This window comes from Marinisporobacter balticus (assembly GCF_004345705.1).
Lineage (GTDB): Bacteria > Bacillota > Clostridia > Peptostreptococcales > Thermotaleaceae > Marinisporobacter > Marinisporobacter balticus.
The window spans coordinates 173,014-284,502 of record NZ_SLWV01000002.1; the positions used below are offsets into that span (position 1 = coordinate 173,014).

101 protein-coding genes, 1 tRNA gene, 1 other RNA gene, 2 pseudogenes and 2 riboswitches (1 of these 107 only partly in view) are annotated in these 111,489 nt (G+C 32.6%); of the genes and pseudogenes, 13 read left to right on the forward strand and 92 right to left on the reverse strand.

Features of this window, described 5'->3' with window-relative positions; all coding sequences use genetic code 11:
• The 5 genes from EV214_RS02400 to EV214_RS02420 form a co-directional block, all read right to left on the reverse strand.
• On the reverse strand, window positions 1–523 hold the 5' portion of the coding sequence (locus EV214_RS02400; RefSeq protein ID WP_165916185.1) for an FG-GAP repeat domain-containing protein. 458 nt of this gene lie to the left of the window's left edge; the window shows 523 of its 981 coding nt (coding positions 1–523); its start codon is at window positions 521–523; the stop codon falls past the left edge of the window.
• Window positions 524–754: 231 nt separating this feature from the next.
• The gene (locus EV214_RS02405; RefSeq protein WP_132242328.1) at window positions 755–1,201 is read right to left on the reverse strand and encodes a DUF3795 domain-containing protein; all 447 of its coding nucleotides are present in this window, start codon (window positions 1,199–1,201) and stop codon (window positions 755–757) included.
• 99 nt (window positions 1,202–1,300) lie between these two features.
• On the reverse strand, window positions 1,301–2,038 hold the full coding sequence (locus tag EV214_RS02410) for an AAA family ATPase (protein ID WP_132242330.1): 738 nt from the start codon (window positions 2,036–2,038) through the stop codon (window positions 1,301–1,303).
• Between the two features lie 164 nt (window positions 2,039–2,202).
• Complete coding sequence (locus tag EV214_RS02415) at window positions 2,203–2,742, reverse strand: nitroreductase family protein (protein ID WP_132242332.1); 540 nt, start codon at window positions 2,740–2,742, stop codon at window positions 2,203–2,205.
• A 729-nt stretch (window positions 2,743–3,471) separates the two neighbouring features.
• On the reverse strand, window positions 3,472–4,221 hold the full coding sequence (locus EV214_RS02420) for a methyl-accepting chemotaxis protein (protein ID WP_132242334.1): 750 nt from the start codon (window positions 4,219–4,221) through the stop codon (window positions 3,472–3,474).
• A 260-nt stretch (window positions 4,222–4,481) separates the two neighbouring features.
• Here EV214_RS02420 and EV214_RS02425 point away from each other — a divergent pair, with 260 nt between their 5' ends.
• Window positions 4,482–5,798 (forward strand): pyridoxal phosphate-dependent aminotransferase, encoded by a 1,317-nt coding sequence (locus EV214_RS02425; RefSeq protein ID WP_132242336.1) that lies wholly within the window; start codon window positions 4,482–4,484, stop codon window positions 5,796–5,798.
• A 681-nt stretch (window positions 5,799–6,479) separates the two neighbouring features.
• Window positions 6,480–6,890 (forward strand): hypothetical protein, encoded by a 411-nt coding sequence (locus EV214_RS02430; RefSeq protein ID WP_132242338.1) that lies wholly within the window; start codon window positions 6,480–6,482, stop codon window positions 6,888–6,890.
• Window positions 6,891–7,069: 179 nt separating this feature from the next.
• On the opposite strand, the gene EV214_RS02435 is transcribed toward EV214_RS02430, so the two are convergent.
• The 34 genes from EV214_RS02435 to EV214_RS02600 form a co-directional block, all read right to left on the reverse strand.
• Complete coding sequence (locus EV214_RS02435) at window positions 7,070–7,891, reverse strand: nitroreductase family protein (RefSeq protein WP_132242340.1); 822 nt, start codon at window positions 7,889–7,891, stop codon at window positions 7,070–7,072.
• Window positions 7,892–8,438: 547 nt separating this feature from the next.
• Window positions 8,439–8,776, reverse strand: a transfer-messenger RNA (tmRNA) gene (gene ssrA / locus EV214_RS02440).
• 24 nt (window positions 8,777–8,800) lie between these two features.
• Window positions 8,801–9,268 (reverse strand): SsrA-binding protein SmpB, encoded by a 468-nt coding sequence (smpB, locus tag EV214_RS02445; protein WP_132242342.1) that lies wholly within the window; start codon window positions 9,266–9,268, stop codon window positions 8,801–8,803.
• A 69-nt stretch (window positions 9,269–9,337) separates the two neighbouring features.
• The gene (locus tag EV214_RS02450; protein WP_243116531.1) at window positions 9,338–10,033 is read right to left on the reverse strand and encodes a TrkA C-terminal domain-containing protein; all 696 of its coding nucleotides are present in this window, start codon (window positions 10,031–10,033) and stop codon (window positions 9,338–9,340) included.
• A gap of 92 nt (window positions 10,034–10,125) precedes the next feature.
• On the reverse strand, window positions 10,126–10,944 hold the full coding sequence (locus tag EV214_RS02455) for a Cof-type HAD-IIB family hydrolase (protein ID WP_132242344.1): 819 nt from the start codon (window positions 10,942–10,944) through the stop codon (window positions 10,126–10,128).
• Between the two features lie 73 nt (window positions 10,945–11,017).
• Window positions 11,018–13,135: a ribonuclease R gene (gene rnr / locus EV214_RS02460; RefSeq protein WP_132242346.1), complete on the reverse strand. Its 2,118-nt coding sequence runs from the start codon at window positions 13,133–13,135 to the stop codon at window positions 11,018–11,020.
• A gap of 90 nt (window positions 13,136–13,225) precedes the next feature.
• Window positions 13,226–13,543, reverse strand: coding sequence for a DUF1294 domain-containing protein (locus EV214_RS02465; RefSeq protein WP_243116532.1), 318 nt, complete (start codon window positions 13,541–13,543; stop codon window positions 13,226–13,228).
• A gap of 63 nt (window positions 13,544–13,606) precedes the next feature.
• Window positions 13,607–13,846 (reverse strand): YkuS family protein, encoded by a 240-nt coding sequence (locus EV214_RS02470; protein ID WP_132242348.1) that lies wholly within the window; start codon window positions 13,844–13,846, stop codon window positions 13,607–13,609.
• Between the two features lie 108 nt (window positions 13,847–13,954).
• The gene (locus EV214_RS02475; protein ID WP_132242350.1) at window positions 13,955–15,961 is read right to left on the reverse strand and encodes a sodium-translocating pyrophosphatase; all 2,007 of its coding nucleotides are present in this window, start codon (window positions 15,959–15,961) and stop codon (window positions 13,955–13,957) included.
• A gap of 52 nt (window positions 15,962–16,013) precedes the next feature.
• Window positions 16,014–16,253: a preprotein translocase subunit SecG gene (gene secG, locus EV214_RS02480; RefSeq protein WP_132242352.1), complete on the reverse strand. Its 240-nt coding sequence runs from the start codon at window positions 16,251–16,253 to the stop codon at window positions 16,014–16,016.
• 218 nt (window positions 16,254–16,471) lie between these two features.
• Entirely contained in the window at window positions 16,472–17,764 is a 1,293-nt protein-coding gene (eno, locus tag EV214_RS02485; protein ID WP_132242354.1) for a phosphopyruvate hydratase, read from the reverse strand.
• A 19-nt stretch (window positions 17,765–17,783) separates the two neighbouring features.
• A complete protein-coding gene (tpiA, locus tag EV214_RS02490; RefSeq protein ID WP_132242356.1) occupies window positions 17,784–18,530 on the reverse strand; it encodes a triose-phosphate isomerase in 747 nt (248 codons plus the stop codon).
• Window positions 18,531–18,547: 17 nt separating this feature from the next.
• Window positions 18,548–19,738: a phosphoglycerate kinase gene (locus tag EV214_RS02495; RefSeq protein ID WP_132242358.1), complete on the reverse strand. Its 1,191-nt coding sequence runs from the start codon at window positions 19,736–19,738 to the stop codon at window positions 18,548–18,550.
• A 141-nt stretch (window positions 19,739–19,879) separates the two neighbouring features.
• Window positions 19,880–20,893 carry a type I glyceraldehyde-3-phosphate dehydrogenase gene (gene gap, locus EV214_RS02500; RefSeq protein ID WP_132242360.1) on the reverse strand — a complete coding sequence of 338 codons (1,014 nt, stop codon included), beginning with the start codon at window positions 20,891–20,893 and terminating at the stop codon, window positions 19,880–19,882.
• Window positions 20,894–20,919: 26 nt separating this feature from the next.
• Complete coding sequence (locus tag EV214_RS02505) at window positions 20,920–21,963, reverse strand: sugar-binding transcriptional regulator (RefSeq protein ID WP_132242362.1); 1,044 nt, start codon at window positions 21,961–21,963, stop codon at window positions 20,920–20,922.
• 165 nt (window positions 21,964–22,128) lie between these two features.
• Entirely contained in the window at window positions 22,129–23,535 is a 1,407-nt protein-coding gene (gene rpoN / locus EV214_RS02510; protein ID WP_132242364.1) for an RNA polymerase factor sigma-54, read from the reverse strand.
• A 109-nt stretch (window positions 23,536–23,644) separates the two neighbouring features.
• Window positions 23,645–24,577 (reverse strand): ABC transporter permease, encoded by a 933-nt coding sequence (locus EV214_RS02515; RefSeq protein ID WP_132242366.1) that lies wholly within the window; start codon window positions 24,575–24,577, stop codon window positions 23,645–23,647.
• Window positions 24,578–25,705, reverse strand: a complete 1,128-nt coding sequence (locus tag EV214_RS02520) for an ABC transporter permease (protein WP_132242368.1) — start codon at window positions 25,703–25,705, stop codon at window positions 24,578–24,580.
• A complete protein-coding gene (locus tag EV214_RS02525; protein ID WP_132242535.1) occupies window positions 25,695–27,200 on the reverse strand; it encodes an ABC transporter ATP-binding protein in 1,506 nt (501 codons plus the stop codon). The genes EV214_RS02520 and EV214_RS02525 overlap by 11 nt, the downstream gene beginning before the upstream one ends.
• A gap of 126 nt (window positions 27,201–27,326) precedes the next feature.
• Entirely contained in the window at window positions 27,327–28,373 is a 1,047-nt protein-coding gene (locus tag EV214_RS02530) for a BMP family lipoprotein (RefSeq protein ID WP_132242370.1), read from the reverse strand.
• A 133-nt stretch (window positions 28,374–28,506) separates the two neighbouring features.
• Window positions 28,507–29,694 carry a glycine/sarcosine/betaine reductase complex component C subunit alpha gene (gene grdD, locus EV214_RS02535; RefSeq protein ID WP_132242372.1) on the reverse strand — a complete coding sequence of 396 codons (1,188 nt, stop codon included), beginning with the start codon at window positions 29,692–29,694 and terminating at the stop codon, window positions 28,507–28,509.
• A 12-nt stretch (window positions 29,695–29,706) separates the two neighbouring features.
• Window positions 29,707–31,242, reverse strand: a complete 1,536-nt coding sequence (grdC, locus tag EV214_RS02540; protein WP_132242374.1) for a glycine/sarcosine/betaine reductase complex component C subunit beta — start codon at window positions 31,240–31,242, stop codon at window positions 29,707–29,709.
• 260 nt (window positions 31,243–31,502) lie between these two features.
• On the reverse strand, window positions 31,503–32,813 hold the full coding sequence (grdB, locus tag EV214_RS02545; RefSeq protein ID WP_132242376.1) for a glycine reductase complex selenoprotein B: 1,311 nt from the start codon (window positions 32,811–32,813) through the stop codon (window positions 31,503–31,505).
• A 38-nt stretch (window positions 32,814–32,851) separates the two neighbouring features.
• Window positions 32,852–33,322: a glycine/sarcosine/betaine reductase complex selenoprotein A gene (gene grdA, locus EV214_RS02550; RefSeq protein WP_132242378.1), complete on the reverse strand. Its 471-nt coding sequence runs from the start codon at window positions 33,320–33,322 to the stop codon at window positions 32,852–32,854.
• Between the two features lie 36 nt (window positions 33,323–33,358).
• A complete protein-coding gene (locus tag EV214_RS02555) occupies window positions 33,359–34,645 on the reverse strand; it encodes a glycine/sarcosine/betaine reductase component B subunit (protein WP_132242380.1) in 1,287 nt (428 codons plus the stop codon).
• Window positions 34,646–34,712: 67 nt separating this feature from the next.
• Window positions 34,713–35,033, reverse strand: coding sequence for a thioredoxin TrxA (gene trxA, locus EV214_RS02560; protein ID WP_132242382.1), 321 nt, complete (start codon window positions 35,031–35,033; stop codon window positions 34,713–34,715).
• Between the two features lie 23 nt (window positions 35,034–35,056).
• Window positions 35,057–36,004, reverse strand: coding sequence for a thioredoxin-disulfide reductase (trxB, locus tag EV214_RS02565; RefSeq protein WP_132242384.1), 948 nt, complete (start codon window positions 36,002–36,004; stop codon window positions 35,057–35,059).
• 33 nt (window positions 36,005–36,037) lie between these two features.
• Window positions 36,038–36,424 carry a GrdX family protein gene (locus EV214_RS02570; protein WP_132242386.1) on the reverse strand — a complete coding sequence of 129 codons (387 nt, stop codon included), beginning with the start codon at window positions 36,422–36,424 and terminating at the stop codon, window positions 36,038–36,040.
• Between the two features lie 165 nt (window positions 36,425–36,589).
• Window positions 36,590–36,694: riboswitch (glycine riboswitch) on the reverse strand.
• Window positions 36,695–36,796: 102 nt separating this feature from the next.
• A complete protein-coding gene (locus EV214_RS02575; RefSeq protein ID WP_132242388.1) occupies window positions 36,797–37,645 on the reverse strand; it encodes a DegV family protein in 849 nt (282 codons plus the stop codon).
• Window positions 37,646–37,786: 141 nt separating this feature from the next.
• The gene (locus EV214_RS02580) at window positions 37,787–37,957 is read right to left on the reverse strand and encodes a PhoU domain-containing protein (protein ID WP_132242390.1); all 171 of its coding nucleotides are present in this window, start codon (window positions 37,955–37,957) and stop codon (window positions 37,787–37,789) included.
• Window positions 37,942–38,136 carry a hypothetical protein gene (locus EV214_RS02585; protein ID WP_132242392.1) on the reverse strand — a complete coding sequence of 65 codons (195 nt, stop codon included), beginning with the start codon at window positions 38,134–38,136 and terminating at the stop codon, window positions 37,942–37,944. The genes EV214_RS02580 and EV214_RS02585 overlap by 16 nt, the downstream gene beginning before the upstream one ends.
• Window positions 38,137–38,588: 452 nt before the next feature.
• Window positions 38,589–39,059: a tRNA (uridine(34)/cytosine(34)/5-carboxymethylaminomethyluridine(34)-2'-O)-methyltransferase TrmL gene (gene trmL, locus EV214_RS02590; protein ID WP_132242394.1), complete on the reverse strand. Its 471-nt coding sequence runs from the start codon at window positions 39,057–39,059 to the stop codon at window positions 38,589–38,591.
• A 5-nt stretch (window positions 39,060–39,064) separates the two neighbouring features.
• Window positions 39,065–39,526 (reverse strand): chemotaxis protein CheX, encoded by a 462-nt coding sequence (locus EV214_RS02595; RefSeq protein WP_132242396.1) that lies wholly within the window; start codon window positions 39,524–39,526, stop codon window positions 39,065–39,067.
• 106 nt (window positions 39,527–39,632) lie between these two features.
• Entirely contained in the window at window positions 39,633–40,565 is a 933-nt protein-coding gene (locus EV214_RS02600) for a DUF362 domain-containing protein (RefSeq protein ID WP_132242398.1), read from the reverse strand.
• 235 nt (window positions 40,566–40,800) lie between these two features.
• Between EV214_RS02600 and EV214_RS02605 the strand changes: the two genes are divergently transcribed.
• Together EV214_RS02605 and EV214_RS02610 are read left to right on the forward strand one after the other, a co-directional pair.
• Window positions 40,801–42,084, forward strand: coding sequence for a homoserine dehydrogenase (locus EV214_RS02605; RefSeq protein WP_132242400.1), 1,284 nt, complete (start codon window positions 40,801–40,803; stop codon window positions 42,082–42,084).
• 252 nt (window positions 42,085–42,336) lie between these two features.
• On the forward strand, window positions 42,337–43,605 hold the full coding sequence (locus EV214_RS02610; protein WP_132242402.1) for a replication-associated recombination protein A: 1,269 nt from the start codon (window positions 42,337–42,339) through the stop codon (window positions 43,603–43,605).
• A 16-nt stretch (window positions 43,606–43,621) separates the two neighbouring features.
• Here the strand turns inward: EV214_RS02610 and EV214_RS02615 are convergent, their stop codons facing one another.
• The 27 genes from EV214_RS02615 to EV214_RS02745 form a co-directional block, all read right to left on the reverse strand.
• Window positions 43,622–44,020, reverse strand: a complete 399-nt coding sequence (locus tag EV214_RS02615) for a ribosomal maturation YjgA family protein (RefSeq protein ID WP_132242404.1) — start codon at window positions 44,018–44,020, stop codon at window positions 43,622–43,624.
• A gap of 249 nt (window positions 44,021–44,269) precedes the next feature.
• Complete coding sequence (locus EV214_RS02620) at window positions 44,270–44,767, reverse strand: SEC-C metal-binding domain-containing protein (protein ID WP_132242406.1); 498 nt, start codon at window positions 44,765–44,767, stop codon at window positions 44,270–44,272.
• 99 nt (window positions 44,768–44,866) lie between these two features.
• On the reverse strand, window positions 44,867–46,156 hold the full coding sequence (hemL, locus tag EV214_RS02625) for a glutamate-1-semialdehyde 2,1-aminomutase (RefSeq protein ID WP_132242408.1): 1,290 nt from the start codon (window positions 46,154–46,156) through the stop codon (window positions 44,867–44,869).
• A gap of 3 nt (window positions 46,157–46,159) precedes the next feature.
• Complete coding sequence (gene hemB / locus EV214_RS02630; protein ID WP_132242410.1) at window positions 46,160–47,134, reverse strand: porphobilinogen synthase; 975 nt, start codon at window positions 47,132–47,134, stop codon at window positions 46,160–46,162.
• A gap of 75 nt (window positions 47,135–47,209) precedes the next feature.
• Complete coding sequence (gene cobA, locus EV214_RS02635) at window positions 47,210–48,727, reverse strand: uroporphyrinogen-III C-methyltransferase (protein ID WP_132242537.1); 1,518 nt, start codon at window positions 48,725–48,727, stop codon at window positions 47,210–47,212.
• A 1-nt stretch (window position 48,728) separates the two neighbouring features.
• A complete protein-coding gene (hemC, locus tag EV214_RS02640; RefSeq protein ID WP_132242412.1) occupies window positions 48,729–49,661 on the reverse strand; it encodes a hydroxymethylbilane synthase in 933 nt (310 codons plus the stop codon).
• A 36-nt stretch (window positions 49,662–49,697) separates the two neighbouring features.
• Window positions 49,698–50,351: a precorrin-2 dehydrogenase/sirohydrochlorin ferrochelatase family protein gene (locus EV214_RS02645; RefSeq protein ID WP_132242414.1), complete on the reverse strand. Its 654-nt coding sequence runs from the start codon at window positions 50,349–50,351 to the stop codon at window positions 49,698–49,700.
• Window positions 50,344–51,108, reverse strand: a complete 765-nt coding sequence (locus EV214_RS02650) for a cobalt-precorrin-6A reductase (RefSeq protein WP_132242416.1) — start codon at window positions 51,106–51,108, stop codon at window positions 50,344–50,346. Before EV214_RS02650 ends, EV214_RS02645 begins: the two co-directional genes overlap by 8 nt.
• On the reverse strand, window positions 51,105–51,845 hold the full coding sequence (gene cobJ / locus EV214_RS02655) for a precorrin-3B C(17)-methyltransferase (RefSeq protein ID WP_132242418.1): 741 nt from the start codon (window positions 51,843–51,845) through the stop codon (window positions 51,105–51,107). Before cobJ ends, EV214_RS02650 begins: the two co-directional genes overlap by 4 nt.
• On the reverse strand, window positions 51,838–53,136 hold the full coding sequence (gene hemA, locus EV214_RS02660) for a glutamyl-tRNA reductase (protein WP_132242420.1): 1,299 nt from the start codon (window positions 53,134–53,136) through the stop codon (window positions 51,838–51,840). Before hemA ends, cobJ begins: the two co-directional genes overlap by 8 nt.
• Window positions 53,111–54,178 carry a cobalt-precorrin 5A hydrolase gene (gene cbiG, locus EV214_RS02665; RefSeq protein ID WP_132242422.1) on the reverse strand — a complete coding sequence of 356 codons (1,068 nt, stop codon included), beginning with the start codon at window positions 54,176–54,178 and terminating at the stop codon, window positions 53,111–53,113. Before cbiG ends, hemA begins: the two co-directional genes overlap by 26 nt.
• The gene (cobM, locus tag EV214_RS02670) at window positions 54,178–54,927 is read right to left on the reverse strand and encodes a precorrin-4 C(11)-methyltransferase (protein ID WP_132242424.1); all 750 of its coding nucleotides are present in this window, start codon (window positions 54,925–54,927) and stop codon (window positions 54,178–54,180) included. Before cobM ends, cbiG begins: the two co-directional genes overlap by 1 nt.
• Before the next feature lie 18 nt (window positions 54,928–54,945).
• On the reverse strand, window positions 54,946–55,533 hold the full coding sequence (gene cbiT / locus EV214_RS02675; RefSeq protein WP_132242426.1) for a precorrin-6Y C5,15-methyltransferase (decarboxylating) subunit CbiT: 588 nt from the start codon (window positions 55,531–55,533) through the stop codon (window positions 54,946–54,948).
• A complete protein-coding gene (gene cbiE, locus EV214_RS02680; protein WP_132242428.1) occupies window positions 55,517–56,146 on the reverse strand; it encodes a precorrin-6y C5,15-methyltransferase (decarboxylating) subunit CbiE in 630 nt (209 codons plus the stop codon). Before cbiE ends, cbiT begins: the two co-directional genes overlap by 17 nt.
• Window positions 56,139–57,260 (reverse strand): cobalt-precorrin-5B (C(1))-methyltransferase CbiD, encoded by a 1,122-nt coding sequence (gene cbiD / locus EV214_RS02685; RefSeq protein ID WP_132242430.1) that lies wholly within the window; start codon window positions 57,258–57,260, stop codon window positions 56,139–56,141. Before cbiD ends, cbiE begins: the two co-directional genes overlap by 8 nt.
• A gap of 18 nt (window positions 57,261–57,278) precedes the next feature.
• Complete coding sequence (locus EV214_RS02690; protein ID WP_132242432.1) at window positions 57,279–57,899, reverse strand: precorrin-8X methylmutase; 621 nt, start codon at window positions 57,897–57,899, stop codon at window positions 57,279–57,281.
• A 12-nt stretch (window positions 57,900–57,911) separates the two neighbouring features.
• Entirely contained in the window at window positions 57,912–58,796 is an 885-nt protein-coding gene (locus EV214_RS02695; protein ID WP_165916186.1) for a GHMP family kinase ATP-binding protein, read from the reverse strand.
• Window positions 58,786–59,865, reverse strand: a complete 1,080-nt coding sequence (gene cobD / locus EV214_RS02700; protein ID WP_132242436.1) for a threonine-phosphate decarboxylase CobD — start codon at window positions 59,863–59,865, stop codon at window positions 58,786–58,788. The genes EV214_RS02695 and cobD overlap by 11 nt, the downstream gene beginning before the upstream one ends.
• Before the next feature lie 30 nt (window positions 59,866–59,895).
• Window positions 59,896–60,864, reverse strand: coding sequence for an adenosylcobinamide-phosphate synthase CbiB (gene cbiB / locus EV214_RS02705; RefSeq protein WP_165916187.1), 969 nt, complete (start codon window positions 60,862–60,864; stop codon window positions 59,896–59,898).
• A 2-nt stretch (window positions 60,865–60,866) separates the two neighbouring features.
• The gene (locus EV214_RS02710) at window positions 60,867–62,393 is read right to left on the reverse strand and encodes a cobyric acid synthase (RefSeq protein WP_243116533.1); all 1,527 of its coding nucleotides are present in this window, start codon (window positions 62,391–62,393) and stop codon (window positions 60,867–60,869) included.
• Window positions 62,383–63,786 (reverse strand): cobyrinate a,c-diamide synthase, encoded by a 1,404-nt coding sequence (locus tag EV214_RS02715; RefSeq protein WP_132242438.1) that lies wholly within the window; start codon window positions 63,784–63,786, stop codon window positions 62,383–62,385. Before EV214_RS02715 ends, EV214_RS02710 begins: the two co-directional genes overlap by 11 nt.
• An 89-nt stretch (window positions 63,787–63,875) precedes the next feature.
• Window positions 63,876–64,056: riboswitch (cobalamin riboswitch) on the reverse strand.
• 64 nt (window positions 64,057–64,120) lie between these two features.
• A complete protein-coding gene (cobC, locus tag EV214_RS02720) occupies window positions 64,121–64,711 on the reverse strand; it encodes an alpha-ribazole phosphatase (protein ID WP_165916188.1) in 591 nt (196 codons plus the stop codon).
• Window positions 64,712–64,727: 16 nt separating this feature from the next.
• Window positions 64,728–65,453 carry an adenosylcobinamide-GDP ribazoletransferase gene (gene cobS, locus EV214_RS02725; protein WP_132242442.1) on the reverse strand — a complete coding sequence of 242 codons (726 nt, stop codon included), beginning with the start codon at window positions 65,451–65,453 and terminating at the stop codon, window positions 64,728–64,730.
• A 16-nt stretch (window positions 65,454–65,469) separates the two neighbouring features.
• Entirely contained in the window at window positions 65,470–66,030 is a 561-nt protein-coding gene (cobU, locus tag EV214_RS02730) for a bifunctional adenosylcobinamide kinase/adenosylcobinamide-phosphate guanylyltransferase (protein WP_132242444.1), read from the reverse strand.
• Between the two features lie 119 nt (window positions 66,031–66,149).
• A complete protein-coding gene (locus tag EV214_RS02735; RefSeq protein ID WP_132242446.1) occupies window positions 66,150–67,499 on the reverse strand; it encodes a lipase family alpha/beta hydrolase in 1,350 nt (449 codons plus the stop codon).
• A gap of 83 nt (window positions 67,500–67,582) precedes the next feature.
• The gene (locus EV214_RS02740; protein ID WP_132242448.1) at window positions 67,583–68,278 is read right to left on the reverse strand and encodes a DUF2225 domain-containing protein; all 696 of its coding nucleotides are present in this window, start codon (window positions 68,276–68,278) and stop codon (window positions 67,583–67,585) included.
• A 60-nt stretch (window positions 68,279–68,338) separates the two neighbouring features.
• On the reverse strand, window positions 68,339–69,769 hold the full coding sequence (locus EV214_RS02745) for a VanW family protein (RefSeq protein ID WP_165916189.1): 1,431 nt from the start codon (window positions 69,767–69,769) through the stop codon (window positions 68,339–68,341).
• A gap of 336 nt (window positions 69,770–70,105) precedes the next feature.
• Between EV214_RS02745 and EV214_RS02750 the strand changes: the two genes are divergently transcribed.
• Window positions 70,106–70,180 (forward strand) — tRNA-Met (locus EV214_RS02750).
• Between the two features lie 32 nt (window positions 70,181–70,212).
• On the opposite strand, the gene EV214_RS02755 is transcribed toward EV214_RS02750, so the two are convergent.
• Window positions 70,213–72,234, reverse strand: coding sequence for a cell division protein FtsA (locus EV214_RS02755; RefSeq protein ID WP_132242452.1), 2,022 nt, complete (start codon window positions 72,232–72,234; stop codon window positions 70,213–70,215).
• A 320-nt stretch (window positions 72,235–72,554) separates the two neighbouring features.
• Complete coding sequence (gene nth / locus EV214_RS02760; RefSeq protein WP_132242454.1) at window positions 72,555–73,184, reverse strand: endonuclease III; 630 nt, start codon at window positions 73,182–73,184, stop codon at window positions 72,555–72,557.
• A gap of 274 nt (window positions 73,185–73,458) precedes the next feature.
• Here nth and EV214_RS02765 point away from each other — a divergent pair, with 274 nt between their 5' ends.
• Genes EV214_RS02765 through EV214_RS02775 form a run of 3 tightly spaced genes read left to right on the forward strand, consistent with a single transcriptional unit; the run spans window position 73,459 to window position 78,312 of the window.
• Window positions 73,459–74,574: an efflux RND transporter periplasmic adaptor subunit gene (locus tag EV214_RS02765; protein ID WP_132242456.1), complete on the forward strand. Its 1,116-nt coding sequence runs from the start codon at window positions 73,459–73,461 to the stop codon at window positions 74,572–74,574.
• Between the two features lie 11 nt (window positions 74,575–74,585).
• Complete coding sequence (locus EV214_RS02770; RefSeq protein WP_132242458.1) at window positions 74,586–77,708, forward strand: efflux RND transporter permease subunit; 3,123 nt, start codon at window positions 74,586–74,588, stop codon at window positions 77,706–77,708.
• 25 nt (window positions 77,709–77,733) lie between these two features.
• Window positions 77,734–78,312, forward strand: coding sequence for a TetR/AcrR family transcriptional regulator (locus EV214_RS02775; RefSeq protein WP_132242460.1), 579 nt, complete (start codon window positions 77,734–77,736; stop codon window positions 78,310–78,312).
• A 7-nt stretch (window positions 78,313–78,319) separates the two neighbouring features.
• Here the strand turns inward: EV214_RS02775 and EV214_RS02780 are convergent, their stop codons facing one another.
• The gene (locus EV214_RS02780; RefSeq protein WP_132242462.1) at window positions 78,320–80,692 is read right to left on the reverse strand and encodes a Lon protease family protein; all 2,373 of its coding nucleotides are present in this window, start codon (window positions 80,690–80,692) and stop codon (window positions 78,320–78,322) included.
• A 146-nt stretch (window positions 80,693–80,838) separates the two neighbouring features.
• Window positions 80,839–81,369, reverse strand: a complete 531-nt coding sequence (lepB, locus tag EV214_RS02785; protein WP_165916190.1) for a signal peptidase I — start codon at window positions 81,367–81,369, stop codon at window positions 80,839–80,841.
• Window positions 81,370–81,501: 132 nt separating this feature from the next.
• Here lepB and EV214_RS02790 point away from each other — a divergent pair, with 132 nt between their 5' ends.
• Window positions 81,502–81,912, forward strand: coding sequence for a RusA family crossover junction endodeoxyribonuclease (locus EV214_RS02790; protein WP_132242466.1), 411 nt, complete (start codon window positions 81,502–81,504; stop codon window positions 81,910–81,912).
• A gap of 117 nt (window positions 81,913–82,029) precedes the next feature.
• Here EV214_RS02790 and EV214_RS19790 read toward each other — a convergent pair.
• The 12 genes and pseudogenes from EV214_RS19790 to EV214_RS02850 form a co-directional block, all read right to left on the reverse strand.
• Window positions 82,030–82,146 (reverse strand): annotated as a pseudogene (locus tag EV214_RS19790) (hypothetical protein); the annotation flags it as partial.
• 354 nt (window positions 82,147–82,500) lie between these two features.
• Window positions 82,501–83,877 (reverse strand): 4-aminobutyrate--2-oxoglutarate transaminase, encoded by a 1,377-nt coding sequence (gene gabT / locus EV214_RS02800; protein WP_132242468.1) that lies wholly within the window; start codon window positions 83,875–83,877, stop codon window positions 82,501–82,503.
• A 74-nt stretch (window positions 83,878–83,951) separates the two neighbouring features.
• The gene (locus EV214_RS02805; RefSeq protein WP_132242470.1) at window positions 83,952–85,397 is read right to left on the reverse strand and encodes an APC family permease; all 1,446 of its coding nucleotides are present in this window, start codon (window positions 85,395–85,397) and stop codon (window positions 83,952–83,954) included.
• Between the two features lie 476 nt (window positions 85,398–85,873).
• Window positions 85,874–87,634, reverse strand: a complete 1,761-nt coding sequence (locus EV214_RS02810; RefSeq protein ID WP_132242472.1) for a sigma 54-interacting transcriptional regulator — start codon at window positions 87,632–87,634, stop codon at window positions 85,874–85,876.
• An 816-nt stretch (window positions 87,635–88,450) separates the two neighbouring features.
• Window positions 88,451–89,566: a 4-hydroxybutyrate dehydrogenase gene (locus EV214_RS02815; protein WP_132242474.1), complete on the reverse strand. Its 1,116-nt coding sequence runs from the start codon at window positions 89,564–89,566 to the stop codon at window positions 88,451–88,453.
• A 32-nt stretch (window positions 89,567–89,598) separates the two neighbouring features.
• Window positions 89,599–90,900 carry an acetyl-CoA hydrolase/transferase family protein gene (locus EV214_RS02820; RefSeq protein ID WP_132242476.1) on the reverse strand — a complete coding sequence of 434 codons (1,302 nt, stop codon included), beginning with the start codon at window positions 90,898–90,900 and terminating at the stop codon, window positions 89,599–89,601.
• A gap of 17 nt (window positions 90,901–90,917) precedes the next feature.
• Complete coding sequence (locus EV214_RS02825) at window positions 90,918–91,187, reverse strand: hypothetical protein (RefSeq protein WP_132242478.1); 270 nt, start codon at window positions 91,185–91,187, stop codon at window positions 90,918–90,920.
• Window positions 91,188–91,198: 11 nt separating this feature from the next.
• The gene (locus tag EV214_RS02830; RefSeq protein WP_132242480.1) at window positions 91,199–91,477 is read right to left on the reverse strand and encodes a NifU family protein; all 279 of its coding nucleotides are present in this window, start codon (window positions 91,475–91,477) and stop codon (window positions 91,199–91,201) included.
• A 63-nt stretch (window positions 91,478–91,540) separates the two neighbouring features.
• Window positions 91,541–93,034, reverse strand: coding sequence for a 4-hydroxyphenylacetate 3-hydroxylase family protein (locus EV214_RS02835; RefSeq protein ID WP_132242482.1), 1,494 nt, complete (start codon window positions 93,032–93,034; stop codon window positions 91,541–91,543).
• Window positions 93,035–93,500: 466 nt separating this feature from the next.
• Entirely contained in the window at window positions 93,501–94,865 is a 1,365-nt protein-coding gene (locus EV214_RS02840) for a hypothetical protein (RefSeq protein WP_132242484.1), read from the reverse strand.
• Between the two features lie 111 nt (window positions 94,866–94,976).
• A pseudogene (locus tag EV214_RS02845) lies at window positions 94,977–95,255 on the reverse strand (4-hydroxyphenylacetate 3-hydroxylase C-terminal domain-containing protein); the annotation flags it as partial.
• Between the two features lie 928 nt (window positions 95,256–96,183).
• Complete coding sequence (locus EV214_RS02850) at window positions 96,184–97,335, reverse strand: iron-containing alcohol dehydrogenase (protein ID WP_132242486.1); 1,152 nt, start codon at window positions 97,333–97,335, stop codon at window positions 96,184–96,186.
• A gap of 487 nt (window positions 97,336–97,822) precedes the next feature.
• Between EV214_RS02850 and EV214_RS02855 the strand changes: the two genes are divergently transcribed.
• Window positions 97,823–98,011, forward strand: a complete 189-nt coding sequence (locus tag EV214_RS02855) for an alpha/beta-type small acid-soluble spore protein (protein ID WP_132242488.1) — start codon at window positions 97,823–97,825, stop codon at window positions 98,009–98,011.
• Window positions 98,012–98,062: 51 nt separating this feature from the next.
• Here EV214_RS02855 and EV214_RS02860 read toward each other — a convergent pair whose 3' ends face one another.
• From EV214_RS02860 to EV214_RS02885, 6 genes are all read right to left on the reverse strand, one after another.
• Window positions 98,063–98,245 carry a hypothetical protein gene (locus EV214_RS02860; protein ID WP_132242490.1) on the reverse strand — a complete coding sequence of 61 codons (183 nt, stop codon included), beginning with the start codon at window positions 98,243–98,245 and terminating at the stop codon, window positions 98,063–98,065.
• A 36-nt stretch (window positions 98,246–98,281) separates the two neighbouring features.
• On the reverse strand, window positions 98,282–98,458 hold the full coding sequence (locus EV214_RS02865; protein ID WP_165916191.1) for a hypothetical protein: 177 nt from the start codon (window positions 98,456–98,458) through the stop codon (window positions 98,282–98,284).
• A 123-nt stretch (window positions 98,459–98,581) separates the two neighbouring features.
• Window positions 98,582–99,808 carry an MFS transporter gene (locus EV214_RS02870; protein ID WP_132242494.1) on the reverse strand — a complete coding sequence of 409 codons (1,227 nt, stop codon included), beginning with the start codon at window positions 99,806–99,808 and terminating at the stop codon, window positions 98,582–98,584.
• Between the two features lie 206 nt (window positions 99,809–100,014).
• Window positions 100,015–100,908 carry a cell division protein FtsX gene (locus tag EV214_RS02875; RefSeq protein ID WP_132242496.1) on the reverse strand — a complete coding sequence of 298 codons (894 nt, stop codon included), beginning with the start codon at window positions 100,906–100,908 and terminating at the stop codon, window positions 100,015–100,017.
• Window positions 100,909–101,583, reverse strand: coding sequence for a cell division ATP-binding protein FtsE (locus EV214_RS02880; protein WP_132242498.1), 675 nt, complete (start codon window positions 101,581–101,583; stop codon window positions 100,909–100,911).
• A 15-nt stretch (window positions 101,584–101,598) separates the two neighbouring features.
• The gene (locus EV214_RS02885) at window positions 101,599–102,705 is read right to left on the reverse strand and encodes a coiled-coil domain-containing protein (protein WP_132242500.1); all 1,107 of its coding nucleotides are present in this window, start codon (window positions 102,703–102,705) and stop codon (window positions 101,599–101,601) included.
• A gap of 263 nt (window positions 102,706–102,968) precedes the next feature.
• Between EV214_RS02885 and EV214_RS02890 the strand changes: the two genes are divergently transcribed.
• A complete protein-coding gene (locus EV214_RS02890; protein WP_132242502.1) occupies window positions 102,969–104,216 on the forward strand; it encodes a DEAD/DEAH box helicase in 1,248 nt (415 codons plus the stop codon).
• Between the two features lie 57 nt (window positions 104,217–104,273).
• On the opposite strand, the gene EV214_RS02895 is transcribed toward EV214_RS02890, so the two are convergent.
• The 4 genes from EV214_RS02895 to EV214_RS18595 form a co-directional block, all read right to left on the reverse strand.
• Window positions 104,274–104,468 carry a YwbE family protein gene (locus EV214_RS02895; protein WP_132242504.1) on the reverse strand — a complete coding sequence of 65 codons (195 nt, stop codon included), beginning with the start codon at window positions 104,466–104,468 and terminating at the stop codon, window positions 104,274–104,276.
• A 59-nt stretch (window positions 104,469–104,527) separates the two neighbouring features.
• Window positions 104,528–104,686: a hypothetical protein gene (locus EV214_RS18590; RefSeq protein ID WP_165916192.1), complete on the reverse strand. Its 159-nt coding sequence runs from the start codon at window positions 104,684–104,686 to the stop codon at window positions 104,528–104,530.
• A 56-nt stretch (window positions 104,687–104,742) separates the two neighbouring features.
• Window positions 104,743–106,188 (reverse strand): DEAD/DEAH box helicase, encoded by a 1,446-nt coding sequence (locus tag EV214_RS02900; protein ID WP_132242506.1) that lies wholly within the window; start codon window positions 106,186–106,188, stop codon window positions 104,743–104,745.
• Window positions 106,189–107,012: 824 nt separating this feature from the next.
• Complete coding sequence (locus EV214_RS18595) at window positions 107,013–107,180, reverse strand: hypothetical protein (RefSeq protein ID WP_165916193.1); 168 nt, start codon at window positions 107,178–107,180, stop codon at window positions 107,013–107,015.
• A 1,118-nt stretch (window positions 107,181–108,298) separates the two neighbouring features.
• On the opposite strand from EV214_RS18595, the gene EV214_RS02905 reads away from it, so the two are divergent.
• A complete protein-coding gene (locus EV214_RS02905; protein ID WP_132242508.1) occupies window positions 108,299–109,102 on the forward strand; it encodes a hypothetical protein in 804 nt (267 codons plus the stop codon).
• Window positions 109,103–109,399: 297 nt separating this feature from the next.
• Window positions 109,400–110,494 (forward strand): transposase, encoded by a 1,095-nt coding sequence (locus EV214_RS02910; RefSeq protein ID WP_207669607.1) that lies wholly within the window; start codon window positions 109,400–109,402, stop codon window positions 110,492–110,494.
• Window positions 110,495–111,489: the final 995 nt, after the last annotated feature.

Here is a 111,489-nt window from a genome sequence, read left to right on the forward strand (position 1 = left end):
CGGCAGTTTGCACCTTCCATGGATTCAACGTTGAAAAAAATTTATTATATACTTCTTTTAAACCTCCATCAAAAGAAAGTATTTGCATGTTATTCCCAATTTTTTCACCCTTTTTACCTATAATCAGAAGTATTTCATCATTTCCATCATTATTTAAATCTTCTATGCAAAAGCTTACAATCTTCTTTTTACCTTTCCCTATTTTGTAGGTACAAGCGAATTTTTTATTTTTGTCATATATTTTTAAATCATCCTCTATCCTACACACAATATATTCCATTTTATTTGTTCTCAAAACACCCAAAAATTCCGCAGTCTCCTTAGTAATTCCAAGGATCTTTGCATTTATAATAGATTTTTCAGGTTTCATCCCAAGCATTATATAATTTAAAAACTGCCCTTTGAAGCAAACTATGTTTTCTTTTTCATATTTTATATGTAAAATACGTTGAAACTTAAAATTCATCCCAAGGAAGATTAGTACTATACTAAAAAATAGAATAAGTATTCTCTTCTTTTGCATCATATTCATTCCTTAAATCGTTATTTAAAAAATCTTCTCACTTTTTCTTGGATTTTCTTCAAAGCTTTTTTAGATCCGTGTTCAATATCTCTGTCTACTTTTCCACTTTATAAACCTACTGTTTTCAACGCAACCATTTCTCCGCCTGTATTGGGTCCTGTAATTATCCTTTTTACCAGCCAACCTGCCTCATCAAATAAATTATTCTTCAATGTTATTTATAGATAAAAATTACTCATATCTAGGTTTTGTTTTTGTTTCTTCATAATATTCTTCAAGTCCAATCTCCTTAATTCTTCTATTCATTTTAATCCAACGTTCTTTAAGATTTGAATCATTATTCATCTTATCGCAAGGAAATTCTTCACACTCATAGCAGAAATTAAAATCTTTCTCTTTGATACAAGGTGCTACCCCACAGCCTGGAAACTTACATATACCTCCTCTGCAACCCTCACAGCTTGCTTCACTAAATACCTTTAAGATTTCTTTAAAATCAGGATATTTATTATAAACAGGCATAAATTTTGAAAATTTTTCTGCATAACTATCAAAATTTTTCAAAAGTTCTAATGTTTTTTGACTATGATATTGTACCTCTCCAGCTGCAAATCCAACACATTTATAACATGCTAATCCGCACGGTGCTATTCTTGCTAATATTTCTTTTTTATTCATCTTTGCTCCCCCTTATCTTTCTTTACGATTTATATTTGCGATCTTTCAACATTCCACATATTTTAAGTAGCGTGTCTGCAAATAATGTTCATCCCCCATTTATTCTTTTAATATAATATCCATCATCTTAGATGGATTATTTAAAAACTCTTTCGTAATACAATAATGGTCTGTTTCAGTATATTCAATTTCATCATATCCATTATCAACATCATATATCTTAGCATTAGGATACGCCATAATTATTGGAGAATGTGTTGCAATAACGAATTGAGAATCGTCTTCTACTAACTGATGTATTCTCGACAAAAGGGCTAATTGTCTTGTTGGAGATAATGCTGCTTCTGGTTCATCCAAAATATATAAGCCTTTTCCCCTAAATCTGTTTAGCACTAAAGACATAAAAGATTCCCCATGTGATTGAGCGTGTAGAGATTGTCCTCCATATGAATTCAATAGATCGCTTCCAAGTTCTTCAATATTTGAAGCCACATTATAAAAACTTTCTGCTCTTAAGAAAAATCCATCTCTTGGTTTCTTTACTCCTTTTATGAGTTTCAAATACTGATACAAATTGGAATGTGTAGCCTTAGTAGCAAAATTAAAATTTTTTGATCCGCCTTCAGGATTGAATCCACATGAAACAGATATTGCTTCTAGTAATGTCGATTTGCCACTTCCATTCTCACCTATCATAAATGTCACATTTGGATGAAACTTCAAGGTTTCTAATCTTTCAACCGACGGCAAATCAAATGGATATTGTCTAGTTGAAGGAATCTTAGATTTTAATAATTCAACTTCTCTAATATATTGATTAAACTTATCTTCAATCATTAAGTACTCCAATCAAAATTTTATTAAATAGTCAATTGCGAATGTCAGCTATCGGTTTTAGACGTTGCGTAATCCTATATCTTCTAATAGGATTACGCAACGTCTATGTCCTAAAAGGTACTTCATTCAATAACCGTTATTTTTAACTTTAAAAATTTTGTGTTTTACCAGGTTTCATAATGAACCATATCTTCAATCTTTTTTCTTGGACGAGATTTTGGCATTTCATCCGCATATCCAACAGTAAGAATACCAACTACATACTTATCAGAAGGTATATTTAATATTGGTCTAATTTCTTCTTGAGTAAACCATGCAACCCAACAAGTACCTAATCCTAAATTATCAGCTTCTAATACTATGTGCTCTATAGAAATAGATGTATCCCTAATTATTTGTTTTAATTCCCCCAACGGGCTATTTTCATTTAAAAATATTTCTTGGTCTTCTTTTATTCTACAACGTATATCTGCTATACATACTATAAAAATAGGAGCAGAATACATCCACTTTTGATTATGAGATACCTTTGCTAATTTTTCTCTATTTTCTTGAGATTTAACTATAATAAAATGCCAAGGTTGTGTATTGCTACCTGATGGTGCAAGTCTTGCACTTTCAATCAACTGTACAATTTGTTCATCTTCAACAGCTTTATTAATATACTTTCTTATACTTCTACGCATTTCAATATTTTTAATCATTCTATAAATGCCTCCCTTAAATTCTAAATATTATTACTCAAGTTTTATTTCTCTACTAAATTACTCAATAAAATCTGATTATAAACATCTAAATTTTTTCTAGCAGAAAGTGTTATGTAACACCTCCATATACACGTAATCCTCAATCCTTCTATCGACTATCTTTTAACTTTCCATTATAAATATTAGCTTCATTTTAAATACTATTTCATAATGACCATAACTGATTGTGCTACTGATATATTCTATATGCGTAGCATAACCTGTATAAGATATACTTAGATTACACTAATATATTTTTAAAACTTATCCATATTATAACATTATATCAAATATAATTGCATATTTTTCAATATATATCAAAACCTCTTTTCTTTCTATTTTTAAAAAAAATCATAAAATCCGATGAAAGTATGCAACCCAAAATATATTTAGTCAATCTGATATATTAGTAAATCAATATTAACATAAATTTTCAGTTCGTTTTTACAAAAAAACATATCCTTAAAAAACTAATTTTAGATATTTTATCTAAATATAAGTTCTTTAATGTTACCGACATTCTGATTTTTGCCTAATAGCTTATTGATGAAATAGCTAAAATTTTTGTTCTTATTCTGCTTGTAAGCCCCCTTAAGGATTTTGATAATACTTTGTTGATATCTAATTGTTCTGGCTTCACGGTCATCAACAAGCTGACGACAAGATAAAACCAGTAATAAAAACCATCTAAAGTAGTAATAGCATGTAGCTTAAAGCTATAGCAGGTTTCTTTTTTAGAAGCACTATGTCCATATGATGCATCATTTTTAAAAATTTTATGGAAATGAGCTCTATATTAGACATAGTACTTAACTGTTCTTGAATACTTGCACTTATATTTTCAGTGCCATTAGTGATCTCGCTTGATGTTGAGGCTATACTTTTAATGGTCTTTCCAATTTCATTGGTACTTTGGGCCTGTTGTTCGTTGTCGTTGTCAATACCTTCTATTTGCTTTACCATATTATCTATGTTTTCCATTATATTATGTATACTTTGACCAACCTCTGAAGCTTTATTAACGCCAACAGATACTTTTGTAGCAACTTCATTTACAGAATCTACTACTGAAGAAGTTTTTAACTGATTTTCCTTCACAAGACTCGCTATTTCAGTAGACGCAATATTACTTTGATCAGCTAGTTTTCTTATTTCATCTGCAACCACGCTGAAACCTCTACCGAATTCACCAGCACGGGCAGCTTCTATTGCTGTATTAAGTGCTAAAAGATTCGTTTGAGATGAGATTTCTGCTATTATTTGTATAATATCACCTATCTTCTTGGATGATAAATCTAGTTCGTTTATTATAAATGAAACTTCCTTTGAAGAAGCTGCGATTTCATTTATTGATGAGACAACTTCAGCTAAAGTTTCTGTTGCTTCTTGAAAATTGAGGACTTCATCTGGTGGCCCTGGTTTTTCATTTGAATCCAATTGTACCGATGGAGTTGTACTTCCAAGTTTTTCTTATTTTATAGAATAAATATGGTGCTTTTATTGAACAATAAAATATTAATAGCAGATAATATTAACAATTGGTTCTTTATTAGCACTACATATAAAAAAAAGTCAAATAAACACGAATTAATGATAAAATTATATTGAGAATATAAAAAAAATAATGGTATACTATAATAGAAAAAGTAATACAATTCAAAAGTTTAAAAATACTTTTAAAAAAGGAGACTTTAATTATGAACAAACCAATTCTATCAGCTCACTTCGAATCAAGGACGCCATCAGACGTTCGATTAGCGCAAATGAAATACGAGGAACGTAAAGTCAAGCCCGAGGCTGTAATCAATGTAGGTATCGGTAATGTTTCACTCCCAACAAATCCGGCTATGCAAAAAAGGATGTTTTCACTTGATGCACCTGAAAGCCCATTTGCAAAAGGTGTTATGCGATATTCAACTACTGCTGGTTATACAGAGTGTCAGGATGCTTTTAAAAATATCCTTACGTGTGAAGGTTTCGATACGAGCAAATTATTCGTGCAAATAACTGACGGAGGATCTGCTTCTATGGAATTGCTATTACTCGGTGTTTGTGGTGCTGCGGGTACTGCGGACAAGCCTCTTATGGTGATAGATCCAGCTTACACTAATTATATTTCTTTTGCAGGAAGAATTGGACGTAAAATAGTCACAGTAAAGCGTCATTTAGGCGAAGACGGCAAGTTCAACCTTCCAGAACTGAATAAAATTGAAGAAGCAATTAAAGCACACAATCCTGGAGCACTTCTTGTCATCCCTTATGACAATCCTACAGGACAACTCTATGATTATGAAACACTTAAAGAACTCGCTAAATTATGCGTGAAATACAACATGTGGATGGTTAGCGATGAAGCTTACCGTGAACTGTATTATGATGGAGGTAACAAACTTGTCAGCATCTGGGGTATCACTGACGCAGATGTCCCTGGCATCGAAGGCCGAAGAATTAGTATCGAGACTGCATCAAAAGTATGGAATGCGTGTGGTTTAAGAATAGGTGGTTTGATCACGGACAATGCTAAATTCAATAACCGTTCCATAGCTGAATATACTGCAAATCTTTGTGCAAATGTAATCGGTCAGTACATATTCGGCGCATTGGCACATGAAAGCAAAGAAGAAATTGCCGGATGGTGTAAGAATATTCGTGAGTACTACAAAGAACAAATATTTAAAGTATATAATGGTCTAAAAGAGCAAGAACCTGGTTTGATTGTTTCTAGTCCTGACGCATCCATATACTCAGTAATTGACGTTAGAAATGTAGTAAAACCTGGATTTGATGCGATTGACTTCGTTTTGTACTGTGCACAGGAAGGATCCGTTAACCTCAATGGAGTTGAAACAACACTTCTAGTAGCGCCGATGAAAGGATTCTATAATATTGATGAAGGTGAGAAAAATCCTGGAAGCACACAATTCCGAATTTCATTTGTAGAAACTCCTGAAAATATGGCAAAGGTTCCTGAATTGTTTGTTCAACTTTTAAAACAATTTGAAGCACAACGATAGGGAATAGAACTCATAGTCCCAGTTTGAATCATGATCGCCGGCTAAGCCGGCGATTTGTTTTTGCACTAAATTAATCATCCCTTTAGCCCCCTACGAAGTGTCATAGGATTATTTTATATTTCCTCTGCAGCAATTTCCAATGATTTTACTAGAGTAATTTTAGATTATTATAAACAGAAATACAAAATATTTCCTTATAATTAAGGAAATAAAGATTCTTCAATTGTTGGGGGATTCTTCATTCATTTCAAAACGCACTCAAAAAAGTTAGCCTTCATTTATGGTACAATTTACCTTTTATAATACTAATTTAGTATACTCCCCTATGTTAAGATAGTTGTCATAAGAAAGAATTAATGATATTCTCGAATAAAGATATACTTCATGAGGATATTGCTATCTCCATTACAGATACTGAAAAATTTATAACTTATTACCCCAAGAACAGGAATACTGTCTATAAATTCTATATGAAGCCTTACTATATGCTGGAATTTTAGGTGTTTTTATTCTAACTTGTTAATACTACTATTGCTATAAACGTAGATACATCTGAGGCCAATACCTATTATACATGGAAAGGCTTTATCTCTTGTCGCCCCTGTCATGTATAATAGGTACTGTATTTATAAATGATTTATGGTAAAATAAAAGAGTATATTTCCTAAAGGAGTGATATTAATGAATACTACGAGTGTATTTACTATTGGGGCAATTCTTAGTTTAGTAGTTGGAGCAGGTGTTACATTGCATCGTTATAAAAAGAAAAATTTACAGAAGTTCTTCACGCAGACATATGAAATGGCAAAGCAAGTCCCAAAACAAAAGAAAAATAGTTTTCTGCTTCTAATGTTTAAAGAATCTCTTTTGTCATCAAAAAACAAAACAGCTACAAATTCTCTTGCGAATAAACTTAACAATCCTAAATATCTAAATATTCAATTAATACAAATGTCAAATATTCTTAAAGATCGCTCAAAAGTACATGATAAAACAATGAAAAGAGCATTGAATCTACTTGGTGATTATCAGACATGGGAAACAGATAAGTTAGCTAAAGATAAACAATCAATTCAAGATAAAGCATCGTAATAGGTCATAGAGATATTTAACAACAGAGCTATCTACTTTACTCTGAATTTCACCTATTGACTATAGAAAGTACTAAAAAATATTAAAAACCTTATTTGTCCTATTTAATTAAGTCAAATAAGGTTTTTTTCTGTTTCCATTAATGAATGTTAAATCCATAATTTTCTTGACAAACGCTGTTATTTCCAACCTATATCTGCTTTATTTCTTGGTACAGTTCGTTTGTATTCTATATCTGGGTAACCAATTACCATACAACTTACTATTTGTTTTGAATCTTTAATCTCAAGAAAATTTCTTATTTCTTTATTTTCTTGTGCCGCTCTTACAAAAAATCCACTGAAGAAAGTTCCAAGCCCTAATGCATTTGTCATAAGTTCCATATTTGAAGAAGCTAACGAACCATTTACCTCTATGTTAGCTGTAACGACAATCACTGCTGGCGCATTAAAAAATAGGCCGTCTTTTCCCTTAGGATTTTCTTTATATGCTTCATACATGCCAATCCATATTTGTGCATATCTTTTATAGACCATAGTCTCTGGCGTTAAATTCGCCAATATATGTTCACCAATATTTTTTAAACTTTCAAGTGTTAATTCTTTTAATTTTTCTAACCCTTCTTTGACCACCACATAAGATACATCTTGCATATTAATTGCTGTCTGCGTAAATCTTCCAGCCTCAATAATTTCATATAATTTCTCTACCTCTACATCTTGTTTTTTAAATTTCCTTACACTTCTTCTGAATTTTATAAAGTTTAATAAATTCTCAGGGTCAACATGAAATTTATCTTTAGAATAATTCTGTACTTCTTCCATATTGTATTCATCTGTCGTTACGGCATCTTTAGGACATATAGCAATACAATGTCCACATTTAATACAAGTAACATTATGAATCTTCGCTTTGCCATCTACCATTTCTATATCTCTCGCCACACAATCTTTCACACATTGTTTGCATCCTATACATTTTTCAGTATCTATAATCATCATAATTTTTCCGCTCCTTATTTGTTGATGAACAAATAAAAAATTAAAAGTTAACTAATTTTTCAATTGTTCTTTACTGTTATGCTCGTTTGAGCTATCTATAAATAAAACTTATCATACTTTCGTATATAAGTACAGATTCATTCAATAATAATTATGATTATACCCAAATCATTTGATTCTGTCCAATCTTAGAAGCAACAGAAGATTTTTATAATAGATTAATGTCAATATGAATAAAAAGAGTTATGCTTAGAATTCTAAGCATAACTCTTTTTATTATTGGTGGAGGCGAGGGGACACTTATTCCATTATCTCTAATGGCGCTGACTATATCTTGAGGTTATCTTTAACCCCTCTGGCGTGTTATAGAAGTTTTAGTATAGTTTTTAACTTCTATCCTAGTACATCCAGTTTGGATGCCTATAAGTCGATACAGAGCTGTTGGATTACTCCACATACTCCTCGGTATTGCCGTCGTCTTTACGTTACGGTTTCACCGATCAAGCCAAATTTTCACTTGTAGTTCACACTACAAGGCGACTCTTTTTGAATCGAACCCCTGTCCGAAAGCCCTTTGCCAATAGCTTCTCCGAGTGCATTCATTGTTTTAGGTTCTCATCCTCACAATCGCCCAATGACAGGCTATCGGTTAGACCAGTCTCAATTATTCTACGTTTGGGTCGAGACACCCCCAAAGTAGTTCCCCACCTTAATGACGTTCTAGTCTAAGCCGTGGGAAGCTTAGGTAGACCGAGCAGCTGTTATTAAGCTGCTAAAACGTAATCGTTTTTAGCGTTTATATTTAGTTCCCCAGTTTTTTAAGGCGGACCCCAAGGAAAAACCGCCACTCGCTACTATTGACTCTAAACCCCCGTCGAAACCTGTACGCCCCCATGATATGATAAAAGTCTAATAAGACTTTTGTCTTTGACGCATTTCTTTGTGTATACGAAGATTTGCTTCTTTTTTGGCCATATCCGCACGCTTGTCATAGTTCTTTTTCCCTTGTGCTACACCAAGCTGAATTTTTACTAATCCTCGGCTATTGATATAGACCTTAAGCGGTATGAGTGCTAATCCTTTTTGTGTTGTATATCCTATCAATTTGCTAATTTCTTTTTTGTGAAGCAATATTTTTCTTGTTCTTAGAGGATCAACATTAAATATATTTCCTTTTTCATAGAAACTGATATGCATTTTATAGATAAATATTTCGCCATTTTCTACTTTCGCATAACTATCCTTTAAATTGATTCGACCCATTCGAATGGATTTCACTTCTGTTCCCATTAGTGCAATCCCTGCTTCATACGTTTCTTCAATAAAATAATCATGCCTTGCTTTTTTATTATTGGCAACTACTTTCCCGTCTCCCATGCAAACACCTACTTTAAAAGAATCTATATTCATATCAGTTATTAATAATAACACAGAAACAATATTATGTCAAGTATTCAAATTTTCATTTGCTTGTTTGAGAACCAATTCTTTAATATTGTCTAATTGCCCATATAACACAATTTTGTCTCCCTGTTGGAAAACAAATTTACTACTTGGAAAATGTACCATATGCGAACCTCTGTCGACATTGAGTACTTGAATATATTTTTCTTTTAATCCCGAATTTTCAAGTGCTCTATCCACAAGGTTATTGTTTTCTTCTAAAACAAATTCAGCTATACCAAATTCATCATTTAGCTTTAATGCTTCCTCTACCGTCTTATATTTTTTATTTCTTTCCATTTGTATTAAAAGCTGTCTTTCAATGTATTTTTCCATTCTACTAATGACCCATCTGTTTCTTGTTAAAAATAAAATCAAAATAGCAATACCAATAACAACAATCAAACTATACATACCTTCTTCTTTGGTCATAAGGTTTACAATTCCCATAATCAATCCAATTAACGTGGCTGTACCTACATAGCTAATAAGCATCAATATTTCAGCAATTTGTCTTCTTGTTGGATGTTGTGTAATGAGTTCTGCTTCTTTCGTGGTAAAGCCAGTACCTGTAATAATAGATATTACCTGAAATCTTGCCTTATCCATATCAAGCCCTGTAATCTTTAGCGCAATAGCCAATACCTCCACAATAATTAAAAGAATTGAGATCACAAGCACAACATATAATATTCCCAAACAATGTTCTCCCCTTTATTCATTATTTTATAATATGATTCACATAGAAATTTGTTATGTTTGCATTATATTATATATACCTAAAAATATACCTAAAAAACAAATTTTCTTATAGCTTGCGCAACGCCATCTTCATCATTTGTAGCCGTGATATAATCCGCACTTTCCTTCACAAATGTTTCTGCATTGCCCATAGCTACCCCTAATCCTGCATAATTAAGCATACTTATATCATTCTCATTATCTCCGAAGCATACGACTTCTTTTGCCTTTACCCCTAGAGACTTTGCTAAATGATCAATAGCATTTGCTTTTGATACACCTTTGTTCATAATTTCGATATTATTATGCCAGGATTTACAGATTTCGAGGGAACCTATACCTTCTAATTCTTTTCTTGCTTTGGCTAATAAATTTTGATCCTCACTGATCATTTGTATCTTATAGATATTTTCATCACTATTTTCAATGTGCTTATGGGCATCTTCTATCACTTGAATATCTATTTTATCTTCTTCTTTTAAAGTTTTATTCCATTCGGAATATTTGATAGAACTATGTGCTAATTTTTCTGTATAGAAAGTATCTGCACTATAATAATGGAAATAGAGCTTATGCTTTCTTGCTACATCTAAAACCTTTAAGCAATCTTCTTTATCAATATGACTTTCATATATAATTTTATCATCTTCTAAATTTCTAACAATCGCACCATTACATGCAATAATAGGTGTTATAATGTCTAAATATTTTGCATATACTCTTGCTGATGTATATATTCTACCTGTTGCAATAGCAACATGTATGTTTTTATCTACAAGTTCCTTAAATGCCTCTTTATTATTTTGTGATACAGTATTTTCACTATTTAATAAAGTGCCATCCATATCACTTACCACTAATTTGTACATGATCTATTTTCCACCTTTCTTATTCCAACCCTTTAAAAAAGAAGATACATGCAAGTATCTTCTCATCATTTTACTACTGAATGAGCATAAAATCAATTTCCTTTTGAGATACATCTGCTTTGATCACTTTTATTTTCACTTCATCCCCAATTTTAAATTCTTTCTTTGTTCGTTCTCCCCTAAAGAGATGATTTGCTTCATCGTAAATATAATAATCATCCACCAAAGAACTAATCCTTACTAATCCTTCAATGGTATTTTCTAATTCAATAAACATACCAAAGGACATCACACTACCAATAATCCCTTCGAACTCTTCTCCAATATGATGGGACATATATTCTGTCATTTTTAAATCATTGGTTTCTCTTTCAGCTTCAACAGCAATTCGTTCTCTTTGAGAGGATTGTTGCGATGCATTTTCAACAATCCCTTTTAATTGTTTTATTCTTTTACCTGTTAATTTTCCTGATAAGGATTCTTTAATAATACGATGAATTTGAAGATCAGGGTATCTTCTAATAGGTGATGTGAAATGGCAATAATTTTCTGCTGCTAGCCCAAAATGTCCTGTATTTTGTGGCGCATACCTTGCTTTTTTTAAAGATCTTAGCATGAGTGTATTGATGATTCTTTCTTCTTTTCTTCCTTCTACCTTTTTTAATAAATCTTGTAATGCGCGAGGATGGATGTCATTGTTTACACCCTTTAAATGATATCCAAAATTGTGGATGAATTTATTGAAGTTTTCTATTTTTTCCATATCTGGATCTTCATGAATTCTATATACAAATGGTAAATCCGCCCAATGGAAATGTTCTGCCACGGTTTCATTACATACAAGCATAAATTCTTCTATGATTCTATTTGCAACTCTTCTTTCTGCTTGTTTTATTTCAATAGGAACACCTTCTTCATCAAGAATGATTTTTGACTCAGGAAAATCGAAATCTATACTTCCTCTATGATCTCTTTTGCTTCTCAGTATTTTTGCAAGCGCTTCCATTTGTTTAAAGTCTTCTATTAGATATATATATTTTTTCGTAAGATTTTCATCATTCTTTTCGAGTATATCCGAAACATCTGTATAGGTCATTCTCTCAGAAGTTTGAATAATACTTTCATATATTTCATGTTTGATGACCTTACCCTTTTTATCAATTTCCATATTTACAGATAATGTAAGCCTTGGAACTTTTGGATTTAAACTACATACCCCATTCGATAATTTCCTTGGAAGCATTGGAATTACACGATCTACCAAATAGACACTTGTAGCCCGTTTGAATGCTTCTTTGTCAAGAGGACTATGTTCTCTTACATAATTTGTAACATCTGCTATATGTACACCTAATAGATAGTTTCCATTTTCTAAAACTTTTACAGATACAGCATCATCTAAATCCTTTGCATCTGCACCATCGATCGTTATAATTTTTTCACCTCTTAAATCCTGTCTTCCTTGCATTTCTTCTTTTGAAATTTCTTCAGATATATTTGTAGCTTCATTTTCTACTTTTTTAGGAAATGTTTCCGGTAGCTTATATTTTCTGATGATGGATATGATATCTGTCCCGATGTCATCTTTATGTCCTAGTACTTCTACAATTTTTCCTTCTGGATTTCTTCTAGGTTTTGGCCATTTTGTAATATGTGCAACAACCTTATAGCCATCCTTTGCGCCATTTAATTCTCCCTTTGGAATATAAATATCCGTGTTGATTCTAGCATCATCAGGAACAACAAATCCAAAGTTTTTACTACTTTCAAAAGTCCCTACAATTTCTGTATTCACACGTTCAATAATCCGAATAATTTCTCCTTCTACGCGTCTTTTATCTTCAGCTTTTTTTGTAATTCTTCCAATGACCCGATCATTGTGCATCGCTCCATTTATATCACTCGCTGGAATAAAAACATCTGCATGCCCTTCGATTTCAGGCAATATAAAACCAAATCCCTTTGCATGTTGCTGCAATTTTCCAACAATCAAATTCATTCTTTCAGGAGCTGCATATCTATTTTTCTTCGTTTTAATAATCTGCCCAACTATTTCCATATCCGCTAAGATATTATAAAATTCTTCCATTTCAGTAGCTTCTATTTCAAATACATTAGCAAGTTCCATATCTGTCATAGGACTATATGCCTGTTCTCTCATAAATTCAAGTATACGCTCTTTTATAATCAATATAATTCCTCCAATCATTTATTCGCTTATTATTATTTTACCCATAATGATAAATTTTAAAACGATACATTTTTCAAGTAAACGATTGCTTTATTTAAACCAAATCCAATAGGCTAATATACAAGTTACACCTATGTTGATCATGTAAAAAATGGGAATGCCAATATAAAAAGTTTTATGCTGTGTTTTATGCCGAAACACACTCATTCCCATCATGACTCCTGCTGCGCCACCCACGCATGCAGTAATAAAAAATGTTTTTTCCTGGATTCTCCATTTTTCCTTTTTTGCCTTGTATTTATCAATCCCTGTAAGACAAAAACCATATAAATTAATAATCAATACATATAATAAAAAATAAAATTCTTTCATTTTGAATATGGTATCTGATATTATATATATTTTCATTCTATTTCCCCCATTCTAAATAATAATAAGTCATCTGTATTATATCACAGATGACTCATTATTTTAAATTTCTTTGATTTTTTCAACAATCTGATCAATATTGTGCTCAGCTGCATTAATTCTTAGAATTTGATCATTACTTGTCATATTTTTAAATCCTTCATTTATCATTTGATCATAATAAACAAGTGCATCTAACCCCTTGTTGTTTTCTTGTAGATCTGTAACATCAAATCCTTGTTGAATCAATTCTTGTGCAATTTCATTTAACGGACGTGCCACACCTACTACTTTCCTTTTCAATAAATCACCTCCAAAATATAATTATATTTTGCTTCCTGATCACTTTTTTATGCCTTAATCTAAAAAAAGATTCTATCTTGTAATCAAGATAGAATCTTTTAAATGCTATTAAAATAATTTACCGAATAAACCTAATCCGTCAGCAAATTTTAAAAACAATGGTGCAAATACAAGTGAAACGATTGTCATAAGTTTGATTAAGATATTAATAGATGGACCAGATGTATCTTTGAATGGATCCCCTACGGTATCTCCAACTACAGCAGCCCTATGTGCTTCACTACCTTTTCCGCCATGTTTTCCACCTTCAACATATTTTTTTGCGTTATCCCAAGCACCACCTGCGTTTGCCATCATGATCGCCATAAGTACCCCTGAAACAAGTGCGCCAGCAAGTAATCCACCTAATGCTTCTGTTCCAAGTAATATACCTGTTGCAACTGGTGCTACAACTGCCATAATTCCTGGAATAAGCATTTCTTTTAAAGCTGCTCCAGTACTGATATCTACACATCTTGCATAATCGGGTTTTCCTTTACCTTCCATAATTCCTGGAATTTCTCTAAATTGTCTTCTTACTTCTTCAATCATTTGGAAAGCTGCCTTACCAACTGATTCCATAGTCATAGCCGAGAATAAGAATGGAAGCATTCCTCCTATTAACAAACCAACTACTACTAATGGATTTAACACGTCTATTGCTTTTAATCCAACTACTTGTGAATAAGAAGCAAATAGTGCTAATGCTGTTAATGCTGCTGAACCAATAGCAAATCCTTTACCCATAGCTGCTGTTGTATTTCCAACTGCATCTAGTTTGTCAGTGATTTCTCTTACTTCTCCTGGCAGTCCAGCCATTTCTGCAATACCACCAGCATTATCTGCGATTGGACCATAAGCATCTACTGCCACAGTAATACCTGCCGTAGATAACATTCCTACAGCTGACAATGAAATACCATATAATCCAAAAAATTTATAGGATACTAAAATACCAACAGATATAAGCAATAATGGCCAAGCCGTTGAGTACATACCTACTGCTAAACCACTGATGATTGTTGTAGCCGGACCTGTTTCTGATTGTTGTGCAATCTTCTGAACAGAAGCATAATCTGCTGAAGTATAGACTTCTGTTATTTTACCAATTGCTATTCCTACAATTAAACCAGCTGTAATTGCCCCAAATGCATTTAAGTTACCAAAGAACATTCTACTTAAGAAAAATGCGCCTACTATTACGATTATACCACTTGCATAAGTTCCTTTTTCTAGCGCTGCTGCCGGATTTGTATTTTCTCCACCTCGAACAAACATTGTACCAATAATAGATGCAACAATCCCTAATGCTGCTAATGCTAATGGAAATACCGCTCCACTTGTTGGATCAATGTTTTCAATAACCAACCCTAAAGTAATCGCTGATATAATAGAACCAACATAAGATTCAAAAAGGTCAGCACCCATACCTGCAACGTCTCCAACATTATCTCCAACGTTATCAGCAATAACTGCTGGATTTCTTGGATCATCTTCTGGTATACCTGCTTCTACTTTACCAACAAGGTCAGCACCTACGTCAGCAGCTTTTGTATATATACCCCCACCAACACGTCCAAATAATGCAATAGATGATGCCCCTAAACCAAATCCAGTGATAATTTCTGGTTTTCCAATAAGATAATATAATGTTCCAACACCTATAATACCTAACCCGACAACGCACATTCCCATAACCGCGCCACCATTGAAAGCTACACCTAATGCTTTATTCATTCCGCCGTCTCTTGCTGCACTAGCAGTTCTAACATTTGCTTTTGTAGCAACTTGCATTCCAAAGAATCCAGCTAATGCAGAGAAAAATGCTCCTATTAAGAAACATACTGCTGTCATTAGATTGATACCAAATGTTAACACACAAAACAATACAACAACAAAAACAGCAAGAGATTTATATTCTCTTGTTAAAAAAGCCATGGATCCTTCATGAATATATGTAGAGATTTCTTTCATTCTATCTGTCCCTACACTAACTTTATTGATTTTTACAGATAACGTATATGCAAAAATCAACGCAATTACACCTATAACAGGTGCAAGTATTTGAAAATTCATTTGTAATATGCCTCCTCGTTCCCCTAATTAATATAGATTTTGTTTGTTAGATTTATTGTTTTTGAATATAGACTAAAACAACAGAAGTAATTATAAAGACAACTGCTCCAACTGTAGTCGCTTTGCTCAATAAGGTCTCATAGCTTCTTCCTTTATGTTTCCCCATAAGTTGTTCAGCACCACCAGCAATTGAGCCAGATAAGCCTGCACTTTTACCGGATTGTAAGAGTATGCTTGCGATAAGTATAAGACTCGCAATCACTTGTATAATCATCAAAACTGTTTTTCCCATATTTCCACCTCCTCCGTGACTTTAACATACCTATTTTAACACAGCTATTTTTTAAAATCAATATATATTACGTTCCCTCGGATCTCTTTAAGATCCCATAGGTATAAAAGATTTCTCAAGAAAAAATAATAAATCTTATCTATCTATTCCAAACATAAATAAAAGGGTAGAATATTCTACCCCCTTATTATTTCCATCATTTTCTAAATCTATACGAATTATTTTACGTTGTAAAAAGCTTTCTTTCCTGCATATTTTGATGTAGCATCAAGTAATTCTTCTATTCTTAATAATTGATTATATTTTGCAATTCTGTCTGTTCTTGATGCAGAACCTGTTTTGATTTGACCAGCATTTGTTGCGACAACTAAATCTGCAATCGTTGTATCTTCCGTTTCTCCAGATCTATGGGATACAACAGCAGTATATCCTGCTCTTTTTGCCATTTCGATCGCATCAAGTGTTTCTGTAATTGTACCAATTTGGTTTAATTTAATTAGTATTGAATTTGCAGTATGGCTTTCAATTCCTTTTTCTAATCTTTCTGTATTTGTTACAAATAGGTCATCTCCAACAATTTGTATTTTCTTTCCTAACCTATCTGTTAATACTTTCCATCCTTCCCAATCTTCTTCATCTAATCCATCTTCTATAGAAATAATTGGATATTTGTCTACTAATTTTTCATAGAAATCGACCATTTGCTCAGAAGATTTTACAACACCTTCTCCAGCTAAGTCATATTTCTTTTCATCTTTATTATATAACTCTGTTGCAGCTACGTCTAACGCTAGCATTACATCTTCCCCTGGAACATATCCTGCATTTTTAATCGCTTCTATGATTACTTCAAGCGCCTCTTCATTAGACGTTAAGTTTGGTGCAAAACCACCTTCGTCACCAACAGATGTATTCAACCCTTTTTCTTTTAATACTTTTTTAAGATTGTGGAATATCTCCGCACCCATTCTGAGTCCTTCTCTAAAGCTTTTTGCGCCCACGGGCATTACCATGAATTCTTGAATATCTACATTATTATCCGCATGTTCTCCACCATTTAAAATATTCATCATCGGAACTGGTAAAGTTTTTGCATTTACCCCTCCTAAGTATTGGAATAAAGGCATACCGAGTGATTCTGCTGCTGCTCTTGCTACAGCCATAGATACACCAAGAATTGCATTTGCTCCAAGTTTCCCCTTGTTTTCTGTTCCATCTAAATCAATCATCGTCATGTCTACCCCAACTTGATCAAGTGCATCCATATCAATAATTTCTTCAGCAATCACTTCATTTACATTTTCAACAGCCTGGAGTACACCTTTACCTAAATATCTCTCTTTATCTCCATCTCTTAATTCGACTGCCTCAAATGCACCTGTTGAAGCCCCTGATGGTACGATCGCACGACCCATACTTCCATCTTCTAAATGCACTTCTACCTCTACTGTAGGATTTCCTCTTGAATCTAATACTTCTCTTGCATAAACATCAACAATTGTTGTTGGCATATGTATTTCTCCTTTCAATTTAAAAGTTTACTAGTTCTACAAAATCATCCGATTTTAAACTTGCGCCACCTACTAATGCACCATCGATATCTTCTTGATTCATGATTTCTTCTATATTATTCGGTTTCACACTACCACCATACTGAATGCGTATTTCTGTATAAATATCTTCTCCATATAGTTCTTTAATTACTTCTCTAATTTGGTATATCACTTCATTTGCTTCCTCAGATGTAGCTGTTTTACCTGTTCCTATTGCCCATATTGGCTCATACGCAATAACAATATCTAAGACTTTTTTACTTTCAATATCTTTAAAAGCTTTTACTACCTGAGATTTCACAAATGTATTTGTCTCTCCATTTTCTCTTTGCTCTAATGTCTCTCCAACACAGATAATTGGTTTTATTCCATATTTTAAAGCTGTATGTACTTTTTTATTTACAGTTTCATCGGTTTCATTGAAATATTGTCTTCTTTCAGAGTGTCCAATTACGCAATAATCTACACCTATTTCATTTAGCATTAAAGGTGATACTTCCCCAGTAAATGCGCCATTTTCTTCCCAGTGCATGTTTTGTGCTGCAATCTTTATATTCGTCCCTTTTGTAGCTTCTTTAACAGATTGCAATAATGTATATGGCGTACATAATACGACTTCTACATCTGTTCCCTTCACACGGTCTTTAATATTTTCTACAAATTCCACAGCTTCTTTGATTGTTTTATGCATCTTCCAGTTCCCAGCGATAATAGGTATTCTCATGATACCCCTCCTATAAATTACTTGTCTTCTATCACAGCAATGCCAGGCAGTTCTTTTCCTTCTAAAAATTCTAAACTTGCGCCTCCACCTGTTGATATATGAGTCATTTTATCAGCAAATCCTAATTGTTCTGCTGCTGCTGCACTGTCTCCACCGCCAATAATAGTCGTGCCATTACAATTTGCCATAGCTTCTGCAATACCCTTTGTACCTAATGCAAAAGCAGGCATTTCAAATACACCCATAGGTCCATTCCATACAATCGTTTTTGCTTCTTTAATTGCTTCACTGAAAATCCCTATACTCTCTTTACCTATGTCTAATCCCATCATATCAACTGGAATATTTTCTACACCTACTGTTTTATGAACTGCATCTGCTTTAAATTCTTTTGCTGCAACACAATCCAAAGGCAACAATAATTTTACACCTTTTTCCTCAGCTTTTGCCATTAATTCTTTTGATAATTCTATTTTATCTACTTCTAACAAAGAGTTTCCAATTTCATATCCTTTTGCTTTTAAAAATGTATACGCCATTCCACCACCAATAATCAACGTATCTACTTTTTCCAATAAGTTATTAATTACACCCATCTTATCAGAAACCTTTGCACCTCCTAAAATAGCTACAAAAGGTTTTTCAGGATTACTTAGGGCTTTTCCCATCACATCAATTTCCTTTTGAATAAGGTATCCTGATACACATGGTAAATAGTCTGCTACACCTGCTGTGGAAGCATGTGCTCTATGCGCAGTACCGAAAGCATCATTTACAAAAATTTCTGCTAAAGATGCCAATTCTTTTGCAAACGCTGGATTATTTTTTGTTTCTTCTTTTCTAAATCGAACATTCTGAAGAAGTACAACTTCACCATTTTTCATCTCTGAAACAGCTTTTTTTGCACTTATACCTACCACTTCATTGTCTGATGCAAATGTAACTTCTTTTCCTAATAATTCTGCAAGTCTTTTCGCTACTGGCTCTAGGCTATATTTTAGATTTGGATCTCCCTTTGGTCTTCCTAAATGAGACATAAGGATAACTTTCCCTTCATTTTCTATAAGATATTTTATTGTCGGAAGTGCACCTTGAATACGAATATCATCTGTAATATTTTTGTTTTCATCCATAGGCACATTAAAATCACAACGTACAAGTACCTTTTTGCCCTTCACCCCAATATCTTCAATATTTTTCTTATTCAATATCCTTTCACCTCTAATCTTTTAATTGTCTGTTTCTATTATTATATGTAACATACTATTTCATCTTCGTCAATATTTTATACCATATCATTTAAAATATAGGGTTCAATCTTATGATTAAACCCTATCTATTTATTGTTTTTATAATCCTTTGCCGATGATATAACTTACTAAATCAATCACTCTATTTGAATATCCCCATTCATTGTCATACCATGAAACAATTTTTACCATATTTCCACCCAATGCCATTGTTGATAATCCATCTACAATAGAAGATCTTGGATCTTTTTTATAATCTATAGATACCAAAGGCTCATCACTATATCCTAAAATTCCTTTCAATTTTCCTTCAGCCGCCTCTTTAAATGCTTTATTCAATTCTTCTGCGCTTGTTTCTTTTTCTAATTCACATACTAAATCTACTACTGAAACTGTTGGTGTAGGTACACGCATTGCCATACCATTTAATTTCCCTTTTAATTGTGGTAATACTAATGCAACTGCTACTGCTGCACCTGTAGTTGTTGGAATAATGGCTTCCGCTGCAGCTCTTGCTCTTCTTAGATCGCTATGTGGTGCATCTAGTATCTTTTGGTCATTTGTGTAAGAATGAACGGTTGTCATTAATCCTCTTTTAATACCAAATTTTTCGTCAACGATTTTTGCAAAAGGTGCTAAACAGTTTGTAGTACAAGAAGCATTTGAAATGATATGATGATTTGTGGGATCATATTCTTTCTCATTTACACCTAATACAATTGTAATATCTTCATTTTTTGCTGGTGCAGAAATAATTACTTTCTTTGCGCCTGCTTTAATATGTTTCATTGTGGATTCTTTATCTCTAAAGAATCCTGTAGATTCAATGACAATTGCTACACCCAATTCTTTCCATGGAATATTTTCTGGATCTCTCTCTGCATATATTTTGATTTCTTTACCATTTACAATCATTGCATCTTCTTTTACTTCTACTGTCCCATCAAACTTTCCAAAACAGCTATCATATTTTAATAGATGTGCTAGAGTTTTTGCATCTGTTAAATCATTGATTGCAACAATTTCAAAGTCATTACCTGATTTTTCCATAGCTACCTTAAATGCATTTCTTCCTATTCTTCCAAATCCATTAATCCCCACTTTGATACTCATGTAAATTCCTCCCTGTTATATGTATTTTATTTTAATATTTCTGTTGCTAAGCCTTCATCAATCACTAGTGTAAGATGTTTATTTAATCTACTTATTGCAATAACAGCTTCGGCTTTTTCTATACCAGCAGCTGCACCAATAATATGCTGTAACTCTTTATAATGGTTCAAACTCACACCAACCGTATTTACTTCTTGTATAATTTCACCGTCTTTATTAAAATAATATCCAAACGCTTCTGCAACGGCACCTTGTCTTTTTAAATTTGTCATCATTTCTTCATTTAACCTTCGTCTCATTGCCATCTTGTCAGCTCTTCCCATACCAAAAACAAGAATGCCAATTTTTTGAATATAATCTACTACCTCTTTTATATTTGGATCTTCTGATAAGCTTTTAAGCAATTCCTTTGATATGTTATCAGGCATATGTAGGAGTTTATATGAACCCTTAAGTTTTTTAGCCATCTTTGCAGCAATGGTATTTGCTTGTTTTTCAACATTCTTTCCTAGCCCACCCCTAGCTGGAATAACTGTGGCATTCGATAACGCCACTTCTTCATTTTTCATTTCATCAGCAATCATGGCCATTGTTTGCCCACCCGTAATCCCTATAACTGTATCTTCTTTTAACAGAGTCTTAAGATAAATAGCTGTAATACGGCCAATTTCTCTTAAAACAAGGGGGTCCTCATCATAAAAGCCAGGAACAACCATCACTTTCTTAATTTTCAGCTTATTTGCAACCGCTTCTTCAATATGGTATAAACCTTTAAATCTATGTATATAACCTCTTAGTACTTCTAAAGTAGTGTATCCAAGTTTTGTAACATTCATTCCTTCAGCTTTAATGTCAATAAAACCTTGTTCCTTTAAAATATTTACTTCGTTACGAACAATTCTTTCTCCAATTTCCATGACACTTGCTAAATTTCTCCTGCCTATTGGCTGATTATAGTAAATCAATCGCAACATATTTTGTCTGTTTATGAGCGTATCTATCAATTCTGGGACAATTTTTTTCTGAATTTCAATCAATTCATCTATTTCATATTCTTCGTTTTTCTCCATATTCATCTCACCTCTTTGCAATGACTGCCATATTTTTACTCATTGGGACTTAAAACGTCCCCGCAGTTTTTTTTTGTCCCATTCAATGTAAAAAAATATCTATCCATAGATTATCATAAATTCAAATAAATATCAATAAAAAAATGACGTGAATTTTCACGTCATTTAAAATCGTTTTCTTTTTGAAGAAGATGTAATTTTCATCTCGTCCCTATATTTCGCAACCGTTCTTCTGGAAATATTTATTCCCTTTTCTTTTAAATTTTCTGATACAGCTTGATCACTAAGTGGTTTTTTAGGATCTTCCTTATCAATCAAATCTTTAATCATACTTTTAATGCTTCCAGAAGCAATGCCTTCTCCCATTTCATTTGATACGCCACTGGTAAAAAAAGTTTTTATTTCAAAAACACCTCTCGGACTTTGCATGTATTTACCATTTACCGCTCTACTCACAGTTGATTCATGCACACCTACTTGATCAGCAATCTGTTTCAAAGTCAAAGGTTTTAGATGTTTTTTTCCATGTTCAAAAAATTCTATTTGGTAATCAACAATTTCTTTCACAACATTATAGATGGTTTGTCTTCTTTGTTCTATACTTTTAATTAGCCACATTGCTGAATTTAATTTTCCCGTAAGGAATTTTGATGTACTCGAATCTTTATTTTCATGTAATAACATTTTTCTATAATAAGGACTAACAGAAAGTCTTGGTGCAGTTGTATCATTGACTAAAACAATGTATTCCCCTTCAATTTTTTCAACAGTAACATCTGGTGTAATATATTTTATTTCTTCTCCTGAGCTAAAAGCTCTCCCTGGTTTCGGTTCTAATCTTTTAATAAAATCTGTAATTTCTTGCACTCTTTGTGTAGATATATTTAAGGATTTTGCAATATTCAGAATTCTATTCTGTGCAACATCCTCCAAGTGATTTGAAATAATCTGCACGATTTCAACATTTTCTATCCCTTTTTGCTTTAATTGAATCAATAAACATTCTTTCAAATTTCTAGCAGCTATACCTATTGGGTCAAATGTTTGAATAACGGATAAAACGCTTTCTACCTCTTCTTCACTTATGTCAAAGTATGATGCAATCTCAGAAATATTTACATTTAAATAGCCTTTTACATCCAAACTTTCTATAATATATTTCCCGATTTTTTTATATTTTGTTTCTAGAATGGCAAATTGCAGCTGGAATAACAAATGTTCTGTTAGCGTTACATCTGCAGATACAAATTGTTCAAAGGATACTTTTTCCTGATCCTTATTATAATTCGGTTGTTTATAACTTATATCATCGTACTCTTTAAAGTACTCTTTCCAATCAACTTCATCTTTTGTTGGCTTTTCATCTTGTTGGATTTTTTCGTCTTGTTTCTTCTTTTTTTCATCTTCTGAAGAATTTCCTAGTTCGACAACCGGGTTGATTAATACTTGTTCGTCAATAAACTGATTTAACTCTTGGTGATTAAACTGTAGTATCTGGATTGCTTGTTTTAATTCAGGTGTCATGACCAATTTTTGAACTTGTTCAATATTTAAACTAAACCCTAGTCGCATCTCAAACCTTCTCCTTTATAGATAGATTATTTATTTTATTATATCATTAAACTTCTACTAAATAAAGTTTCAACACCTATAAAAAAAACAAACAAGGATTTCTCCTTGCTTATCTTTCACCTTTTTCATATGGATCCCCACTAGCTGCGGGTCCTACAGATTTCCCAACAAAGCTTATTAGAATGACTAATGTTATTATATATGGAAGCATAGCTAAAAGCTGTGATGATATGGCAATAGCTGTCCCCCCTAAGAATATAACAAATCCTTGGGCAGCACCAAATAATAAACATGCCCACATTGCACCTTGCGGTTTCCATTTTCCAAAAATCATAGCAGCAAGAGCAATAAACCCTTGCCCAGAAATCAATGTAGGTCTGAAATTAGAAACTACTGCAATACTCATTGCTGCACCACCAAATCCAGCAAATATTCCTGATAGAATCACACTAAAATATCTAATTTTATAAATATTAATCCCTAACGTATCTGCTGCTTTCGGATGCTCCCCTACTGCTCTAATTCTAAGTCCTATCTTCGTTTTATAAAGCATATACCATATTACAAACACTAAAAGAAATGAAATGTATACAGTTGCATACTGATTTAATACTAAGTCAAAGAATGAGTTCTGAGGAAATACACCCCCTAAAGGTCTAGGAATTTTGTTCTCTAAATTTATAGATTTCGTCATAGTAGCACCTTCAAAAAAGAGGCGACTCAAAAATAATGCAATACCAGGTCCTAAGAAGTTAATGGCGATCCCTGAAACTATTTGATCCGCTCCAAAAGTAACAGATGCAATTGCATGTAATAATGCTAGGAACCCTCCTGCAAGTCCTGCACACAATAAAGCTAACCATGGATTCCCTGTAAAATAGCCTACTGTTGCACCCATCAGCGCGCCTAATGTCATCATCCCCTCAAGTCCAATGTTAACAACCCCTGAATTTTCAGAAATAACACCTCCTAATGCAGCAAAAATGAGTGGTGTTGCATACATCAATGTTGTTCCAAGAATAAACCCTATATTATCTAGCATCTATTTCACCTCTTTTCTCTTTACTAAAGATACAAGTAATCTGATAAATTTAGGCATAGCTATGAAAAATACAATTGTACCCATTACAATACTTACAACTTCTGATGGTGCTCCCATAGCTGATTGTATCTTAGGCCCCCCATACTTCAAAGCCCCAAAGAGTAATCCTGAAAAAACACATCCAAAAGCACCATTACTACCAATCAAAGCAACCGCAATTCCATCAAATCCATAGCCTTCCATAGCTGCTAAAATTGAAACTTGTTTCGATACTCCCATTACTTGCAGCGCACCTGCTGCTCCAGCTAAAGCACCCGCAATACTCATCGAAACAATCATACTTTTTTTTACATTGATTCCACCATACTCAGCAGCATATTTATTAGAACCAACAGATCTTAATTCGTATCCTAATGTAGTTCTGTTTAAAATAAACCAAACTACAAATGCCAATATAATTGCACATATAATTCCCAAGTTTACAGGTGTTTTGAAAATACTCTGCAGTATTGGATGGACCTTTAACCACACTCTTCCATGGGCAGTATATTTCCATTTTTCTAAAATCCCGATAGTTGCAGTATCCCATATTTTATAAGATGCTTCACTATTTGGTCTTTTAAATCCTTCAAGCATAATAACATAATTGTTTAAATATAAAGCAATCCAATTTAACATAATGGTCGCAATAACTTCATGCACACCAAACTTCGCCTTTAAGTATCCAGCAATCCCTCCCCATAAACCTGCTGCAGTTATAGCTGCAACAAATACAACAACGACATGAATACCCATTGGTAATTTTACAAAATATCCTACTAGGGTTGCTACGAGTGCACCGATAATAAACTGTCCTTCTGCACCAATATTAAATAATCCTGTTTTAAACGCAAACGCGACAGAAAGACCTGTCATAATAAGAGGCGTGGCATAGATAATCGTATATAAAATATATTTTGGTTTTCCAAATATCCCTTTTAACATAACACCATATGACTCTAGTGGACTATATCCTGCGATCTTTAAAACAATAGCCCCTACAAGTATTCCTAGGAAAATAGAAACCAATGTTATCATAAAATTACCACTACCCAGCATTTCCTTTATTGAATTCTTTTTATTTTTCATTGCCGCTACCTCCTCCAGCCATCATGAGTCCAAGGGCATTTTCATTTGTTTCCTTAGCTTCTACAATTCCTACTATTTTCCCCTCATAGATTACTGCAATTCGGTCAGCTACATTCATTACTTCATCTAACTCCAATGAAATAAGTAATACAGCCTTATTCTTATCTCTTTGTTCTACTAGAGACTTGTGCACATATTCAATTGCCCCTACATCCAGCCCTCTCGTAGGTTGGGCTGCAATTAGCAATTCTGGATCATTCGTTAATTCCCTTGCAATAATTACCTTTTGTTGATTTCCTCCTGATAATGCTCGTGCCTTTAACGTTTCATCTTCTGGACGAATATCAAACTTTTGAATTAATTCTTTTGCAAAATAGTTGATTTTATTTTTATTAAGAATACCTTTTCGAGAAAAAGGTTCCTTATAATAATTTTCTAATATCATGTTTTCTTCAACACTAAAATCTAACACCAAACCTCGCTTTTGTCTATCTTCTGGAATGGTTGAAATTTTGCTTTCTAAAATCTCCTTTGGGGTTCTTCCTGTAATATCTTTTTGAATCATACATATTTTTCCTGATTCTATTTTCCTTAGTCCTATAATTCCTTCAATCAATTCACGTTGTCCATTTCCGTCAATTCCTGCTATTCCTAAGATTTCTCCTGCATGCACTTTAAGAGAGAGCCCATCTACTGCATTAATTCCACGATTATCTTTTATTACTAGATTATCAATTTCTAATACAACTTCACCCTTTGTTCTTTCCTCTTTTCCTACAATAAAATTAACTTCTCTTCCAACCATTTTATTTGCTAGTTCTTCTTCGGTAGTCACACTTACATCAACGGTATCAATCTGTTTTCCTCTTCGAATGATTGTGCAGTAGTCAGCAATTTGCTTAATTTCTTTCAATTTATGGGTAATAATGATGATACATTTTCCCTGCTTTGTAAGATTTCTAATGATGTCTATTAAGTCTTGAATCTCTTGAGGTGTTAGTACTGCTGTAGGCTCATCTAAAATCAGAATTTCAGCCCCTCTATATAATGCCTTCAAAATCTCAACTCTTTGTTGCATCCCTACAGTAATATCCTGTATTTTTGCATAAGGATCAACATAAAGTCCATATTTTTCAGACAATTCTTGCACATGTGAAACCGCTTCCTCAATGTCCAATTTTCCAAAGCTAGTGGTTGTTTCCTTGCCTAATATGATATTCTCCGTTACAGTAAAAGGCTCCACAAGCATAAAATGCTGATGTACCATACCAATCCCATTCTGAATGGCTATATTGGGATCTGCCATTATTACCGTTTTCCCATTGATCATTATTTCTCCTATAGTTGGTTGATATAAACCATATAAAATATTCATAAGGGTCGTTTTTCCTGCTCCATTTTCTCCTAGTAAAGCATGTACTTCACCTTTATGAACAGTCAAATTAATATCTTCATTTGCAGTAAAATTTCCAAAAACTTTTGTGATATTTTTCATCTCCACCGCTTTTTCTTCAACCTTGATATGGTTCAATAGAATACCCTCCTAATCACTTAATACGAAGCAGCTCAGACGATTTGTCTGAGCTACTTAGTGTTCATTCTATTTATTATATCACTTTTTTTATTTGAATTCATTAAAAGTTTCTTCATTATAAGGAACGACTATTTTTTCATTTATAATTTGTTGTTTTAGATCTTCTACTTCTTTTAAAATATCAGCTGGTACATGCTTATCAGAAGTTGGAGCAATATCTACACCGCCTTCTTTAAGTCCATAAACAACAGTTGTTCCTCCAGGAAACTTTCCTTCTTTTAGATCCTTTGCCATGTTAAATACTGCATTATCGACACGCTTCATTGCTGATGTGATTACATTTTCTGGTGCTAAAGCATTTTGGTCTCGATCTACACCAATTGCAAATTTATTTTGTTCTTTAGCTGCTTCAATTACGCCATCACCAACACCACCTGCAGCATGAAACACAATGTCTGCGCCATCTTTATACATTTGATTTGCAATCGCTTTACCCTTTGCAGAATCTGTAAAGGAATCAGCGTATTGAGTCAGAACTTCTGTCCCATTGTTTGCTGCCTTAACCCCTGCTTTATATCCATATTCAAATCCATCAATAACATTTCCCGTAACACCACCAACAAATCCAACTTTTCCTGTTTTTGTCATCTTCGCAGCAATGTATCCAACCAGGAACGATGGTTGTTCTGCTTTAAACACTACGCCTACTAGATTTTCTGGTGTCTCATCATAAGCATAATCGATAATCGCATATTTTTGATCAGGATTCTTTTCAGCTTCTTCTTTTACCAAATCTCCCATTTTAAATCCGATACCCCAAATTAAGTTATTCTCATCATCTAAAAGCGTTTCCATGTTTGGACCATAATCAGCATCTTGCTTAGATTCCTTATAGTTTGCTACAATTCCTAACTCTTTTTCTGCTCTTTGTAATCCTTCCCAAGCGGACTGGTTGAATGATTGGTCATTTACGCCCCCAACATCAGTAGTCATTGCAATCTTTAATTGTTCTTCTGCTGGTACTTGGTTCTCAGAAGGTTGTTCAGCTTCTTCTGGTGCCTTTTGTCCACAGCCTGCTAGTAATCCTACACATAACAATAGAACTAATGCTAATGAAATTCTTTTTTTAAACATTAAAATTCCTCCTCAATGTTTTTCTTCTTGTTACACACTATTATCTATTCTACATATTTTAGGGAAATCCTTCTTTCAAATTCATATTTTTCTATTCGTATGTCCCCAAAAAAACTCCGGCTATGCCGGAGTTTTAACAAACATCTCCTTGTTTTGCAACAAATCCTGCTTTTGCTAAAACACTTGTTGCTTTTTCAACTTTCTGTTCATTTACAAGGACAATCGGTCCTGTACAACCCATACCACTTTCTGCATAAATGCTTTCTTTCCATAATGCCTTTACAGCATCTTCTAAGTCCATTATATCTATTCCTGATACAGTTCCTGTAACCACTTCTTTTGGTGGTGCTGCTACTTCTTCATCATCTGCTTTTGCTTTCTTCGTGTCTTTGCTTAATCCTTTTAGTATTTCATCAAGTTTTGCTTTCTTTGCTTTTATAAATTCCTCTTTTGCTACTTCCGTTAGCTTTCCTTGTGCTACTTTCGCTGCATATTTAATTGCATTTGCTACAACTGGTGATCCTGACGCTCTTGATAAGATCAGTATAATCCTGTCATAGTCTTCTCCTACCCCTGGACCATAACCATATCCTAATGCTTCATAGCTTCCACCTGTTGTAAAGGATGAGAATACCTTCATCATGATATTTCCAGTTAGTGTATCGTTTACCATGATATCTGCCGTTCCGCTGAGTAGGTCATTTCCTCTCATTACGGCTCCGCCATCCGCTCTTATCGATTCTGCAAAGTTTATTTTGTATCCATTTGCACTTAGTTCTTTTAATGCTCTTTCTACTTGTCTTGCACCATCTAGATTTAGGATTCCTACTGTTGGCTCTGGGGTTCCCATTGCTTTTGCTGTGATGATACCATACAATGCATTTTTTACCATTGCTTCTGTTCTGTGCGCGGATGATGTTCCTGTTGTTGTTGCTAAAAATATTTCTTTTCCAAATCCTGGTGTTACTACTCTACCTACTGTTGATACCCCGATTGGAAAGTTATAGTGCATCGTTACACAAGCTTGAATGTATCCACTGTCTAATAGTTCTTCCATCCTTTTATACATTTCATCTTCTGTGTTTGCTTCTACGATTTCAAGGCATGTATCTACCTTCGGTCCTATTAGTACAATGTCAAAATTATCTGCGTCTTTTGCTGCAATCTGCGCACCTTTTATAATGTTTTCTGTACCATGTTCACTTCCGAGTGTTGTAATTCCTACTTTGATTCTTTCTCCAAAGTTTCCTGTCTTTATGGCATCTGCGATCTCCCTAAAAGTTTTTCCAATTATTTTTTTCACTGCTGTATTTTCACTCATTGCTATTCACCCCTATTCGCCTAATAGATGTGCCGCGAAATCTCTCATGCTCTCTGCGATCATGTTTTTGATTTCTTCTTGAGATACGCCACCCCTTACCTCTTCTACGCCTGAATTTCTTTCTATTACTACTGAAACCCCATCAAATAGGTTTGTCATACGACCTAGGAATAAACTTCCTTTTCCTACAATCATCGCGCGATTTAGATCTCCTGTTGTTAGTTCTTCTCTAGCAAATCCTGCATATGGCACACCTGATGGAATATGTCCTTGTGTTGGTGCCCATCCTGGCATACCATGATTCTTTACAAATATAAGGATGTCTTTTCTTTCTAAGTCTTTTCTCTTAACCCCTAATGCTGCAATCATTTTGTAGTTCGCTTCTGGTACATCTCCTGCTCCTGCGGGTTTTGTAATATCTGGGTTTTGCATTTCTACAGAATATTTATCGATATCGGTAATTTTTAATCCACCCTTATCTAGCGGCGCTGTAATTAATGATGTGATGACTGCTTGTGGTGAAGATCCTGTTCCTACTGTATGTCTTCCTACTAAATCTGTTCTGATTACTGGATTTACACCATCGTTTTTACTGATTAATATTGCAAATGCGCCGAGTACATCTTCTAATATTGGTAAGTCTTTTTTTACATGATCTTTTCCGTTCATCCCAAGTTTTGCTGTAGCCCCACCTGCTACGATTACTACATTTTCATAGGTTCCAGCCTTTACTAACGATGCAGCTTGAATAAGTGCATGCGTTGGTGCTGCACAGAATCCTCTTGTATCTGACCCTGTAGCGTTTAGCGCGCCCCCACATTCTGCGATTGCTTTTGCAAAGTTTCCACCACCTCTTTGGTTCATATCTCCACATGCTTCTTCTGAACATTCAATCACATAATCTATATCTTCTACATGAATATTGTTTTTTTCTATAAGATTTTTAAATGCTAGTACACCTGAAGCTTTTACTACTAAATTTTCAAATAAAATGTGTGCTGTTAAGTTTGTATCCACATCATGCGCTCTTTTTACGCAACCTACAAGTAATTCATTATGATAAATGGCTTCTGCATGTTGCTCATTTACAAATTTTTCAATTTCTGCTAGTTCTTCCCCGTCTTTTAGTTTTTCTACGTCTTTTTTAAATAATGGATGATTCGTAATTTTTTCTTTTAATGTTTGTGTAAATCCTTTTTCAATCTTAACAAGATCAAACGCATCTACAATTTTTAGCAGTGCAATAAATTCATCTTGTGGCATAATTTCACCAAATTTACCAAACCTATCTGCACCTTCTACTTCTGTATTGCACCACGGCATCTCTATTTCTTCTAAGTCACTCGGCTTCATATTTCCTATATATACTTGGTTGGGTGCATAGTTTACAACCTTTTCGTAACTTCTAATATGCTCTGGAAGCTTTTTAAGATATTCTGAATCTGGATTTGTAATTCTTTCTGTTGTTTGTGTTGTTCCGTTATGGATAATCATATCTGGTGTGTGCACAAGTGCATATCCTGCACCTTTTATTACTGCATAACTCATTTTATTCCACCTCCGTGTAATTTTAAACTTTCTCATGCCACAAGTCTTTCTCGCAGCTCGCAGCTACAGACTATTCAATGATCTATTTGCAAATTATAAATATAATAAAAATTTATAACTCTATACAGATACATTAAAAGTTTCAATAAATGTAAATAAATCAAGAAAAATGTTGTATAATGTGAATAAATGGGTGATATTCACCACCCATTTATTGGTTAGTCAAGCAGCTGCCAGCTGCGGGAACAGCTGGCAAATGATTAATCTTCGAAGACAGTTTGTCCTTCAACTTTAGTTTCTAATGCTTTTAATGCTTTTTCAACTAATTTTCTTCTTAATTTTTTCTCTTCCGCTGGATCTAATGCTGGGTTTCCAAGTGGATGAGGAATTGCAATTGTAGGTACAATTCTGTTCGCTCCAACTGTCAATGAAATTGGAACAACTGTACACATATGAACAACAGGGATTCCTGTTCTTTCAATTTCTTTAACCATTGTTGCACCGCAACGTGTGCAAGTACCTCAGGTAGATGTTAGAATAACTGCATCTACGCCAGCTGCCACTAGTTTTTGTGCATACTCAGCAGCAAACTTTTTAGAATTACCAACAGATGTTCCATTACCCGTTGTAGTATAGAAATATCTGTGAAGTTCTCCAATTTTTCCTTCTTTTTCTAAATCTCTTAATACATCAATCGGTAATACTCTATCAGAATCTTCATTTGCATATACTGGATCATAGCCACCATGCGCTGTTTCATATGTAGCTTCAGTTAAATCCATCACGCCATCGATATCATATTCACCATACTTTGATGCACTTGAAGATTCAATGTGATCTGGGTTTCCTTTTGGTACAATCCCTCCAGAAGTAACTACTGCTATTTTTGCTTTTGAAATATCTGTAATTGCTTTTCCTGGTACAACATTGTCAAAATTCGGCATTGGATATTCAGTAACAAATTCTTCACCTTTTAACTTCTTAATCAACATATTAACGGCTCTTGTAGCGCCTCTTTCTTCTCTAAAGATATTCTTTCTTATCCCCCTAGAAATGTATCCTTCTTCGCTTGGTGATCCAATAACTTCACCTGTTCCTAATTTTAAAGCAAATTTAGCTAATGCAGGTGCTGCTTTTCTCATAGCTGCTGCAGAATTTCCAGTTTCTACAATGTAAACATCCTTTTTATACATATCTACACCAGGATTCTCTACATACATTGCTGTTACAACTGGGATATTTAATTCCTCTTGTACAGCTTTACTGATTGTACCACAAGCTACACCATATCTACCTGCGTTGAAAGCTGGCCCTGCTATGAACAAATCTGGATTGTACTTTTTGATCATCTCTAAAACAGCTGGTTTTGCTTCTTCTAAATTTTCATTGAAGTAAGAATCCCCACAAATTACTGTCGCAACGATTTCTGCTTCATCTTTAAATCCCATCTTTAAAGCAGCTCCAGGTCCTACTACACCTTCTCTAACTTCAGGTTTTATATCCGCTTTTTCTTCTCCACCGATACCCGCGAAGAATTGGTTTATATAATGAACAACTCTAATTTTGCTCATATTTTTCCCCCCTCTCATATTTTACACGGGAAATTTCATTAAAATTTACAGAATTGTTCTCTCATTGAGCTCATTTCTTCAATGATCGCATCTACATCTAATACCATTTCCATCATCCCAATTTGTTCTTCATAAACATCTGCATCTACAGCCTCTTTAAACTCTGGCTCTACCGCATGATATGTTTTAAGTCCTAACTGGACTCCTGCCAACGAACCTGCAAAAGTAGGGTCTCCATTTGTAACAGTTTCTGCAGCTAATCCTGCTGATTCTGCTTCTGCTGCTCCGAAAAGTACGATCACATTTTCTGCACCGTATTTCTCAGTCATGTTTTTCACCCTATTTTGATTTTCTAGATCCATTGCTCCTGCAGCCGTTCAGACAAAGCACTCTGTAGCTGAGAAAACTACTTCTGCACCTGTACCTTTTAGGCATTCTTCTATAGCAGGACCAGGTATACCATCTCTGTCACCGATGATGATGACTTTTTTTCCATCAAATAAATTCATGGTTTACCATCCTTTCTTCTATCAAATTTTTTATTTTTAATATTCTGTAGCAGACATTTTATTGAAGCCTAACTCATTTGTTGCACCCGTAATTACTTGGATTTCAGCTTCAATACTACCATCTGGTCTTAAACTTCCATCAAATCCTCCAGCAATTCTATCCACATAATCTAACATACCAATTACTCTCTTCATTGGAGGAAGTACAATCACTTCATTTGCATTACCGCCTGTTACCACTGCATCTGCTTTAGCATCTGCATCTGCAAGTGATTGAGATGCACCATCACGCCCTGCATATTCATCTGTAACAATTACAGTTTTTACGCCTTCATTTTCTATCTTCTTACAGTTCATGATAAGATCTGTATCTGGGTTACCAAAACCTTCTTGAGATACAAGTGCTCCATCAAGACCTAAATACTTACAAAGTTTTGCAGTCCAGTTAGATGATCTTTCTTTATCAGCAAGATATACATTTTCATTTGTAGCAATAACCCCTACAAAATTGATATCTTTACCATGTCTTGCATATAAGTCATGGATAATTGGGTTATTTAAGTGATGATATGTTGTGTTTTTATCACAAGCTGAAACACAGTTACCACTTAATATAGCACCATCCATTACTTCTGTTGGATAAAGAATTGTTGGAACGATTTTCTTTGCATCTACACCATATACATATGTATCATGAAGCAATCCTTGCGTTTGAAGCATATAAACATATGCAACTCTTGGTAGATCCGGATACTCTTTCGCACTCTCAAACAATGGCTTTGTTTCAAAAACATCTACTTCATCAGGTGTTACTTCTTTACCTGCTTGTCCAATTAAATTTGCTACTTTCAATCCTGCCATTCTTGCAGCAGCTTCATAAGGATATTGCTTTAGTCCTTCTATTGGCTCAATTACTAAACAAATATTGTTAAGTTTTGAGAATGGTGTATATTCAGCACCAGGACCACTCATATCAATGATTCCTTCCTGAAAACCTACAATTTTACCACAAGTAACTACTGCAGCTCCCTTTAATACATGTGTTCTACCTGAACCTACTGTTGCAACTTTGTTGATTACTCCTGGGAATATTCCACCGGGTCCTTCAACTTTTACCCTTGGCTCAATAACATCCTTAACAGGAGTTATTCTAGTTTCTTCACCCGGTTTTGCAAGTTCTATTTGTACGCTCTTAATATGTTCGTCTTCCATAACAAGATTGACGATTTCTTCCTTATTCACATACAATGTTCCATTTTCTACTTTTGTCATGTCACCAAATTGAACATCTGTAATATTAATTTTTCCTAATTCTAGGCGCACATTGTTCACCTCCCTTTATATTTTAACCCACAACTGGTGAGTTTTACTCACCAGTGCGAATTACTGGCTATCCTACATGCTTTTGAATCATTGCGTCTATATTCGCTTTTGTTGCATCATCTTTTGTTACTTCATCCACTTTTTCGCCATCTTTATATAGGGCAAGTGTTGGAAGTCCTAAAACTCTTTGTGATATTGCAAGTCTTCTAGCTTTTGTCGTATTTAGCTTTGAAAATTTTACTTTGCTTTCATACTTAGCTGCTAATTCTTCAACATCTGGCATTAACGCCTTACAAGGTTCACAACCATCACTCCAATAATCTACAAGAACATAACCTTCTGCTTCTAATACTTCAGATTCAAAAGTATCTTTATCTAGTGCTAACATGTTTTCACCTCCTTTTAATAACCTTATTCTTCAAAATTATTTTCTATATATTTTTCTGCTTGTACAGCTGCAATTGCACCATCAGCTGTTGCAGTTACTACCTGTCTTAAAGATTTTACACGAATATCTCCTGCTGCAAATACGCCTTCTACATTTGTTTTCATATCTGCATCTGTTGGGATATATCCAGATGGATCTAATTCGATTTTTTCTTTAAATATATCACTAAATGCTTGGTATCCTATAAATGGGAATACTCCAAAAGTACCATCTTCTTCATCTGCATGATATTCTGTAACTTCTCCAGTTTTTTTGTTTTTAAATACAATAGATTCTACAATACCGTCTCCTTTTATTTCTTCAACACCTGCATCCCACATAAAAGCAAGTTTTTCATTTTTAAATGCTTTTTCCTGAATAGATTTTGCAGCTCTTAACGCATCTCTTCTATGTACAATCGTCACTTTTCTTGCAAATTTTGTTAAGTACATGGCTTCTTCAACTGCTGAGTCTCCACCACCTATTACAAATACTTCTAAATCTGTAAAGAAATCCCCATCACAAGTTGCACAATAAGATACACCTTTTCCTGTTAATTCTTTTTCTCCAGGACAGCCAATGGGTCTTGGTGTAGCACCCGTTGCAATAATCACTGCTTTTGCTTTATATTCTTTTTCTTGTCCTTTGATCACTTTTATTTTCTCTGTGAAATCTACATCAATAATAGTATCTTTCTTTCTCTCTGACCCAAATTCTTCTGCTTGTGCAACCATTCTAGCAATTAAACTTGGTCCAGTCGCATGCTCAACAGATCCTGGATAATTTGCTACTTCATTTGTCGTAACAATTTGTCCACCTGCTTTATTCTTTTCTAAAATTAATGTTTTCATTTTTGCTCTTGCTGCATATAACCCTGCTGCAAGTCCTGCTGGTCCTGCACCAATGATAATAACATCATATAAATTTTCCATTGATTTACCTCCTCTTTATTTGAAAAATTCTTATTAAAACTGATCCATACTTTCTATTGCATTATTGATCAGAGAATAATCAATAATTTGAAAATCTTCTAATATTTTTTCTGTCCAAAGGGGCGTTTTCTTGCCATCAATAAATTTTGTTGCTGTTTCAATGCTTGATTCAATGATTGAAAGAGAATGCATATCCAACTTTTCTTTAGCCTGTGTGATAATCGTTGATTTATAAGGTGTCTCGTTTGGTTTGACACTTCCCGAAAGAGGGTGTGTCAACAATATATGTCCCTGATGTATTTTATCCCTAGTTATAGATAAAATATCAAGATATGTATAATATTCAGAATAAATTATGTCTATTTTTTCTTTATTTTCTTCATAAACTTTAGGATTATTCGTGATTAAAATCTTTCTCACCTTTTTCACTCCAGTTTTTATGTTTTTATACAAGAAAACGTTTCTTTTAATTTTTATAAAAAAAGACAGAGACACATGACAAAATAAACATTGCCATATGCCTCTGTCTATAATTCTACAAATAGAATTGCACATTCCGTGCTTTTAAAAAACTATCCAGAGTTCTGTCCAAATACGGTCCTTTTGCCTGAGAATTTCACTAAAGATAGGCAGTACCTTTTTGCTTGTCCCTTCGGCGATTCCATTAGAATTCTCTTCCGTATTTTTCAACCAGAATCATATTCTTTTATATTTTCATTATATTATAAGTCCTGAACCTTGACAATACATTTTGATAATTTTTTATCATTATTTTTATCAAAACCAGTTTCCTTATTCGCCCTTCATATACAAAATTGCTAACATTCCTGGTCCTGTATATGTTCCTATGGTACATCCAATCTCAGTTTCAATTAATTTTTTAGGTTCAAAAGCATCCATAACCGCTTCCTTTAATTTTTGTAGTCCCGCTCTATTTGCTCCATGCGCTATACAGACATACGCTGATCCACGTTTGAGTCCTCTTTGTTTTGCTAGTTCAATCATTTTAGGTATAATTTTTTTACTTCCTCTTACTTTGTCAAAAAGCTCAACTTTACCATCATCTATAATCAAAATGGGCTTCACATTTAAAATCTTTCCTATTGTTGCTTTTGTCGCACTAAGTCTTCCTCCTTTTTTTAGATAATCAAGCGTTTCAACTGAAAATATATGATCTATTCGCTCTTTCATTTCTTCAATTCTATGTAAAATATCTTGTTTTGTTTTTCCTTTTCGCGCCATTTTTGCAGCTTCTACTACAATCATTCCACAAGAATAAGAAAGGGCCGAAGTATCAATTACGGTTATATCTTCATGCGCTAATTCATTTTTGGCCATTATTGCTGAGTGATAGGTTCCACTAACAGCTGAAGATCCATTTATAATAATTGTCTGATAGCCATTTTTTACTGCATCTTTCATTTCATCCAAAAATACATTAGGCGGAACTTGAGATGTACCAGGTAGTTCATTAGACTCTTGTAGTTTAACAAAAAATTCTTGCGCGTTTAAATCAATACCATCTTTAAATTCTTCCTCACCAAATCTTATCGTTAATGGTAACACAGCAATATCATATTTTTCTACAAGTTCTTTCGGAATATCCGCTAAACTGTCTGTAATAATTTTTATAGGCTTCACCTTTATCTCCTCCCGAGCACACATCTATCTATATATTGTATTATTTACGTAAAAACTTTACAACTATATTCCACTATAAAAAATAGACTTCTTCTGAAAACAAAGAAATCTATTATTATTGCTATCTTTTATCTGTTGAATTCAGAGTAAAAAAGCAATTTTTGCTGCAAAATCTCCTATTCTTTCTATATCATTGATCGTGCTAAACAACCCATCAACAAGTTCATGTTGTTTCGCTGATAAAGCAGTGCTAGATAGCTTGACTAAGTATTCAGCAATCTCACGTTCTATACTATTTATAATTTTTTCCATTCCAAAAGTTTCATTTGCGAGTTTCTCACTTTTTTCAAAAATGCTTCCATAGATGTATTATAACTATCCATCACTAAATTTGCCATATTTAGTGTTTCTTTTATTACTTGTTCAATTGCAATAGATGGCGTTTCCATCATACGGTCATCAAGATATTTCGTACCTCTTCTGTCTCTCATTTCATGATCCTTTATTGTGATCACCTTATTAGCTAGTTTCACTATGCCAATTGTAATATTCTTAAGAGGATCATAAACAATATCGTTGCCACTACATTAAAAGTAAAATGAATAAAAGCTACTCTTTTCGACATTCTATTTGCTCCAATACTTGATAGCATTGCAGTTACACACATTCCAATTTTTTTCTAACCCTCACCCATTATGATTATACCATAAAGAAATAAACCCAGCCTCCAAGTAATCCAAAGAAAATTTCCATTTATGCCTCTCCTATAACTATGTAATAATTTTGCACCTTATATATAATACACTATCTTTTGTTCCATTTGTTAATTCTATTTTAAATTCATTAAACTTTATCGCATTATATATTATTTACGGACAATATGTCATACATAAAACATTTTGATATAGAAATTTAGCATAAAAAATAAGAGAAGTTTCCCTCTCTATACTAAGTTTACAAAACCTGTTTGTCTTAATACTTCATATAATACAATATTCACTGAATTCGCCAAGTTCAAAGATCTAGCTCTTTCATTTTCTAACATTGGAATTTTTATACATGTATCGAAATTTTCCTTCAGTATTTCTTTTGGCAAACCAGCCGTTTCCTTTCCAAATACTACAAAACATTCATCATTATAGTCCATATCTGTATAAAAATGCTTTGCCTTCGTTGTTGAAAAGAAAAATTTTGCATTTTTATATTTAGCGAATAATTCATCCATATTTTCATATACATGTACATCTACTAAATCCCAATAATCTAATCCCGCTCTCTTTAAATGTTTATCATCTATTGAAAATCCTAGTGGTTTTATTAAATGTAATCTACTTCCTGTAGCCGCACAAGTTCTAGCAATATTCCCTGTATTCGGTGGTATTTCTGGTTCAAATAGTACAATGTTTATCGCCATATGTCTTACTCCTTTATTATAATATCTAGTTCAATTATACCATATTCTGTATTTAACGGAACCGTAATTGTTTTATCCAAACTCGTTGATATAGATATTTTTTCTCCCACTAAAAGAGTAGGTGGCGTAATATCTATTGTAACATCCTGATTAGAAAGAAGTGTAGCGGTATTTCCTAAAATCATATTTCCAAGTTCAGAAATAGCACTTTTAGCAATAATATCTAAATTCTCAACAGGCATACCACACATCATATTCGAAGCAATTTTTTTTGCCAATTCTTTATCCATGCCTAAAATTACTTGTCCTTGAATTTCTCCTGTTAATCCAATCATAATCATAACATTCGGCGTATCAAAAGATGCGTCCTTTATGTAAATTTCTCCAGTATCACTCGATATATTTGCCATTTGTTTCAATATATCCTTGCTTGTTTTAATAAACGGATTAATAAGTTCCACATTCACCTTATCCACTCCTCTCTCGTATAGCGTTAGATTTATTATTGTCATTATATCATATTGACCTTATATTTTTCTACAAATCTCGCGTATTTATATTCTTATCTGCCTTTTATTGATTCCCATGCAGATTTTTTATTTTATTTTTATCTAATATAATTTCTTGATTGAAAGCTGCTTTACTAAAAATTCTTTCGGCTTCTTCCAAGCTTGTACCTCTAATATCCATTTTTTCAGGTTCTGCAATGCCTATTCCTTGTCTATATAATTGATAAAGATAATGCACCCCTTGAGGTAGAAATCCTAATAGTCTTGCCCCAATCGTATCTGTTGCAACAGGGTCTGTCCCAACTATGATTAGTCCTTGTGTGTCTATAGCTTTTCCATCAGATGGACCCGTTCCTATCATTGATTTATCTGCACTTACAATAGTAAGATCCACAGGTATTTTTTTTGCTATAGCCGTAATAAACCCATGTAAATCATCATGTATTCCTAATTTTTTCTTTGGAAATCCGTGGATTTCTGCTGGAGGCCATCCGAGAGCAATATTTTTGATACCAGCACTCATAGTTGCTTCTTCATGCTGTTTTAGTTGGGTAAATGAAATTAATACATCTATTTCATCTATGAGTTGATTTATTTTTGTGGTCTTTATCGTACCATGCTCAAGTTCCATTTCTACATAAGGTCCATAATTCAAATCTAAAAATGCTACATTTTCTTGTTCAATAATTTTATCATATCCAATATTAGATAATACTTTAGGCGTAGGATCTCCACCAGAGCCTACAGCAATATATATTTTTTGAGGATTTTTCTTTTTTATGTATTGAATCAATGTTTGCAAAGTATTTGGCCCTACAACAGTGCCAGTATATGGTGGTTTTGCCTTTACCCAGTTAGGTGTAATCGCAACAATATCTCCTTCTTTTACAATTTTCTCAATAGGCAACAAATCTAATGCTTTAACCATAGACACTTCTTCTTTATTGTCTTTCATAATTGCTACAATAGATTCTCTTACTCTTCTATTTTTTCTCATTCTATCACCTCAAATTATTTTTTTCTGATATTATAGGAGTTTTAAGAAGTTATTATACCTTTTTTAGAAAAATATGATTACATTCAATTTGTTGCGTTTATAAATACAAAGGATTTTTTATTAATTGTTATTGTATACACTGTAAAAATATGATAATATTATTGCTATAGTTCACATTACAGAAACATTTGTTTATATATCGCGAACGCAATAAGTATAGTAGGAGGAATTACAAATGAATAAAATAAAAATAGGTATATTAGGTTTCGGTAATATCGGTACAGGAGTATGGAATATAATAGAAGAAAATAGCAATAAAATAAATAATTATCTTAGTAATACCTTAGAAGTACAAAAAATTCTCGTAAGAGATATTTATAAAAATAGAAACATTTCTGTTCCACAAAAAATGCTAACAACGGATCCTATGGAAATTATTGATGATCCTGAAATCGACATCATCGTTGAAGTATTAGGAGGCATTCATCCCGCTTTTGAATATATAAAGCAATCCTTTGAAAAGGGCAAACATGTGGTTACAGCTAACAAAGCAGTCATCGCAACACACGGAGAAATATTGCGTCAATTAGCACAAGAACATAATGTAGCGCTGAGATATGAAGCAAGTGTAGGTGGAGGCATTCCTATCATAAATACCCTAACACAAAGCCTCTCTGCAAATAAAATCGAAGAACTCGTAGGAATTATCAATGGCACAACCAACTATATTCTTACACAGATGAGCGATTTTGGAATGGATTTTGATGAAGCTTTAAAATTGGCGCAAGAAAAGGGATATGCTGAAGCAGATCCAACATCAGATATTCAAGGAGAAGATGTGGCTTTTAAACTTTCTATTTTAATCACTACAGCTTTTGGTATTCGTATTTCCCCACAGGATATTCCTAGAGAAGGTATTACAAAAATTTCAAAAAAAGATATCGACTATGCCAGTCAGCTTGGATATAAAATCAAACTTTTTGCAACTGCAAAAAGAATAGATAATAATTTTGAATTTCATGTTCACCCTACGCTCGTTCCAATTCACCACCCTTTAGCTTCTGTAAATAATGAATTCAATGCATTGTTTATTCGTGGAAATGCCGTAGGAGAACTTATGCTTTACGGAAAAGGCGCAGGTTCTATGCCAACAGGTAGTGCTGTCATGGGAGATATTTTAGAAATCAGTAAAATTATTGGAATAAATTTCAAATCAGCACCTCTAAATATTTTGAGTGAAAACAATTTGAATATTGTAGGAGAAGGATTAAGTCAATATTATTTGCGTACACAAGTAATAGACCAACCTGGCGTACTTGGAAAAATTTCATCAACATTTGGAAAATATGGTATTAGCTTAGAATCCGTTGTGCAAAGATCTAGAGGAAACGATTCTGTCCCACTTATATTTGTTACACACGAAGTAGAACGTCATCAGTTAGATAAAGCATTAGAAGAAATTAAAATAAGTGGCTTAGTAAATGAAGTAGCAAGCATATTAAAAGTAGAAAATTTATAATAATAAATGCCAACAGTATATACTGTTGGCATTTATTATTTATTCATTACCTCCAAATCGCTACAAAGCATTGATTATAAATTAAAAAATTTATTTTGAAGTAACAAATCTATAGTAGCTTTAATTTTTAATAGTATTGACCTAAAACTCAAAGTTATTTAAGTCTACTACTTAAATCAAATTAACAATTGCTAAATACTTTGATATAATATATTGAACCCTAATGCATACAAAAATATTAGGAGGTAATGCATGAAACCTTTAGCTGATCAAATACGCCCCACAGAATTAAATCATATATTTGGACAAGAACATATCATAGGAGAAGATAAATTACTAAATAGAATTGTAGCATCCAACAACGTTCCCAATATGATTTTCTACGGTCCTTCAGGAACTGGCAAAACAACAGTAGCAAACATCATCGCAAATAGTTCCAACAAAAAATTTTATAAACTAAATGGAACGAGTGCAAATATTGACGATATCAAAAATGTTGTTTCACAAATAGGAACCCTCCATACCTTAAATGGCATTTTACTCTATATTGATGAGATCCACTACTTAAACAAACGTCAACAGCAGTCTATCTTATCCTACATAGAAAATGGAGATATCACACTGATAGGAAGTACCACAGAAAACATAAATTTTTCAATATTTGGTGCATTACTCAGCCGATGTACGATTATTGAATTTAAGCCATTAACAGTAGATCATATCGTTAACGGGTTAAAAAGAGCTGTATTATTGGAAGAAAAAAGGCTTAACATGAATATAAAGTATGAAGACAAACCATTAAAATACATTGCCGAAGTGTCTGGAGGCGACTTAAGAAGAGCTTTAAACACCCTAGGCCTTGTTATAAGTACAAATATTACTTATGATTCTAGTGATCTTTTTATAGATATAGATAAAGCAATCGAATGCGCGCAAAGTAAAATTACAAATTACGACCGTGATGGCGATAGTCATTATAATTTATTGAGTTATTTTCAAAAAAGCATTCGCGGTTCAGATCCTCAAGCTAGTATTCATGCCCTTGCTAGATTAATCAAAGGTGGTGACTTACACATTATTTGTAGAAGATTATTGGTTATATCTTCTGAAGATATAGGACTTGCCTATCCTCAAGCAATCCATATTGTAAAAGCTTGTACAGATTCGGCTTTACAATTAGGATTTCCTGAAGCAAGAATCCCATTAGCACAAGCCACACTATTGTTAGCATCCCTCCCTAAATCAAACGCAGCCTATAAAGCAATTAATCATGCGTTGAATGATTTAGAAACAATGGATGTGGGGCAAATCCCAAGACATTTATGTGATACCCACTCAAACAATGCAATTAAGAACGAAAATTCTTATCTCTATCCCCATGATTACCCAAATCACTATATAAAACAAGATTATATGCCTAATTCTATAAAGGATAAAGTTTATTATGAATATGGCAAAAATAAATTCGAACAATCCTTAAAAACTTATTGGGATAAAATAAAAAAAAGTATAAATGATTGAGGATTTCCTCAATTCTTTATACTTTTTTCGTATCCATATAAAAAATTTTCTCCACTAAAACGCCTATTCCAATCCCTACAGTATAGCAAATCAAATCACTCCACAAAAATCCAAATCCCAGTACTAATCCGCCAATAAAAGTTTTTCGAATACTGTCAATCCAGGGTGCATGATATAATTGTGTTATTTCTATGAAAAAAGAAAATATCAAAGCAATCCTCCCAACAAATCGAGTGGAACGATCTTTAAGTGAAAATCCTACCCATAGAAAAACCATTAATCCCCATAACACATCTCCAGCATATTTAGCAATCCATCTAGCTAAATAAACTGAAAAGTATCTAGAAGCTATTCCTAAAGAAATTACGATTATAATAAAAATGCTATAAGCCATTCTACTACGTTCTTTTTTCATAAACCCACCACACCCTTCTTCATGAATACAAAATGATTATTGAATAGATTTATTCTTCATATTATCCAATCCCTAGAATTTTTGGACAAAACATACAAAACACTTCCATTCTATTTTATAAAAAGCTATAATTAGGTTTAGATTATAAAAACTATCATTTATAGAAATACGATCTTTAGGGATTATCACAATAAAGTTGCTTTAGATAAATATAATAATAAATCCTTAGTGCATGCACTAAGGATTTATTTATTTACCGCAACATTTTTTATATTTGTTTCCACTGCCACACGGACAAGGATCATTTCTACCAATCTTCTCTTCTTTTACAACTGTCTTCGCGCTTTTTTGTACTTTTGTAATCTCTTTTCTTTTTTCATCGTCTAATATAGTATCCCATTGTGCTAGATTGTACAAATAATCAGCTTTTGCTTCTAGCATATTGTAATAAAGCTTTTCCATATCAATTTCTAGTTTAACACTACTATCTTCCGTAATTTCTTCTACCTCTAATGGATTCACCAGACTGGTATTAATACCATCTAAAAATCCAACCAAATATTCATTAGATGTCTCATATTTTTCTGCTAAGTCCTTTACTATGCCTTCAAATCCCTTTGTATGATTCTCTAAAACATCTTCATAGATTTTTTTTTCAGTAATCGCATATTTATTCCAAAATTTATCAAAACTTTCTTGTGTTTCATGTGTGTAAGCCATTTCTTTCCAATCTTCATGTAGACTCATTCCTGTTTCTCCTTTTTATTCTATAGATTTTATGAAATTATAAAGAAATCATCATTTATCTATAATTTCCTATGTATTATAACATGAATGTATTATTTTTTAAACAAGCTTTTTCAAAGCATCATAATTGGCTTCTATGGTTTTTTCTATATCTTCTTGACTATGTGCCGCTGAGACAAAGGATGCTTCAAAATGGGATGGTGCTAAATAGATTCCTTGCTTTAGCATCTCCTCAAAATATATATTAAACTTATTCAGTTCACTCGTCATAGCTGTTTTAAAATCTACAACTTGTTTGTCTGTAAAAAACATAGAAAGCATAGATCCTACTCTATTAAAACTAACTTTTACCCCTAGCTTCTTTGCATTTTCTTTGAAGCCATCTTCTAGCAGCTTCGATTTTCTCTCTAAATCCTCATAGATTTCAGGATTGTTCTTTAATATATTTAGGTTTACAAAACCTGCAGTCATTGCCAATGGATTTCCTGATAACGTACCCGCTTGATATACAGGTCCGATAGGTGAAATTTTTTTCATTATTTCTCTCTTTCCACCATAAGCCCCTACAGGAAGTCCTCCACCAATTATTTTTCCAAAAGTAGTAATGTCTGGATCCACGTTGTATATACTTTGTGCACAATGTAGCGCTACTCTAAAGCCTGTCATCACTTCATCTATAATCAATAACGCGCCATAATCTTTTGTAATCTTTCTAAGAAAATCCATAAATTCTTGTGTCGCTGGTACAACACCCATGTTTCCTGCAACAGGTTCAATAATAACACCTGCAATTTCTTCTCCATGGATTTCAAAAATTTTCTTTAATCCATCTATATCATTATAACTAGCAGTGATGGTGTTTTTTGCAATATCTTCTGGTACCCCTGGGCTATTTGGCACACTAAACGTAAGTGCTCCTGAGCCTGCTTTAATGAGTAAACTATCTGAATGTCCATGATAATTTCCTTCAAATTTTACGATTCTTTTTCTTCCTGTATATCCTCTTGCAAGTCTTAAGGCACTCATAGTTGCTTCTGTTCCAGAATTAACCATTCTTATTAGTTCTACAGAAGGAACAATTTCACAAACCAATTTTGCAAGTTCTGTTTCTATTTCTGTAGGTGCGCCATAACTCGTACCCACATCGATCACTTTCTTTAATGCTGCTACAACTTCTTCATGCGCATGTCCTAAAATCAAAGGGCCCCAAGAACCAACATAGTCAATGTATTCATTCCCATCTACATCATAGATCTTACTTCCCTTTCCTTTACTAATAAATGGAGGATCTAAAGAAACAGATGGAAATGCTCTTACAGGACTATTCACACCTCCTGGAATATATTTTTTTGCTTCTTCAAATAACGCTTTTGATTTATTAAAATTCATCATTTATTCCTCCTTCAACCATTTTGCAGCATCTTTTGCATGATACGTAATAATAATATCAGCACCAGCTCTTTTCATAGATAATAATTTTTCTAAAACAATTCTTTTCTCATCTATTAATCCTAGTTTTGCTGCCGCCTTGATCATTGCATACTCACCACTTACATTATAAGCAGCTAGTGGCATATTGTAGTTATCCTTTATCCTTCTAATCACATCTAGATAAGATAGAGCCGGTTTTACCATAACAATATCTGCCCCTTCTTCTATATCAAGTTCTACTTCTCTTAATGCTTCATCACTATTTGCAGGGTCCATTTGATAAGTTTTTCGATCTCCAAACCCTGGTACAGAATTCGCAGCTGCTCTAAAAGGTCCATAAAAAGCGGAAGCATATTTTGCACTATAGGCCATAACAGCTATTTCCGTATATCCATTTTCATCTAATATATTACGAATAGCAGCAATTCTTCCATCCATCATATCTGAAGGCGCTACCATATCTGCACCTGCCTTTACATGAGATAATGCAATTTGCGCAAGATATTTTAGCGTTTCATCATTATCTACATAGTCCTCTTTAATAATCCCACAATGTCCATGATCTGTATATTGGCACATACATATATCTGTAGCAACCAATAAATCCTTATTTATTTTTTTAATTTCTCTTATAGCCCTTTGAACAATCCCATCATCATTATAGGCTTCACTTCCACAGGCATCCTTTTTATCTGGCAATCCAAATAGCATTACTGCTTGTATTCCCAAATCTGTGATTTCATTGATTTCATTCTTTAGCCTATCTATAGAAAAATGATAATTATTAGAAAGGCTCTCAATCTCTTTCTTAATCCCCTCACCTTCCACTACAAATAATGGATAGATAAAATCATTCACATTCAACGCTGTTTCTCTTATTAGATTTCTTATAGCAGTATTTTTCCTTAATCTTCTAGGTCTATTAATTAATTTCAAGTTACATCCCCCTAATTATTGATTATATTTTATAAGGTTTCATCCATATACACTTTGAGCTATTGATCTACCCAATTATTGATTATACTCATTTTTTATAGCATTAACAAGTCCATCAATAGTAAAAGCATCTGCTTTTATATCCACTTCTAACCCTAGTTCCTTTGCAGTTTCCTCTGTAATCGGTCCAATCACAGCTACTTTTTTTTCTTTTAGCAAATATTTATTTTCTTCCCCTAAAATCTCGATGAAATTTTTCACCGTAGAAGAACTTGTAAAAGTAATCACATCAATATGCTCATTTTCAAGGATATCTCGTAGTTTTTCTCTATCTGTTGTAGGAATTACGGTGCGATAAACATGGATATTATCAACAAATGCACCGAGTTTTTCTAATTCTTCAATGAGCACTTCTCTCGCTATATCTGCTCTTGGCAATAAAACAGCGTCTCCTGGTTTTACTTTATCCTTTAATCCCTCTATAATTCCTTCTGCTCTAAATTCTTCTGGTATATATTCAATCATAAGCCCTCTATCTTCTAACTTCTTTGCAGTGGCTGGTCCTATGGCAACGATTTTTGCATTGATGAGCATTCTTATATCAAAATTTAATTTTTTAAATCGTTCAAAGAATGCACTCACACCATTGACACTCGTAAATATAATCCATTTATATTTCTCAATTTCACCGATTGCTTTGTCAATTTCATCATAAGAATCTGGTTTTTCTATCTTAATCGTTGGAAATTCTAAAGCTTCTGCTCCTAGATTTTCAAGTTCCTTCGACAGGTAGCTTGCCTGCTGTCTCGTTCTTGTAACCAATATTTTTTTTCCAAATAATGATTTATTTTCATGCCACCCTAATACTTCTGATAAATTTACAACCTCACCTACAATAATAATAGATGGATTTTTAAATCCATTTTCTTTTACTTTCTCATAAATAGTAGATAATGTACCTTTTATCTTTTTTTGATCTGTTGTCGTTCCTTTCATAATTACAGCGACAGGTCTATCCCCACTTTGACCATACTTGATAAGACTTTTACAGATTTTATCAATATTTTTTATACCCATTAAGAAAATAAGTGTTCCCTCTAATTTTGCAAGCGCTTGATAATCTACTGTTTTTTCATCTTTTGTTGGATCTTCATTACCAGTAATCACATGAAGCGAAGTGCTTACATTCCTATGGGTCACAGGAATCCCTGCATATGCTGGAACAGATATCGCAGAAGTAATACCTGGAACGATTTCAAAACTTATGCCATTTTCTTTCAGCTGTGCAGCTTCTTCTCCACCTCTGCCAAATACGAATGGGTCGCCCCCTTTTAACCTTGCTACAATTTTTCCTTCCAATGCTTTTTTTACAAGTAATCCATTAATTTCTTCTTGGGTATACGCATGATTATTTGGCGCTTTTCCAACATATATACATTCTGCATCATCTTTTGCAAATTTCAACAATCTCGGACTTGCTAGTCTATCATATAATACAACATCTGCCTTTTGTATGCATTCTATTCCCTTTAGGGTGATTAACTTATAGTCTCCAGGGCCAGCACCTATTAAAAAAACCTTTCCTACTGCCAAATTATTCACCTACCTCAATGTTTTTTAGTATCTCGTCTCCACCTTTTTCTAGACTGATCTTTGCCATTTTAATCCCTAATTGTTCGCCTTCTTCTCTATCACATGTATCTTGTAGTTTGATCACATTCGTTCCATTTGGCGAAGCAATGACGCTTGTCATAAGTATAGTGTCCCCTTTTACCCTTGCATATGCGCCTATTGGTACATGACAACCCCCGTTTAGTGTATTCATAAAACTTCTTTCTGCTTTTACAGTCGTCTCAACATCTTCATTGTTCAATTCTTTTACAATCGACGCTATGAATGTATCTTCTTTTCTAATTTGAATCCCTAGTGCCCCTTGCCCAACAGCTGGCGTGCAGATCAAAGGATCAATATATTCTGAAATTTGTTCTCCCCATCCCATTCTCAAAATCCCTGCAGCAGCTAAAATAATTCCATCTAAATTCATGCTTTCAATTTTTTCTATTCGGGTTTTAATATTCCCTCTGATGGGTTCTATCACAAAATCTGATCGAAAGGCTAAAATTTGTGCAGCTCTTCTTAAACTGCTCGTACCAATTTTTGCACCTTTTTTTAAATCTGCAAGTGCTTTTCCATCTTTACTGATTAAAACATCTCTCACATCTTCTCTATCTGTAATAGCGCCAATGCTTAAATCCTCCACCATCTCTGTAGGTACATCTTTCATACTATGTACAGCCAGATCAATCTCATGATTCAAAAGCGCTGCTTCAATTTCTTTTACAAATAATCCTTTTCCACCAATTTTATCCAATGTTCTATCTAATATTTTATCTCCAATGGTTTTGATTTTCACGACCTTGTATTCAAAATGAGGAAATTTTTCTTTTAATCGATCGATTACCCAATAAGTTTGATTCAGTGCAAGATCACTCGCCCTTGAACCAACAATAATTTTCTTCTTTGTCATCGTTTCCACCTTTTCATATAAAAAATTTTCACAAATCTAAAAATCTATCTCTTTTATAAAATCATCATATAATTTCATAACCGCTTCTTTTATATTATTAATTTCTCCACTTTTATAACGGTTCATCAAATTACTATATACGACCCTTTTAAACAATTCTTTTCTGATATGGATATCATCAATCTCTTCTAATGCCATTTTTCTTAAATCTCCCAAAGCATTTATAAAGATTTCATATTCTTCTCCAAACATATTTTCTAATTCTTTTCTTATTTTCCCCGACAGCATGGGGCTTTTTCCATTCGTAGAAATGGTTAAAGTCAGGTCTCCTCTTTTTATAGAAGCAGGAACTAAAAAGCTACACATACGGGGTTGATCCGCTATATTAATCAAAACTTTTTCTTTTCTCGATTCCTCTAAACAAGCTGCATTCACTTTAGGATTATCCGTCGCAACATACACCAAAAAATTATCTTTTATATCTCCACACCTATAGTCTCTTTCGATTCTATAGATTTTTTCTTTTTGTTGTAATTCTTTTAGCTTATCTGTTACAATCGGACTAATCACCGTTACTTTTGCACCATATTCTAATAAAGAAAGTACCTTCCTTTGTGCAACCTTTCCGCCACCAATAACTACACAAGGCTTATCACAAATATCTAACATCACGGGATAATATTTATCCATATATTTCACTCACTTTATCTATTACATCCAATGTATTTTTAAATATATTCTTATAGTCCACCTTGGGTCTTCGAATAAGTAGCACAGGCACTTCCATCTTTCGAGCCGCTTCTAATTTTTCAAGCGTGCCTCCAATGTCTCCACTTTCCTTCGATACCAAAATATCTATTTTATATTTTTTGATCATTTCCATATTCATCTCTATAGAAAAGGGACCTTGCATCGCTATAATATTTGAGGGTTTGATCCCTAAATCTTCACATTTTTTTATCATGTCACTAACTGGCAAAATCCGTGGAAATAATCTATTCTTTTCTAAATCTTTTGCAAAAATTTCTAATGTTTTACTCCCTGTGGTCAGGAATATATTTCCCTCTATTTTGCTTAAATGCTTTACTGCTTCTTCATAACTTGAAACATATTGATAGCACTTTTCATATCCTTCTAATTTGCTTTCTTCTCTTTGATATCTCATATAAGTAATTTTTTTATTTTCACAAGACTTCATGGCATTTTCTGAAACTTCTACAGCATAAGGGTGTGTTGCATCAATCAGTATTTTTACCCCTTTTTCAACAATCAAAGTTTCCATCTCATTTTTATTTAGTTTATTAGAAATAATTGTACATTTCTCTTTTTTTTGTATCAAACTTCCACCATAAGATGTTGCAGTTGTTACAATGAGTGGATATCCTCTTTCAGAAAGGTTTTTAACAAGTTCTCTACCGTCCTTTGTCCCACTCAAAATCATAATCATAGCTGATAACCTCTAGGCGTAATCATTTTTCCATTCTTCACATAAGTTTTTCCATTTCCGATCATTACAACAGTCAACATATCTATCGGATAATTTAACATATGCGCTAAATCAGTAATCACTACTTCTTCCCCTTTTCTTTTGGCATTTTTTACAATGCCTACAGGTGTACTTGGCTTCTTATACTTTAACAATATATCTCTTGCTTCTTCTATCTGATGTACCCGTCCCATACTTTTTGGATTATAAAGAGATATGATAAAATCTCCCATTGCAGCACATTCTATTCTTTTCTTAATCAATTCCCAATCCGTCAATAAATCACTCAAAGATATTACTGCAAAATCATGCATCATTGGTGCGCCAAGACTTGCTGCTGCTGCATTTGCAGCAGTAATTCCTGGTATGATTTCTATTTCTACATCTGCATTTCTCTCATTTTTCACTTCAAGCATAATGCCTGCCATACCATATACCCCTGCATCTCCACTACTAATAATACAGACTCTTTTCCCATCTAGCGCCTTATCTACTGTCAAATTACATCTTTCTACTTCTTTTCTCATTCCAGAATCGATCACTTCTTTTCCTTCTAATAAATCTTCTACTAGAGCAATATATGTTTTATACCCTATCACAACTTCAGAATCTAAAATAGCCGTTCTTGCTCTTTCACTCATATGTTGCCTGTCTCCAGGACCTAATCCAATCACATGAATTTTTCCATTTTTAATCATTTTCTTGCCCCCTATCTTTTCTACAGCTATACTGATTCATACCAAATAGCTCACTCGCAATCTTTGTGTACAATTCACCTTTTCGATCTTCTCCTGCTCTCTTTAAATTCAAAATAGGCTTTTTCATTAATTTCTTTACCAAACTCTTCATAACAATTTCAATCAATTCCCGATCCTTGTGGGAAGCTTGATCCAATCTTTTCATTAAACTTTCCATCTCTAGTTCTAATATTTCTGTACTATGTTCTAGCATTTCTTCTATAACTGGAAATACTGGAATACAATTATACCAGTTTTCAAATTGAATACAGGCTTCAATAATGATCTCCATCGCATCTTTTGCTGCTTCTAGTCTTGATGCCATATTCTCAAGAGATACTTTTTTCAGTTCATCCAGTTCATATAAGGAAATCCATTCTAATTTGCCAATTTCAGGTTCTACATCCCTTGGCACTGCAATGTCTATAATACAAAGTTTATCCCCTTTATGATCATATTTTTCCATTTCTTCTTTCTTTAAGACATAATGAGGTGCACTTGTTGAAGTAATTACAATATCTACCTTTGGAATCATTTTATATCGGTCATGAAATGGAATCACACGAATTTCTTTATATCTTTCAGATAAATCTATGGCATGTCCAACCGTTCGGTTTGTAACATATATTTCATTTACCCCTCTATAGATTAAATTTTCTATCGCAATGCGGCTCATTTCACCTACGCCAATAACCAATACCTTTTTGTTTTTGAAATCGTCAAAGTTTTGTTCAATAAATTTTACAGCAATAGAACTAATCGATAGCGCATTTTGAGATATAGCGGTCTCTCTTTTTATTCTTTTGGCAGTCGTAATGGCTTCTCGATATAATGTGTTTAAGATCTTTCCTGTACTTCCATCATCTAATGCATATTCATGGGCTTGGCGTACTTGCCCGAGTATTTGGTCTTCTCCTAAAAGTAAAGATTCCAGTCCAGAAGCTAACTTAAAGACATGTTTTACAGCATGGTCGGATATATTTGCAAAGAAATGATCTGTTAATTCCACATTTTCCAAATCAAAAAACTCGTAATAAAATTTTTTCAATCCTTCAATGCCTTTGTTGATATCTGTAACAACTGCTGTTATTTCGCTTCGATTACATGTGGATAAAATAACCGTTTCTTTTATACAAGCATTGTTTTTTAATCGATCATATGCCTTTTTCAAATCATTTTTTGAAAAAGAAACTTTTTCTCTTATTTCAACGGATGAATTTTTATAATTAATCCCGACTACAATGATTTCCATTTTTATGCTCACCTTCTCTAAATACTGCGATTGTTACGCCATCATCCTTCTTCTTTCTTTGAATCATTTCTCCACTGCTACTACTCAAAAATGCTACGGGTTCACATACTGCCCCAACACCTATTGTCTTTTTAACAAAACTTGACAATTCAAATTTATTTTCTATTTCTTTAATTTTATCACGCGCTATAATGACTAAAGGTACATCTAATGCTTTTGCTGCTTCTATAATACCTATCTCATCCTTTTTAATATCTACCGTAGCAATATGCTTTATTGATTTTTGGGACAGTTGTAAGGATGTAAGTGTATCTTCAATAAATTTTAAAATCTCATCTTTTGATTTACCACGTCTACAGCCAATTCCTATAATAATATTTTTAGGTCTAAGAATTACACGATCTATTTCTTTATGATCTTTTATGATTTTCTCAGTAATATAAATCAATCCCTTAAATCCCTTTTTTGTATTTCGACTATTTATTCGTACTAAATTTTTAGGTAATGCTATATCTACAAAAACATCTGAAACAAGCCCAACCTTTTCTCCATTTACAATGTGTGCTGTCACCTTTGTCGCTTGTTTAAAATCTTCGATCTCGCAGTTTAATGCCATCGCCAATGTATCTACGGCCATAGAATGGTTTACATCAGAAGCCGTGGTAATCACTGGATTCGCCTCTAAAATGTTTGCAATTTCCACCGTATAAGCATTTGCGCCTCCAATATGTCCAGATAACAGGCTAATTACATTTTTCCCTTTTTCATCTAAAACAATGACAGCAGGGTCTTTTCTTTTATCTTTCAAATAAGGCGCTATAGCTCTTACCACAATCCCTGTAGCCATAATAAAAATCAAGCATTTATATTGATCAAATAATGTCCCCACAAATTCGCCCATTTTTTCATCTATTTTCTTCACATGAACTTTTTCTATCATAAACTTTTCATGTATATATAAATCAGCTTGGTCTAATTGGTCTAATAGCCTTAGTCCAAGTTCAGCGCCACCCTTTGTCAATGTAATAATTGCTTTATTCATTATTTTGCTGCCCTATATTCATGGCTAAAATTTTTATCATATAGCTTTGATAGTTCGTACTCATTTCCCAGGAAATCCCCTACTAGAATTTGTGCTGTTTTGTTGATTTCAGATGCTTTCACTTTCTCTGCAATATCTTCTAATGTACCCATTACAATTTTTTGATCCTCCCAAGTAGCCTTTTGAATCACTGCAATCGGCGTTTTTAAATCATAATGCGTTAAAAGTCTCTTTACTACATCTTCAATCATATGCACGGATAAAAATATACACATAGAAGCTCTATGCTTTGCTAAACTTTCCAAACTTTCTTTTTCAGGAACAGGAGTTCTTCCTTCCATTCTTGTTAAAATTACAGTTTGGGTAACCCCTGGAAGGGTAAATTCTTTATTAATAGCAGCAGCTGCCCCTACAAATGAGCTTACTCCTGGTATTACTTTATAAGCAATTCCTTTTTCTTCTAGTATGTCTATCTGTTCTCTTATGGCGCCATAAATACTTGGATCTCCTGTATGTACACGCGCTACCATCTTTTTTTCTTTTTCTGCTTTTTCGATTACTTCTATTACTTCCTCAAGGGTCATAGAAGCACTATTATAAACAACTGCATCTGCTCTTCTACAATCGATGATTTGTTTATTTACAAGAGAACCTGCATAAATAATCACGTCTGCTTGTTCTACCATTTTTTTACCTTTTACTGTAATTAAATCAGGATCTCCAGGTCCTGCTCCAATAAAATATACCATTTTTTCTTCCTCCTTTTGTTATGCAGACTTCTTCCCTGAAATAACATAAATAGGATTTAGCCCTTCCATCATTGTGTATCTTCCCACAGCTTTTCCTCTAGCAATATTCATAGATACCACATCTATATGATCAAATCCCGTTTCTTTAAGATATTGAATGGATTCATATAAAGTTTCTACAGTAATACAATTTATAACACAGATGCCTTCTTCTGTTAATTTTTTATGACAAATCTGAATAATTTTTTTTAATTCTCCACCACTACCACCAATCATCACTCGATCAAATTGTTCAATTTCATTCAACTTCTCTACGCCATTCCCATGAAGAATTTTTATAGGCACTTCAAACTTTTCACTATTTTGTTTGATTAACATGATCCCTTCCTCATTTCTTTCAATGGCAATGACTTCTCCATTGGTACAAATATGTGCCGCCTCAATAGAAATAGATCCTGTCCCTGCCCCTATATCTACCATAATATCATCTTGCTTTAATCTAAGTTTTGAAATGGTAACAGCTCTTACCTCTTCCTTTGTCATAGGCACTTTTCCACGAATAAATAATTCATCGGGAATTCCAGGTGTTTTAAACTTCCACTTCATCTTTTATCACCACCACTGACATATGAAAATTTGGCATATCCATAATTTCTTTAGGATGTCCATAGATCACTCTTTCATTTTCATATGATAAATTTTCTCCGACAATCATTACTTTTCCCTCAATATTATTCTCAATCATTAATTTTGCTATTTTTTTTGGAGAATATTTATGATCTGTAAGCAAAATTACTTTTTCATTATTTTTTATTGCATCTAAAAAATCAAAGTCTCTTCCATGTAAACTTCCAATAAACGCATCATGCCAAGTTTCTCCAATTTTAGCTGTCAAGTATTGATAAGAGCTGATTCCTGGTAAAACTTCTAATTCATTCTGCTTAAAATGTTTTTTTAAAAATTTTAGCATACTGTAAAAACCTGTATCTCCTGAAAGCAAATAGGCAATTTTTTTATTTTCTCTGTTGTTTTTTGTATAGATCATTAATTCATTTAAGTTCGATCCAACATAAATCATTTCTTTTCCTAAGCCTTCAAAAGACTTCAAATTTCTTTTACCACCTATTAAAACATCACATGTATTAATTATTTTCGTTGTAACAGGCAATATGTATTCTTTGCTCCCAGGTCCCATTCCTAGCACATATACCTTATGCATTTTTAAATTCCTCCAACATTTTTCTTCCCCTAGGTCCTACCCCTAAAATCTTTTTATCCATAGAAAACATAATAATGCCCACTTCTAATTGATCATATACTCTACTTTCACATCTTTTTTCAGCTTTTTCACCTAGTGTTTCAAATACCTTTTCATAGCCTTTTTCTTTTATAATTTCTATAGCTGCTTCTGTAGTCACACATTCAAACAAACTTTCTATAATTGTAATAGGTGCTCCTAAAAGTGCCAAGTTTGCCGCCAATATTTCTATTCTTGCATCTGCAATCTTACTATGCGTATGAAAAATACCTCCAGCTAATTTAACAAACTTGCCAATATGTCCAATCATACATACTTTTTTTATGCCATGCTCTGCACATTGTTCAAGCATATATCCTATAAAATTGCTGGTTTTTACAATATACCGTTTGTCAAACTTATAATAATCTACTGCCATATCTCTTCCATAGTTTCCTGGAACTAAAATGAGTTTCTCGATACCTTCTTGAGCAATCATTTTAATCTCAAGAGCTAGTGATTCTTTAAAAGCTTCCTCCGACATAGGTACAACGATCCCTGATGTTCCTAGAATAGAAATGCCGCCTAAAATTCCTAGTTTAGGATTGAAAGTCTTTTTTGCAATCTCTTCTCCTCTTGGAACAGATATGGTAATGATCGCGCCTTTTCCTTTAGGTAAAATCTCTGAAACTTCTTTTTTGATCATGCTAAGAGGCACAGGGTTTATGGCAGGATTTCCAGGGGAAATCGCAAGACCTGGTTTTGTAACAACCCCCACTCCTATTCCACCCTTTATTTCTATTTTTGCTTCATCCGTGATTTGAACAGAAGCACTAATCAAAATACCATGGGTATTATCAGGATCATCTCCACCATCTTTTTCTACAGAACAAGTGGCATAATTTCCTTCTATATGATATTCCTTTACTTCTATATCTAGCTTCCATCCCTTTGGGGTATCAATCCTTATAAAATCCACTTTTTCTTTTGTCAATGCCATAATGGTAGCTGCCTTAGAAGCAGCTGCAGCACACGAACCTGTTGTGTACCCATATCGCATTTTCTTTCCATCTTTTAAAATATATTGATCTAGCATTTTTTTATCCTCTTTTTCTTATAACATATACATGATAGCATTTACAATAGCAGCCGCTACCGTACTACCACCTTTACGCCCTCTTGTAACAATATATGGCACATCTAGTTTTTCAAATTCTTCCTTAGATTCAGCCGCCCCTACAAAACCTACTGGCACCCCTATTACAAGATCAGGTTTTACTTTTCCTTCTTCTATAAACTGTTTTAATTTGAACAATGCAGTAGGTGCATTACCTATAACAAATATTTTATTCTTCTCATCCATAATGGCTTTTTCCATTGCAGCCATTGCTCTTGTTGTTCCTTTTTCCTTTGCTGCCTTTGCTACATCTTCATCCGATATAAAACAATTGACTTCTCCACCATAACTCTCAAGTCTTTTTTTATTAATTCCTGCCATCGCCATTTTTGTATCTGTAACAATATGCGCCCCTGCTTTTAATGCTTTTTTTGCAAATTCAATCGCTGTAGGAGAAATAATCGTAATATCTGCATATTGAAAATCGGCTGTCGTATGAATGACTCTTTTTATAATTTTACCTATTTCCTCCGGGAAAGTTTTATCCCCTAATTCTTCTGTTATCATTTCAAAACTTCTCTCTTCAATCAGATGAGGCACCTTTATATAATCACTCATTTTCATTTCCTCCTATTCTTCATCTATTAACCTTACACCGCCTTGCACCATCTTCGTTAAATAATATTTATAATAATGTTGGTGCACGGATTTCTCTCTGAATTTAGCGACTAACCCTTTAACATCTACTTTATTTTTTTCAAAAATAATACCCACTACTGTACCACTATGGGCAACATTTACACCGAAACAGCCAAACTTTAACGAAAGTTCTATCATATCTTCAATCTTTTGTTTATATAAAATATTTTGATTTGCTAAAGCACTCATTGTTGCTGCTTTACCAAACAAAGAAAAATCTTTTTTTACATAGCTTTCTTCAAACAATTGATAGGCCTTTTCTACTTTTTCTTTATTTTTTGTTCGAAGCAGTTTATGATCTTGCATTCTAAAAACTTCTGTATTTAGCTTTTTATGGGATTCAAAAACTAAAATATCCAAATTTGGTTGCCAATCAAAACTTTTAATTCTTCTGCCATTTAAATGATCAAACAATGTAAGTTTTTTAAAAATCGTACTATCCGTTGGTTCAATTTCAGTACAAATTCTCGCTAATGCGTCTTCTGATAATTTTTTTTCAATTAATTTTGCTGTAGCAATAGCTGTTGCCCCAATATCTGCTGTACTGCTTGCCATTCCTTTTGCAATGGGAATACGCGAAGAAATATGAATAGAAAAATCATCCCCAATTCTTCTTGGTAAACCAAAATATTCTATTGTTTTATACATTGCTGTTATAGCTTTTTTTCTACCTCTATATTTAACGAAATCCTTAGATTCCTCTAGTGTCACTACTGTATAAAGATCAATTGGATAAGATATTAATTTTTCTCCCTCTCCAATCTCTCCTTGTAATAATTCTCCACAAGAAGCAGGGCATATCGCTTTAACCTTCATACAATACCTCTTTAAATGCATTGATAAATTTTTCATTCTGTTCTCGATTTTTAATCGCTATTCTGTAAAAAGAAGGATCTAAATTTTTATAATTATTACAGCTTCTTATTAAAATTTTCTTTTGTAACAAAGCTTCTCTTATGTCTTTCTTTTCATTTAGTAATTGAAACAATATATAATTTGATGCTGGTTTATATACTTTTATTTTGTCTATCTTTTTTAACGCATCATAAAAATAGGCTCTTTCTGATAAAATCCATGCTCTACTTTCCTTAATATAGTCTTTATCCTTTAAAACCATTCCTGCCATGGCTGCATAACTATTAATGGTCCAAGGCTCTTTATGATCTTTGATTTTCTCTAATAAGTTCACGTTAACAGTAATTCCATATCCGATTCGAAGTCCTGCAAGTGCATAAAACTTTGTGAGTGCTTTTATGATATATAAATTATCATAATCCTTTATAAAAGGCATCATGCTTACGCTATTTGGATCATCCACAAAATCAGTAAAAGCTTCGTCAATCATTAGATTGATGTTCTTTTTTTTGCAACATTCTAGAATTTTAGTCATTTCTTCTCTACCAATAAGCTGACTTGTTGGATTATTTGGATTACAAATAACCACTAAATCAAGCTTTTCATCTATTGCCTCTAAAAATTGTTCATCTACTTGAAAATTATTTTCTTCCTTTAAATAATAATAATTAACGTAGCTTCCTGATCTTAGAAGTGCTCTTTCATATTCTAAAAACGTCGGTGCAAGAATCAAGCTTTTTTTAGGCTTCAGATTTGAAATCATAGAAAATATCACTTCTGTAGCGCCATTTCCCACAGTAATATACTCTTTTTCTAAACCATGATAGGTTGCAATATCTTCTATCAATGTATTGTATTCAGGATCAGGATAATTTTCAATCACATCCATATTCTCTACCAATGCTTTTTTAAAAGATTTTGGTACACCAAGGGGATTAATATTGGCACTAAAATCAATAATTTCTTCTTTTTTTATGCTAAGTCTTTGTGCAATTTCATATATATTCCCACCATGTTTTGCTTTTTTCATTATATCCCCCCTCCTTTGAAGCTTTACGTATTATAAAGTGATCCCAATTTTCAATATTATAAATACCATGAAACTTACAAATGATGTGCCATACATCATTTGTATACTTCTATTTATATCTTCTTTTTCTAATACTTTTAATGGATCCCCAATAGTTGGTTTATAAACTTTTTGTCCAAAATAAGTATTTATTCCTCCAATTTGTATCCCTAAAGCTCCAGCTACAGCTGATTCTGGATAAGCACAATTTGGACTTTTATGATTCCTTCTATCTCTTTTTATTATTTTTATACAATTTTTCCAATCATATTTTAACGCAAAAGATACAATAATCATAAAAAATGCGGTTAATCGAGCTGGAATATAATTTAGCAGATCATCAAATTTTGCAGAAGCCCATCCAAAATAAAGATATCTTTCATTTTTATATCCAACCATCGAATCAAGCGTGTTCGCAGCTTTATATGCCATTCCAAGTGGCGCTCCACCTAAAATTATATAAAATAAAGGCGCAATGATCCCATCTGTTGTATTCTCGGCAACCGTTTCTATGGTAGCCCTTACAATTTCTTCTTCGTTTAGCTGACTCGTTTCTCTTCCTACAATATAAGATAGATATTTTCTTGCCTCATGAATATTTCCATTTTCTAATTGTAAAAGCACCTTTCTACTTTCAATATCTAAACTTTTCGCTGCTAATATCTGAAAAATAAGAAAACACTCTATCCCATAGCCTATATACGGATGAATCAACTTAGCACTATAAATCAATGAAAAGGGGATAAGATACGCAGTACTCACAACGATAATCGTCAAAAATACACCAATTAATTTCTCATGATCATTACTTTTACAAAATCGTCTTAAGATTTTTTCTATATTTTTTATACCGCGCCCTACAAATATGATCGGGTGGGGCAAGCAATAAGGATCTCCCCATATTAAATCTGCTATATATCCAATCGTTATAATTTTTACCATTATTCCTATCGTGATCATCTTTATTCCCCTTGAACAATTTTATATATTCTCTCTAAATCGACATTTTCTCGAACAATTTTTGCAAGCTTATCATACTCTTTTTCTTTGAATGCGCTAAAACTTTCTAAATCACTTTCTTTTTCCTCTAATCCTTTTTCTTTTCTTATATTATTTAAAATCTTCCTTGTAAATAAAATGTTGTCAAATATCCCATGTATGTACGTTCCCATTACATTGCCCGTAGCATTAATTGCCCCATCTTCAATAGAAGCTTCTTCCCCAAGACTTTTTTTTATGTGATTTAAAACAAAACTCTCTTTTCCTAATTTTGTTTGACCCATATGTATTTCATATCCAGTAACAGACATGCCTTTGATTCCTTCAAAAGCATTTTTTGAACTTGCAATAACTTCTGCTTCTACTTGAGTCGTTGTCTTTTCCATTTCAAAGACGGTTTCTGCATCTAATAAACCTAGTCCATTGATTTCTTTAATTTCACTTTCTGTTTCATATGGATCACTCAATTTTTTTCCTAACATTTGATATCCACCACAAACACCAATAATTGTTTTCCCTTGACGATTTAATCTAAAAATTTCTTCATCTAGTCGCGTTTCTTTTAAGTAAATCAAATCTTCAATAGTATTTTTTGATCCTGGAATAATGAGTAAATCTGGATTGCCAATCTGTTGCCCTCTCATAACATATCTTAGCTTTACATCCTCTTGTGTTTCAAACACATTAAAATCTGTAAAATTAGATACATGTGGAAGATACAATACAGCAACTTCTATTTGCCCTTCCCCATCCCTTTTATGCCTAAATCGCTCTGCTAAACTATCCTCATCTTCTATTTGTACATTATAATAGGGCACTACCCCTAAAACAGGTAGTTTAATTAAATCTTCTATCATCTTAATTCCAGGTTTTAATATTTCTACATCTCCACGGAATTTATTAATAATAATCCCTTTTACGCGCTTTCTTTCTTCTTCAGTTAAGAGCATGATGGTTCCATAGATCGATGCAAAAACGCCTCCACGGTCTATATCTCCAATTAGAATCACGGGTGAATCTGACATTTCTGCCATGCCCATATTGACAATATCTTTGTCTCTTAAGTTAATTTCAGCTGGACTTCCTGCACCTTCCAATAAAACAATGTCATGTTCTTTCGCTAAATGGTTAAAAGATTCTTTTACCATTTTACCTAAACTTTCTTTGAATGCATGATATTCTATTGCTGACATGTTTTGATATACTTTTCCATTCAAAATCACTTGACATTTTTTATCTGTTGTTGGCTTTAAAAGAACAGGATTCATAAGTACACTTGGTTGCACACACGCAGCTTCTGCTTGAACCACCTGTGCTCTTCCCATCTCTAATCCTTTTTTTGTAATATAAGAGTTTAGTGCCATATTTTGTGACTTAAAAGGAGCTACCTTATAACCATCTTGATAAAAAATTCTACAAAACGCCGCAGTAAGTAGACTTTTTCCTACAGAGGAAGCTGTTCCCTGAAACATCAAACTTTTATTTTTCATTATCTTCACGACTCCTATCTTTATATAGCAAACAATTCTTCACAAAATCCTTTGCCACATTCATATTACTATAAAAATGAATATGTGCATATGCCCCAAGGGCATTCTTCTTTTTAAATCCACATTTCCACGTCTTTATTTTTTCACCATTTTTGATTTTATCTACGGTATACATACAATCATTTTCTTTATCATCCTCCACCATAGAACGATGAAATTCATGGGCTTTCACACTATTATTCTCTTTTGCAATGACACAAGGGGCTTCTATATTTACATGTACATATCCAAATCTTTGTAATCTTTTTGTCATTGTAGCTTCTGTACCAAACACGCCTACCATCTCATACTTTTTTCCCTCTAGCGTTGTAATGCCTTTGGTTAAATACATGAGTCCTCCACATTCAGCATAAGTAGGCATTCCTTTTTCAATGACTTCTTTCATACTTTTTTTCATAGAAAGATTCTCTTCTAATTCTTTTCCAAACACTTCTGGAAAGCCTCCTCCTATGTATAAACCATGTAAATTTTTAGGAATTTCTTGATCATATAGGGGACTAAAAAAAATTAAATTTGCGCCTAACTCTTTCAGTAAATCTAGATTATCTTCATAATAAAAATTAAAAGATTCATCATAAGCAACGCCAATATTAATATTTTCTACAATTCTTTCTTGTATTGTAGGTCTTAAATTTAAATCCTTTGCTTCATTTCCAATGGCTACTAAAGCATCTATATCTATGGTTTTTTCTACCATATCTCCTATTTCTTCTATTTTTGTTTCTAAATCTTTTACTTCAACGCTAGGAATCAATCCTAAATGTCTACTTTCTAATTGAATATTGGGATTGGGTTTTAAATACCCTACACATTTTATTTTTGTATCTCTTTCTATAATTTCTTTCAGTAGCTCATAATGTGCCTCTCCAGAAATATTATTAATAATAATTCCCTTTATATCTACATCATGATCATATTGTTTATATCCTAGGACTTGTGCAGCTGCACTTAAAGACATACCTTTTCCATTTATAATCAATATGACTGGCGCCTCAATAATCTTTGAAACATGGGCAGTACTTCCTGCATCTCTTTGTGTGCCATATCCATCATATAAACCCATAACCCCTTCTACAATGGATATATCCTTATCTAATGCATTTTTCATAAATAAATTCAGAACCGTTTCTTCATTTAACATCCAACTATCTAAATTTCTAGATTTATTTTTTGTAACAAAACTATGAAAAGCAGGATCTATATAATCAGGTCCTACTTTAAAAGGACCTACATTGCATCCCCTTTTTTTTAGGGCAGCCATAATACCTGTGGAAATCGTTGTTTTTCCCACACCACTTTGGGTTCCTGCTAATACCAATCTAGGTAGTCCCATATCCATCATCCCCTTATAAAAAATACCCTAACCAACATTGGCTAGGGCATGAATATACTAAAATTCTACTTTCCTTCCCGCCGAAGGTACTGCAACGAATAAAATAGGTAAGTCTCCTGACTCGTGAATCAATTTACTCTCAACGTCTTCCCTGTATAATACAAGTGACTTTTAGTTGATTTCATCCTCACTTACAGTAGCGGGGGCTGTGTCGGAATCTCACCGAACTTCCTTTTTCAGTCTTATGACACCTATTTTTTCTTATTTACTTTATTTTATCCTATCAAAAAATGACATGTATTTCAATCTATTTTACATAATATGCACATATATTTTACTGATTAAAAGCAGTCAATACAGGAAAGCCATCTATCATTTCAATGGTAGATATTCCACAATAATCCACTTTGTACTTCCAATAATCTTCTATTCCTCTTCCAATCAGATAAGCTAAAATTGCACGGATACATCCAGCATGAATTACCATTAAGATATTTCCTTTTTTATACGTATGCATAATTTTTTCAACTTCTTTTGTAACTCTTTCATACATTTGGCTGACACTTTCCCCTTTAAGGGCCGACATCCCTATCCAATCATTTTCCCACTCTTTTAATTTTTGTGGGTATTTTTCTTTTATTTCTTTGTAGCTTAATCCTTCCCACAACCCAAAATTCATTTCTCTTAAATTTCTTTCTATGGTTATTTTCACATGATGATTTCTATTGATAATTTCTGCCGTTTTCATTGTTCTATCTAAATCACTACTTATAATATGATCTATATTTTTACGTTTTAATTTTTCACGAACCTTTTCTGCCTGTAAAAACCCTTTTTGAGTTAAGCAACTATCATCCCAACCATAATATAATCCGGCAGCATTATGCTCCGTCTCTCCATGTCTTACAAATATTAATTCAATCAAACTCATCCCCTGCTTTCTAAATGATTAGAAAATAGAACAAATAAACAAGCTCTGATAACTCACACAAAGCCCCTAATGTATCTCCAGTCATTCCTCCAATTTTGCTGCTAATATGCCTTACATACCAAAGGCTAAAACATAATCCTATCAACATAAAAGGAAGTGCCCAAATATTTATAAGGGATATGACAGCTGTGATACTCATAGCGATCATTACATGTTTATTGTTTGTCTTTCCTATGAACATATTTCCCATCCCACTGCTTCTGGCATAAATAGAAAATCTTGCTCCATAAATAATACATAACCTTGAAAAAACAGGCATAAGTAATAAGATTTCATACACTTTTGAAAGATCCAAGCTATTTATAAATGCAATTTTCAAAATCAAACTCAAAAAAATTACTAATGCAGCATTTGTTCCTAATCTACTATCTTTCATAATTTCTAGTATTCGGTCCTTAGGTCGATTACTATAAACACCATCAAAGGTATCTCCTAATCCATCTAGATGCAATCCTCCTGTAATAAAAACTTCTACAATAACAGCCATAACAGAAGCCAAAAATGCACCACCTAATTTATAACCAATATAGTGAACAGATACAACGAACATACCAATAATCAATCCTACAAGTGGAAAATAGATGATTCCTTCTGAAAAATCCTTTTCATCTGCTTTTAAATTTATGTTAATAGGAATTCGCGTTAAAAATTGTAGGATTAAAACAAATTTTTTCATAAAGCATTATTTCCTCCTATTTCAATTTCATGGGTAGTCCTGAAACAGTAAAATATACTTCTTCTGCCTCTTTTGCAATGATTTGATTCATTCTTCCTGCAATATCTCTAAATATCCGTGATATTCTGTTTTCTGGTACAATTCCCATGCCTAACTCATTGGTAACCATAATGCACCATAAGTCATTTTCACGAATAGACCCCATCATTTTTTTGATCTGTTTTTTTATTTTTTCTTCAATTTTATCAATTTCTTCATGACTTATTTTATCCCAACATACATCCTCTTCGAACATTAAATTGGTAACCATAATCGTAATACAGTCTATCAAAATAATTTTATATTCTTTATCTATTCCTTGTATCAACGTATGTAAGTCCTTGTATCCTTCGTAAGTAATCCAATCCTTTGGTCTTGACTCCCTATGTTTTTTAATTCTATCCTTCATGCCTTCATCAAAAGGAATAGCTGTAGCCAAATAAACAACCGATTTTTCTGATTTTTTTGCTAAATCCTCAGCAAAATTACTTTTTCCGCTTCTTGCACCACCTGTAACCAATGTGATTTTTCCAGTCATATGATCACCTCTTTCTATCCACATGCTACCCTTTATGCTATTTCAAAAAAATAAGTCCCATTTTAGTGGGCCTTATTTCACTAAACTAAACTATATCAGATTTTTTATATACATGCAATTCAAGATAAATTCACCCGATACGTTTGATTGATTTTCACTTCTCTTTCTTGCATTTTCTTGATTTTCCCAAAACTATCCTTTATCACAATTTCCATTTCTCCACTTTCATTTGGCACATATTCAACATAACATTGTTCTGTTGAAAAACCTACTAAAACAATCCATTTTAATTTTTCATTGTATCTTTCTACATAAACACCCTCTACTTTTTTTATCCCATCATATAAAATTCCCCCCTCTTCTACAGCAGATTTTATCAGTAAATCTCCTGAACCACTTACAAGAATACTGATATAATTTTTAATAAGTTTATCACTACTTCGATATGCATTATTTTCATTAATTCTTAGTTTTTTTCTAATAACAAAGGTACATCGATTCAATATATCTGCATGTGTTCCTTCAAACACATAAGCGTCTCCTTCCACTCTAAATACACTCCTTAACATAACGGTTCCATCTCCTTCTGTTGACTTTGACGCTGCAACAACTTTTCCAACCATCCATCTATTCCCTTGGTTTTGGTACCGTCTATCTACTTGTAAGTAATTGTTTGTTTCAATTCCTTTTCCTGCAATTAAAGTAGTTTTTATTTTTCTTCGCTTCAGCAGATATTCATTTTGATTTAATTGATCTAAGAATTCATTTTGATATTGCATCTTTTCATAAGGAATATATCGCATCTTTCCATCTTCATCTAAAAAATAAAGATAATCACCATAACGATAGCTAGGCAAAAGATCTTTTACACTTTTCAAATGATTGTGGATCATCTCCATATCATTCTCAGCATTATAAAATTTTCTTAAAATCCATAAGTATCCTTCTAAAATCGTTCTAAAAATATTTGATTTTATATTTTTTTCGTAAGGAAGCTTTCCTTCTGCCCAAAAATAATATGCATTTACTGCCCCTGCATTGGGTGTAGCAATCATAATGAGTTGATCCACATCATAGCCATATTGTTGGCTTTGGATATAAGCTCTTGATACAAGCCCTCCCATACTATGACAGATAATATCTACTTTTTTACTCCTGCCTTTTCTCTTTGCTTCGTTTATTATACGCTTTAAATAATGCTGTGCACAAAATGTACATTCCTTTCTCCAATCATAAAATGCAATAAATAAATCTTTATCTTTTTTGTATCCTAACTCCTCAATGCTACGAATAAATGGTTCATATACAGGTGCTGACATACCAAATCCCCAATCTCCTGTTCCTGGAATAATGGTTTCCCCCATAGAACCATATAATCCTGGTACAAATACAATTGGATTCTTTCTTTGTTTATATCCATTCCTCCTTATCCATTTCAACATACCCAAAGTAGTTAATAACGGATACATACTTCACCTCCAAATGTAATTTTTGAAAAGCAAAAAAGTTACCACGCTTTTGTCGTAACTTTTCCTTTGTAATCTATATTTTTTTATTCATTCTGTTCTGCACCTTTTTGTTTCTTATATGCTTCCTTTGCTATTCTCCATTGTTCTCTTGCAAGGATATCTAGTTTCCGTTTTTGCTTAATTGCTCGATTATTCACTGCCTTATTAAACCAATCAATCGCTTCATCATATTTTTCAAGTCTTCTATTTAATTCCCCTAATAAATAGATTAGTGAAATTTCATCAAGGTTTCCAATGGGTAAACGTTCATATCTAAAAGCTTCTTCAAAACAATCTATTGCATGTTTTAAAAAATCGAACTCTCTAATTTCTCCAATATATCTATATAACCAACCCAACCTAAGACACAGCATCCCTAATATCCCTTTTTTTTGATTTAATAATTGTCCACATAGTATAGCAAGTTTATAAACTTCAATGGCCTGATAAACATTTCTTTCTTTTCCAAAGTCTCGTTGGACCCACCGATTAGAGACCTTTGCTATAATTACTTTTTTATCTTTAGGACTGATTTCTTGAAATACACTCTCGAAGGCAGTATATCCACAGTTAGGACATGTAAATACTGCATAGTATATTGGGTTTTCTCCATTATAGTATACACAAAAATCTGCATCCCTTTTCTCTAATCTCACAGCAGAAGTTCTAACTTTTTTTGTACGAAAAATATTTTTACATATTGAGCAACATATCTCTTTATCGTATAATGCTTCAACCATTTGTACACCTCATAAAATTCTATTTCATTTACTCTTTAAGCTTTGTTCTATCTCTTTTCATTACAATTCATTTGGTTCTTCCATCAATTCTGATTCTTCTGGCTCTTGGATATTAGATACTGCAGATTTTTTTGTTCCTTTTATAATAATTTGTTTTTGCGGTTTATAATAATCTTTTGAAATTTGTTTTCTTTCTAAAATTTTCCCTTTTTCATAAATATTGCTGTAGGTTGTAACCTTATATCCATTTCTTCCTTTTTGCTCTATTTTTTCTTCTCCTTCAGGTAAATTACTATCATATTTAATTTCTAAAGGCATTTTGATGACTTCATTTTCTTCAGATTGGATTTTTACAATTTTATTATCGGTTTTATGCCCATAGATCTTTACTTGCATCACGTTGTTTTGCACATAACTTTCTATATAAATAGGATATGCAAACCTATTTTTAAATTTAAAATCTAATACACCATAAGAAACTGTGGCATCTCTACCCTTTGGTACATATGTAGAAGGAATCGTATGCTTATATCTTTCAACCATTTCTAAATTACTCAAAAGGGCAGCATTGTATAAAGTGCTAGACGCTTGGCATACGCCCCCTCCTAATCCATCTACTAATTCTCCTTTAAATATTACGTGAGCCGTTTGATATCCCTGTTCTTTACTTCTTGGTCCTACAACTTCATTAAAAGAAAATACTTCTGTCGGCATTAATACAGTCCCATTCATTGTCTTTGCTGCCAACCTTATATTTTCTGTCCTACTTGCATTATTTGCATTAAATTTCGTACTATATGTTCCAAGTAAATCATGAATCGTACTTAAGCTTTCTGATGTGATTTTAGGAGAAATAGTTTCAACAGGAAGTTCCACTCGTATTTCATTTTGTATTTTATATGTTTTCAATGCTTCCTCAAAAATTCCCTTTGTTTTTTCTGGATTTAACTGAAGACCCACTTCTTCATCTTGAATAAAAAATTGGCCATTTTTTTTCTTAATGGTTGCATCTTTAGTCTGTTTATCAATGGCACATTGAATATCATATATAATAGCATCCAATTTCTCATGGTCATAAATAGGCGTTAAATTAATATCTTTTGCATTCTTAAATAAAGAAATAATGATTTGTAATCTTTCGAAATAATTTCCTTTTCTTCCTATATTATAAGCTTCATTCACAGCATTTGTATAATCATAATCATAACTTATATCACTGCCACTTGCATTCCAAGTCTTATCCCCATAAACAAAATGAATCTGTCCATCTGTTAGTAATTTATTAAAATGATTTTGGATTTTATTCTTTGCTTCTGTGGTAGATAATCCTCCAATATCTAAATTTTCTATGGTCACACCATCATGAATCGTGTCCCTATAAATTAAAAAAGACGCTATCGCTGTAGTTGAAATGAGAAAACTTAGTAAAACAATAATAAGTCCAACGCTAATATTTGATTTTTTTGTTTGATCTTTTATATTTGAGTTCAAACGTCCTCCTCCTTTCTTACACATATAAGCAAGCCTATCCAACTAAAATTTTGTAAAAGTTGCTTACTTAGTTTTCTTTTATTCTATTTTATTATGCTATAAAACCCTATATTACTAATATACATATTTATTTACTAAAATACTATATTATTACATATTCAAATTTTCATTTCTCAAGTAACCTTTTTATCGTACATGCATAATATGTAGTGGACATAGGTCCACTGTTCGTTTTTCCCCTTTTTATTCTCAGAGGGAGTCCGCTCCTTCTCTTTTTTTTTAAAGGAATATATTTAGTTTTTTCACATATACTATTAGCAGAGAATAAGTTTTTAGCGCGGAGTAGAGCAGTGGTAGCTCGTCGGGCTCATAACCCGGATGTCGTAGGTTCAAATCCTACCTCCGCAACCAAAACCCTTCTTATCTATGCTATTCTTTCTTTATTATTGCCAATAGATTTCTATTTTGTCTCCATCTTTTATTGTATCCGTATAATTTATTTTTTCTCCATTTAATTGCATAAATAAATTGCCTTTCACTTTTGTTCTATCAAAATCGAAATAGTCAAATATATCTACAAAAATCAGGGGTCTTTCTTTCTTTGGTATATCAACGATCTGCTCATTGATTAAAACTTGAATTTTGCCATCTTTTTTATTCTCATTTATATGCACATTTTTCTTATCATTGTTTTGTGTCAGCATTTGTTTTCTCTCATGAGTAATAATTTTATCCTTATGATGTAAATTAAAATCTTTCCCTACCTCTAATCCATTGACATATACATCATAATCTGCTTCATGCATATTAAATCTTTTTAGAATTTCTTCCACTGTATGAATCTCAACAAAAGTAATTTTGTCTCCTTCTCTTATCTCATATTCACTAGAAACCTCTTTTTCATTTATAAATAATTTATTAATCAAATTTATATCTAAGCCGTTAAAATTCACAAAATTTATATCTTTTACTAATTCTTTTAATGTACATAAGGCATCAATTCCATCAGTAGCTGTTTCGATTTTAATCTCATCTTGATCCTTAATTTCTCCATCCAGACTCGTAAGTTTTCCATTTAAATAGATCTTTGCTGGTTCTCCAACCCCACCTTTTATGTTTTTTAGCTGTCCATTCACATAAATATTTAAACTCTTACCCCTTCTTGCAATCAGTTTTTTTGCATTCATTCCTGCTTTAATCAGCGCATCCGATACAAGCAGTTTTTTTGCATAAAATAATTTTATAACTTGCTCATTTACGCGTATTTGCATAAAATTATATTCTCTATCTTTTATGCTAATCATACCAATCCCAATAGGTGTTATAAATTCAGGCCCTTCAAGTTTTTCACATCGAAATTCAATACCTTCAATAATCTCAGTACCTCTCACTACAACTCTTTCTTGTTTCAATTCTAATTTACTCGCTAAATGTTTTGTTAAAGTAGGAATTTGACTTCCGCCACCTATACAAAATACCGCACTAGGTGATTTTCCATTATATTCAATGACTTTATTTACAATCTCTGATGCAATATTTTCAATGACATGCGCAATTTTTTCTACAATTTCTTCTGTGCTCATCTTATAAGAAATCCCTACAATATCTTCAAAGGTATGACGCTCTTCTTTATTCAATCCTATTTTTAATTTTTCTGCAGTATCAAAATCTAGTAAAAATTCTTTTGCAATTGCCTCTGTAATCTCATCACCTGCTACAGATGCCATTGCAAAAGACACAACCGTTCCATCCTTTGTTATTGCAATATCTGATGTACCTGCACCTATATCAATTAACGCCAAATTTAATAATCTTAATTTAGGGGGAATTGCAACATGAATCGCTGCAATAGGCTCAAGGGTTAGATGTACAACTTCTAATCCTATTTTATGCATAACTGTATATAAGCTATCTACAACAACATATGGCAAAAATGTACCTAAAACATCTGCATCTATTTTATCACCCCTATGTCCTTTAAGCGATGTAATTATACTGTCATTTAAATAATAATTTACAACTGTATGTCCTACACAATAATATTTTATATCCTTACTATTATTATTTTCATCCAGCATTTCTTGTGCCTTTTGTATGGCTTCGATCTCCAAACTATGAATCGTAGTTTGATCAATTTCCTTTGTGGCATCAATTTCTCTGCTTGTTCGAACACGACAAGTTTTAAGAGCCCTACCAGCAGCCGCGATCGCTACTTCTGTTAGTTTAAATCCTGTTCTTTCTTCAAGGCTTTCTTTTACTTCTTTCGCAACACATGCTACCTTTTCAATATCATGTATTTGCCCATCGTACATGGCACGACTTGCGTATTGCATAATTTCAACATCAATAACGATAAACTTCTCTGCTTCTTTTTTCCCTATAATCCCCACCACACTTTTTGTACCAATATCTAATGAAAAAATAATCTCCTGCGTACTTATTTGGGATAATGTGGATTCTATCATCCTTTGCACCTCTTTCGACTTTCATCTCTCTACTTTTTTCACACATTTACATTATATTCTTCATTTTTTTACAATTTCCTCTTTTATAAATAGTTGTTCTTTACATATTTTTCATATGAAACGTAGACATTTTCTAATCATTTATATCAAAAAACTAGAAAAAACCATAGAACAATAAGTTCTACATTTTATATTTTTGACTTTATGGTTATTCCTTTAAGAAGTTCCATTCATTTCCTAAGCCATATATATGATAGAAATATGATCACACTAGAACATTGTGCTTTTAAATGTTTTCTAAACAGAGCAACTCTCTAAATTTATTCTGCTTGATTAAAATATTTACATTCCCTATTGATAGGACAAATTTCACATTTTGGCTTTCTCGCGATGCATAGATTTCTTCCATGAAAGATGAATAAATGATGCGCTTCAATCCAGTCCTTCTTTGGAATATTCTTTTGAAGATCCTTTTCTGTCTGTAGAACATCTTTAGCATTCGCTAAACCAATTCTATTACTCACCCTAAAAACATGGGTATCTACTGCAATAGTAGGTACATTAAATGCATTTGCTAATACAACATTCGCTGTCTTTCTTCCTACGCCATGTAAAGATACTAAATCATCAAACTTACTAGGTACTTGCCCATTATATTCTTCTATCAACATTTTTACTGTTTTTAGAATATTTTTAGCTTTATTACGATAAAGTCCTATTTTTCTAATTTTATCTTCTAACTCTGGTATGGTTAGTTTTGAAAAATTGTATACGGTTGGATAATCTATAAATAATTGCTTTGTAACCTCATTTACTTTTTTATCTGTTGTTTGCGCAGATAATATCGTCGCCACTAAAAGTTGAAAGGGTGTATTGTAGTTTAATTCACATTTTACATTAGGATATTCTTTATTTAATAATTCTAATATTTTTTTAGTTTTAATATTCATAGTTTCTTCCTTTCTATAGCATCTCTATATCTATCTTAATAATTTCTACCCTATTATCCTGTTCAATAAACTTTATAATATTATCTACCATTTGGCAAGCACACCTTCCCATATAGTATGTCTATTTTCCTTGTTTACTTATCATTATTTAAAACAGATTCGTTTTAGAAAATTAATTCATTTTTTACAATTTTTTTCTTGACGTAAACACCATATATATATAACATTTAAGTTGAAAATATATTGACCGACTGGTCAGTCTTGGAGGGATAAAATGTGTAAGAAAATCGTTTTAGTATTTGCAGTAATATTATTGGTAACTATGACTATAACAGGCTGTGGAAAAAAGCAACCAGCTATCGCTAAAGAAGAACCATTAATTCGTGTTCAAACAGCTATAGTTAAAAAGCAAGATTTAACACTCAAAACAACATTATCAGGTAAAATTAGACCCATCGAAGAATCTAGTATCGTTGCAAAAACGCCTGGAAAAGTAATGAACGTACATGTTGAGATTGGAGATCGCATTCAAAAAGGAAATGTACTCTTTGAACTTGATCAAAAGGATATACTCAATACGGTTAAAAGCGCAGAAGCTTCTTATGCTGCTACGCTTGCAAACTTAACGCTTACACAAGAGACAGTCGATCATAATCTGAAAAATCACGAAAGAAATAAAGCCTTATACGAACAAGGCGCCATTTCAGAACAAGTATTTGAAGATTCAGCCCTTAAAGCATCTACAGCTCAGTTAGAACAAGTAAAAGCGCAAGTAGAACAAGCAAGGGTAACTCTTGAAAATGCCAAATCACGTCTTTCAGATTGTATTGTATCGGCCCCTATTTCTGGTTTTATTACTTCTGTTGACATCAGTAGCGGAGAAATAGCTTCATCTGGTATGTCTGCTATCACCATTGCAAATTTAGATATAGTCCTTATCGAAACTTCGATATCAGAGCATCTCATTAATAAAGTGCATACAGGAGACGAAGTAGATGTACTTGTTAAATCAGCAAGTAATGCATCTCTAAAAGGAAGAATTTTTGCCCTATCTCCATCCCCTACAAAAAATGGGCTTACTTATCCTATGAAAATTTCTCTTGAAAATAAAGATACTTTAGTGAAAGCTGGAATGTTTGCAGAAATTAGCATTGTCTCTGATAAAAAAGAAAATATCCTTATTATCCCATCTGATTCTGTAGTCGTAAAAAATGGGAAGGAAGTAGTATTTGTAGTCCATGATCATCAGACCCAATTACAAGAAGTATCACTTGGAATTGATAATGGTAAAGAGGTTGAAGTAACAAATGGCTTAAAAGAGGGCGATCTAATTGTCATAAAAGGTCAAAATTACTTAGAAAATGGCAATAAAGTACAAATCATTAAATAGGAGTTGATACGATGAATTTATCAAAAATATCTGTAAATAGACCTGTTACCACGCTCATGTTTATGCTTATAGCGATTCTTTTGGGAGGTGTTTGTTTAAATTTGCTTCCCATCGACCTTTATCCAGAAATGGAAATTCCAGTAGCTATTGTTTCTGTAAATTATAGTGGCGTTGCACCAGAAGAAATTGAAACACTAATTACAAAACCAATAGAACAATCTGTTGCTACTGTTGGTAAATTGAAAAATCTATCTTCCTACTCAAGAGAAGGCAATGCAATCATTGTTGCTGAATTCGAATCGAGTGCAGACATGGATTTAGCTGCGCTTGAAATGCGGGAAAAAGTTGATTTAATAAAAGGCACTTTGCCAGATGACGCATCTTCTCCTATGGTGCTAAAAATTGATCCAAATGCGCAACCCATCATTCAATTAGGTATTTCATCTACGATGGAAATTGGAAAATTACAAATCCTTATTGAGGATGAAATATCATCCCGTTTTGAAAGATTAGACGGTGTAGCCTCTGTGGATTTGGCTGGTGGAAATGATCTCGAAGTAAAAGTAGAAGTAGATCAAGATAAACTATCAGGTTATGAGCTCACTCTTTCTCAAATTCAAAATACCCTAAGGGCAGAAAATTTAAACTTACCTGGTGGAAAAGTAAATAAGGGGTCAAAGGAATTATTAGCTAGAACCACAGGTGAATTTAAGCATATAGAGGACATTAAAGCAGTTCCTATTATACTAAAAAGTGGAGAAATTATAAGACTCTCTGATATTTCAACCATCACATTAGACTATAAAGAAAGAGAAAGTTTATCTAGAGTAAACGGAAATAATTCAATAAGTATTAGTATAAAAAAACAATCTGTTGCAAATACAGTGAAAGTAGCTGAAAAAGTATTAGCTGAAGTATCTAATATACAAAATGATTATCCAGATCTTGACGTTGTAGTCGGTATGGATCAATCAGAATTTATTAATAAATCCATCAATAATGTTACTAGAAATGCACTTGTAGGAGGACTTCTAGCTGTTGTTATCCTATATTTATTCCTAAGAAATATACGTTCAACCTTTATTGTTGGTATTGCGATACCTATATCCATTATTGCTACATTTGCACTCATGTATTTTGGGGGCCTTACCATTAACTTAATTTCCTTAGGTGGATTGGCATTAGGGATAGGCATGCTCGTTGACAACTCTATCGTCGTTTTAGAAAACATCTACCGTTTTAGAGAAAATGGATATAGTAGAATAGAATCTGCCATATTCGGAGCAAAAGAAGTGGGAATGGCTGTATTTGCTTCTACGATGACTACAGTGGCTGTATTTTTACCTATGGTTTTTACGGAAGGGTTTACTTCTATTGTTTTTAAGCAGCTTTCCTTTGCTGTAACCTTTTCCCTCCTCGCATCTTTAGTTGTCGCACTAACAATTGTACCCATGCTTTCTTCTAAACTTCTAAAGGTCGGAGAAGTGAAAAAACGAAAGCATACTGGACCTTCTTTAGGTCGATTATTAGACTTATTTTCAAGCTCTGTTGACCGTTTATCAAGAGCTTATGATAAAGTATTAAAATTTACACTTAGTCACAGAAAAACTACCATTTCGATTGGATTGAGCATATTCATTTCTTCTATTGCATTGGTTGGTATGGTAGGTGGTGAATTCTTTCCAAAAGAAGATGAAGGAATGTTTACAGTATCTATCGAACTTCCTTTTGGAACAAATTTAGCAGATACAAATAAAATTGTTTCACAACTTGAAAAGATTGTTACAGCATTGCCTGAAAAAGATAAAATTTTCACAGAAGTTGCTTCAAGTGGAGGATTTTCTACCAGTGCATCTAACAAATCAACCATCACAGCAACCCTTATAAACCAAAAATATCGTAACCGTACTACAGAAGAAATTGTAAATGAAGTAAGAGAAAAAGTATCTTCTTTTGCTGGCGCAAAAATCACTGTTAGCGAATCATCCTCTATGCAAGGTGGTGGCCCAAGCAGTTCTGCCATTGAGATAGAAATAAAGGGGGATGATATAAACATTTTAAAATCTATTGGTGAAGACTTCAAAAAAATAGCAAAATCTGTGCCAGGCACATCTGAAGTCAATATAGATACAGAAGAAGGCGAACCCGAAGCAAGGATCATTTTAAACAGAGAAGTAGCTTCCTTTTATGGCATTACCACATATGATTTAGCAAATAGTTTAAAAGCTGCAGTTGAAGGTGTAAAAGCTACAAACTTTAAATTTGATGGAGATGAAATTGATGTAAACATCTCTTTAAATGATCATGTAAAAGCATCTATAGAAAACATGAAACAAATACTCATTAAATCTCCTACAGGTGTAGCCGTTCCGATCGGTCAAATCGCAACCATAGAGTACGGTAATTCTCCTACACAAATTAAAAGAATCAATCAGGTACGCACTGTTACAGTTTCATCCCAATTATTTGGACGGGATTTAAAATCTGTAACAGATGATATACAGAAAAAAATTGATGAATATCAAATACCCTCTGGATATCGCTATAACTTTACAGGAGAACACGAAGACATGATGGAAGCATTTTCAAGTTTGGCCATTGCTTTGGTTCTATCTATTATTCTTGTGTACATGATTTTAGCATCCCAGTTTGAATCATTGCTACATCCTTTTACAGTAATGCTTTCTGTACCTTTTGCTTTATCTGGTGGATTTATAGGATTATTTATTACAAGACGTTCTCTATCTGTTCCAGCTTTTATCGGAATTATTATGTTAGCAGGAATCGTTGTTAACAATGCGATCGTTTTAGTAGATTATATTAATCAACTAAGAGAACAAGGTGTCGAAAGAAAAGAAGCCATTATAAAGGCTGGTCATACAAGATTTAGGCCTATCCTTATGACAACACTCACCACTGTACTAGGGCTACTGCCCTTAGCACTAGGAATTGGAGAAGGTGCATCTACGCAAGCACCTATGGCTACTGTTGTTGTAGGTGGACTATTATTATCAACTGTACTAACATTAGCTTTTATCCCTGTTGTCTACACTATTTTTGATGATATTCATGACAAAATAAAAGCTAGATTTAAAAATAGAAAAAAGAAAAAACTAATCCAAGAAAACCATTAGTTTTTTCTTTTTTGGGGGTTTTAAAATGGATAATAAAAAAAACAAAAGACAGTTCATCATCGAATCAGCCATGAAAATATTTTGTAGAGATGGATTTCATAAAGCAAAGGTTAGTGAAATCGCTTTACGCGCTGGTGTTGGTAAAGGTACAATTTATGAATACTTCGATAGTAAAAAGCACTTATTTGCAGAAATGATGAAGTATTACGCAGATATATATTATGAAAATTTAATAAAAACCATTGAAGATGAAGCAAACATTATTGATAAATTTAGAAAATATATTTATCTTGAAGCACAAGTTATTACAAATAATGGAGAATTAGCTCATATATTCATGCATGAAGCCCATAATGTTGGTATTGAAATTCATAAACTTTTAGAAACAAGACACAGAAAAAAAATTGATTTTATTGCAAATCTTATTCAAACTGGCATAAATTTAGGAACTTTCAGGGAAGTTCATCCTTATACTGCTGCTTTATCGTTTATGGGAAGTATCCACCATATCCTTGTGAGTAAACTTTTTTTCAAGGATAATCTATCAGAAGAAATTCATATAGAGAACTTACATGAACTATTTTTGAATGGTATAAAGAAATAGGTGAATATCACCTATTTCTTTTAAACATTTTTGAACCTTTATTTCTTATTTCATTTTTTACAGTAATCATGTATTGATCCAATTTGTTTTTAACCGCTTCACAGATTTCATCAAAGGAAGTATCTGTTAATATTTCCATCCCCTCTTCAATTTTTGAAATAGGATAGATATGAAATTTTTCTTCCTTTACAGCATCTATCACATCATCACAAAGGACCAAATCCTCTATATTTTGATGTGGAATAATTACCCCTTGCTCACCTGTAAGACCATAATAGTTACAAAGTGAAAAAAATCCTTCGATTTTTTCACTTACTCCTCCAATAGGTTGTATTTCTCCTTTTTGATTTACAGATCCCGTTACAGCTATATTTTGATTGATTGGTGTATCACTTAAACTAGATAATAATGCATACAGTTCTGTACTAGAAGCACTATCCCCATCTACACCACTATAATTTTGCTCAAAGCAAATTTTTGCTGTTAATGTCAATGGATATTCTTGTGCAAACTTTTCACTTAAATACCCTTCTAAAATCATTACCCCTTTATCATGAATGCTTCCACTTAACTTAGCTTCCCTTTCAATATTTACAATACCTTTGTTTCCTACAAAGGTTGTAACAGAAATGGCAGAAGGTTTTCCGAATATATAATCCCCTAAGTCAATCACAGATAAACCGTGAATACTTCCTATCTTTTTCCCTTTTGTATGGAATAAAATTTTTCCTTTTTTATACATCTCTTCGATTTTTTGTTCAATTTTATTATTTCTATATATTTTTTCTACATATGCTTTTTTTACATGCCTTTCTGCAATCAATAAACTTTGATCTATTTCAGCCCATACATCTGCTTCAATTAATATTTCTACTAGTTTATTAAATCTTGTAGTAAGCTTTTTTTGACTTCCTGCAATTCTATGGCTATATTCTAAAATCTTCGCAACCCCACTAGCATCTAAATGTTTCAATTTTTCTTTTTCACAAAAAAAACGTATAAATTGTGCCATTTTTAGCCCATTTTCTTCATTTCCATCCATTACAGAATCAAAATCAACTTTAATTTTGAATAGCTTTTCAAAATTTTCATCATACGCGTAAAGCATATTGTATATATAAGGATTTCCAACAAGTATTACTTTTAAATGAATATTTATTGCCTCTGGCTTTAGTGAAACTATATCCACAATTCCTAGCTGTGTTCTCAAACTCTCGATACACAATTGCCCTGTTTCCACTACCCTTTTTAAAGCATCCCAAGATTTTATATTAGAAAGAATTTGATTTGCCTGAAGTATTAAATAACCTCCATTTGCTTTATGCATCGCACCCGCTTTAATCATCGTAAAATCTGTTTTTAGCGATCCTTGTTCATTTTCATATTCTATTTTCCCAACAAGATTTTGATAACTTGGATTGTATTCAATAATTACTGGTGCACCAATATTATTGCTATTATCTACAAATAGATTTACCTTATATTTTTTTAAAAAACTATCTTCCACTGTTTCATCCTGTTCTTCTTCTGATGCATCAAAATCATATATATTCTCTACTATATTTTCTTGCACTGTTTTTAGATACTTTATTACTTTCTCATGATCTTTATATTTATCAAATAATACATCAACAAAAGGTTTTACTGTGCATCTTCCAACTTCATCATCTAACTGACCCATCTTTATTTTTGCTTTATGTTCAATATGTTTTATTTTTCTTAGCAATGCTACTGCTTTTTTTTCTACATCCTCTGCTTTTTGTTCTATTTGTTTTTTCTGTTCTTCATCCAACATTTCATATTCCTCATCACCAATTGCTTTTCCATTAATACGTGGTGAAAGCGCAAATCCCTTATTGGTATTTTTTATATCAAAACCATTTTCCAAGCAGTAGGCAGTCAATTGTTCTAATAATATATTTCTTTCCTTTTGATATTTCTTAATAATTTTTCCTTTATATTGTTCATATATTTCATCAGAAAACTTCTTTGGTACCACTTCCAATAGTTCTTTGATCAGTTCATCCATATCATCACAAAATATTTTCCCCATTCCAGGAGGCATATTTAAGGCAATCGGTCTACTAGGTTCATCAAAATTATAAACATAACACCAATCATCTGGTATGTTTTCTGTTTTCGCATTTTTTTCTGCAATTTTTTTTGCATAACTTTTTTTACCAGTCCCTTTTAATCCAACAATAAATATATTATATTTTGAATTTTTAACACGCAATCCAAATTCCATTGCTTTCTCAGCTCTACTCTGCCCTATAATCTCTTTAGCAGATGCTAATTCTTCTGTAGAACTAAAGGGAAAGTTATCAGGGTTATACATTTTTTTTAACCTCTTATACGAAAGTTTTTTAGATTTATCCATAAAAATGCCCCCTTATCTTCCTTACTAGAACTCTTTAATCTATTTTATTCATGAACCTTGTCCATCTCTCCACTTATTTTTGTCGAATCAGAATGGACCTTCTTAAATTTCCCATCCTAAAAGGGAGATATTTACATCTCCCTGGATTATTTGATAGAAAAAACTTGTACTGCATCTAGTGGCAATATCCTTAAATTTGCTTTTCCTTCTATATTTCTTTTAGGAACAAAACCAAAACACCTGCTATCATTACTATCATTTCTATTATCACCCATAACAAATACCATATTTTTTGGCACCTTGCCACTGGTTACTTTATATACTCTCTCTTTATATTCCTCATTATAGGTATAGAATTCTTTTATTTCTTTCCCGTTAATGTAAAGCTTTCCTTCCTTTATACAAAACCGTTCTCCTTCTACAGCAATAATCCGCTTAATAAACAATTCATCTTTTCTTTCCTCAATAGGGGGATGAAAAACAATAAGGTCTCCATAGTGCGGTTTTGAAAATAGGTATACGATTTTATTAATAAATAATTTATCGTTATTTTGAAGCGTAGGCGCCATAGACATGCCTTGTATAATGGTAAATCCAAAGATAAATCTTTCTATTAAAATCAAAACCATTAGAACCCTCAAAATCCGCTTTATCCATTTCAATGCCTTATCTAACATATCCTCACATCCTAATAAATCTTTATTTACATTATCTCCACTTATTATCTTTTTATGATACATAGGAATAAAATAATTACTTGATTTATTATATGCAAGTTGTATGTTAGAATATCCTTTGGAGGTGTAAAAATGATAAAGATTATTGTACCCGGCAAACCAATTAGCAAATCAAATTTCAAACTTAAAAATATACATGGTCAAGTTTGGATGCCTCGAGAAGGTAAACACGGAAAGTACATAGCTTATGAAAACAAAATCGCAGGTTTTATTAATCAGCAATATACTGGGCCCACACTAACTGGAAATATTATTACAATCATACATCTTTACTTCCTAAACAAGAGAATGGGAGATTTACATAATTATCCTAAAAGCATCTGTGATGGCATTGAAAAAAGCGGTATAATCGAAAATGATAGACAGCTAAAACCGGTCCTTTTGTTTGACTATATTGATAAAGATCATCCTAGAATTGAAATAGAGTTGTATGAATGCAGTAAATATAAAGTAAGTTATTCTATTGAATCACTAGATGAATAATCTATAAAAAAAAAGCCTTTAAAAGGCTTTTTTAATATAGATTATTATAGATATTTAAGATTTCTTCTCTTGAAAGTGCAGTATATACATCACTTTCTCCTACATTCAAAAGACCCGCTAGTATAATATTAATTCTTTGATTTTTTCATTTGGGTCTAATCTGTTATATGTATTAAATACTTCTGTGAAGAATTGATACTTTGCTTCTCCATGAGGAACATGGTATGTACCTCCTAATGGATAAGATCATGCATGAACAGCACTCACTCCAGTATTTCCAAATGCAATCCCTTCATAGTTGTTTCCAACTACAAAATCTTCTAATATTTCTAAACGGCTCGTAAAGAAACTCATGTGTTAACACTAAATCGTTCAATTGTTTGACCTTGCTTCAAATCTTCTGTTGCCATATGTCCTCTAGGACTATCGATGTATAATTTTATTATTTAGTTTAAATTTAACTTTAATGGCACAACTCAACTATTTTACATTCTTTATTAGAATCAGCTTTAATTAATCATAAAAAATTGGAGCTATATCCCAATTTTTTATGATATTATTTTTTTGTCTTATCTTTTATGATTTGATTTAACAGCAAGAATAAACGGATTCACATACTTTTACAATGGCATTTTCTATAATATCTAATCCAAAATTTAACTGTTCATCCGTAATAACAAGCGGCATCAAGAAACGAATATTGTTTCCTCTAACCCCTGCATCTAAAACGACTAAGCCCTGTTTATTACATTCTTTAATGATTTCTTTTATTTCATCTTTAGCTGGCTCTTTTGTTTCTTGATCTTTAACTAACTCAATTGCCATCATTGCACCAAGACCACGTACATCTCCTATTATTTCATATTTTTCTTTCATTTCGTTTAATCTATTCATAGCTATATCTGCTATATGATTTGCTTTATCCGCAAAATTATCTCTTTCCATAATTTCTATAACTTTTAATGCAGCAGTAGCTGCTACTGGATTTCCACAATATGTACCACCAATACCACCAGCTTGAGAAGATTCAATAATCTCTGCTCTAGCAGTTACTGCACTGAGTGGTAATCCTCCAGCAATAGATTTTGCACTCGTCATAATATCAGTATAAATTCCATGCTCTGCCCAATAATCACAAGCAAACATTCTACCTGTTCTACAGTAACCACTTTGTACTTCATCACAAATTAACAAGATTCCATTTTCATCACATACCTTTCTTAATTCTTTAACATATTCCATCGGAGCTGTAATAAAACCACCTTCCCCTTGGACAGGTTCTATGATAATTGCAGCTACCTCTTCAAGATTTACTTCTTCTAAGAAGAAATTCCTTAATTTTTCAACGAAATATTTTACTGCATTTTCTTCTGATATTCCCTTTGGACGACGATAGATATACGGAAATTCTGCACGATGAATTCCAGCAGAGAAAGGACCAAAACCAAATTTATATGGTTTTACTTTACTCGTCAATGCCATTGTTAACGATGTTCTTCCGTGAAATGCTCCTGTAAATGTAACAATTTCACTACGTCCAGTATATCTACGTGCAATTTTGATAGCATTTTCGTTTGCTTCAGCACCACTATTTACAAGCATTGTTTTCTTTTTAAAATCTCCTGGTACTAATCTATTTAATTTTTCAGCTAAACGAATATATTGTTCATATTGAATAATATTAATACTCGTATGGAAAAATTTTTCACATTGTTCTTTTACAACTTCAACAACTTCTGGATGGCTATATCCTATATTTAAAACCCCAAGACCTCCTGCAAAATCCATCATAATATTCCCATCAACATCTTCAAACATTGCACCTTCACCACGTTTAATAAAAGTAGGTATACCATATGATACTCCACCAGGAACATTTTCCTCTCTTAATTTTAATAATTCCTTTGACTTACGTCCTGGTAACTCAGTAACCATTTTAGGTACACTTAATCTTAATTCTGACATTTTAAATTCCTCCTTAGATATGTTTATTTAATGAACTATATTAATAAATATTTTATAGTTTATTTACTCAATTATTAAGCTACATCTGACCCTTTACCTATAATCTCTTTTCTAGCGTATTTTTCACCAAACATCAAATATTCTCTTTCCTTGTCAGTTACATCAGGATATGCTTTTTTAGTCATAACTGCTAAAATAACACCTAATACTATCCATCCAAGAATCATTCCCCATTCATAAGGCCATACTAATGCACCTGGTGAAAATGGTAAGTACAGTGAAATAAATATAACAGAGATAATAATAGCTACCCATCCTATAATAACTCCATTTGAAACTTTAAACGGCCTTTCTAGATTTGGTTCTTTCTTTCTAAGACAAACGAATGATATACATACCATCAAGTACGTAATAACTACACCAAATGAACTCGCATTAACAAACCAAACCAATGCATTTTTCCCCATTAATGGTGATAATAAACAAATAATACCAATAAGAATGATTGCTGCATAAGGAGACTGTGTTTTGGGATGTACCTTACCAAATACTGGCGGAAGCATTTTCGCTCTACCCATTGCAAACAATACTCTAGCACCACCAACAATAAATCCATTCCAACTAGTAAGAATACCACATAACGCACCTATAATTAATATTTTCCCCCACATAGCTGATCCAAATAAATATGCTGCAGCATCAGCTACTGGAACTGCCCCATTATTTCTTACTTCAATTGGACATGCCTTAGCAATCCCTAAAATCATTAAAATATACCATGCTGCAGCCATGAAAATTGACAAAATTAAAATTTTTGCAATCTGTTTTAGTGGAATATTCATTTCTTCAGCAGACTGTGGGATTACGTCAAATCCAACATACATAGCAGGAGCCATTAATAAAACTGATATCAATCCCTTGCCACTTGTATACATATCTCCCATAAATTCTGCATTTCCCATGCTTGTTCCACCTACAATAAATAATACTCCAACTCCAGTTAATCCAATTGTAGCTATTGTTTGAAATAAAGCTGCACTTTTTCCACCCATATAGTTTACTATAAGTAAAATCAATCCTACAGCCATACCCACTGCACACCAAGAAAAATAAACATCATAACCCGCAATAGTCCATAAATATCCTGCCTTTGGTATAGGAATAACATAATCTATCGCAGTAGAAATAGCAATCCCTTCCCAAGCAGCAACACCAATATATGCAAAACAAGTAGCCCATATCGTAATCCATGAAGCCGTATATCCCATACCTCTATATGCAAATACCATTCCTCCACCTGCACATGGCAATGCAGGCGTAAGCTCTGCATAACACAAACCGACAAATATACACATGACTGCCCCAATTAAAAAGGCTCCCATTGCACCTACCCATCCAGCTTCCTTAACCCAATAGCCAGCAAGCATAACCCATCCCCAGCCTACCATGGCTCCAAATGCTAATGCGAGTACATCCCCTTTCGAGTAAACCTTTTCCAAATTCTCACGTTTTTGCGTCATTTATTCGCCTCCTTTATATTATTAAATTCATATACGGCAACATATGAATTTATTGTTAATATTTTCATAAAGATGCATAAGTTAATGATCTATATCTTTATGATTAAAACGTTTTCCTTAGATTAACAGTATTCAACACTACCGTATATTCAATTTAAAATGATAATGATGTGCATTTTCTTAAAATTTTTCCATCATTTTCACAATTTAAATTGTTCATTTATTAACAGAGCAATATTCATGCCAATATTAAACCAAGCATTTTACATGTTTGATCCTACCACAAATATAGTATTTCTTCAAAAAAGATTCATTTTTGAATCCTGTCGTTTAAATCCCTATTTTTAGTATTTAGATTTAATTCAAAACTGCATGAATAATTCATTTATGAATCATTCATGCAGTTTCTTTAAGTCAAAAACTCAAATATTGCATTATTCCAAAATTTAAATATCTTCCAGAAATAAAATAAATGATTATTTAACATCTGAACAACCGTATTTTTTTAATTTTCTCACAATTGTCGATTGACTAACACCAAGTACCTCAGCTACTTTGTATGTGTTATTATATTTTTTGTATGCTTTTAAGATAATTTCTTTTTCAGTTTCTTCAATCGCCCTTTTCAATGGAATAATCTCTTTACATTCAACTTGATGCATTTTACTTTCACCTAATGATACTGGTAAATCACATACATGGATAATATCTTTATCTACTGTTACCATAATTCTTTCAATACAGTTTTCTAATTCTCTCACATTGCCAGGCCAATGATAATCCGTCAAATAGTTATATACGTCTTGATCTATTTTTCTATTTATTCCATATTTTCTATTTAACTTCTCCCAAAAATGATGAATCAGTATAATAATATCTCGTTTTCTTTCTCTCAATGGTGGAATTTCTATCGGTATTACATTTAATCTATAAAAAAGATCTTCTCTGAATCGACCTTCTTTTACCATATTATTAAGATTTTTATTTGTTGCAGTAATCAATCTAAAATCAGATGTTAATGTTTCTGTTCCTCCCACCCTTGTGAATTTCTTTTCTTGAATTGCTTTTAAAATTTTGACTTGCATCTGCATAGGCAATTCACTAATCTCATCTAAAAATAAAGTTCCTTTATGCGCTAAATCTAATTTCCCTATTTTTCCCTCTTTTCTTGCACCAGTGAATGCACCTTTTTCATAGCCAAATAACTCTGACTCCAATAAAGTCTCTGGTATTGCACCACAATTAATGCTCATAAATTTACTCTGACATCGATCACTCATTTTATGAATTTCGTGCGCCAACATACTTTTCCCTACGCCTGATTCTCCACTAATTAAAACATTAGAATCAACATGTGCTACTTTTTGAGATATACACATTACTTTTTTCATTTTTAAACTTTTATGTAAGATCCCGCCTTTCTTATCTTCCTTCTGCTTTAATAGCTCTAATTGATAATAATATTTCTGAGCAGTCTTTCTAGCTTCACTTAATTTTTCTCTCAGTTCATATATTTCTGTAATATCTTTCGCCATACTTATAACAAATATCAAATTCTCATTTCCGTCGAAAATCGGATGTCCTGTAACGATTAATACCTTTCCTGAATTTGTTTTTTGCGTAATTGAAATCCTCTTCTTTTCTTTGATAACTTTCGTTGTAACTGATGGACTGAAAACCCCCATATTTTGTAGTTCAAAAACATTTTTTCCTATAAAACTATCCTCTTCAAGATTATAAAATTTCTTATATACTTCATTCATCTTTAATATATTTCCATTTGGATCTGTAACAATGATTTCATCATAAGAAGAATTAAATACTGATTCGAGTTCCCTACTGATACTGTTACAAAGTTTTAACGTATTAATATAATTTTCATGATCGTTTGCATCTTCAAAGACGACTACAGCTCCCATTATATCTCGATTAATTTCTATCGGGCTAATATTTATAAAATTTGTTTCTTGCTTAAATACCGCTTTTACATCACAAAAACATAACCCTTCTATTAATACCGACTGTATTTTATTGAACGAAATAATTTCATTTATTTTTTTTCCTCGTATGTTTTCTGGTTTTTTTTTCAAATACACTTGTGCTTTTTTATTAACAAAAATAATAGATTCATTTTTATCTACAATTATTAAACCCTTATCAATACCATTCAAAAATGAAAGGATCACCCCTTCTTGAAATATAGATTCTAAGATTTCATTTAGTTCATATGATAGCATAATTATTCACTCCCTTTATTCTACAGTAAACTCATTCAGCAAATTTGAACATCTAAATTAACTTTAACTCCCACTTATAGCCGTGAGAGTCTTATAAAAAGATAAACCTTTTTACGGATCTATATACTGAATTTCTCCATATTCCTTTATTTTTCCAGAATTATCATAAGAAATATGCGTAATTACTAAGCAAGAGTAGTTGCAGAATTGACAGAAAAGAATGTTTATTTACTGCAAGATGTGAAGTTTGATCAGATTTAAGATAATCAACTACCATTATGTGCATACAGTTTGTGTTAGAATATTGAAGTAATTTTTATCAACATAAATTTTTCTGGTCGTTTGGTAATCATATGGTACGTAACAAAGCTGCTATCGAACGGTATGTACATCTATTGGTAATCACATTCACATTAATTTCTGTATTGCCGTTTATTGATGAAAGTTTTTCAAAATATCAATTTGAAAGTCGTCAAAAAATAAAACATACTATTTCCATTACTTTGACGCAGAAATTAATTTTCGAGGGTTTCTTATTATATCTTTTCTTAATAGTAAAGATATAACTTAATTTACTTGTAAACTAATGTCCCTTCATAAGTAAACACAACTTTTTACTGTACAGTACTAACCGCAAAAAAAAAGAGGACTGTTTTCTATAAGATAGTAATTACTTAAACAATCTACCAAAAAGAAATGTCCTCATAAAAAAAAGTTTACCGTATTTTAAAACTGCTTACAATCATTTATATCTAATTAATCATTAGAAAAACTAATTTTACTCTATACTCTCACCCTATCTTTAAAAGGCTTTTTTTAATATAGATTCTTATAGATATTTAAGATTTCTTCTCTTGAAAGGGGCACATAGTTGTTTGCAAGCAATCTTTGTTGTCCTGCTATTACAGCATCTGTAAAGCCTTCAATTTCTTCTTCTTTCATACCATATTCTTTTAGTGGGTTTTTACTTAACAACTTATCTAATATACCTGAAAGTGCAGTATATACATCACTTTCTTCTACATTTAAAAGATTTGCTAGTACCCTATTTAATTCTTTAATCTTTCCATTTGGATCTAATCTGTTGTATGTATTAAATACTTCTGTAAAGAATTGATAATTTGCTTCTCCATGAGGAACATGGTATGTACCCCCGAGTGGATAAGATAGTGCATGAACAGCACCTACTCCAGTATTTCCAAATGCAATTCCTGCATAATTACTTCCAACTACAAAATCTTCTAATATCTCTAAACGATATTCTTCACCTTTTTCAATAATTTGTAGATAGCCTTTTAAAATCATCTCTGTTGCTCTTACACTGATCATTTGTGTAAATTCATTTGCATTTGGAGATACATAAGATTCGATCGCATGAATCAATGCATCAATAGAACTATATACAAAGAATTTGTATGGCAGTCCCTTCACAAGCTCTGGAATTAAAACAGCTACATCTGCATATAATTCATCAATTGCCAATCCCATTTTTGTACCCTTTGCTTTAATTTCAGCAATTGAAATATTTGTTACTTCACTTCCTGTTCCACAAGTTGTAGGCACAATAATTAATTCTTTATCTTTAATAAAATCAATTTTCTTCTCAAACATATCAATTGCATTTTTTCCATCTTCAAATATTAATAGTTTTGCAATATCAATAACAGTGCCTCCACCAATTGCAATGATTCTTTTATAAGGTTTGTCTACTACTTCCATTAAAATCTTATCAATCATTTCATCTGATGGCTCACCTAAACCATATTTCTCTTGCATTAAGAAATCTGCCTTTAAATTTAGTGGCTTCATAAACGGGTCATAAATGAATTCATGTGTTAATACTAAATCCCCTTCTCCGATTTCAAACGCTTCTGCAAAACCTTTAAATGCGTCAAATTTATGAATTTGTGTTGGTAATTTAAAAAATTTCATCCTATCCACCCTTTCAATTTTTATCAGAATCATTAGAATTTACAATCAAATCTCTTTTCCCATTCTTCTATTAACATAGGTCTAAAGTCTGGATGCGCAATATGAATTAGCGCGCGACCTCTCTCTTTTAAACTCTTTCCTCTAAGGCTTGCAATACCATATTCTGTTACGATATAATGTACATCATTACGTGTCGTTGTAACAGCTGATCCTTCATCTATTAGTGGAACAATACGAGAAACCGTTCCTTTTGATGCCGTTGATGGAATCGCAATGATAGATTTTCCGTTTTTTCCCATACTTACCCCACGTACATAATCAACCTGTCCACCTACACCGCTAAATTGTCTAAGTCCAATGCTTTCTGAAACAATTTGACCCATTAAATCTATTTGGATACAAGAGTTTACTGAAACCATATTGTCATTTTGCATAATCACACATGGATTATTTACATAATCTACAGAGTATAATTCAACAGATGGATTATTATCAACAAAATCATAAAGTCTCTTTGTTCCCATTAAGAAGGTTACAACCATTTTTCCTTTATGTAATGTTTTCTTCTTATTATTAATCACACCTGCTTCTACTAATTCAACAACCCCATCTGAAAACATCTCTGAATGAATCCCTAAATCTTTTTTATCTTTTAGAAATAATAGCACTGCATCTGGAATTGCACCAATACCTAATTGTAACGTAGATCCATTTTCAATCAATTTCGCGCAATTTTCACCAATTTGTTTTTCTATTTCACCAATTTTAGGTGGATTTAACTCTATAATTGGATAAGATGTTTCAATAATATGGTCTATTTCAGATATATGAATAAAATTATCTCCCATCGTTCTTGGTAGTTGATCATTAACTTCTGCAATAACCAATTTTGCACATTCTGCTGCTGGTTTTGTATAGTCACACGAAAGTCCAAAACTACAATATCCATGTTCATCTGGACGGCTTACTTGGATAAGTGCCACATCCACAGGTAAATAGTCTTCTTTAAATAATCTTGGCACTTCTGTAAAGAAACAAGGTGTATAATCTGCTCTTGCTTCATTTACTGCTTTTCTAGTAGAACCGCCTACAAATAGTGCATTATGCCTAAAATGTTTTGCCATTTCCGGTTTTGCATATTCACTTTTACCCATAGCTACCATGTGAACAATTTCTACATTTTCATATTGATCTTTATTATGAACCATTGCATCTACTAATTCTAGTGGCTCACTACACGCATGTCCAATAACGACTCTATTTGTCGATTGAATATTTTTTACAGCCTCTTGCGCCGTTGTTAATTTTGATGTATAGATATCTTGCCAACGCATCTTATTCATCCTTTCTATTACTCACCTATTTTTGTGATTGCATTCAAAACTTTTTCATAGTCTGCTGCACTTTTTACACAAAAAACACCTCTGCGGGTTTCAACGTGTTTAAAATTCGCACAACAATTCATGCAGCCACCCATTACCAAAATGAAATCATAGATTTCTCCTTCTTTTGCAACTACCAAATCATACATTTCTCCAAGGTTTTTACTCACTTTATCTACAAATGCCTTACGTTCATACCGTGGATTACACCCGCCACAATATTTTACGCCTATTCTCAAAATCATTCTCCTTACTTTTCTTTGTTTAATATTTTTTTTGCCATATCAATCAGCTCTCCACTCACTTCATTCACTAAAAGCACTTCTTTCACTTCTGGAATTTCTTCTTGCAAACCCACTAAAACAATATCTTCCAAAGTAAATTTTGCAGATGGACAACCACTACATGCTCCTAACAATTTTACTTCTACAATTCCGTTCTCTACTTTTACTAATTCAATATTTCCATAATGTGCTATAAGCTTTGGTTTTATTTTTGATTCAATCACTTCGTTAACCCTATCAAACATGCGATCACCCCACTATAATATTGGGGTGGATTTTTCCACCCCATTTATTATATCAATATTTTTCTATTTTTTAGCAGCCGCTGCTTCTCTTTGTGCAATAGACGCTTCATCAATTCTTGCAATTTTCTTAGCTAACTCTTTTTTATGTGCTAAATTTCCTTGTCTTGCAATCATGATCCTTTGTGCTTGTGGTGAACCTGCTCCATGCATTGATTCTGTTCTGTATCCAACTGCTGCTGTTCCTAATGTCATATTTTCAACTAATCTTAATATGCGCATTCTATGCTCTGTTGGTACATCATCTACACCTTTGAAGTATTTCTCACAGATTGGCCCAAGCTTTGGATGTTTGAAATCTTTTTCTGATGGCATTGTTACCATAAGTCCACCTGCAATATCTTCTGCAAGTCTTGTAATTTCATATGGGAATCTTGTTACATTTTGCTTACAGATATTTGCAAGTAATAGATCTATTTGATAATTTCCAGCTTCCGTTGGATATCCTTCTGCTGAACAGGCAATTCCACAACAATATAATGTTTCATTTAAATGGGTCATTTCAATCAATTTATCTTTCACATGTGTCGCTTTTGCAGCACCATTAAAGTCTGCTGCTACTGCGGCTGCACCGATTAATACATCGCCTACTCCTACTTTACATCCACCATAACTTTGACGGTGATATCCTGCAAATCTTTCTACAAGCATACCTGCAAATTCTACTTCTCCATTTAAGAAGATTCTATCATTTGGAATAAATACATCATCAAATACAACTAATGCTTCTTGTCCACCAAATTCTTTATTTCCTAAATCTACATCTGCATCTTCTTCTAATTTTCTTGTGTCACAGCTTTGACGACCATATATCATAAAGATTCCTTCTGCATCTGTTGGTATTGCAAATGATACTGCGTAGCTTTCGTCTCCTTCTCTCATTGCCATTGTTGGCATGATCAAATGCTCATGTGAGTTGATTGACCCTGTTTGATGTGCTTTTGCACCTCTTACAACAATTCCATCTTCTCTTTGTTCTACAATACGTAAGAATAAATCTGGATCTGCTTGTTTGCTTGGTGCAAGTCCTCTATTTCCTTTTGGATCTGTCATCGCACCATCTACAGTTAAATCATTTGCTTGTACATACTCTAAATATTTTTTGAAGTTTTCATGATACTTTGTTCCATGTGCTTGATCGATTTCAAAAGTTGTACTATATACTGCATTAAATGAATCCATCCCTACACAGCGTTGGAAACAGGTTGCAGTTTTTTGTCCAAGTAATCTTAGCATTTTTACTTTTTTTCTTAAATCATCTGTATTTTGATGTAGATGTGTAAAACGATTTACTTTTTCTCCTGTTAAGTTTGATGTAGCAGTCATTAAATCTTCATATTGTGGATCATGCGCTAAATCATAAGTCATTCCTACCGCGTTTATAGAGGGTCTGATAATTGGATGATCTACAAAATTTTCAACTAATTCTCCAAACATATACACTTTTACATTTAATTTTCTTAAACTATCCAGATATTGCTCTTTTGTCATTAATGCCATTTAAATCCTCTCCCCTTTTTAATATTGTTATTATTTTAACAAATATTTAAGTATTTGTATAGCTATTTCTTATATTTTTGCACAAATATTTCTATATCCATATAAAATTATTGCAAACTTCATGCCATTATTTTAATTTTAGCCTATTTAAATAGTCTTCCTAGCTCATCATCTTCTCTTGTTTGAATTTACTAGTTTTGGGTTTCTAAAAAAATTATTATCATCACTGCTTTTGTGATTATAATAAGATAACAAAATACATTTAATTGCACTAATGCAACATTTCTTGTATGTATCTGTTAAAAAATAATCAACTACTCTGATAGTTAGAATCATTGCGTATCCTAATCATCCTCGTTGCAACAATGCATCTTTATTGCAACATTGCAACATTTTATTACTTCTAACAAATTTCTCCCTTTATCAAAAGACTATCTGTTCTTTATATTATAATATTTAAACTTTTCTACGCTACTTCTTTTTCTTCAAATACATATACATCATATTCTGGCTTGTTGCCTAGATTAACAAGCAAACAAAGAATAATTCCCGCTGCAAGTCCCCATGCTGCTCCACGCGTACAAAGTACAGCACCCATGACACCAGCAATACCTAAATCATTAAACGTACGTGCTTTCATAACGCCAACACGAACAGAAACATATCCTTGAATCAACATCGTAGATGCAAGCGCTATTCCTAATATAGGTTTACAAAGCGTAACAATTGGAAGAATTAGATATCCTGTAAAAGTACCAAATCTAAAAGAACCTGCTCCACCATGTATTGAGTCCATTGCATTTCTTCCATGCTTATAACGTTCACAAATAACCACTTCCATTGCTGCCCAAAGAGGTCCACACATGGTTAAATCTGGTCCAATAATAGACATTACAAAGTTTCTTAAACCAAATACTAAGTGTGATCTATTCGGATTGTAATCAATATGTTCATCTATACGAACTTTTCCTGCATCCTCAAGTAATGCTTGTGATTGAATCATGTCTCCAAATAATACAATATATGCAGAAATAACTGTAGGTAAACTTTCAATAAACATACTTGCCTTTGGGAAACCGACTCCAAAGAATGTCCATTCTCTCCACAATGTAACAAACGCGGGTTTTGTAATTCCCCACTCTATTTGAGGCCACGGCGTCTCTCCTAGCATAGGTCCTACTATAATAGCAAGCGCAACAACTGGTAAAATACCTAAGTTTGCGATAATCTTTAAAATAGAATTCTTTTCTCTGATACTTTTAAAATGGTTTGAGAATAAAAGATAAAAACCTAATCCTACACAAATAATAATAGAGATTGGAAAACTATCAAATTTAGCACCTTTATTAAATATAAGAATAACAGCAGCAAAACCTGCGCCCATTATAATTCCTGACTGCATTGCGTTTGGAACGATAGAAACGATTTTTTTACCAAAGCCTGTAACACCTAAAATGATTGCTAAAATACCTAAAGACATCTCAAATGCAATTAACGCTTGCATTCTTTCAGAACCCATTTCATATTGACTTATATGAAGCATTAAAAGCGGAATAGCTGGTGTTACCCATCCAGGTACTACTGGATCTCCTAAAAATACGTGTGCACAGTAGAATAGTCCATTTAATACAACTACCGCCATCGCTACTTCAAAAGGCATTCCCAAATATTCTTGAAGCATTGGAACCGCGCCAAGACATACAGCACACATTAATAATCCTTGAATATAGTCTGCCCATTCAAACTTATAATGGATAAACGGAACACGAATTTTAAATGGTCCTACTGGAATATACGGTTGCTCTTTTCCTAATTCTCTTTTCATCGCCATAACATTTCCTCCTTTTTTTTTATAATCTTTTTTTTTATAGCCCTTAGTTATAAAAAAGGGAAAGGATCTTCCCTCCTACCGACTTTATAATTCTCTGATCTATTTTGTAGCTGCTGCTGTTCCTAATGTCATATTTTCAACTAATCTTAATATACGCATTCTATGCTCTGTTGGTACATCATCTACACCCTTGGAGTATTTCTGACAGATTGGCCCAAGCTTTGAATGTTTGAAATCTTTTTCTGATGGCATTGTTACCATAAGTCCACCTGCAATATCTTCTGTAAGTCTTGTAATTTCATATGGGAATCTTGTTACATTTTGATTACAGATATTTGCAAGTAATAAGTCTATTTGATAATTTCCAGCTTCTGCTGAACAGGCAATTCCACGATACGTAAGAATAGATCTAGATCTATAAGTCATTCCTACCTCGTTTATAGAGGGTCTGATGATTGGATGATCTACAAAATTTTTCAACTAATTCTTCAAACATGTATACCTTTACATCTAATTTTCTTAAACTATCGATATATTCTTCTTTTGTTATTAATGCTATTAAAAGCCTCTCCTTTTTGTGAATCGTTTCACATAAAATGAATATGCAAAACTCATGCCATTCATATCTTTGTGTTCGTTTTTTTTTATTACACTACCTTTTTATTTGATTTTACTTATATTCAGCTTATTTATTTTACTTTCACGCATTCTTTCATCTTGTTTTCTATAGCCAAAAATGAATGAAAATATAAATCAAATTGCATTAATGCAACATTTTTCGTTTTTTCATTTCGAAATCTGATATTTTTCTTGATGAATAGAGACATTCCATCCTGTCATGATTTTCGTTGTATTTTTACATCATTGTTGCACAATTACAATTTTTTCATATTTAAGCATATATTTATAGTATATATTCTAATTTTAAAATTATCTTTAAAATTGAGTAGTAGGCGGTGACTAACCGCCGACCTCCCCAAGTAAGAACACAATCTTTCATTCCATATATCTGTCACATCTACATGTAATAGCTTTCGGGTGACATGGACTTTATTTTGTATGGCAAACTCATCCAACTATAATCAGCCTTTTATGTGATTCGTGTTCCTCAGACCGGAATTTTGCTATTCGACTTCCTTTAGATTCCACCTCACGGTGGACACCCTTGTTATTGGCTAACGCCTATATCACCTTCAGCGTTCGGGACTTATATCCTGTAGATTGCGCCCATGCTGGCCACACCACAAAAAAAACATCTACAATCTCAGATGTTTTTTAGCCTTATATTTAGTTTAAGCAATACATTATTATATATTTTTTAAAGATCTTCTCCATAGAATGCAGCTCTGTAGATCATTTTTACATCTTCTGGACTGCTATTTCTTGGATTCGTAAGGGTGCAAGGATCTTCAAATGCATTTTTAGACATACGGTCTAATACTTCTAAGAATTTTTCTTCTGATATTTCAACTTCTGTTACATCCTTTAATGTTAGTGGAATATTTAATTTTTCATTCAATGCTTTAATCGCACTTGGAAGATCTTCGATCGCTAATGCTTTTTCGATTGCATCTACTTTCTCTGTAGCTTTACGATTATATTGGATAATATAAGGCATTAAAATTGCATTTGTCAATCCATGGGTAATGCCAAATTCTCCTCCAATTTTATGGGCTAAACTATGTACCAATCCTAATGAAGCGTTTGTAAATGCCATACCTGCTAATGTAGAAGCATTATGCATATCTTTTCTCGCTTCTATATCATCACCTTTTTCATAAGCGATTGGTAATCTACTAAATACTAATGTAATCGCTTCCATAGCCAATGGATCTGTATAGCTTGTAGCAGTAGTAGAAACATAAGCTTCTACAGCGTGTGCCAAAACATCCATTCCTGTGTTTGCTGTAATATGTGGTGGCATCTTTGAAGGAAGCTGTGGATCTAAAATAGCAACATCAGGTGTAATCTCATAGGATACGATTGGATATTTAATATGTTGTTTTGTATCTGTAATTACTGAAAATGCAGTAATTTCTGAAGCTGTACCACTCGTAGATGGTATTGCAACAAATTTTGCTTTATTTCTAAGCTTTGGAAGAGATCCAGGTTGAATAATATCTTCAAATTTTAAAGTAGGATGCTCATAAAAAGCCCACATAATTTTTGCAGCATCTAATGCAGATCCCCCACCTATCGCAACAATCCAATCTGGCTCAAAATCAAGCATTGCTTTTGCACCCTTCTCAACTGTCTCAACAGAAGGATTTGGTTCTACACCATCAAATAGTGTTACTTCCATACCTGCTTTTTCTAATTGCTTTTTTGCCTCATCTAAAAACCCGTATTTTTTCATAGAACTTCCACCAGTTACTAAGATCGCCTTTTTTCCTTCTAAAGTAGATAGATAAGCTAACGTACCATCTCCAAAAACAATATCTTTTGGCACACGAAACCATTTCAAATCCATATGTACTCCTCCTTATTTGTTATTTTTTTATCAGTATAATTGTAGCAAAAAATAGTGTTTTTGTATATAATTTTTCTTATTATTTTTCATTATGGTATTCAAATAGCTTATTTTTCCCTTCTAACCCCTAAGTCTTTCCCTTATATTGTTCCTATTATCTTTATTAAATGATCATTTCAATCTCTATTTATGACATGACATGTCATGTCATGTCACAAAACTTCCTAATTATGCTCTAATACATTGTCTTTTTTTTATCATACATTATGCATATCTACTAGATAAAAGTATTCTATTTAGGTAATATTAGCACTAATATTACCTAAAGGAACAATCTTTTTTCAAAAAATAAAATATAAAAAATCAACCTTAGCATTACCATGTTATATTATCGATTTTCATATTGTTGATCGTTATAATTTAAAACAATATACACATACTATTAATAAGTACTAACTATAACTCAGTTTAAGGAGTTGATTTTTTAATGACAAGAAAAAACCTTGTATTTCCTGAAGCAAGAACAGCTTTAGATCAATTCAAAATTGAAATGGCTGAAGAATTAGGTGTCTCAAATTATAATCCTATAGATTCAGGTTATTTAGCTTCTTATCACACGGGTCAAATCACTAGAAAACTAGTTGAAATGGCAGAAAAACAATTAATTGGTAAATAAAATTAAAAAATAAGGATTATTTAATAGTCCTTATTTTTCCTCTTTCTGCTTCTATATTTTTCTGTTTATCATTTTAATACTCAAATCTTGTTTTATCATAGACCCACAAAATTCACACTCACCAGCTTCACTCTCTGATATACTATTATTCACACCACAACTTTGACATACAACCGCTTTCATACTCCTATGATTTGATTGTACCGTATCAATGTTTTGTTGTGGGGAAGTCATGACTATTTCTCTTGTTACATCATTTATATATGCATTTTAAAAAAAGCCTTTATTAATCATAATTTGCAGATCTTTCTTTATTGCAACAGAAACATTTGATACCTTATCGCTATACAAAAATTCATCATTTAAAATATTGATCAAAGAAACAATACTAGCTGTTTTCTCATTGTTTTTAATATTAGAAAGAATATTTTTCATTTCAACTACCATCATTTGTACCTCTTGTATCACTGACATATTAGAACAATAAACAACATCTATCCTTTTCCATTTAGATGCGCTTTAAATCTCCTATTTCCTCAATTCATTTAAACTTGAACATAAAATTATCGTTTAAATGCACCTAGTCAATTTATCTTCTCTTACCTTACTAGCTACATACAAATTCACTATAGAAAGTGCAGATGCTAAAAAGAATATATATTGCGGCCCCCATAAGCTCCAAACAACGCCTCCTAAGTAAGCACAGATAATTGAAACGATATGATCTAGACTAAGGCCTAACGATAATGTAGGTGTAATATCAGAACTTTTCACAGCTATAGAACGCAAATAAATTGTTCTTATCATCCCCATTTGAGTAGACATTCTATCAATTATAAATATCATGTAGGCTAAAAATAAAGGAATACCTATAGTATCTAATGTTCCTGTTGAAAACCCAGCACTCAATAAACCATAGACCAAATAAACGACAATGAAAGATAATGCATCCGCATAAAGTAACTTCTTAATACCAAATCGATCAACCCATCTACCAACAGCTGGAATAAAGAATACCCCTACAAAGGAACCAATAATAGTTAGAATTGCTAACGTATCTGCCCTTTTATTTAATATATCAATCAGTACCCAAGGTCCATAAACAATCATGATCTGCTTTTGTACACCCCACATAACTACTAAAGTATAATAATATCTATATTCTTTCCTAAAAACAAAATTCACTTTTTTGTTGCTCTTAATTGATTTTCCTATTTGCTTTTCCAAAATAAAAAATAAAATAAATACCACTACCAGAATACCTGCTGCTATAATAAATATCCACTTTATATTGCTTTTGAAACTAAAAAAGCCTATCCTAAATCCAATAAACACCAAAATTCCCGCTAACATAGTAAAAACCGTAGAAACACCTTTATACTGACCCATCTTCTTACCAATACCCTCATTTTTAATCAATGACATACCTATACTATCTTGTAGCGGCATAAACATATGCATTCCTACAGAATTGATAAAAATAAAAATTAGCATAATTGCAAAGGGTGGCGTGATAAAACCCAATGCGCCTATACCAATAATACTCAACAATTGTGCCCCCATAGCAATGCGCACATCTGAAAATATTGATAATGACGCAACAATAAATATAACAAGTACACCTGGTAATTCCCTTGGAAATTCTATAAGTCCCCGTTCATATGCTGTAATTTGATAAGCATCTTTAAAATAGTTAGCTATCACATCATTGCTAAGCCCTAATCCTAGTGCTGTAAATGCAATAATAAAAAAATAAATTAATTGAACTTTACTCATGTTCTCAAGCTTTTTTAACATTTCACCCCATCCTCTCTTTATATTTATATAATAATTACACATGATTATATGGGTAACTTTTTTGTTTTATACACATTCTTTAAGCTACTCTGTTTCTCAATTTTTGTCAATGATATTACAAAAACATCTGTACTTTTAGATTACAGATGCCTTACAATCTATCTTTAAAAATAAAGTAATAAATCTTGTACAGCTTGCAAGAATAATTAAACGCAGTTACTTCTAGCCGTTAACAATCCGAACAAACTACCTAGAATACCTAAAGTTATACTAATCAACAACATTAATACTATGATTCCACTTACCAAAACTTCTCTAGCGGGTAATGGAATAAAAGGAAGTTGTCCCACTACTTGCCCATAAACATTATTAAGGGTAAATACAGCCAAAGCCGCTGCAAGTACACCACCACCTAATGTCAATAATAATCCCTCTAACAAAAATGGCAACACAATAAAACCCTCTGGAGCCCCTAATAGTCTTAACGTATTAATCTGCTCTCTATTGCTATATACTCCCTGTCTTATAATATGGGCGGTGATAACCAATGTAGAAATTCCTACAGCTGTTACAACCAAGGTGCCCAAAAACTTTACAATACTAGATATACTTTTAAGCCGATCCAACACTGCCCTATTATCTCTAACATGATCAATGTCCTGAATCTCATGTAGTTTTTCCAAAACTAGATTCATTTCTTCCAAATTTATTTGGGCCTCGATAAATGGACTGAAAGGATTATCATCGAAAATCTCTAAAACTTTCGCATCTTTTCCCATGATTTCTTCCATTCTATGGTAAGCTTCAATTGCATCCACACTTCTTACCTTCTGAACACCATGGATTGCCTTAATATTTTTAATCAATTCTAAAATTCTATCATTATCCAATTCTTCATTATAGTAAACACTTATTTCTGCTTCATCCTTTATTAGTTCAACAACATGGCTACTTGCCCACCATCCTGAGATAACCATTGCTAGAATAAAAAAAATGAGTCCCGTACTTAAAACAGAAAATACGTTAGATAACAGGTTTAATTGGATAATTGTCTTTGCTTCTTTTAAAAAATATCCCATATTATAGATTATATTTTTCATTTACACTTCTCCTATCCTTTCACAAAGTATATGTCCTCCATCCATTTGCACACGCATTCCTTCTTTAATATCTTCAATTAAATGCGTGGCATGGGTGGTTATGATCACCGTGGTTTTAGGATCTTTCGATAAAGTTAATAATTCTAGGATATTTAAGGCATTTTCTTTATCTAAATTACCTGTAGGTTCATCCGCAATGATTAAGGAAGGCTTTCTAGCCAACGCGCGTGCTATTGCTATCCTCTGACTTTCTCCTAAAGATAAATTATCTACAAGAGAAAGAGCTTTATGTTCTAACCCAACCTTTATCAAAGCACTACCTGCATTTTTCTTCATTTGTTTTTTAGAGAATCCTAGAAAACGCATACCCAATATAATATTTTCTATTACCGTTCTGCCCTTAAGTAGTTTAAAGTCTTGGAACACAGGGCCAATAATCATTCTCAACCTTCTAATTTCCATAACTTTGTCTTTCGTCATGGATTGTCCAAAAACTTTCAAAGAACCCGTTGTTGGATATTCTATTCCCATTAAAAGCTTTAAGATGCTCGTTTTACCAGACCCACTAGGTCCTGTAATATACACGACTTCACCCGTTTCAATTTTAAAATCAATATTTTGTAATCCCATTGTACCATCTGGATACTTTAAACAGATATCTTTTGCTTCAATCATTTCTACCCCCCCCTATCATAAACGTAATTCAATATATTTATCATGAATCTTAATAGATTTTAAAACACTTTTCCCTAACACTGGTTTTAGATTCAAAATCAAACTACCCTCACTAAATAATTCTTCTAAAGAATACTTATCTAGTTGCATTCCATAAAATGCGACTTGATCCACTTCAAATTTCAAAGCCTGTCCATCTACAATAACAAACTTCCCTAATAAAACAATGTTCTTTTCTGGCATTTCCATTCTAACCCTATCTAACTCGAATCGAAATGAAATTTTTGACAAAAGTGGATAATCTGCTACTATTTTATTAAATGTTTTTTCTTCAAGAACGCCCTTGATACCAGCAGATGAAAAAGTTGTTTTAATGGTATTCATTGGCAAATTTCCTTTTTCTATAATCTGTGAAACTGTCTTTATTATCTCTGGAAAAATTGACTGCGTCTCCTTCCACATCTGTTGAAAATTCATTAGACATTCTTGATAATGACCCCTTTCTTCTGCAAGAGAAGCTAAAACATTTTCCAAGTCTTCTTTTAGCTTTAATTTTTTTTCTAATGTTTCTTGTAACTTTTTCTGCTGATGTTTTATCAAAGCTAGTTTTTCATCTTGACTTCGTCTTTGAGTTGTTAATTTAGTTTTATTTAACTCTAACGACTCTAGGAGACTAGCTGTATTGCTAGTAAGATCTCGTAAAATATTTAACCTTTGTATAAACGTCTTTAGGCTATCTGAATCTAAAATAATCTCTATGTAAGATGCAGGACCACTTTTCTGATATGTTTTAAGAATCTCTTTCAAAATATCCCTATTTCTTTCATATGTGATTGCTTCATTCGTAATCACTATCTCCAATTTTTCAATTTCTTGCTTTGTTGTATCCATATCATGAGCAATTTCATATTCAGCTTTATCCATACCTTCTATCTCCTGGCTTAAAACAAACATTTTACCAAGTACTTCTTTTTCCTCATTAGAAATATTATTTAGCTTATCCTGTATTTTAGATGGAGAATCAAGGTACGCTTCTCCCATACTTGAAAAAGAGAATGTTAAAATTAGTAAAAAGATCCAGCTAGAAGAAAGAAAAACTTTCTTCAATCGAATTTTAATCATCTATATTCCGCCCTCCCCCGATCTCAACATAAATGTTTTTATATACAACATTACATTGTATATTCTAACAGAATATAGGTCATTATAACATCTTTTTTCTTAAAGAATAATATAATAAAAGTACTGTTTCTATAATATTTTAGACATAAAAAGCGAACACTTTAAAATATAATTAATTAAAGAACAAGATATTTTTCTTTATCTCTGCTATAATAAATTGATTCACATTTAAAACCATTCTTATAAATCGAGAGGAACTATATATGATTACATTTTATAAATTAGGAATAAAAAATGATTTAGTATATGCCCTTGAAAATCAAGGTATTACTACACCTACGCCAATTCAATCTTTAAGTATTCCAATTATTTTAAATCATAAAGATTTAATTGCAGAAGCGCAAACAGGAACAGGAAAAACGCTTGCATTCCTTCTTCCTCTATTTCAAAATTTTGATATTGAAAATAATAATATTCAAGGTCTAATTATTACACCAACTCGTGAACTTGCTATTCAAATAACTGACGTAGCTAGACAACTTGCAAAATTAAAACCCCTCCATATACTTGCAGCTTACGGTGGACAAGACATTAACGCACAGTTACATAAACTAAGTGGCAACATCCAACTGGTTATTGGCACCCCAGGGAGAATCAACGATCACATCAGCAGAGGTACTATTCATTTTGATCATTTAAAAACAGTTGTAATAGATGAAGCGGATCAAATGTTTCATATTGGATTCAATAGAAAGATTGATAGCATTTTAAGTGCATTACCCAAAACCAGACAAACTTTATGCTTTTCTGCGACCATGAATACCAACATAGATGAATTTTTATATAAATATTTGATCAATCCAAAACAAGTAATAGCTCCAAAAAAACAGATACTCCTTGAAAATATATCTCAGATTGTTGTTCAAACCTCAAATAGAAAAAAACTTCCTGCTTTATTAAAAATTCTACACCAAGATTATCCTAGCAAAGCCATTATATTTTGTAAAACGCGCATAAGAACGCATACACTATACGAAGAGTTGCTTAATGCAGGTTATAGTGTAGCTGCACTTCATGGAGATTTAACCCAAGCAAAGCGAGAATTTGTAATGAAGTCCTTTAGAAACAATGAAGTAAAATTTTTAATCGCAACAGATGTTGCAGCCCGTGGACTTGATGTTGATGGTATTACGCATGTTATCAACTATGACATGCCTCATAATGTAGAAAGCTACATTCATAGAATCGGACGAACGGGTCGGGCTGGCTATGTCGGTGTTGCTTATACACTTATAACGATGAAAAATGAAGAAAAGCTTGAAGCCATTGAAAATTTCATCAATATGAAAATCAAACGAATCAGTATGGGGAATGATGCAAAACTAAATGTTTCACAAGAACATAAAAACAAACAAATGAACAATAATACACTTATCAAAAAAGTAAATAAAAATAGTAGAAACAATAAAAATAATAAACACAATAAATACCATAAGAACGATAGACTTTAAAAAACAACAAAAGCATCTATCTTTCGTCGATAGATGCCTTTTATATTACCTAAATATTCAATTCACTATTTCCTTAACTCTACCAACAATGCCACTCTCAAGCATAACTTTAATCCCATGATGATGATTAGGCGACTTTGTAAGAATCCTTTGAACTACGCCCTCTGTTAATTTACCTGAACGCTGATCTTGTTTTTGAACAACCATGACTTTTCTACCTACTTTTATATTTTCCCGTTTCGTTCCATTCATTTTATTAATCCTCTTTCAGTCGTATTTTGAATAGCATTATATATGTATCTATTGATTTTTTATTTATCAAACGCACCGCCTCGTTTGGTATTTTTAAATGCCTTTTGGTAACTTCCACTTTTTTTATTCGCTGTTCCATCAGTGGAACCTTGTTGTGAACTTATTTTCTTTTTTTCTTCAATGATTTTTTTCATTCGTTCAATATTATTATTTGACATACCTTAACACTCCTTAACATTATATTTCGTTCATGTCCTTCATTGTATCTCTTTGGTTACATCTCCACCTTACTTACCTTTCGAAGTCTGCCTTTAATAGGTGTCTTTTGTAACGTTCTAAAAACTAATTCACCCTTATTATTTAATATTTCTACAAAGGTAGATATATCAACGATATTGATGATCCCTATATCTTTAGCTGTTATACCTTTAATACTACAAAGTGTACCTACAATATCTACGGGTCTCATCTTTGTTTTCTTACCTGCATTGATATGTAATTTCATAATTTCTTTGCTTAGTTTCGCACCTTTTGTTTCTTTAATTTTAGGCGTCGTATTTATTTTTTCAACAAATTCCGATTTTAAGTTCTCAACAGTTTCTTTATCCGGTCTTTCTTTCAAAAGCATCTCTTTTCCAATATATTGCTGTATATCCTTTAAAAACTTACTTTCATTTTGTGTTACAAAAGTAATTGCTCTACCTTCCCTGCCTATACGTCCAGTTCTTCCAATCCTATGCACATAGCTTTCTCTATCTTGTGGTATATCATAATTGATTACAAGTGAAATATTATCTATATCTATCCCTCTAGCTGCAACATCTGTAGCTATCAGATATCTGAAATACCCTTGCTTAAAACCATTCATTACGCTTAACCTATCCCGTTGTTCCATTCCACCATGAATCTTATCACAAATATACTTTAGCTTTTCCAGTTCATTATAAACCTCTTCCACCTTTTGCTTTGTATTGCAAAATATCATGCAACTATCTGGATTTTCTACTATCGTTACATCTCTTAAAAGTTTTATTTTATCTCTTTGATCTACATTATATCTCTCTTGACATATCCTGTCTTTCGTTGAATTTTGTTCTTCTATTGCAACAGATATAGGCGCTTTCATGTATTTGTTGCATAAAGACTCTATGTCTCTTGGCATTGTAGCTGACAATAATAGCGTCACACGTTCTTTTGACAAGCGCGTTATTATGGTCTCTATTTGCTCTATAAATCCCATATTCAGCATTTCATCCGCTTCATCTATCACAAGATATTTTATTTTTGATGTATCAAATGTCCCTCTTTCGATATGGTCTATAATCCGACCCGGTGTACCCACCACCACATGTGTTTTTTGTTTAAGTTCCTTTTCTTGAATATAGAAAGGAGACTTTCCGTAAATTGCTGATACTTTAAGCCTTTTAAACCTACCTATATTAAAAATATCTTCTTTGACTTGGATCGCAAGTTCTCTTGTCGGCGCAAGCACCAAAGCTTGCGGTTTATTTTCATCCCAATCTACTAATTCACAAATAGGAATGGCAAATGCAGCTGTCTTTCCGCTTCCAGTTTGGGACTTCACAATTATATCCTTTTGCTCTAATACCGCCGGGATCACCTGTTCTTGAACGCTTGTTGGGTTGTTGAAATTCAACATATTAATTGCTTTTAATATTTCACTACTTAATTGGTAATCGTTAAAATTTGCTTTTATCATTTAGTCATCTCTTTCTTTAATATTTCTATTGCAATTATTCTTAGCAATATATATTTTATTATGTTTCCTCATTCATATTACCTTCTTAAGATTCTTATAGCCCTCATTCCTTGCTACTTATATTATAGCCTACAAACCAATTATTTTTAACTATATTTTATGAAATATTATTCTTAATCCTTCAACACAAAAACAAAATATACTGGTTTTACAACCTCAATTTTATCTACCTACGCATTAAACATCTGACAGACCCCACCAATAACATGAATAGACAAGTAAATTTGTAACACTTATGCTACAACCTACATACATTGTATTAGGACAAAATAAAAAAAATAGAAAATAATATTAATATAAAGGAGGTTTACCCTTATGGCTAATGCTCAATGTGGTGGAATTGGTGGATGTGATAGCAGTTTACTTTTCTTCTTCTTGTTATTAGTAATATTGTTCTGTGGCTGTGGTGGCTACGGTGGTTTTGGTGGTTGCTAAGTATTAAAAAAAAGAATTGGGTTTTTCATTCCCAATTCTTAATACATACTTCCATTTCATAAATTAGTCATTTATTTTAGTAGTTTCTTTAATGGCCAGGAGGAATCCTGGTCTATATATTTTCTTCTCTTGAATTTCTTTTAAAATATTCATACTAAAAATTCTATCATTGAGCTGGTTATTGTTACTGATGCTAATATTTTGAGATTAGTTAAATATGTGTTTAGAAAGAATTTCATTTTAACAAAAGGGATTATTTTTTTCTGCTCATATCCTAAACAAAACTAACATTTCCTGCTATTTTATATTAGACAAATAGCATCTCTTACTTATTTCTCATTCTTATTTGTTGGGTTTATAATAATAATTTTATTCCTGATATCACCTAAATCGTTATCGGCTATAGTTCTTCGCTTTGGTTCTGTATTATAAATCTCTCCATATTCACCTTCTGGTAATTTGGCTAACCTTCCTCTTTTATTTTTATCTTTACTCATATCTTCACCTCACTATTATTATTTGATTGATGAGAAGATGATATACAACAATATTTTGTATGGAAAAAGAGAGCTTTCACTCTCCTATCCTTATTTTTTATCTTTTAAATCTATAATCTCTTTAATCCTACCTTTTTTCATTGCTTTTTTTACAGATCCTTTTTCAGGGTCTAAAATCTCTTTTGCTTTTTTTATTTGTTTCATATCATCACCTCTGCTTTAGTATTTGAACGGATGTTAGATGATATGCACGTATTATAATGTACTCAGGTAGTTAGACACAAAATCAAAAAAAAATTGCTGTTATTGCACTGCAATAGTACGTAAAAGTAATATCGTTACAACAAAAGTGGGGAAGATTATTATTTATGGTTCAACGTCGAATTTTGTGATTTTAGAAAAACAAAAGTTAGTCAACAAAAAATAACAATATAATTATTTCCAAATACATTTTGATTAATGGCTTAAAACCAATGTTTTTATCAAATAGGTTCTATAAATTACTATTAAAAAATATATTGATCAAACCTATTTTATGATGTTATCACAAAACTTGATGTTGAACTTTATTTATAAGCGTATAAAATATAAAATATTATAGATAATAATATAGTCTCTCGGAATTATTCGAGTGTGATGTTTCAAGGTTTCCCTCAAAACAAATTTATTGTAATCCTCCTGATTTTATCAGGAGGTATTTCCTTTTATACAAAGTAAAATTGGAAATTTTACTTATTAAAAAACATTTATAAATTTACCAAAAATACTTAACTTTTCAAAATCGCCCTAATAATCACAGTGAAAGGATTATGATAACTATAAAATCTTTTTGCTCTATAGGTGTGGTGCTTGGAATATTAAACAATCCAGATACACCGGGATTAGATTTATCTTTTATAAAAAAGGATGGTGGGAACTGAAGATTTTGAATGCACCTTTTAATAAGTTTTTTAATAACGCTATAGATAAGCTGATGTATATTTAAGGAAAATATATTATAAAAAGGTTTTTTTTCATATAATAGGTAGTAGTTCAATAAAATATATGATAATATATACACGAGGTAAATATTAGAATATTTTTAATATTCAAAAATCAAACCGAAAGGATGTGTATTGATGAAAAAAGTAATGAGTTTATTTTTAATCACTGTATTAATCATGTCAAGTTTATCTGTGTCATGGGCTAGAGCACAAGATTGTTTAACACCAGCAGATGGTTGGGATGATGAAGGTGGAGTTTTAAAAGGAGCTTCCCATTATCCTATAAGCATTGAGGGAGGGATACGTTTTGACTTAAGTTCTTACAGTAGTGGTAATAGTTTTAGTAAGACATTTTATATTAGAAATAATAATGAGGTTAAAGTAAAGGTATATTTGTATTTTGATGGAAATAAAATTAGTAACATAGATAAGAAAAATATACTGGTTAATAGAAAAGAAACAGATACTATAACTATTTCTCCATATAGCAGGAAAAAGGTTACAGTTTCCGGAATTATTCCATCTGGGAAAAAAAATTGGGAAGCAACCTTACGAGTGGTTAATATGACGTATTATAATTCATATCACGAGCTATATTTTTTTGGTAGTCAACCAAATAATGATGCTCCTACAAATTTAAGAACAACGTATAATGAGTATATGGATACGTTAAATATATTATGGGATCCTATGCACGCAGGCATTACTCATTATAAGGTTTATGTGGAAAGATCAAAGAAGGGACAATGGGAGTATTTAGGGCAAGCAAAACAATTCACAATGGTTAATGGACAAAAGAGTGATTATGTATCATTTCGTGTAAGTAATGCTTATAAAGAAGGTATTTTATATAAAAGATACATGGTTATAGGTTGCAATCATGGTCAATCTGCACCTGCATTTGTTCAATATAGATTTGGTGATGTATGGTTGCCATAGGCTTATCTTAACAACTAAAGAATATAACGGAGAATACAAAGCTATTCTCTGTTCTTTTATGGATTAGATATTTAAGGAAATTAGCAGTAGATATACAAAAGAAATTGAAAACGTAGTAAAAGTATTAGTTAACATAGATAAGGGTAGGGTTCTACCCTTATTTTTTTCAGCTTATCAAACGAACATGTATTCTAGACATAAGGAGATGAAAACCAATGAAAATGATTACAGATAAGGATTTAATAGTATACTTGGTAGGTAAAGGATTTTAAATTCAAAAAGCTGAAAAAGAATATAATGAGTTTCAAGAAGAAGAAAAAGAAAAAACCTAAAAAAGGTGAGAAAGCACCTCTCAAAAAACCTGGTATTGTTAAAAAGTTAGTAGAGCGTTTTCTAAAATACGGCTCTAAGAAAAAAGAATTGCCTGCTGATCGACTATTTGAATTCTTTGAGTCTCAGTTCCTTGCAGTTTCTGCTAACTTAGGTTTAATTGGTAATCCTAAAAATTTTGGGACAGTAGGTGATGGTACTCCATTAGAAACTTCTAGTTACCCAAGGAGCAAACCTACTTGTAATTGTAATGCCAAGGGAATATCTAAGTGTAATCATCCACGGTTTTACTCTCAACCTGACTGTACTTCAGGTTGGGATAGCTCTAAGGAAAAATATTTTAATGGATATTCCCTCTACATGATATCCTCTAGCGATAGTCTTTATGACTTACCTCTTTATCCTAGACTAAATCCTGCTTCTAGGCATGATTCAGTTAGCTTTGTTATTTCCTTTATTGAGTTTTCACAGAGATACTCCCTAGGCAATACTAGCAAAATACTTCTTGATGCTGCCCATGATTCTGAGGCTATTTACACACTGCTAAAACACTATAAAACTGAGCCTTTTATTGATCTTAATATTAAAACCCAAAAAAATTACTCGACTGAGTGTGATATTCAAATTTCACCTAATGGTATTCCAGTTTGCCCTATCGGGCTTAATATGAAATCAAATGGCTTTGACAAATCACAAAATCGTAGAAAATGGCGCTGTCCTCTTGCTCGCGGCACTAAAAATTCTTGTGAAAACGCTTGTAAAAACCCTTGTTCAAATGCTAAGTGTGGTCGTACTTTCCATACCTTTAATAAAGATAATCCACGATTGTTTACTAAAACACCTAGATCATCTAAAGTATGGAAACTTATTTACAAAAGACGGACTTCTGTAGAGCGATCAAACAAGCGTGAAAAAGTTGATTACCTCTTAGAACATGGTCGTCACCGTTCCACTAAAATGTGGTACATACGCACTTATGCAATCATGATGTGCCAACACATTGATGCTTGGTATTCTCACTTAAAGGAAACTTTAAACCTTAAAGAAATTATTTCTGCTTAGTCTACTTATGATCATTTTTTTTAATAATATCTGGTAGGCTTATTTGTCATGCCCTTCTTTAGAAAAATCCTGCTGTTATTAGCTACTCTCTGTACAATTCTAGAATTCCCAGTTAATTTATTCCATTTGCTTCAAAAACTCCTTATTTATTCCGAGAGGCTATTTTATATATATTTCTTTTGTTATTATAAGTTATACCCAGTAATATAATTGAATTCATATAAATCATTTTACAAATTTATGCATATTTATACACATTTCTATATTTTTCCCCTTTGACGCATACAACCAAATATGCTTACACATATATCCCACAATGTTTCCTGTGAACATACATTTTGAAGTTTCATAATTACATCAGTACGTCCTTCATGTACCCATTTATAGATTAGGTTTTACATGGATATCATATTTTGTAAGTATGTTTGCCCTAATCCTTATCATCTTTCTGTTTTGTACATAAAAAAAGAGCCATATTGTTGGCTCAAGAAGCACTATATACTATTCTATATATTCTTACTATTTATTCTCTGCAGTAATTAATGGATAGGTTACAATTAATTAGACAGATATTTTAAGGTCATGTAAAATAAACTCATTAAAGCAAAGGAGAATAACCATATGTTTCTTCATTACTGATTATCTTAACTATGCACCCTTCTAATGTTCCTCGCATTAATTGGGAATGATTTAGCATATTATTCACCTCCCTTGCACCACTTGATAGTTTAACTACATTGTACTAACTAGTAGATGAAGTATCAATAAAAAAACACTCAATCTCATCAGATTGAATGCCCTTTATCCTACCCAAATATTATATTCCCCCACTACGCATAGCTTCCTTTATTTCTGACATCCATTAATCTATCATAATATTCTACTCTATTTAAAGAACAGTAAAATGTACCCTATAGAGTAGACATTAAAAAAAGTCTACCCTGTAGGGTATTTTTATGTATAATAGAAAAAAACAAGAATGGTGGAAGATAAAA

What these genes read in the sequence shown, in the direction of transcription:
- EV214_RS02425 (WP_132242336.1), top strand. Translation starts at nt 4,482, where the DNA reads ATGAACAAACCAATTCTATCAGCTCACTTCGAATCAAGGACGCCATCA.
- EV214_RS02580 (WP_132242390.1), bottom strand. Translation starts at nt 37,957, where the DNA reads ATGGAAAAAATTATAAATAGTATAGAACGTGAGATTGCTGAATACTTA.
- EV214_RS02695 (WP_165916186.1), bottom strand. Translation starts at nt 58,796, where the DNA reads ATGAAGGTTAAAGCGATATGCCCTGCTTCTTGTGGAGAATTATTACAA.
- hemC (WP_132242412.1), bottom strand. Translation starts at nt 49,661, where the DNA reads ATGACAAAGAAGAAAATTATTGTTGGTTCAAGGGCGAGTGATCTTGCA.
- cbiB (WP_165916187.1), bottom strand. Translation starts at nt 60,864, where the DNA reads ATGATCACGATAGGAATAATGGTAAAAATTATAACGATTGGATATATA.
- smpB (WP_132242342.1), bottom strand. Translation starts at nt 9,268, where the DNA reads ATGGGAGACGGGAAAGTAGTTGCCAATAATAAAAAAGCAAGGCATGAT.
- EV214_RS02620 (WP_132242406.1), bottom strand. Translation starts at nt 44,767, where the DNA reads ATGAGTCTACATGAAGATTGGAAAGAAATGGCTTACACACATGAAACA.
- EV214_RS02910 (WP_207669607.1), top strand. Translation starts at nt 109,400, where the DNA reads ATGAGTTTCAAGAAGAAGAAAAAGAAAAAACCTAAAAAAGGTGAGAAA.
- EV214_RS02610 (WP_132242402.1), top strand. Translation starts at nt 42,337, where the DNA reads ATGAAACCTTTAGCTGATCAAATACGCCCCACAGAATTAAATCATATA.
- EV214_RS02850 (WP_132242486.1), bottom strand. Translation starts at nt 97,335, where the DNA reads ATGGATTTGAAATGGTTTCGTGTGCCAAAAGATATTGTTTTTGGAGAT.
- cobJ (WP_132242418.1), bottom strand. Translation starts at nt 51,845, where the DNA reads ATGATTAAAAATGGAAAAATTCATGTGATTGGATTAGGTCCTGGAGAC.
- EV214_RS02735 (WP_132242446.1), bottom strand. Translation starts at nt 67,499, where the DNA reads ATGTATCCGTTATTAACTACTTTGGGTATGTTGAAATGGATAAGGAGG.
- EV214_RS02805 (WP_132242470.1), bottom strand. Translation starts at nt 85,397, where the DNA reads ATGACGCAAAAACGTGAGAATTTGGAAAAGGTTTACTCGAAAGGGGAT.
- EV214_RS02810 (WP_132242472.1), bottom strand. Translation starts at nt 87,634, where the DNA reads ATGCTATCATATGAACTAAATGAAATCTTAGAATCTATATTTCAAGAA.
- EV214_RS02650 (WP_132242416.1), bottom strand. Translation starts at nt 51,108, where the DNA reads ATGATTATGATTTTGAGTGGGACAAAGGACGGTAGAGAACTTGTTAAA.
- EV214_RS02455 (WP_132242344.1), bottom strand. Translation starts at nt 10,944, where the DNA reads ATGTACAAATTAGTGGTAAGTGATATGGATGGCACTTTATTAAATAGT.
- nth (WP_132242454.1), bottom strand. Translation starts at nt 73,184, where the DNA reads ATGAATATTAAAACTAAAAAAATATTAGAATTATTAAATAAAGAATAT.
- EV214_RS02615 (WP_132242404.1), bottom strand. Translation starts at nt 44,020, where the DNA reads ATGAAAAAAGAACGTAGTAGAATGGCTTATAGCATTTTTATTATAATC.
- EV214_RS02840 (WP_132242484.1), bottom strand. Translation starts at nt 94,865, where the DNA reads ATGGCGATGAAAAGAGAATTAGGAAAAGAGCAACCGTATATTCCAGTA.
- EV214_RS02895 (WP_132242504.1), bottom strand. Translation starts at nt 104,468, where the DNA reads ATGAATGGAACGAAACGGGAAAATATAAAAGTAGGTAGAAAAGTCATG.
- gabT (WP_132242468.1), bottom strand. Translation starts at nt 83,877, where the DNA reads ATGTCAGAATTAAGATTAAGTGTACCTAAAATGGTTACTGAGTTACCA.
- EV214_RS02790 (WP_132242466.1), top strand. Translation starts at nt 81,502, where the DNA reads ATGATAAAGATTATTGTACCCGGCAAACCAATTAGCAAATCAAATTTC.
- EV214_RS02515 (WP_132242366.1), bottom strand. Translation starts at nt 24,577, where the DNA reads ATGCTAGATAATATAGGGTTTATTCTTGGAACAACATTGATGTATGCA.
- EV214_RS02465 (WP_243116532.1), bottom strand. Translation starts at nt 13,543, where the DNA reads ATGAAAATATATATAATATCAGATACCATATTCAAAATGAAAGAATTT.
- hemA (WP_132242420.1), bottom strand. Translation starts at nt 53,136, where the DNA reads ATGGAAATCATTGTAGTCGGGATTAATTATAAAAATTCATCCGTTGAA.
- grdC (WP_132242374.1), bottom strand. Translation starts at nt 31,242, where the DNA reads ATGAGTTATGCAGTAATAAAAGGTGCAGGATATGCACTTGTGCACACA.
- EV214_RS02765 (WP_132242456.1), top strand. Translation starts at nt 73,459, where the DNA reads ATGTGTAAGAAAATCGTTTTAGTATTTGCAGTAATATTATTGGTAACT.
- EV214_RS02505 (WP_132242362.1), bottom strand. Translation starts at nt 21,963, where the DNA reads ATGGAGAAAAACGAAGAATATGAAATAGATGAATTGATTGAAATTCAG.
- EV214_RS02435 (WP_132242340.1), bottom strand. Translation starts at nt 7,891, where the DNA reads ATGATGATTATAGATACTGAAAAATGTATAGGATGCAAACAATGTGTG.
- EV214_RS02605 (WP_132242400.1), top strand. Translation starts at nt 40,801, where the DNA reads ATGAATAAAATAAAAATAGGTATATTAGGTTTCGGTAATATCGGTACA.
- EV214_RS02415 (WP_132242332.1), bottom strand. Translation starts at nt 2,742, where the DNA reads ATGATTAAAAATATTGAAATGCGTAGAAGTATAAGAAAGTATATTAAT.
- EV214_RS02780 (WP_132242462.1), bottom strand. Translation starts at nt 80,692, where the DNA reads ATGGATAAATCTAAAAAACTTTCGTATAAGAGGTTAAAAAAAATGTAT.
- EV214_RS02755 (WP_132242452.1), bottom strand. Translation starts at nt 72,234, where the DNA reads ATGATAGAATCCACATTATCCCAAATAAGTACGCAGGAGATTATTTTT.
- gap (WP_132242360.1), bottom strand. Translation starts at nt 20,893, where the DNA reads ATGAGTATCAAAGTGGGGATTAATGGATTTGGAAGAATAGGAAGAAAT.
- EV214_RS02715 (WP_132242438.1), bottom strand. Translation starts at nt 63,786, where the DNA reads ATGGGACTACCTAGATTGGTATTAGCAGGAACCCAAAGTGGTGTGGGA.
- cbiT (WP_132242426.1), bottom strand. Translation starts at nt 55,533, where the DNA reads ATGAAGTGGAAGTTTAAAACACCTGGAATTCCCGATGAATTATTTATT.
- EV214_RS18590 (WP_165916192.1), bottom strand. Translation starts at nt 104,686, where the DNA reads ATGTCAAATAATAATATTGAACGAATGAAAAAAATCATTGAAGAAAAA.
- EV214_RS02830 (WP_132242480.1), bottom strand. Translation starts at nt 91,477, where the DNA reads ATGTTTGATAGGGTTAACGAAGTGATTGAATCAAAAATAAAACCAAAG.
- EV214_RS02885 (WP_132242500.1), bottom strand. Translation starts at nt 102,705, where the DNA reads ATGATTAAAATTCGATTGAAGAAAGTTTTTCTTTCTTCTAGCTGGATC.
- EV214_RS02875 (WP_132242496.1), bottom strand. Translation starts at nt 100,908, where the DNA reads ATGAAAAATATAATCTATAATATGGGATATTTTTTAAAAGAAGCAAAG.
- EV214_RS02815 (WP_132242474.1), bottom strand. Translation starts at nt 89,566, where the DNA reads ATGAAATTTTTTAAATTACCAACACAAATTCATAAATTTGACGCATTT.
- lepB (WP_165916190.1), bottom strand. Translation starts at nt 81,369, where the DNA reads ATGTTAGATAAGGCATTGAAATGGATAAAGCGGATTTTGAGGGTTCTA.
- EV214_RS18595 (WP_165916193.1), bottom strand. Translation starts at nt 107,180, where the DNA reads ATGAGTAAAGATAAAAATAAAAGAGGAAGGTTAGCCAAATTACCAGAA.
- EV214_RS02690 (WP_132242432.1), bottom strand. Translation starts at nt 57,899, where the DNA reads ATGAGTGATTATATAAAGGTGCCTCATCTGATTGAAGAGAGAAGTTTT.
- EV214_RS02770 (WP_132242458.1), top strand. Translation starts at nt 74,586, where the DNA reads ATGAATTTATCAAAAATATCTGTAAATAGACCTGTTACCACGCTCATG.
- EV214_RS02890 (WP_132242502.1), top strand. Translation starts at nt 102,969, where the DNA reads ATGATTACATTTTATAAATTAGGAATAAAAAATGATTTAGTATATGCC.
- secG (WP_132242352.1), bottom strand. Translation starts at nt 16,253, where the DNA reads ATGGGAAAAACAGTTTTGATGATTATACAAGTGATTGCGAGTCTTATA.
- EV214_RS02740 (WP_132242448.1), bottom strand. Translation starts at nt 68,278, where the DNA reads ATGGTTGAAGCATTATACGATAAAGAGATATGTTGCTCAATATGTAAA.
- EV214_RS02410 (WP_132242330.1), bottom strand. Translation starts at nt 2,038, where the DNA reads ATGATTGAAGATAAGTTTAATCAATATATTAGAGAAGTTGAATTATTA.
- EV214_RS02860 (WP_132242490.1), bottom strand. Translation starts at nt 98,245, where the DNA reads ATGACTTCCCCACAACAAAACATTGATACGGTACAATCAAATCATAGG.
- EV214_RS02905 (WP_132242508.1), top strand. Translation starts at nt 108,299, where the DNA reads ATGAAAAAAGTAATGAGTTTATTTTTAATCACTGTATTAATCATGTCA.
- trxA (WP_132242382.1), bottom strand. Translation starts at nt 35,033, where the DNA reads ATGTTAGCACTAGATAAAGATACTTTTGAATCTGAAGTATTAGAAGCA.
- EV214_RS02820 (WP_132242476.1), bottom strand. Translation starts at nt 90,900, where the DNA reads ATGCGTTGGCAAGATATCTATACATCAAAATTAACAACGGCGCAAGAG.
- cobU (WP_132242444.1), bottom strand. Translation starts at nt 66,030, where the DNA reads ATGACTGGAAAAATCACATTGGTTACAGGTGGTGCAAGAAGCGGAAAA.
- EV214_RS02855 (WP_132242488.1), top strand. Translation starts at nt 97,823, where the DNA reads ATGACAAGAAAAAACCTTGTATTTCCTGAAGCAAGAACAGCTTTAGAT.
- cobS (WP_132242442.1), bottom strand. Translation starts at nt 65,453, where the DNA reads ATGAAAAAATTTGTTTTAATCCTACAATTTTTAACGCGAATTCCTATT.
- rpoN (WP_132242364.1), bottom strand. Translation starts at nt 23,535, where the DNA reads ATGCGACTAGGGTTTAGTTTAAATATTGAACAAGTTCAAAAATTGGTC.
- EV214_RS02600 (WP_132242398.1), bottom strand. Translation starts at nt 40,565, where the DNA reads ATGAGAAAAAATAGAAGAGTAAGAGAATCTATTGTAGCAATTATGAAA.
- EV214_RS02775 (WP_132242460.1), top strand. Translation starts at nt 77,734, where the DNA reads ATGGATAATAAAAAAAACAAAAGACAGTTCATCATCGAATCAGCCATG.
- EV214_RS02900 (WP_132242506.1), bottom strand. Translation starts at nt 106,188, where the DNA reads ATGATAAAAGCAAATTTTAACGATTACCAATTAAGTAGTGAAATATTA.
- cbiG (WP_132242422.1), bottom strand. Translation starts at nt 54,178, where the DNA reads ATGAATAAAGCAATTATTACATTGACAAAGGGTGGCGCTGAACTTGGA.
- EV214_RS02710 (WP_243116533.1), bottom strand. Translation starts at nt 62,393, where the DNA reads ATGAAAAATAAAAGTTTGATGTTTCAGGGAACAGCTTCCTCTGTAGGA.
- EV214_RS02835 (WP_132242482.1), bottom strand. Translation starts at nt 93,034, where the DNA reads ATGGCATTAATGACAAAAGAGCAATATCTGGATAGTTTAAGAAAATTA.
- EV214_RS02405 (WP_132242328.1), bottom strand. Translation starts at nt 1,201, where the DNA reads ATGAATAAAAAAGAAATATTAGCAAGAATAGCACCGTGCGGATTAGCA.
- tpiA (WP_132242356.1), bottom strand. Translation starts at nt 18,530, where the DNA reads ATGAGAATACCTATTATCGCTGGGAACTGGAAGATGCATAAAACAATC.
- cbiE (WP_132242428.1), bottom strand. Translation starts at nt 56,146, where the DNA reads ATGCATAAGGTATATGTGCTAGGAATGGGACCTGGGAGCAAAGAATAC.
- trmL (WP_132242394.1), bottom strand. Translation starts at nt 39,059, where the DNA reads ATGGCGATAAACATTGTACTATTTGAACCAGAAATACCACCGAATACA.
- EV214_RS02430 (WP_132242338.1), top strand. Translation starts at nt 6,480, where the DNA reads ATGAATACTACGAGTGTATTTACTATTGGGGCAATTCTTAGTTTAGTA.
- cobM (WP_132242424.1), bottom strand. Translation starts at nt 54,927, where the DNA reads ATGGTATATTTTATTGGAGCAGGACCTGGAGATCCTGATTTAATTACA.
- cobD (WP_132242436.1), bottom strand. Translation starts at nt 59,865, where the DNA reads ATGAAAAAAGCAAAACATGGTGGGAATATATATGAAATTGCACAAAGA.
- EV214_RS02865 (WP_165916191.1), bottom strand. Translation starts at nt 98,458, where the DNA reads ATGGTAGTTGAAATGAAAAATATTCTTTCTAATATTAAAAACAATGAG.
- EV214_RS02525 (WP_132242535.1), bottom strand. Translation starts at nt 27,200, where the DNA reads ATGAAAAATATCACAAAAGTTTTTGGAAATTTTACTGCAAATGAAGAT.
- hemL (WP_132242408.1), bottom strand. Translation starts at nt 46,156, where the DNA reads ATGAATTTTAATAAATCAAAAGCGTTATTTGAAGAAGCAAAAAAATAT.
- EV214_RS02475 (WP_132242350.1), bottom strand. Translation starts at nt 15,961, where the DNA reads ATGAATTTTCAAATACTTGCACCTGTTATAGGTGTAATTGCGTTGATT.
- EV214_RS02530 (WP_132242370.1), bottom strand. Translation starts at nt 28,373, where the DNA reads ATGTTTAAAAAAAGAATTTCATTAGCATTAGTTCTATTGTTATGTGTA.
- eno (WP_132242354.1), bottom strand. Translation starts at nt 17,764, where the DNA reads ATGCCAACAACAATTGTTGATGTTTATGCAAGAGAAGTATTAGATTCA.
- EV214_RS02585 (WP_132242392.1), bottom strand. Translation starts at nt 38,136, where the DNA reads ATGAGAGACAGAAGAGGTACGAAATATCTTGATGACCGTATGATGGAA.
- EV214_RS02880 (WP_132242498.1), bottom strand. Translation starts at nt 101,583, where the DNA reads ATGATTGAAGCAAAAGATATCTGTTTAAAGTATCCAGATGGTACAATG.
- EV214_RS02870 (WP_132242494.1), bottom strand. Translation starts at nt 99,808, where the DNA reads ATGTTAAAAAAGCTTGAGAACATGAGTAAAGTTCAATTAATTTATTTT.
- EV214_RS02520 (WP_132242368.1), bottom strand. Translation starts at nt 25,705, where the DNA reads ATGAAAAATAAAAAGAATTCAATAAAGGAAATGCTGGGTAGTGGTAAT.
- EV214_RS02645 (WP_132242414.1), bottom strand. Translation starts at nt 50,351, where the DNA reads ATGGATAAATATTATCCCGTGATGTTAGATATTTGTGATAAGCCTTGT.
- trxB (WP_132242384.1), bottom strand. Translation starts at nt 36,004, where the DNA reads ATGGAAAATTTATATGATGTTATTATCATTGGTGCAGGACCAGCAGGA.
- cbiD (WP_132242430.1), bottom strand. Translation starts at nt 57,260, where the DNA reads ATGCTAGATCAATATATTTTAAAAGATGGAAAGAAAATGCGATATGGG.
- grdD (WP_132242372.1), bottom strand. Translation starts at nt 29,694, where the DNA reads ATGAGTGAAAATACAGCAGTGAAAAAAATAATTGGAAAAACTTTTAGG.